This window comes from Pseudoalteromonas atlantica (assembly GCF_043641955.1).
In the GTDB taxonomy this organism is placed as follows: Bacteria; Pseudomonadota; Gammaproteobacteria; order Enterobacterales; family Alteromonadaceae; genus Pseudoalteromonas; species Pseudoalteromonas atlantica_A.
On sequence record NZ_JBHZRV010000004.1, the window covers coordinates 1 to 104838 of the forward strand.

Genomic DNA, 104838 nt, shown 5'->3' on the forward strand with positions numbered 1-104838 from the left:
TTCGAACCCTCGATAGAGCTACAAACCCTATACTCCCTTAGCAGGGGAGCGCCTTCGGCCACTCGGCCACCTCTCCGTCTTGTGGGGCGTATAATAAAGATTTCAGAAAATATGTCAAACACTTTTCTTGTTAAAAGTGGCTGTTCGGTTAGAGAACACTCATTAGAACAAAAAACATACGCTTAAAGCTTGATGATTAAACACTTATGGTTTTCTTATATCGCTGTTAACACCCAAAATAGGTACCAACTCATCCGTTAAGTGTTCTAAGTATTGATCCTGATAGCCTAATTGTTGAAACTCAGCAATACATGCACGGTAGTAAATTTGCCTTTGTTCATCATCGGTGTGCCTATTTAACGCATCTTCAGGCTGCTGCTTTTTATCTTTCATACTAGATCCATGTAATCAACATACTTTAGGGTTAACTTAAAAAACCAAAACACATACTTTACGCTTTATAAGAAGCAAGAGTTTAGTCTATTTAAATTTATTTGCTTAGTTTAAATTAGGCTAGTTTAAAGCTTTTTAATTTTTTAAATAAAAATCAGTTAATTGAGATAAAAAAATAACTCATCATGCAGGGTTTAAATTTCTCATACAAAAACGCCGCTAAAGTAAGCGGCGTTTTATAGCTTATTTAAAAATAAACTTAGTCAGCTTGCGGGCGCATGTGCGGGAACAAGATAACGTCTTTGATTGTTGATGAGTCGGTAAACAACATAACTAAACGGTCGATACCAATGCCCTCACCTGCAGTTGGCGGTAGGCCATACTCTAGTGCGCGAATATAGTCTTCATCGTAATGCATTGCTTCATCATCACCAGCGTCTTTTTCTTCAACCTGACGCGTGAAACGCTCTGCTTGGTCTTGTGCATCGTTAAGCTCAGAGAAACCATTTGCAAGTTCGCGACCGCCAACAAAGAACTCAAAACGGTCAGTAACAAATGGGTTTTCATCGTTACGACGAGCAAGTGGCGATACTTCCCACGGGTAGCCAGTAATAAATGTAGGTTGGATAAGCATGTGCTCAGCCGTTTCTTCAAATATTTCACACAGGAATTTACCCGGGCCCCAAACACAGTTTTCAGGGATTTTAACGTGTACTTGCTTAGCGTACGCTTTTAATTCTTCAAAGTGGTTTTCTGGGTCGTTAAATACAGCCGCATCAAACTCAGGGTTATACTTTAAGATTGCATCTGCCATGCTTAAACGAGTAAACGGTTGACCAAAGTCGTACTCAACAGAGTCAATCACTTCACCGTTTTCGTCTTTAGTAGTATTAACCACAATTGGGCTGCCAAGTACGTTTGTTGCCACTGTACGTAACATGTCTTCCGTGATATTCATCAAGTCGATGTAATCAGCGTATGCTTGGTAGAACTCAATCATGGTGAATTCTGGGTTATGACGGGTTGATAACCCTTCGTTACGGAAGTTACGGTTAATTTCAAATACGCGGTCAAAACCACCTACCACCAAGCGCTTTAAGTAAAGCTCTGGTGCAATACGTAAGTACATGTCGATATCAAGGGCATTGTGGTGAGTCACAAATGGACGCGCCGTTGCGCCACCAGGAATAACCTGTAGCATCGGTGTTTCTACTTCCATAAAGTCACGGTCAGCTAAGAAACGACGAATACCTTCAACCACTTGTGAGCGAATACGGAACGTCTCACGCGTTGCTTCGTTGGTGATCAAATCAACATAACGTTGGCGGTACTTAGTTTCTTGATCTGATAAACCATGGAATTTTTCAGGAAGTGGACGTAATGACTTAGTAAGTAATTCATACTCTGTCATTTCTACGTATAAGTCGCCTTTACCTGATTTATTAAGTGCACCTTTAACACCAATGATGTCACCGATATCTAGTTGACCGTATTTTGCTTTTAAATCTTTTTGTACATCTTTTGATGCATACGCTTGCACACGGCCTTTCATATCTTGAATAGACATAAATGGACCACGCTTGGCAAGGATACGTCCAGCAATTGATACAACATGCTGAAGATCTATTAGCTCTTCTTTCGATTTATCACCAAACTCAGCCTGCAAATCTGCCGTGTAATGCTCACGACGGAATTGGTTTGGATGACCGTTGGCTGGGCAATTTTCGCGAATAGCGTCTAATTTGCCACGACGCTCAGCGATTAACTTATTTTCGTCTTGGATTTGATCAGTCATTTTTTAGCTCTTTTTTAGCTTGGTGGTTATAAACCAGATTTTAGGCTGGCTTCAATAAATTTATCTAAGTTACCGTCAAGTACCGATTGGGTATTACGGTTTTCAACGCCGGTGCGTAAATCTTTAATACGGGCATCATCAAGTACATATGAACGAATTTGACTACCCCAACCGATATCTGATTTGGCGTCTTCTTGGCTTTGTTTTTCCGCATTTTGTTGTTGCAGTTCAAGCTCAAATAATTTTGCTTTTAGCTGCTTCATCGCTTGCGCTTTGTTTTTATGCTGAGAACGTTCGTTTTGACACTGCACAACCGTATTTGTTGGCACGTGGGTAATACGTACTGCAGATTCGGTGGTATTTACGTGCTGACCACCCGCGCCTGATGCACGGTATACGTCAATTCGTAAATCAGACGGGTTAATATCAATTTCGATATTATCGTCTATCTCTGGGTATACGAATGCTGAAGCAAAAGATGTGTGACGGCGGCCACTTGAATCAAATGGGCTCTTACGTACCAAGCGATGAACACCTGTTTCAGTGCGCAACCAACCATAAGCGTATTCACCAACAAAGCGTACAGTGGCACCTTTAATACCAGCAACATCACCGTCAGTGGCTTCTACTAGCTCGACTTTAAAGCCTTTTGCTTCGCCCCAACGTAAATACATACGCAGCAGCATGTTACACCAGTCTTGTGCTTCGGTGCCGCCAGAGCCAGATTGTAAATCTAAGTAAGCATCGTTTGAATCATGAGCGCCTGAGAACATACGACGGAACTCTAAACCTTCGAGCTGCTCGTTTAAGTCATCCAGCTCGCTTTGCGCCTCGTTAAAAGTCTCTTCGTCTTCAGCTTCTATAGCAAGTTCAAGTAAACCTTCAACATCGTCAGCACCTGCAACAAGGTTGTCAATCGTTTCAACAACGGCCTCTAGTGCTGATTTTTCACGGCCAAGCGCTTGCGCGCGTTCGGGCTCATTCCATACCGCTGAGTCTTCAAGTTCGGCGTTAACTTCTTCTAGGCGCTCTTGTTTGTGAGCGTAGTCAAAGGTACCCCCGAAGCAGCTCGGTACGTTCGCGAATTTCCTTGATTTGATTAATCACAGGATTCACTTCAAACATCTACGTTACTCCAAAATGGCTGATTTATACGGCAATTTGCCCTATAAATTTCTTTAAATAATAAAAACGTCCGATTTTAACAAAAAACCGCGCGTTTTATTAGTATTTTATACACCCTAGAGCGATATTTTTTAAGGGCTCTTTTGCAGCTCACGAACAATTAATTGCAGCGTAAATTTCCCCCTAAATTCATTTATATCGAGCTGATAAGCAACATCAACAAAACGTACTTCAGTGTCAGGCCACGCTTTAACATCAACGCCAAACGCAATCGCATCTACCAAGCGGCCAGATTGATGTTTAAGCACCAGCTTTAAATGCTTTTCACCAACAATCCGCTGTTGAACAACTTCAAAGGTGTGTTCAAACACAGGCTCTGGAAACTGCTGCCCCCACGGCCCTGCTTGTTTAATTAACTGCGCAAAATCCATATTAAAACAATCAGCGGGTAGTTCACCATCAGTAAGAATAATGCACTGTTTATGCTCTTCGCTTAATTGCGCTGATACTGCGTGCTCAAATGCCTGTTTAAATTCACTAAAGTGCTGTTCATTGATGCTCAACCCAGCAGCCATTGCATGACCACCAAATTTGCTTATTAAGTGTGGGTGTAAAGTATTTAAACGCTCGAGTAAGTCGCGCATGTGCAGCCCCTCAATCGAGCGACAAGAGCCCTTGACCTCGCCATTATCGCCACCAGCGAATATCACGGTGGGCCTATGATACTTTTCTTTTAAACGCCCAGCTAAAATACCTATTACACCTTGATGCCAATCTTGCTGATATAAACAAATGGCATCTGGTACGGTATCGCTACTAAAAGCTAGGCGGTCGAGTACAGCTTGTGCTTCAGCTTGCATACCTTGCTCTATTTCACGGCGCTCGTGGTTTAGGCTATCGAGCTCTCCGGCGATGCGCCTTGCTTGATTTAAATCAGCTGATAACAAACACGCTATCCCTAAGCTCATATCATCTAAGCGCCCTGCTGCGTTCAAGCGTGGTGCTAATGAAAAGCCAAAGTCACTGGCACTTAAGCGTGCAGCATTGCGATTTGCAACTTCAATTAATGCGGTGATCCCTGGGCGCGTATTACCACTGCGGATACGTGCTAATCCCTGATGCACTAAAGTACGATTATTCGCATCCAGCGCAACTACATCGGCCACAGTGCCAAGCGCAACAATATCAAGTAACTCTGCTAAATTAGGCGGTGATGATTGTGCAAAGTGCCCTAAGTCCCGCAATGCACTTCTCAGTGCAATTAATAAATAAAACGCGACACCAACGCCGGCAATTGATTTAGATGGAAATTCACAGTCGTGGCGGTTTGGGTTAACAATGGCATCAGCATCGGGTAATTGCTCACCTTGTAAATGGTGGTCAGTTACCAGTACTTTAATGCCTGCCGCTTTAACAATCTCGATGCCAGCAATGCACGAAATGCCATTATCAACAGTGATCACTAAATCGGGTGCTATGGTGACTATTTGCACAGCAAGCGCAGGGCTTAAGCCGTACCCTAGGCTAAACCGATCAGGAATAAGATAATCTAAATGCGCAAAACCAAACATGGACAGCCCGTGCATTAATGTTGCGGTACTGGTGGCACCATCAGCATCAAAATCACCCACAATAAGAATTTTACTTTGTGTTTGTAGTGCCCAAATCAATAGCTCAGTGGCTTTATCGATATCTTTAAACAACCTAAAATCATGTAATGTGGCTGCGCTATTATTTAATTCATCAGCATGGCTTACTTGGCGAGTGGCGTAAATTTGCTTAATAACAGGGTGTAAATTACTAGGTAGGTGTGAATCATCAACAGTTTGTCGAGCTTGAATTATTTTTTTCATGCAGCAGGCGATACTTTTAAGCTAGGAGAGCTAACAAAAAAAGGCCTAAAACGGCCTTTTTAAAACGTTTTATTCAATTATGAAGACTTCTTCGCTTCAAGTGCAGCACTAAGCGCTGCCGCAGGTTGATAACCTGGGATCATGGTACCATCTTCTAAGATAATAGCTGGTGTGCCGCTGATACCAAAACTTTGACCTAACTGATAGTGCTCAGCGATTGGTGCTGCACAACCTTGTACTGCCATTGTTTCAGCACCGGCTTTTGCCTCAGTAAGTGCTGATTGCTGATCTTTAGCACACCAAACATTCATTAAATCAGCATAACCAGAACCTTGTAAGCCACCACGTGGGAACGCTAAATACTTAACAGTAATACCCGCTTCAAGCAAATCGTCCAGTTCACGGTGTAACTTACGACAGTAGCCACAGCTTATGTCAGTAAAAACAGTAATGCTGTGCTTTTCATTTTTTGCTTTGTACACAATCATTGATTCTTCGTAATCTGACAACCCTTCTTTGCGAACACCATTTAATGCTTGCTCGGTCAAATTACTGCGATTATTTAAGTCAATTAATGTACCTTGCATTAAAAATTGACCATCTGGGCTTGCGTAAAGCACACCTTTATCAGTGATTAATTCTTTTAAACCTGCCACAGGGCTTGGATTAATATGCTTTACAGTAACGCCTAGCTCTGCAAACTTAGTCACAATTGGGTCATTGGCATCAGGTACGGCTAATACACCATTTGCAAACGCACTTAAACTGGTGCCTAACATTGCACCGGCTAATACTAACTTTTTCATCATGTTCTCTTATATCCTGATAATTCGTCTTTACTATGACCGCTAATGCACTAAAAAATTTCACTAAGCACGCGGGTGATGCTGCTGATGTACCGATTTTAACCGTTCATTGGCAACATGGGTATAAATTTGTGTTGTCGATAAATCGCTATGCCCTAACATCATTTGTACAACCCTCAGGTCTGCACCATGATTAAGTAAATGCGTTGCAAAAGCATGACGCAGCGTATGGGGTGATAAAGGCGACTCAACCGATGCCAAAATAGCATAGTGTTTAATCCGATGCCAAAAAGTTTGTCGTGTCATACCCACTCCGCGTTTAGACGGAAATACAAAATCAGTGGCATGCTTGATCATTTGCCCGCGACCTACTTTTAAAAACTGCTCAAGCCAATGCATGGCTTCTTCGCCAAGTGGTACCAAACGCTCTTTGTTGCCTTTACCTTTTACAAACACAACAGACTGACGAAGATTTATTTGCTCCATCCGTAAGCCAACAAGCTCACTTACCCGAAGCCCTGTTGCATATAAGAGCTCTAACATCGCTTTGTCACGCAGCCCCATTGGTTCATCTACATTGGGTGCAGCTAGTAACGCTTCGACTTCATTTTCTGAAAGTGTTTTTGGTAACGATTGTCCGGCTTTGGGTTGCGCAATATTTACCATAGGTGATTCGGTTAAAAACTTTTCGCGCACTAAATACTGATAAAAGCGTTTTATTGCACTAATACTACGCGCTGTACTACGTGGCTTTAAACCTAAATCAACCCGATGCGCTAAGTAACTTTCAATGTCTAAAGCGGATACTGTGAGTAAATCTTGCCCTTCTAAAAATAAACAAAATTTATCTAAGTCACTACGATACGCAGATAACGTATTATCACTGACATGTTGTTCAAGGTAGAGATTGTCTAAAAACGATTCTAAATAATCGATATTAGTTAATACCTCATTATCAGAGTCATTAAGTGTTTCTAATGGCTTGTTTTTGTTTAACGATGTCACAGTTATTCCCATGTAATCAAGGTATCAATTAGTAATACCTTACGGTAAACTTGAGCCTATCATATCAAGCAAACACACAGTGATAAATACGATGCAAATTGGTTTATTTTATGGCTCTACAACTTGTTATACGGAAATTGCAGCAGAAAAAATCCGCGATATCATTGGGCAAGACATTGTCAGCCTGCACAACATCAAAGATGAGCCACTAAAAAATGCAGAGAATTACGACTTTATCATCTTTGGTATTTCAACATGGGACTTTGGTGAGTTACAAGAAGATTGGGAATCAATCTGGGATGACATTAAAGACGTTAATCTAACGGGAAAAACCATCGCCTTATTTGGTATGGGTGACCAACAAGGTTACGGCCAATGGTTTCAAGATGCCCTTGGTATGCTACATGATGAAATTAGCAGTCAAGAATTTACCCTGCTAGGTTTATGGCCAAATGATGCCAGCTATGAGTTTGAAGCATCAAAGGCACTCACCCCTGACAACAAAAACTTTGTTGGTCTCGCCCTTGATGAAGACAGTCAATACGAGCACAGCGACGAGCGAATTGCCAATTGGGTTGAGCAAATAATGACTGAATACAGCGAGACTTTGTAACAGTCAAAAGAAGTTCAAACTCTTAAAGTGCTGGGAGCTGAAAAAAGGGGGAGCCCCCCCCCTTAATTACGATATTCCCTAATGCGTAACAGCCTTATTAAACGGTGACGTTTACTACTGTAAACGCCATAAATAAATCGCCTTTAAGGCTAATTAGGCACATCGTTGGTTACTTTGAACACAACATCGCCTACCTTTAAATGATTATAACTCGGTTTTTCTACTTCGATTTTTCCTGCTTCTAATAAAGTTTTTAGTAACTTTATTTGCGCTGGGTTATCCGTATTCATGTATTTTTGTTGCCACTCACCGTCTCTTTCAAACCAAAGCTTAGCCTCTGTAAAGTGATTAGTTTCATCAATAAATACATACTCTAGCTTTTCGTCGTTATTCAAATCAATTGCAATAAAATAAAAAGAGTGGCTGTTCAAAGGTGCCCAGTTGCTAAAATGCACCGTATCGAAGATAGACTCGATTAAATCATCTGGAAACGCTTCTTGCTGCGGCCAAAATACACTGTGCGCAATAAACTCTGAGAGTGTTTCAAGCTCTTTAACAGTCTCAAAATCAGGGTTTACGTACATTCGCTCAATGATTGCTACTTGCTCTGGATGTGAGTTTTGTATTTGCGCTTTCAAATCTTGCATTGCAAGGTAACCTTGGCGCCCCAGATTTGATGCAAAGTAATTATAATCAAACTCTTTAAGTGTGACTTTACCATCATTTAAGCGCGCAATCTGGCTATCACTCGCGATACGTTGAAAATTTAAAATGGGGGAATTTACCAGCAGCATACTTACTAGCACAATGAGCCCCATGCCAATATTGACCTTGTTTTGAACCTCGAGCCACGCATCTCGTTTTTTAATAATACCTACTAAATAGCCAAACGAAAAACACGCCAGTAAAAAGCACATTAAAATGGCCCAGCATCTTGCAACACTTAAACCATATTGATCAACACGTAACCAAAGTCCATAGGCCGCTATTAAGCTATAAATAGGTAATAACCCAACGCCTATAATAATTAACCTGTGCAAAACAATACTATAAGGACGTTGCAAAGACGCCTGTTGATAGACTGTATTTACAAAAAAGAGTGTTAGCAATTGCAGCCATAAAACCAACGAAGTGCCATTACCTGTTTGCCATAATTTTTCAAGCCCAGCAAAGGGTAAAGTTGCTAAAAAGCCCAAAGAAACAATAGTTAAAACAGGCAGTAAAAACTTAATTATAACTTGCAGTAATGTGGCTATGTTTTGCTCTACATTTAACAAACTTCTAAATACAATACTCGCAAAAGCAAACGCTAAGGTAATTGTAGGGATCCAAAACCATTCTTTTCTTAATAGCGCCGTGAAAAACTCAATGTCCAGCGCATCAAATAAGGCAGCGCCTAAATTCAAAATACCCCAGAAAATTAATACAAATAACCAGCATTCGATGAATAAAAGAAAATTTTGCCATGACAGTTTAAACAACTGAGCATAATGAATCGCCTCTTTATCTATAAACTGCTGGATATACATTAAGGCTTTAAAGCTTGCGACCAAGGAGGTAATCACAAAAGTAGCGGTTAGCAAATCATTATCAACCAGCGCTAACGGGTAATGTTCAGACCCAATGTATCCTCCTAACAGTGACAACAATAAGCAAAAAGGCAGCAAGTAAATAAGTAACTTTTTAATATTGCCTTGTTCTACAGCGAGTAATGTCAGTAAAGGAAAACTGATTACAAATGTAGCCAAAGAGGTAAACCAAATCGGGTCTGAGGCGGGCCATGTTGCCCCTTCAAGGCTGCGATATAACAGTGTTAAAGCAGCCCCCTGTAACACAGCTAACAGTATCATGAATGATTTAGGTAATTGATTATCCATATCTATCTACTTAGAGTCATTTTTGTCAGTGTGCGCTATTTGTACCTATTCTTCAATAAAGCTTACATCTTTAAGTAAAAGTCTTTACAGAGGTTAACGAAATCATCACTGTATTGACCGCCTTCATTATGAATAATTAAGTGCTGAGGCTTGCAATCAACCTCTTGGTAGCCAAAGCACATTAAGCTACGCGTTGCAGGCTTAGTTTTTTTAGTTTGTACTAAACAATGATGTTGCAAATAAAGCCCTTGTGATAATGCCTCGGCTATAAACAACTTCGCCTCTTCGCAGGGCAATATCACATTAAAAAGCGCACTGGCATTTGCTAGGCGCTTAAATGCAGCAATTAACTGGGTAAAACTTAAACCATCTGTATGGCGTGCTGTGTTTCGCCCTGCATCATCCCCTTTTAAGCTATTATTAAAATAAGGCGGGTTACTAATTACCATATCAAATGGCGCATCGGCTTCAAATTCTTGGATACGTTGGTGATGCAGTGCAATATCGGGCCACGGGCTTTGTGCAATATTTTGCTTGGCTTGATGATAAGCGGCCTCATCAATTTCGACGGCTGTGATGACTAAGTCCACAGCTCGCTGTTTACACATCAAAGCCAATAACCCTGTGCCTGTGCCTATATCGAGCGCTCGTTGGCCGTTAGTTAATTTCGCCCAGGCACCCAATAAAATGCCATCGGTCGAGACCTTCATAGCGCACTGGTCATGCTCAACTTTAAATTGTTTAAACACAAACCCTGACATTTTTTCACCTTTTCATTCACCAACCGCTGTATAGCGCGTATAATTATCTGCATTGTCCTCTATTTTTGACACTCTATGCAATTTTCTGATTTTGATATCGATAACAAGTTACTAAACGCCGTCGCTAAAATGGGTTATGAAACCCCAACCAGCATTCAGCAACAAGCTATCCCTGAAGCGCTGCAAGGGCGTGATATTTTAGCATCTGCGCCAACGGGTACAGGTAAAACCGCAGCATTTTTAATTCCTGCAATTCAATACTTATTGGATTTCCCACGCCGCGAACCTGGCTTTGCGCGAGTGTTAATTATGACACCAACCCGCGAGCTTGCTTATCAAATTCATGAACAATGTGAGTTACTGGCCAAAGGCACTCACCTTAAAATTGGTGTAGTAACGGGCGGTATTAACTACGGTACGCATAAAGAGATTTTTGAAAAAAACAACGATATTCTTATCGCTACGCCTGGGCGTTTGATGGAATATTTAGAAACCGAAAACTTTCACGCTGAAAATGTTGAGATGCTTATTTTAGATGAAGCAGACCGCATGCTCGACATGGGCTTTCGTAAAGAAATGATGCGTATCTGTGAAGAAGCTAAAAACCGCCGTCAGTGCTTTTTATTCTCAGCAACACTTGAAGGCGACAGTGTTGAGAGATTTGCAGAACAAATATTAAATGACCCTGCACTCCTTGAGGCAGAATCATCGCGTAAAGAAAAAGCCAAAATCCACCAGTGGGTACATTTAGCTGATGACTATCACCACAAGCTAGAGCTATTGGTGAATACCTTAAATGCACCCGATGTCACCAAAGCTATTGTGTTTGTAAAAACCCGTGAACGTCTTGAAACCTTAATTGGTGAACTAACTAACAACGGTGTAAAAGCCGCGTGGTTGCGCGGTGAAATGCCACAAGACAAGCGCATGAAAGCCATGGAAAACTTTCACAGTGGACGCACTAAAATTTTGGTTGCTACCGATGTTGCTGCCCGTGGTATTGATGTTGCTGATATTAGCCACGTTATAAACTTTGACATGCCGCGCACTGCCGACGTATATGTTCATCGTATTGGTCGTACAGGCCGCGCAGGAAAAAAAGGCATCGCAATTTCACTCGTTGAAGCACATGATATTGCTGTTTTATCTAAAGTTGAACGTTACACTGAGCAAAAGCTAAAACGCCGTGTAATCAAAGGGATTGAGCCGCAGCATAAAGAAGCGAAAATGCCGATTAAAAAAGTGAAAGACCCAGCTAAAATTAAAGCGCGTAAAAAAGCGAAAACAAAAGTGAAGAAAAAGAAATAATAATTTAACCTGAACTCTGGTTAAGAGATGTACTAATATACTGATGTTAAATAATAATTTTTTTAAGTCTCCAGCCGGAGACTTTCAGGGGTAAAAAGGCGAATTTATGCGTCAATAGTTGGCCTATTGCAAGTAAATTCAACGCAGTTAGCGCTTAAAGTAGCCGCTGGAGATAAATTTATTATCCAGAGTTCAGGTTAATTTAGGGTCTGTTTACCTTTCAAGATTATTAAAAAGCCGAGGCTCATTAAAATGAGCCGAGGCTTTTTACTTTTTAACCTGAACTCTGGTTATTTAGCGTTATTGGCATACGCCTAAGTCTTTCCATACAGCCCATGCTGATGAATTATCCGCAGGGTTCGCACCTTGAGTCCACCACTTCGCACTATAACGACGACCATCAAATGCAACTTCTTGACCTTGGTTATAAACAGCTGATGCAGACCACACAGCCAGATCACTACAGCCTTCTGGCGGTGTCACGGCGTCACTCACAGTAATGGTTTTTGTTAAGCTATGGTTTAGTCCTTGCGCGTCACTTACCGTCAGCTCAACTTTGTAGCTACCAGAGGCTTGATATGTGTGCGCTGGGGTTTTGGTGTTTGCAGCATTGCCATCACCAAAGGTCCAATTATACGCAGTCACAGCAACATCATCAGTTGAAGCATTAGTAAAATTAACTGCCAAGCCATTTACACTAAAATCAAAATTCGCTTTAGGCGCTTGATTAACTGTACCGCCACCGGTTTTACAGTCACCTTGGCGAGACCATACATTTGCAAATACTGCTGGGCTTGCACCTGTTGACCACCAAGTCGCTTTGTACTTAGCTTGATTAAATTCAACTAAATCACCAATGCGGTATGCTTTGCTGGCATTCCATGCTGCAATACCATCACATTCACCGCCAACCACCGATGTTACTTTAACGGTTTGACTACGTTGATTTGTTTGACCTGCCGTATCAGTCACTTCTAGCGTAACTGAATAGTTACCATCAACAGCATAGGTATGAATGGGGTTTTCACTGGTGGCTGAGTTACCATCACCAAAGTTCCAATAGTAACTGCTTATCCCTTTATCATCAGTTGAAGCGTTAGAAAATGTAACTTGTTTATCATTTACCGCCGCACTAAAGCGTGCCACAGGTGCATTATCCACACCACTACCACCACCACACTCTGATTGAGCTAAATAGTCATAGGCATCTTTCGCCTTAACAATACCAAAACCATACGAAGTATCTCGCCCTGGCGCGCCTTTATCTTGCGCAGTGGCATTTAAAGCATCACGAATTTGTTGATTCGAACACTGTGGAAAGTGGCTCCACACCAATGCTGCAACACCTGATACATGAGGGGTTGCCATTGACGTACCACTAATACTTTTATATCCGCCATTGTTCCACGTTGAGTTAGTGCCTACTCCCGGCGCTGCTATTTCTACCTGCGCGTTGTATTGCGAGAAAGACGCTTTAGTACCATTACGATTAACAGCTGCAACCGACACAACGTCATCATACGATGCCGGGTAACTTAAAGAACTGTTAGCGTCGTTACCTGCAGCTGCTATGTGCAACATACCTTGGGCATAACTGCTAGCAAAAGCTTGGCGCTCTGCATTCGATGACTGAGGACCACCTAAACTCATGCTGGTTACAGTCGCGCCAGCACTTTGGCATTGACTAATTGCAGCAACAAGATCTGAGCCATATGCCCAACGACCTTGATCATTAAACACTTTAACAATATGCAACCCTAATTGACCCGAAGAGTTAACCCCAATCACACCTTGGCCATTGCCTCCTAGTGCTGCGATAGTACCGGCAACATGCGTACCATGGCCATTACCATCGTTATACCAGTTGCCTGTGTTGTTAGCGCCATAACCATCACTGCCTGTCACACCAGTGTTAGGTAAATCAGGATGATTTAACGTGTAACCAGTATCCATAATACAAACCTTCTGATTCCCTGTAAGGTTGTCAGAAAGCTGTGCTGCTTGCACCATGGTGATTCCATAAGGCGTCGATTCAGCCATTAAATAGCGCTTAGGATCCACTTCGATATTCACTACATCGGCACTTTGCTCCAAACGTGATTTTTGTTCAGCTGTTAATACCACGGCCATGGCATTAATGCCAGGTAATGCTTGAACAACCTCAACGCTCGCGTTCGTTGCAATGTTATTCATTAAACTGCGTTTCATGTCGTTCACTTGCGCTTGGCTGCGCGCAAATGTTGTGTGTACTGCTGTTGTTTTTTCTGACAAATGTACAATAAATCGTTCTGACTCAATTTGTTCAGCCATTGCCGCTGGTACTGTAGATAGCAAAACCGCACTCGCTAAAGCAGAGATTTTAAAGCTAGGTAGTTTAGACACGCTCATTTTTAAATTCCTTGGATGTTAAATTTAATGATGTGAATTAACATTTAATTCACAACCCTTTTATAGAAACACGCAAAGACAACGCTGTCAACAAAGCTTTCATGATGGAATACCTGTTATTTTTTATCTTGTATCAATTAACAAACCAGATAAAACAATGAGTTGAATTTAAACCGTTTAATTTTCAGTCAGTTAAATACCAAAATTAACATTAAAAATAGTGTAAATAAAAAGTTAAAACACTTGTATCGATAAAGAATTTCAAACCTACCTATGAAACGCGGAGCTTTTTACCCAGTAAAGTGTAAAAACTACGTACCTTAATTTTAGAATGCCAAGTAAAACCTTTAATTTCAGCAGCTTAAACTTGGCGTAGAACTTGTATTGAATGAGATAAGATTAACTAAATAAGTTGAGGGAACTATGAACCGCTTTAAATTAACAGTATCACTTATATCTTTTTGTTGTATTTTTTTACTCGCTTGTACCACGAAAGTAATGGCCGCACCTAGCAACATTATGATCAGCAGTGCAACCACGCAACCAACGCTACAACAACTTGCTGTTAATAAATTAAGCACCAACCCTAACTTGCATTTATCTCAGTTAAACGTCGTTATCACAAAAGATAAAATTGAATTAAACGGCTTTGCCCGTAATGGCTTTGAACGCGCCCTTGCACAAAAGTTTTTAGAAAACACCCAAGGCATTAAAATTATTGAAAATAAAATAAGAATAAAAGCCACACAATAATACATAACTTATTACGTACCCTCCCCTTCTGAGCGCCATTGGCGCTCTTTTTATATCTTTAATTCCATAAATGTCACCAGCTTTAAACTTATCCGCTTTCTTTATGGCAATAAACTCAATCACACTTCTTTCGCAGCTCTTCACGAGCCTTACACTCTGCCATCACTTGTTTCTTTTGGGCTTCACTTAAACTTCGCCAACCAAGTATTTCTTCTAACGTTCTAAAGCAACCTATGCAAGTATCATCAGCATCAAGGCAGCAGCGCCTGATACAAGGAGTACTTGGCTCATTTAGGAGTCTTTTAACCATATATATACTTCGTATCAAAAGAGGTTACTTTAACTGTAGATAGCTTTTATCAAGCTGCCAGTCAAAGTACTTTTTAATGCTGTGTAAATTAGTCTTACTTACTCGTAAAAGATACAAAAAACGCGTGTTATTTAACACGCGTTTTTATATTGCAATAACCTTGTTAGACTATTAATCATCATTGTGTTTATCGCTGATCATTGCATCAAGCTTTTCACCCCCTTTGATACCAAAGTCTAAAGTCCGAATTGGGAATGGAATACTTATATCAGCCTCTGCTAATGCTTGTTTTACAGCGACAATTGCTTTGTGCCTAACTGTCATAAAATCAGCCTCGCCAGGGTAGTTAATCCAAAACCAGACCAGTAAATTCACACTGCTATCACCGAATCCCGATGCATAAACAGCAGTTTCATCTTGTTTTATTACAAAGTCGAACTCGTTAATCTTTTTAACAATAACTTCAGCCGCGTGTTCTGGGTCATCACCGTATGAAATCCCCACAGGTACTTCAATACGCCTAATCCCCAACGTACTGTAATTACGTAAAACGTTGCGAAACAATATTTTATTAGGCACTAAATTTAATTGCCCATAAAAATTCTCAACTAAGGTATTACGCAAGTTAATTGCTTTTACCGTGCCAAACACATCATCCGTCTTGATTACATCCCCTGTTTTAAAAGGCTTACGTATTCCCATTGCAATACCTGCAATCAAGTTTTCGGTCATATCTTGAAATGCAAAACCAATCGCTAAACCAACAATACCGGCACCTGCAAGTAAAGAGGTGACTGTGCCTTTGAGCCCAACAAAATCCAGCGCAACAAACAAACCTACGCACAATATAATCATCTTAAAAATAGAGGCCATTAAATCTGCAATTTGATTTGAGTCCAATGAGCGACGTAATAAATTGCGCATCATAGACCCTAAAAAGCGGGCCAAAATAGAAAAGATAATAGCGATGATTACTGCGACTATAAAATTAGGAATATGACTGATTACAATATCAATCCAACCCCCAAGCTTCTCTTCGATGAGTTTCTCTGCTTCACTGATTGAAGGTATTTTTAGCATGCCTAAGTCCTGAAAGTTCTTTAATAATAATTAGGTAACTGCAAAATAAGCGCCAGAAATGAAAAAACCACGCAATTGCGTGGTTTTAAGTAAATAGAACAATAAAAGTTAACTTTGCTCTTCGCGTAAAAACACTGGCTCAAGCTCTTTTTGTGTTGCCTCTTCACTGAAGTAGTAACCATCAACGGTAAACTCTTTGAGCTGGCTTAATTGCGTTACTTTATTTTCGATAATATAGCGCGCCATTAAACCTCGCGCCTTTTTAGCGTAAAAGCTAATTATTTTGTACTGGCCATTTTTGCAATCTTTAAAGTGTGGCGTAATTATTTGCGCATTCAGTGTTTTTTTATCCACTGCTTTAAAGTATTCATTTGAAGCAAGGTTAACTAGGTATTGTGCATCTTGTGCTTTTAATACGTCGTTTAATTTATTTGCAATAACGCTGCCCCAAAATTCATACAAGTTCTTACCGCGAGTATTTTCAAGCTTAGTGCCCATTTCAAGTCGGTAAGCTTGCATTAAATCAAGCGGCTTTAATAAGCCATATAACCCCGATAAAATACGTAAGTGGTTTTGTGCGTAATCAAGCTCGCCGGCTGTTAAAGTACCTGCGTCTAACCCGCCGTAAACATCACCATTAAAAGCCAGTACTGCTTGTTTGGCGTTATCGGTAGTGAATGGTTGCGACCATTCGCTGAAGCGTGCTGCGTTAAGTCCTGAGAGCTTATCGCTAATTTTCATTAAGCTGCCAATTTGTGCAGGTGTTAATTCACGGCATACTTTCATAAGCTCCTCGCTGTGCTCGAGCAATTCAGGCTGAGTGAACTTATCGGTTGCCGGTGGCGTTTCGTAATCAAGATTTTTTGCAGGTGAAATAACAGTGATCATAGTTAGCTATTGACTTGTAAATTATTTAATGTCAATTTCAACATTAAATGAAACGAAAAGCACGTTTTGTTTAAATAAATCCTCCCTTTAAAACTCATACGCCGCCGTTTTTTAATTGATAAGGACATAAGACCTATCAAGCATTGTCACACTGTTGCAGTATGAACAAAGTATATTAAGGGTGTAGATTTTCTTTTAACTTGCTTGGAATGAGGAAAGCAAATGACTTCAGCTCTACAAAGGCTAAAACAACATTCATCTATTGTAGCCGACACTGGCGATATTGAAGCGATCAAAAAGCATCAACCAGAAGATGCCACCACAAACCCATCGCTTTTATTAAAAGCGAGCGAGATTGAAGCTTATAAACCTTATTTAGATAAAGCGTGGAGCTATGCTAAAGAAACCGAGCAAGATGCCGCCAAACAACTTGAGTTAGCATGTGATTACTTTGCCGTACTACTTGGTAAAGAAATCAGTGAAATTGTACCTGGTTACATCTCTACCGAAGTTGATGCACGTTTATCATTTGATACCCAAGCAACTATCGATAAAGCCCATACTTTACTTAGCCTGTATGAAAAAGAAGGTGTGAGCAAAGATAAAATTTTAATTAAAGTCGCTTCAACATGGGAAGGTATTAAAGCCGCTGAGCAATTAGAGAAAGAAGGCACTAAATGTAACCTTACTTTATTGTTTAGCGATGCCCAAGCGAGAGCTTGTGCCGATGCAAACGTATTTTTAATCTCGCCGTTCGTGGGCCGTATTTTAGATTGGCACGTTGCTAATGGTATGGAAAAGCCAACTGATCCGCTACAAGATCCAGGTGTGCAGTCAGTACGTAGTATTTTTGAATTTTACAAACGCCATGATTATAAAACAGTAGTTATGGGCGCAAGCTTCCGTAACACAGGCGAAATTATTGCACTAACAGGTTGTGACAAGCTAACTATTAGCCCTAATCTTTTAGAAGATTTAGGCAACCTTGAAGGCGCACAAGAATACTTGCTTGAAAGTGATATTCCTAAAGAACCAAAACCTGATCCTCTAACAGAAACGCAATTCCGTTGGTTACATAACCAAGATGCCATGGCGACTGAAAAACTAGCTGAAGGTATTCGTTCATTTGCCGATGCTCAAGAGCAATTAGAAGCGCGTTTTAAAGCGATGTAACTATTTAAAGATAAGTAAATAAACACTTACTCTATAAAACGCCACCCTTGTGGCGTTTTTTATTTTTTCAATTAAAATCTATTAATATAGACATCACATTACTGTAACATTAATGTCACTTTTTTATTCTATTTTAGTTTGGCCTGTGGTATAGGTATTTCCGAGGTTCAAAATTCAATAGGAGAAGTTCATGGATAGCCTAGACGATATTTTAGAAATATTAGAAGGTCCTAGTACAACAAAAAAGACCTCTCAAAAAAATAAAAAGAGAAAATGGCGCGAAATCGAAGCTTTGAAAGATAAGCAACGTTTACGCAAAGAACTACAGGAGTTAGACTATTTTGCAGACAACATCGCAGTTGATGAGTTAGATTTTTAAACTTATCGCAAATAAGAAAAAGGCCCTTGCTTAACTGCAAGGGCCTTTATTAATTCTTACACTTGCCAGTTAATAGCGGTTTTACCTTGCTGCTCAAGTAGCTTATTCGTTTTAGAAAAGTGCTGACAACCAAAAAAGCCTCTGTGCGCTGAAAGCGGTGATGGGTGTGGGCCATTTAACACAAAATGTTTAGTAGCATCTATGCCTTTGCCCTTCTTTTGAGCATGCGCGCCCCACAAAATAAAAACCACGCCCGCAGTATGATCATTAATATAATTAATCACGTTATCGGTAAACTGCTCCCACCCAAGGTGCTTATGAGAGTGCGCTTGCCCTTGTTCAACTGTCAGTACGGTATTTAATAAAAATACGCCTTGCTCAGCCCAGCTTTGCAAGTGACCATGTTGCGGTACCGCAAACCCTGTAATATCGGTGGCGAGTTCTTTATAAATATTTTTCAGTGATGGCGGCAGTTTAGTTACTTCTGGCAGTACTGAAAAACACAACCCATGAGCTTGCCCTTCACCGTGGTATGGGTCTTGCCCTAAAATAACCACTTTAATATCGTCAAGCTCAGTTGCTTCAAAGGCACTAAAAACTCGCTGCTCTGGTGGATAAACTGCAACTCCTTCACTGCGCCTTTGGGCAACATAGGCAAGGGTGTCTTGCATATAAGGTTTGGCGCATTCGGTTTGTAAAAATGTTTGCCACTGACTCATTGTACATCCTTTAAAACAACTCTTGATTGATCTATTTTATCACAGAGTTCACCAAGTCCATCAAGCATGCGGGTAGTGAACCTGTGTAGTAAATCGGCATTAACTTTAATAAACTGATTGTGCTTCACCGCAGGAACTTCGGGCCATTGCTGCCAATCAATAACCGGCTGTTTGGTTTTTGATTTTTCCTCTGGAAGAATAATCACCTCAGGCTTAGCAACGATAACATTTTCAATACTTATAAGCGGGTAATCGGTGCGGCTATTGGCAAACACATTGCTGCCATGGCAAATCTCAATGAGTTGATTGATCCAGGTATTCTTGCTGACCGTCATCATCGGCTCAGGCCACAGCTGATAAAATACAGCAACACTGGCTTTACCCTGCTGCTTGGCTTTTATTGTATCAAGCTGTTGTTGAAATTGCTGTGCAGCAAGCTCGGCTGCCTGTTCACGACCTGTCAGTTTACCTAACCTTAGCAGTTCAGCAGCTACATTTTCGACTTGGTTTGCTTCACTGTAAAGAACATCAACGCCCATACGCTCTATCTGAGCTAGATCATCGGCTTTACTGCCTGTTTTCCATGCCAGTACCAAATCAGGTTTAAGCGCTAACAGTTTTTCAATTTGAACCCCTTGATGGCCCCCTAAACGAGGAATATCATTGGCCGCCTTTGGAAAGTCAGCATACTCAACCGTACCCACTATTTGCTCGCCAGCGCCAATTGTATAAAGGTTTTCAACGATATGCGGAGCAAGCGCTACAATTCTAAGTTGTTGCTTATTAGTGTTAGCCTGTAGATTAGCACTGCCCAAGGCTAAACAAACAAATAATGCGAGCCTTAGCACCCACATTAGTAATCAAACCCTATTTGCGCTTTTACACCCGCATCAAATGCGTGTTTCACATTACGTACTTCGCTTACTGTATCAGCAAGATCTGTTAATTTACGGTGTGCACCACGCCCTGTTACAATCACTGACTGCATCGGAGGACGATTGGCAATGACCTCTAGCGCTTCTTCTAAATCAATGTAGCCATAAGTGATCATGTAGGTAATTTCATCAAGTAATACAAGGTTGATTGATTCGTCATTTAACATACGCTTTGCTTCTTGCCATGTAGCTTGCGCAGCGGCGGTATCTGACTCTTTATTTTGTGTCTCCCAAGTAAACCCTGTGTTCATAATGGCAAATTCAACGCCCGCACCTTGTAGTAAGTTGCGCTCACCACAAGGCCATGTGCCTTTTATAAACTGGCATACAGCGGCTTTCATACCATGGCCGACACAGCGAGTTACAGTACCAAACCCAGAAGTAGATTTACCTTTGCCGTTGCCGGTAATCACCTGAAAAATGCCTTTTTCTGTTTGCGCCGCAGCAATGCGCTCGTCCACTTTGTCTTTTACTTTTTGTTGGCGCTGTTGGTGTTTGTCGTTATTTGTGTCGCTCATCTGCTTGCTCCTACCAGTTTTGGTAAATTTTAGTAATTTGTGGAATATCTAAGTGTTGTTTACACATCTGGGCCAAACGCGTTAGTTGCTGCTCACGATGTATGTTTATATCTATTTGTTGCTCAATACCACTGTTTGGTAACACCCAGTCGAGTATCAATTGGCTTGCTGCACTGCTATCAAACAGACCATGTAAGTAAGTGCCTGCTATGTTGTTATCATCTGATATAAAACCATCATGAGTCACATTTTGTGGGTGTGTGGTAAATTTTAACAAAGGCTGTTCAAGTGCTGGGCCGTGACTTTGGCCTGCGTGAATTTCATACCCTGTTACTTGGGCTTCACCGCCATTTAAGTGGATAACAGCCGATGCTTGCGTTAGTACTTTTTCAACACCTAATTGAGTCGAAAAATCACCCAGCGCCAACCCTTTACAATGTTGGGAGCTTGACTCAACCCCCGCCGTGTCGTAAATATCGGTGCCTAACATTTGTAAGCCGCCGCAAATACCCAGCACTTTACCGCCATAGCGAAGGTGGCGCTTAATTTGCTCCTCCCAGCCTTCATTTTTTAAAAAGGCTAAATCACTGATCACATTTTTACTGCCCGGGATAATAATTAGATCAACATTGGGAATAGCCTGTGTGTGACGCACGTAGTTTATATCTATTTGTGGGTTTAACCGCAGCGCATCAAAGTCGGTATGATTACTAATATGCGGCAACAATAACACCGCAATGCTGACTTTGGCTTGCGTTACTGTGTTATCAATAGCAACCGCGTCTTCTGCATCTAAGGCCAGATCATGCAGATAAGGTAATACGCCAAGTACAGGTTTGCCAGTATACTCTTCGAGCCAATCAAGGCCACCTTGAAGCAGTGCAATATCGCCACGAAAACGATTGATGACAAAGCCTTTTACTCGCGCTTGCTCTGACTCACTCAACAATGCCAAGGTGCCCACTAAGTGCGCAAATACCCCGCCTTTATCAATATCGGCAATAATAATGACTGGGCAATCCACCTCTTCAGCGTAACCCATATTGGCAATATCGCCGGCACGTAGGTTGATTTCTGCGGGGCTACCAGCGCCTTCCACAACCAATAGCTCAAATTCTTCACTTAATCTTTTTTGTGAGGTGAGCACAGCATCCATCGCGACTTTTTTATAATCATGGTATGCGCCCGCTTCCATGTTGCTAATCGCTTTGCCATGAATGATCACTTGGGCACCAGTATCACTATTAGGTTTGAGTAGTACTGGATTAAAATCGATTCTTGGGGCAACCTTTGCCGCGATTGCTTGTAACGCCTGAGCACGGCCTATTTCGCCGCCGTCTTCGGTTACTGCGCTATTAAGTGCCATGTTTTGTGGCTTAAACGGCGCAACACTTATTCCTTGCTCGGCAAACACTCGGCACAAAGCTGCAACCAATGTACTTTTACCGGCATCTGATGTGGTGCCTTGGATCATTATTGTTTTCATCATTAGTTACTTTTTAAAGTGAGCGGCAAGCCTGCCATTATAAATTCAACCCGAGCAACCTTTGCAGCCATTGCTTGATGTAACCAGCCTGACTCATCCACAAAGTCACGGCTTAATTGCCCAAGCGGCACAATGCCGTGCCCAACTTCGTTACTAACAAAAACAACCTGTCCAGGGAGCTCGCTCAGAACGCCAAGCAAGGCCTGTTTTTGCTGCGCCCAGCAGTTCTCATCATGGCATAAACAGTTACTAAGCCACAGTGTAAGGCAATCTACTAAAATACAGTTATCAGTTTTGCTATGGGCAAGTAAGGCGTCTGCAAGCGCTATTGGCTCTTCAAATAACTGCCAGTGTGCTGGGCGCTGCTGCTGGTGACGATGAATACGTGCTTGCATTTCATCATCATGGCCTTGGGCAGTAGCGATGTATACTACTGATTGTTGGCTGTTTGCTGCTAATTGCTCAGCAAAGCGACTTTTACCACTGCGGGCACCACCGAGTATTAAAGTATGTTTAGCTTTCATTGTGCGCTACTCGTCATTATACCAATGAGGATTATATAAATACTCACCTCACTAAGCTGCTGCGCTGCTCCTAAGCAATCACCAGTATAACCGCCTAGTTGGCGTTTAAACCAATGCATAACCATCATTCGTACGAATACTAAAGTCAGGGTTATTATTACTAATGCCTGCCACGTGACAAGCTGGAAAATCAACGTAGTGGCAAATAAAAATGCTGCCGTTAATAATAAAGTGACTAAGCTGGTTTTAGATAAGTGCATAGCCAATGGTTTTACTTTTGCGCAGGCATCTTCGCTGACATACTCCATGCTAAAAATGATACTGGTCGCAACGACACGGCTTAAGCATTGTCCTGCAATGATAGCAAATAACATCACACCGCTATCAACGCTTAATATCACTAAACCTTGATACTTCAGCATCAATATAATAATAAGTGCCGCCGCGCCATACGTACCTAAACGACTGTCTTTCATGATATTTAACTTTTGCGATACCTGCCAGCCACCACCAAAGCCATCCCATACATCAGCCCAGCCATCTTCATGAAACGCACCAGTCATAAGCAGGCTCAGCGCCATCACTAACAGCACACACATTGAAGCAGGTAATATAAATTGCAGACAATAAAACAGCAAAGCATGTGCTAAACCAAGCCCTAAGCCTACTAACGCAAAGTAACGACTGGCTTGATTTAAGTGCTGCGATGTTACCTCAAAGCGAAGCTTTACCGGGATGCGGGTTAAAAAGCTAATCGCTAATTGTAGCAATTGCCATTGCGTAATATTTGTTTGCGCTTGGGACATCACTTACACCACATCATCTACAGCGGCGTCGGCAAAACTTGCCATTTTATTATAAAAACCCAGTGCACTTTGTAGCAGGGGTAAGCTCAATGCAGCGCCGGTGCCCTCCCCTAAGCGCAAATCTAATTGTAGTAATGGCCTAACCTTTAAATGGGCTAGCATTTTGCTATGGCCTTGCTCATTTGAGCTATGGGCAAAAATTAAATAGGCTTTTACATTGGGGTTAATTGCTATCGCAACTAAAGCTGCAGCGTTACAAATAAAGCCATCAACCAGTACCGCCATTTGTTGCTCAGCAGCGCTAAGCATAGCGCCCACAATATGTACAATTTCAAAGCCACCAAGCGCTGCAAGCATGGAAATAGGATCATCTAGCTGAGTTTTGTGTAAGAGCAGTGCTTGCTCCACAACTTTTACTTTACGCGCAATCACCTCATCGCTTACGCCGGTACCTTTACCCACGCATTCGCTGGCAGGGAGTTTAAGCATCGCCGCCATAATAGCGGCTGCGCTAGTGGTATTACCTATGCCCATCTCACCAAAGGCTAAGGTGTTACAGCCACTCTTTTTCAGCTCTAATACAAGTTGCTTTGCATTACTAAACCCTTGCTGTACCTGCTCAATACTCATAGCCATGTGTTGATTTAGCGGCTCGGTGATATGCCCTAAACGGCAATCACGAATGCGCGCGTTGGGCACTTTAGTTAAAGTACCGCAATCAGCCACTTCTAGCTGCCAGCCTAACTGAGTGCAAAACACATTAATTGCCGCACCGCCCGCAGCAAAATTAGCAACCATTTGTGCAGTAACTTCACTAGGGGCAATAGACACACCTTGCGCTGCAACACCATGGTCGCCCGCAAACACGATTAATGTGGGCTGGTTTATCGCTGGTTGAAAATCTAAAAAAGCACTTTGTGTAGTTATACCTTGGCTAAAAATACTCACCAATTGCTGAGCCAGTGGCTCAAGTAAGCCCAGAGCCCCAAGCGGTTTTGTTTTGTGATTAATTTTATCACTTATAAGCGTTTCGAATTGCGTGTTGAGCGGTTTAATAGAATACATTATTGATACACCTTTTTACGAAAGCACAGTAAAGATAAAAAGAACACACTACCTATAGCCGAGGTGATCACCCCTATTGGCAGCTCTTGATTGCTCATCACAATACGCGAGAGCACATCTACCCAGACCATAAATGTACCACCAACGAGTGCTGTCATCGCAAGGCCTGTTAAAGTTCCTTGGGATACGAAAAAACGCACTATATGAGGTATCATCAGGCCCACAAAACCAATACCGCCGCAAAGCGCTACTAAGAGCGCGGTTATTAACGAACTTAACAGCAACATTAATAAGCGAAAGCGCTGCACAGGAATACCCAAGGTCGCCGCACTTTCATCGCCTAACAACATGGCGTTGAGTTGACGCCTAAAACTCATTAATAAAACCATACAACTGAGGATGACTAAAGCAGGCAACCAAAGTGCTTGCCACTGCGCCCTTGCAAAGCTGCCTAAGGTCCAAAATAAAATCGCGGTGATAGCTTGTGGATCGCTAAAATAAAGCAGTAAGCTGGTAAATGCGCTGAATAGAAACGACAGTGCAACCCCTGCTAATAGCATTGTTTCAACCTGAGCTGAGCCTCTACGCCCAGCAATAAAGACCAGTAAAAACATGGTCAACATGCTACCCACAAAGGCAGCTAGCGACATTGAAAAGCCAGCACTGATACCGGTGAAAGTAATAAAACACACCACCCCAAATGAAGCCCCAGATGAAATACCAAATAAATAAGGATCAGCTAAGGGGTTTCGGGTTACGGTTTGTAAAATCAGTCCTGCAATGGCTAATCCTGAGCCTGCTAAAAACGCCAGTAACGTACGTGGCAAACGTAGCTGCCAAATTATTCGCTCAATAAACGAGTCGCTCCCTTGACCAAGCCACTGACCAATTACGCTGTAATAAACATCAACAAACTTACTGGGGGCTGCACCAAAGCTCAATGCTGCAAAAATACTCAGTACACTTAATACAATGGTTAACGGTAATAACAGGTTATTTTTCAGATGCATTAAGCTCTCCTGATTGATAACCATAAAAATACGTTATATGCGGAATGAATTGCGCTTTACTTTGCGGGTGGCGAGATATTTGAGCGCACACGCCAAATACATCGCTGAGCATACTCTCTGTTATAACCTGCTCAGGAGTGCCTGATGCAACGATTTCACCGTGATTGATTACCAATAGCTCATCGCACATACTGGCCGCTAAATTTAAATCATGAAACGATGCCAACACAGTTACCCCGAGTGATTTAGCTAACTCCATTAATTGAATTTGATATTTAACATCCAAATGGCTTGTTGGTTCATCCATAATCAATAGCTGTGGCTTTTGCACTATGGCACGGGCAATTAAAGCTCGTTGCTTTTCACCACCAGAGAGCGAGTCAAACGTTTGGTTAGTGTGCTCAGTTAATCCTACTTGTTTTATCGCTTGTTGAATTAGCTGCTTATCACTTTGTGTAGTACCACTAAAAAGGCGTTTATGCGGGGTAAGCCCCAAGCTTACTACATCATACAAAGATAGATTAAATTGTGAGGGAGTTTCTTGTAAAACCACGGCAACTTGCTTGGCAAAATTATCCGCACTTAATTGCCAAATATCATGTGAGCCAAGGAGCACTTGACCGGTGCTTGGTTTGTTAAACCGATAAAGACAGCGCAATAAACTCGACTTACCCGCACCATTAGGCCCAAGCAAACCAATAAACTGGCCTTGCTCAATGCTGATGTTTATTTTTTTTAGAATAGGTGTATTAGCAACAGTCCATGATAAATCGTCGACTGTGAGAAGCGCTGTTGGTGTCTGCAATGTTTATCTCTGCTAGCACGCGCAAAACCCAACGCAATAAACACAAGCAAAGTGCTTGTGTAGAAGGTGAGTTTACCCGCTCAATGAATAAAATAAGTTATACGTATTTAGTATCTGACTTATCACGGTTGTGACTTACAGTTGCGGGAACAGTTGAGGACTTACACCTCATTCCTAAATACCTCTCTATTATGAGCGGGTGAGTTTATATTTCAATTAATATCTTTCTAGATGGCTAAAAACAGCTTAGAAAACAATTTTAGGCCAAGCTTCACCTTGTTCATCAATGAAAACATCAACACAAATAAGACCTGCATAAGAGATTGAAAACACATTTTGGCTAATAAGCGATTCACGAGGAAGCTGACATAAAATAGCTAACAGTTGTTTAATAACGCCAGCGTGGGTTATGACCAAGTGAGGCCCTGTGTTTTGTGTGCTGATCACCGCTAATAATTGTTGCCACCACGTTTCAACTCGGCTATAAAACGCGTTCATAGATTCGCCATTGGGGGGAGTGATATGCCAAGGGTTTTGCCAGAACTCTCCGATTGTCGGTGAGCTGCCTTGTTGCCAAAGGTCTTCATAACTTTGTCCGTCCCAATCACCAAAATCATACTCAGCAATTGCACTGTCTATATTGAATGGGAGTTGCCGAGTATCAGCAAACTGTTGAGCAAATTGCCTACAACGCTTTAGAGGAGAGCTTGTTACAGTCGTGATATCGCAAAGCCCTGCAACTGTATATTCTAACTCCTGAACACCTTTTTTACTCAACTTAAAGTCGCTGCGCCCAGCTAATACATTTTGCTGTTCAAGCTCACCGTGACGTAAAAAGTACACTTTAGTTGAAAATGGTTTCATGGACCCTGACTCTAAAAAGATACAAAAAAAGCGCCGGTTTTAAAAGAGGCGCTTTTTACTCTAGTCTATCGAGCTTATAAAATTTGGTTTTCTTTCCAAATTTGCTCTTTTGCCATGCGCTTTTTACGCTTGTCACATGGGTCGTCACAATCGCAGGCTTTGTCAATACCTACTGAGCCTAGGCCACCACAGCTGCTCGCCATAGATTTTTTCTGCATGATCATGCCAATGGCCATTGCTGCGACAATTAATATAAGTAAACCAAAAGTAAGAAGAAAAAGTGACATTGCTTAGCCCCTATTATTCAGCAATAAAAATGTGCTTGGCTAACGTAGCCAAGCTGAATGTATTATAAACCGCTTTGCGCTTGGCTACAAATAGGGTTTAAATGCTGGGCTCGAATAAGTCACTAAACCATCCTTCGATTTAGCAATAAGATAGACCGCTAAATCATTTTTTTCTGCATACGCTTGGGCTTTATCCATACCCATAATAGTCAATGCAGTAGCAAGGCCATCGGCTGTCATTGCTGATGGGTGCAATACAGTTACTGATACAAGATCATGGCGAGTTGGCATACCTGTAACGGGATCAATCAAATGACTGTAAGTCTCACCATCCATTTCATAAAATATTCGGTAATCACCCGATGTCGCCATGCCATTGTTACCTGGCGCTAAAATAAGGTGCACTTGGCGCGTACCAGGCTCAGCATCCGGCTGTTCAATCGCTATGCGCCAATTCTTTTCATTAGGCTTTTTACCAGAAATACGCAGCTCACCACCTATTTCAACCATATAATCTGTTAATCCGTGACTTTCTAGCAGCTCTGCTACTTTATCAATGCCATACCCTTTAGCTGTCGCAGAAAACGAAAGCTCTAAGCCATCAATCGTTTTTGCTAACCCCTGCTCAGTCAGTGTTAATTTATCTACACCTATTTTAGCTATCATGTTAGCTAATTCTTCGTCCGCTGGGCGTTTAGTTGGCTTTTTATCAGGACCAAACCCCCATAAATCAATTAATGGACCCATGGTGACATCTAACGTTTTTGTCGACTCACCTAAGCGAATAGACTCTGCGACAACCGCTCTAAAATCAGCGCTGATCGGCATGACTTGGCCTGCAGGTATGCGATTAAAGTTATTTATCTCTGAATCTTTAATATAGGTCGACATAGATTGATTCACGCCTTTTAGCAATTGTTCTACCTCAGGAAGTAAATTAAGCGAGTCCAACTTGTCTTGTTTTGCAAAAACCTTAATATTGTATGTTGTCCCCATGGTTCTACCTTCAAGGTAAAGCTCTTTAGGCTCATCACTTTGGCCACAACCTGATATGAATAGAGTGAGAAAAATAAACAAAAAGGCAACGAGTGCCTGCGGGTGAAATACTTTATTCATGGCAGCCTACTTAAAATTTGAAATAAAAAAAGCCTCGTAACAAACATTGCTACGAGGCTCATATTCTAACCAAAACTAACGTGTTTTGGTATCAGTGTTAGCCACCGAAATCATCTAGTAAGATATTTTCGTCTTCAACACCTAAGTCTTTCAACATAGTGATAACTGCGGCGTTCATCATTGGAGGACCACACATGTAGAACTCACAATCTTCCGGCGCTTCGTGATCTTTAAGATAGTTCTCAAATAACACGTTATGGATAAAGCCAGTGTAGCCTTCCCAGTTATCTTCAGGTTGTGGATCTGAAAGTGCTGTATGCCATACGAAGTTATCGTTTTCAGCTGCTAGGCCGTCAAAGTCTTCTACATAGAACATTTCACGCTTAGAACGTGCACCATACCAGAAGCTCATCTTACGCTTAGAGTTTAAGCGCTTAAGTTGGTCAAAGATATGTGAACGCATTGGCGCCATACCAGCACCACCACCTACGAATACCATTTCAGCGTCAGTGTCTTTTGCAAAGAACTCACCAAATGGACCTGAGATAGTTACTTTATCACCTTGTTTTAGTGACCAAATGTACGATGACATTTTACCACAAGGTAAGCTTAAATCTCTTGGCGGTGGAGCAGCAATACGCACGTTAAGCATAATGATGCCTTCTTCTTCCGGGTAGTTAGCCATTGAGTAAGCACGAATTGTTTCTTCGTCTACCTTTGACTCTAGGTTGAAGAAACCAAAATGATCCCAATCGCCACGGTACTCTTCTGGTACATCGAAATCAGCATATTTAACGTGATGCGCAGGGGCTTCAATTTGAATATAACCACCGGCACGGAACGGTACTGACTCACCATCTGGAATTTGTAGCACAAGTTCTTTAATGAAAGTTGCTTTGTTATCGTTAGAGATAACTTCACAATCCCATTTTTTAACACCGAAAATCGACTCTTCAAGTTCAATTTCCATGTCAGTCTTAACATTTACCTGACACGCTAAACGACAGCCTTCACGGGCTTCACCTTTAGAAATGTGATCAAGCTCTGTTGGTAAGATATCACCGCCACCTTCTTTGATGTGTACACGACACTGACCACAAGAGCCACCGCCACCACATGCAGATGAAACGAAAATACCTGACTCAGATAGCGCACCTAATAGCTTACTACCTGCAGATGTTTTAATGGCTTTATCTGGATCGCCATTTACGCCGATAATGATATCACCGCTTGCAACTAACTTAGATTTAGCACCAATGATGACTAAAACAAGTATTACAACGATAGCGATGAAAACACCAACGCCTAAGAAAATCTCATAACTCATGATTTATCCTCGCGACCTATTAAAGTGAAATACCAGAGAATGACATAAAGCCAAGACCCATCAAGCCAACTGTGATGAAGGTAATACCTAAACCACGTAGGCCATCAGGCACGTCTGAGTACTTCATTTTCTCACGAATACCAGCAAGTAATGTTATTGCTAGCGCCCAACCTACACCAGAACCGATACCATAAACCACAGACTCGCCGAAGTTATAGTTACGCTCTACCATGAAAGCTACCGCACCGAAGATTGCACAGTTAACTGTGATCAACGGTAAGAAGATACCTAACGCGTTATAAAGTGCAGGGAAGAACTTATCTAATGCCATTTCTAAGATTTGCACCAATGCTGCGATAACACCGATGAAAGTTAAGAAACGTAAAAAGCTAAGGTCTGCTTCAGGGTAGCCAAGCCACTCAAGTGAACCTGGTGCAAGAACCGCATGGTAAACCAAGTTGTTAACTGGTACTGAGATACCCAATACCACGATAACTGCCACACCTAGGCCGATAGATGTTGTTACTTTCTTTGATACTGCAAGGAAAGTACACATACCTAGGAAGAAGGCTAACGCTAAGTTTTCAATGAAAACCGCTTTTACGAATAAACTAATATAATGTTCCATTGTCTGCCCCTTACCCTTTCGCTTCTACTTGGTCTTTCTTATAAGTACGAAGTACCCAAATGAATAAACCAATAATGAAGAATGCGCTAGGTGGTAAAATCAATAGACCCATAGGTTGATACCAACCACCATCCTGTACAAGCGGGATGATGTCAGCGCCAAACAATGTACCTTTACCAAATAGCTCACGAATAAAGCCAACAGTCAGTAACACTACTGAATAACCAAGACCATTACCGATGCCATCAAGGAATGACATGATAGGTGGTGATTTCATTGCGTATGCTTCTGCACGACCCATTACTATACAATTAGTAATAATTAGACCAACGAATACCGACAACTCTTTTGCCGTAGCGTAAGAGAAGGCTTGTAATACTTGGTCAACCACGATTACTAACGATGCAATGATAGTCATTTGCACTATGATACGTACAGATGACGGGATCTGGTTACGGATCATAGAAATAAATAAGCTTGAGAACGCTGTTACCAATGTCAATGCGATTGACATGATTAATGCATTTTTTAAGCTAGACGTTACTGCAAGCGCAGAACAAACACCAAGTACTTGTAGTGCGATTGGGTTATTTGCGAATACCGGTCCAAATAGAACCGACTTCATTTCTTTAGTATCAGCCATTATTTCAACGCTCCTTCACGTACCTTCGCAAGGAAAGGACCAAAGCCGTTTTCGCCAGTCCAAAAATCAACTGCGTGATCAACACCATTTGACGTTAAAGTTGCACCTGATAAGCCATCAACTTGATGCTCATTTTTAGCGCCACTTTTCACAATATTGATTGGTAACTCTTTACCGCTCCACATTGCTGTCCATTGTGGGTTTTGAATTTCGCCACCCAAGCCTGGAGTCTCGTTGTGCTTATAAAAGTTAATATCTTTAACAGTTTCAGCATCGCTTTCAAGCGCTAAGAAACCATACATTACACCCCAAAGGCCGTAACCTTGGATTGGTAAAATGATAGCATCTGTAGAGCCGTCAGGCTTTTTAGAGATGTAAACTGGTGACTCAGTAGTCATACGCTGAATACCAGCGATATCTTTAATACCGTTAGCTTTGAGAGCAATACTGATTTTTTGGTCGAATTTACTTTTCTCAAAGTCAAAGCTATTTGGGTCTGTTGCAACAAACTCACCCGTGTTCATATCTACAACACGCGCTTCGATTTTAGCGTTAAACGTATCAGAGATATTTTCAACTGCGTCGATACCCGCTGCAGCCAAGATGTTCTTTTGAATATCTTGTGTTTTGTTAGCTTGCTGTAAAGGGCGAAGCTGAACTGAAGCAAACGATACGATGATTGCACACACTAAACAAAGTGCTACAACAACGGTTAGCGTTTTGCCGATTGATTCGTTATTACTAGACATTACGTGCCAACCTCCGCTTGATATTAGCTTGCACTACAAAGTGATCGAATAATGGAGCAAATAAGTTAGCAAACAAGATTGCTAGCATCATGCCTTCAGGGAAAGCAGGATTTACTACACGAATCATTACTACCATCACACCAATAAGTGCGCCATATGCGAATTTTGCTTTGTCTGTAAATGCCGCAGACACTGGGTCAGTCGCCATGAAGAACATACCAAAGGCAAAACCACCCAACACTAAGTGCCAATGCCAAGGCATTGCAAATACAGGGTTAGTGTCTGAACCAATTGCATTTAATAAGAATGCAGTTGCAACCATACCTAGGAATACACCTAGCACGATGCGCCATGAAGCAATTCGAACGTAGATTAAGAACAAGCCACCGATCATCACTGCAAGGGTAGATGTTTCACCTACTGAACCTTGGATGAAACCGTAAAACGCATTCAACCAAAGAGCCATGTTGCTGTAATCAAGTGAGCCAACAAACGCTTGGCCTAGCATAGTTGCACCAGAGAACGAGTCTACTGCTGTCCATACTGTGTCACCTGAAATTTGTGCAGGATATGCGAAGAATAAAAACGCACGACCAGCAAGCGCAGGGTTTAGGAAGTTACGGCCAGTACCACCAAAGATTTCTTTAGCGATTACAACACCGAACGTGATACCCAACGCCACTTGCCATAATGGAATAGTTGCAGGAAGAATAAGTGCAAACAATACAGAGGTTACGAAGAAACCTTCGTTTACTTCATGCTTACGCACTGAAGCAAACAACACTTCCCAGAAACCACCCACGGCAAATGTCACTGCGTATATAGGCAAGAAGAAACATGCCCCGTAGAACATTTTAGCGCCCCAGCCTGAGTTAGCAGTTAATTCACCACCAAATAACTGAAACAAACCAACTTGCCAAGAATTTGCTAGTTCAAAACCTTGTGCTAATGCACCGGCGGCCTGATGACCGATATTGAACATACCAAAAAACATCGCTGGGAATGTTGCCATCCACACTAAAATCATCATGCGTTTTAGGTCGATGTTATCGCGTACGTGTGTCGCGCCTTTATTTACGTAACCAGGGGTGTAAAAAATAGTTGCTGCTGCTTCATACAGGGCATACCACTTTTCATGTTTACCACCGGCTTCAAAATGCGGCTCGATATCTTCAAGAAATTTCTTTAAACCCATCTCTCTAGCCCTCTTTCTCGATTGTAGTCAAGCAATCGCGTAGGATTGAACCATACTCGTATTTACCTGGACAAACGAAGGTACATAACGCTAAATCTTCTTCATCAAGCTCTAGTGCACCTAATGTGATAGCACCATCCAAATCACGAGAAATTAGATCACGTAATAAAGGCGTTGGAAGAATATCTAACGGCATAACACGCTCATAGTTACCCATTGGCACCATGGCACGCTTTGAACCACCTGTAGACGTTGTCATTTTAAATAAACGACTTGGTGTAAGGTGAGACAAGAAAGTACGTGTTACAGAGAATTTATCACTACCTGGGCGAATCCAACCAAACAGTTCTTTTTCGCGACCTTCAAGTAAAACTGATACTTGAACATGATAACGACCTAAAAACGCTTGAGGACCAGCAGACGTAGAACCAGATAAAACAGAACCAGAGATAACACGGTTATCGCCGTCTTCTAATTCACCCGCTACTAAATCGTCCAGCGAAGCACCTAGTTGAGTTTTAACTAAACGTGGGTTCTTAACGCGAGGACCAGCTAGAGAAATAACACGGTCTGTACTAATTTCACCAGTAAGGAATAAGTGACCATACGCAATAACGTCTTGGTAACCGATATGCCAAACTTGTTTGCTAGCAGAAACAGCGTCTAAGTGATGGATATGTGTGCCAACAAGGCCAGCCGGATGTACGCCACCAAACTCATGTACTTCTACTTGAGGGATTGATGAACTAGGTACTTGGCTACCTGCTTGTTTACAAACAAATACTTTACCGTCAGTTAAACGAGATACCACAGCAAGACCCGCTTCAAATGCTTGCGCATTTTCGGCAATAATAACCGCAGGATCTGCAGCTAATGGGTTTGTGTCGATAGCCGTCACAAAAATAGAACTAGGATTTGCATCCACAGCCGCTACTTTGCTGAATGGGCGCACACGAAGTGCCGTCCATTGACCTGACTGAATAAGTACTTCTTTGGCTTTTTCACGGTCGATGCTCGAAAGCTCATCTGCCTTGAAAGAGTCAAAGGTGATTTGCTCACTGCCGTTTATTTCAATAACAACAGATTGCAGCACACGTTTTGCACCACGATTAATTTCTTTTACTGTACCAGCAGCTGGGGCAGTAAATAATACGCCTGGGTTCTTTTTATCTTCAAAAAGTACCTGGCCTTTTTTGACTTGGTCATCCACACGAACATGCATGGTTGGACGCATACCAATAAACTCTTCACCTAGCACAGCTACACGTTTGACGGCAGAGCCATCATGAATAACTTGCTGAGGTGCGCCCTCTATGGGTAAGTCCAGACCTTTTTTTATGTTGATCATACGCACTTGCACTACATTAACGGAAAGAAACTGAAAAATCGTACCAACCACGTCGCCATTTTGATTACCGAGCAAATTCAAGATATCAAAGAACTGCCTGTTTAGGATACAAAACAAGCAACGCAGTAAAACTCCTCACATATATTGCCCGAATTTTAACATCAATCAGGGTCACTATGCGAGTGGAAATATGAAATTTATACGACAGGAGCAGTAATTTAGCTCAATAGTCACATTTGAATAAAATTCAATATAGACCAAAGTGCAATTGCTCGCGAGTAAGGATAAGAATTAAACAGTAAATAGCTGTAAATAAACCTAACAATAAAATACAGGCATTAAAAAAGTCGCCGCAGCGACTTTTTTAATGAACGAACAAAATTAGTCAATCATGTTCGTAATGTTTGCAATAGACTCTACATCTTGATCGTAATCAACGCTGTCGATACCAAAGCCAAATAAGCGTAAAAATTCATTGTGGTAACCAACATAATCGGTTAACTCATCGATTGTTTCTGTGGTTACGCTATCCCACACGGCTTGAATACGCGCTTGAACATCATCTTCCAACTCTTTGTAGTTTTGGAATAAATGCCCGCCATCATCAAAGCGTGGTGAATCACCATAGAGATTCTCGGTAAATAAAGCATGAATCTGCTCTATCGTACCTTCATAGGTGCCATCTGCTTTCATCACTTTAAATAGTGCAGAAATGTAAAGTGGCATAATCGGAATTGCAGAGCTTGCTTGTGTAACAACCGCATTAAGTGAAGAGACATACGCTTCACCGTTTAATGCTTTGGTAGACTCTTTAATAGCCACAGTTGCACGGTCTAAGTCTTCTTTTGCTTTACCAATTGTTGCATGACCGTAAATTGGCCATGTTAGCTCTTTACCAATGTAAGTATAAGCACTGGTTTTAAAGTTATCAGCAAGTACGTCAGCTTCTTTAAGTGCATCAATCCACATTTCCCAATCTTCACCGCCCATCACTTTAATGGTGTTATCGATATCGTCTTGGCTTGCTGCTTCTACTGTTATTTCATCAATTTCACGCTTTGACGTATTAAGGTTTTTAGTCGTAACTGAATCGCCAATTGGCTTAAGTGTAGAAGAGAATGTTTCACCCGTATTTGGGTCGGTACGACGTGGAGATGCAAGGCTGTAGATGACTAAATCAACTTTACCTAAGTCAGCTTTAATTGTATCAATCGCTTTTTGTTTAATTTCGTTTGAGAACGCATCGCCATTAATATTTTTAGACCATAGGCCTGCTTCATCTGCGGCATTTTGAAATGCTGCCGTGTTATACCAACCTGCTGAACCTGTTTTACGCTCAGTGCCTTCTTTTTCAAAGAAAATACCTAGAGTTTTAGCACCGCCGCCAAACGCAGCCGTAATGCGTGAGGCAAGGCCATAGCCTGTAGACGCACCTATAACTAATACATTTTTAGGTGCATTTTTTAATGCTCCTTGTTGTTTTACATAGTTAATTTGTTCTTGTACATGCTCTGCACAGCCTGCTGGGTGGGCGTTTGTACAGATGAATCCGCGAATTTTAGGCTTAATGACCATTGATCATCCTATATCTATCTCAATAAAAATTAGCGCTAGTTTAAAGGCTAATCGTAAAAACACAGGTCTGATCAGTAATGTTAACTGTCAAACCTGACCATTAATCTAACTTAGAGCCACCTAAGCAACTCGGCGAGTCGGCAATCTGACCGCTTTGCTCACTGAATTCTTCGGGTGTAAATGTGTGAATTGCCAATGCATGAATATGATTTGCTAATTCGTCTTTTAAAATTTCATTTATTTGACGGTGGCGCTGTAACAAGCGTTTACCGCTAAATTCTTCACTAACAACAATCACTTTAAAGTGTGAATCTTCACCACGGCTGTGCATATGACTTTCGTTAACTACGTTGAGGTGCTTACAAGCTATTGCGTCTGCGATTTTGCTTTGTATTTGTTCTTGCATTGACATAAAAAGATCACTTTAAAACTGATTTGTTGCATTACTATAACAAGTTGCCAAGCGCCTTGGCTAACAAAATTACAGCTACCTGGTTTGCTTTATATATCTGAAGGTTAAACTTATACGGGGGTGAATTAATGTCGTTTTCTTAGCAATTGCATGTTGGTAATCGCGCTGACTATCACCATGCATAACTAAACAGCTGCCACTGTGTAATTTTATTTCGCTCACTTTATTACTCGTTTTATTTTTTATTTTTAGTGCACGCTCTGCGCCAAGAGAAATACATACAATGGTGGGTTGTGCGCCAAGTTCAATTTCATCATCACTGTGCCAGCCCATCGTGTCGTTGCCATCACGATAATAGTTTATCAATAAAGAGTTAAAAGGTTGCTGTAAATGATGCTCTAGTCGTTTTCGCATGGCCAGAAGCACATCAGGCCATGGCTCTACCACTAATTTACTCTGCGAATAGCCATATTCAATATTACTATCACTAATAAAACATTGTAGCCGTGGAATAGGCCCCGTTTTTCCATAAACAGTCGTTACTGGCTGTTGCCATGGTAGGTTTTGCTGCAAATAATAAAATAAATCGAGACTTTTTTGCCCACTGAGCGCACTTCTTTGGTAAGAAAAGCCATTTGGTAGCTGTTGGGGGTTGGCGTTTGGCCGTTGCATGTTAGAATTTACCTATCATTTGATTCTGATCACTTAACTATTATGACAACGCAAGCACAGCTCGGCGAAACAACCTTTACTCTTGAACGTTTTCCATTAGATCAAAAGAACCGTAGCCTTCAAGCTTGGGATTCAGCTGACGAATACCTTATTGACTATGTTACTGAACATTATCCTAGTTGTCGCTCATTACTGATTTTTAATGATAGCTTTGGCGCTTTATCGTGTTATTTTTCTAAACAAGGATTAACAGTTTGTTCAGTCAATGACTCTTACATTAGTCACCAAGCAGCGGCATACAATTTAGCTGAGAACAAAGTTTCGACTCATTCATTTAGTCAACTCGATAGCTTATCAGCATTGCCTGATGATATTGACTTAGTTATTTTAAAAGTACCGCGCACTCTTGGCTTTATGCAATACCAATTATCAGAGTTAAGTGAGGTACTTAACCCAGGAACGCCAGTCATCGCTGCGGGTAAAACTAAAGATATACATAATTCGACGATTAAAGCGTTTGAACATTATATTGGCGAAACGAAAACCAGCTTAGCAGTAAAAAAGTCTCGTTTAATAATCAGCAGTGCTCAGGGTGGATATAAAGCCGCAGACTTTCCCGTTAATTGGCCACTTGAAGGCACTGACTATACCATTAGTAATCATGCAAATGTGTTTTCTCGAGATTCTTTAGATATTGGTGCACGGTTCTTTTTTAACTATTTACCTCAAACTACTAAAACAAAAAAAATTATTGATCTAGGCTGTGGTAATGGTGTGGTTGGTTTAATGACCTTATCGCGTTGCCCCAATGCTGAAATGACATTTGTTGACGAGTCATACATGGCGGTTGAGTCAGCACGATTAAACATAGAGCTCAATATGGAAGATAAATTTGAGCAGTGTTCATTTATCGAAAATGATTGTTTGACTGGTTTTGAGCGTGAAAGTGTTGATGTGGTTTTATGTAATCCGCCTTTTCACCAAGCACAAGCTGTCACAGACCATATTGCATGGCAGATGTTTAAACAAGCGAAAGACACCTTAAAAAATGGTGGTGAACTACGTATTATTGGAAACCGTCATTTAGATTATCATGACAAACTAAAGCGCATGTTTGGCAATTGCCAGTTACTTGGATCAAATAAAAAGTTTGTTGTTTTAAGTGCAACTAAAAATAATGGGATGCTATAACTATGAAAAACTACCTATTACCTTGCTGTGTTTTATTAGCCCTTGGCGGATGCAGTAGCCAACCTAATCAAATGATTCTTAACCCTTCATATCAGGGCGGAAAAATAAGCTCAATCAGCCAAAGCCTGAGCACCAGTGTAATCGATTTAAGAGGCGATAGCGCCACGCTTAAATTAATTAACGACGATAAAACACAAACAATCGCAAGCCAAGGCTTAACAGAATCAATAAAAAGTCTGATTGATAGTGCGTTGAGCCGAAACGGTGCCAGCATATCAAATCTAGCAACGACAAGATTTGAGGTTGATATCCATACACTTCAGGCCGTGGTTACTGAAAAAATGCTAACTCACACCAGTGATGCAAAAATCGAACTGGGTTTACGCGTTATTAGAAGTACCAGCAACTTTAGTAAAACGTACCGTGGTAATGCCAGTTTAGAAGCACCACTTGGTCACGATAGAGCAAAAATTGAAGGTCAGCTCAATAAGTTGACTGAGCAGTTAATAACCCGCATGGTATCAGACCCAGAATTGTTAGCATTTTTAGAAGGTTAAATATGAAACGTATTTTTTTATTTTTTGCATTGTTATTTATTAGCCAAGACATAACAGCTGCAACTGAAGGGCGTTTTGTGCAAAAAAACAATATGTTCCCTCGAGTGGAAATCAGTACAACGATGGGTAAAATCATCATTGAGATGGATCGCTCTAAAGCCCCTATTACCGTCAATAACTTTTTAACGTATGTAATGGATGGCAGCTACAACGGTACCGTATTCCACCGTGTTGAACGCGATATTGACAACGAGCGTGACTTTGTAATCCAAGGCGGAGGGTATGACAAAGAATACGATGGCGTTTACGAAGGCGACCCTATTTTTAATGAAAGCGGTAATGGTTCAAAAAATGACATGTATAGCATTGCTATGGCTTACCAAGACCGCCAACCACACTCTGGTACTCGGCAATTCTTTTTTAATATGGATGACAATGACCATCTTAACCCTGGCCGCGAATGGGGCTTTGCGGTATTTGGTATGGTAATGGATGGGTATGAAACCTTAGATAAAATCATGCAAGTTGAAACCGGCTTTAATGAAAAAATAGGCTACGACTTTGTACCAAAGACACCTGTGGTAATTTTAAATATGGCTGTTTTAGAGCCAACACCACTCTAATTTAAAGGGCTTTCGCTAAGCCCTACTTTTACTTACTTTTGCCAATGAAGGCGTTATGAATAATAACTTATCTCTATCTGAGTACTTCTCCTATTTTAAAGATAAACGACTAATTAACGTTTTTATATTTGGCATGAGTAGCGGCTTTCCATGGGTGCTGATTGGCTCGGTAATGTCTGCTTGGTTAAAAGACGAAGGTTTAAGCCGCAGCATGATCGGCTTATTTGGTATTGTATTTGGTGCCTATAGCATTAACTTTTTATGGTCGCCCTTAGTTGATCGAATCAAACTTCCTCTATTATATAATTGGTTAGGACAACGTCGTAGCTGGATACTTTTTTGCCAAGGTTTTATCTTATTGGGTGTGCTTTTTTTAGCAGGACTTAATATAACAGAACACTTAGCTATCGCTGCTGCATTATGCTTATTAATTGCTATCGCATCAGCCACACAAGATATTGCCATCGATGCATTTAGGATTGATACCCTCGATGAAAACGAAAGCCACAAAGCAACTGCTGCTGCGGCAATGGCGACATCTGGGTGGTGGAGTGGTTATGCCTTACTGGGCGCTATTCCTTTTTATATGGCGGATATTCCCAGCATTGGTTGGCCGCAAGTATATTACTTTCTAGCTGCTTTGATGCTCTTACTAATGAGCTGTGTTTTTTGGGCTAAAGAGCCGGTTTCAAATCGTGAAGCCGTCCATGCTGAACTTGAGCGCATTTACCAAGCAAAACTTGCAAGCAATAGCACCTCACACTCAAAATCAGCAAAAATTATTGCTTGGCTAGCCGTAACAGTTTTAGATCCATTTAAGACGTTCTTCGCGCGAAACGGGGTAAAAACAGCTATAGCGCTGCTTGCCTTTATATTCCTATTTAAAATTGGCGAAGCATTTCTCGCCCGTATGTCGATCGTATTTTATAAAGAGGTCGGTTTTTCAAACACCCAAATTGCCAATTATTCAAAACTGGGCACAGGGCTAATCACCATAATATTCGCATTTTTGGGGAGTATATTTAACCATAAGTACGGCATCGTCAAAGGCTTGTTTATTAGTGGTGTAGCAATGGCCGCGTCCAACTTGATGTTCTCATGGATAGCTCTTGCAGGTCCTCAGGAGCATTTGTATGCTATGGCAATTGTGGTCGACGGTTTTACACAAGCATGGTCTTTAGTTGCAATGGTTGCGTTTATCTCTATGCTTTGTGATAGAGCGTTTAGTGCTACACATTATGCATTACTTGCATCATTAGGTAATCTAGGTAGAACGCTGCTTTCAAGTTACAGTGGTGTGGTAATAGATGATTGGCTAAATGGGAATTGGTCGTTATTCTTTATTTTAACTGCAGTGATGGTATTACCATCTTTAATATTTTTGTACCTAATAAGGCATAAACTGTATGAGCTGGAAAATACTTATCACAAGCGCTAATTACATAAATTTGCTTGTGGAAGCGCTTCCTTGCACTCGCAAAAAAAAATGATTAACGAATTAATCTTCTTTTAATAAGCCTAACCCTTCATACGGGTCTACTTCTAATGCATCGCAATAGCGTAAAAACTCAATCACGTCTAAACGGCGTTCTTGATTTTCAATTTTACCGATGAAAGAATGCGGCGTACCTAATACTTGTGCAAGGCTACGCATTGTATGACCTTTCTCGTGGCGCTTTACTTTTAGCCACTTGGTCAATTTTGAGTTTTCTTCAGAAGAAACTGTTTTACCCATCATAAAAAACATCTCCTACTAGATGATTTAGAATTAAATTAAAATAAGAATGAAATTTTGCCCGTCTCACTCTTGGATACATTATATACTATATAAAAGCATGTGAAATAAAAAACTTTGAGCTCACCTTAAAGGTAAACTAAAAGTTAAAGAATAAAAATAGTTATTGTTAATAGAACAACAAATAAAATATTAAATTATTCGTTCAATACTAATGTACCAAATAATTTATTTTTTTAAACCCACTTTGCGATGAATTATTTTTAAAATTAAAATCAATAAGTTAAAATTTAAAAAGAACGTTTTACAACCAATTGAGGGAATTATGTTTAGATTACTCTTTTTATTACCTGTAGTACTTTGCATTATTTGGTACTTTTTTCTTAAACAAAATGGTGTCCCTATCAAACAAGGTAAAAAAGGCTTTATATACATTTTAGCCTTTTCAGCCCTTGTCTTAGGCTTTTTTATTCTAATGATTCAAATCACACAGAATTAGCATCTGGTGATTTTCCACACTAAAAGCTGATTTTTTACACAAATCAATACACAGGCATCATGCGTAAAGTCTCTGAGGTTTACTATAATAAGTGAGCATTTCTTTTGAATTTATGCTTTTTTGGATCTAATACGATTAAATTAAACCTTTATAGAATTGGGTGTACTGCTAAATATCAGAGCTATTGTTTAGGATGCTTTTTCATTCAATATCTATTTTTATTTATCGCTTTAAGATGATGACTAACACTATATTGTTATTCACAACAATTTACAGCACAAGATACCCAACAAACATATATTTACGCAAAACAGCACTAATTAAAATGGTGTGCTATTTAGTAGCCAAATGAGTGTGATAGAACTTAAAAATCAAGGAAGAATTGCTAACCAAAAGGAAGGAAGTAAAAGTGAGAGTAAGTTACAGGCAGAAAAGTTAATTAAAAAGTCTAAAATTAAAAAGCCGCTGCATAGCGGCTTAATTTATTTGATAGGTTATACGCTAAAACTAGCGCCACAACCACAGGTAGTCGTTGCATTTGGATTAGAAACAAAAAATCTTGCCCCTTCTAATCCTTCTGTATAATCAACTTCACCGTCAACTAAATACTGAATACTCATTGGATCAACAACTAAGGTAACCCCGTTCTTCACTATTTCTAAGTCGCCTGGGTTCGCTTTCTCGTCAAAAGTAAAACCATATTGGAAACCAGAACAACCACCACCTGTAACATAAACACGTAGTTTAAGTTCAGGATTCTCTTCTTCATCAATTAATTGTTTAACGCGAATTGCCGCAGCGTCACTAAATTTAATCGGTAATTCTTCTGACATACCCAACCCCTCAATTCCTGAATTACGGTGATTATCTAATACCCGAGTGTTTTAATCAAGTATCCACCCATCTTAACCATTTTGGTTAGGGTATAAAGCGATACTCACAAAAAGTAAAAAATAATAACCATTTGTCATAAGTACCCTATACTTAGCATATTCAATACAAACTCTCGTTTTAAATGCAGCTATTAAAACCCACTTTTATATGGTTTTTATTAATGTTACTTCCCACTTTTTGCGTCAGTGGCGAGCAACAAACCTGGACAATTACCTCACTTGAATGGCCTCCCTACGCGAGCAAAAATATGCCCAATGGCGGTGATGCAATTGCTCAGCTAAGATCATTATTAAAGAAAAACAACATCAAGCTCAAAGTTGAATATCACCCGTGGCTAGAAGCACAAAGAATAGCTAGAAACGCCAACTACGTTGGTTACTTTCCTGCTTGGCCCAGTGAAGTAAACGAAGGGTTTGTTTCATCTAAAAAAATAGCCACATCTGAACTTTCAGTAGTAGCAGCTTATTCTCATCAACTCCAAAGTGATCTTGATACTGTCTTTTCAAATAGCCAAATTATTACCGTTGATAATTACAAATACCCTAAATCTGCTTTTGAATTAATTACTAGCTACGCAAATAATGTTATCAGCGTTGAAAGTGATTTAGCATTACTGAGAAGGCTCAATGAGGATAACTCTGAGCTTGCTATTGTTGAACCTAATGTGATTCGCTTTTTGGCTCAACGTTTTCAACTAAAACTGCCAAAAACAATCACACAATTTAGTAATGTGCCGCTGGTACTTGCTTTGCGAAATACGCCAGACAACTTGAGTCGAATTGATCAATTAAATACATTTCTACAAACCTCTTATGATGAACATACTCATTATCGAAGACCTAAAAAATTACTTTTAACACAAGTGGATGTCCCTACAGCACAACCATTTACAGAGTTTATGCAGTCTATTTATAAAGACTTAGGTATCAAAACAGTGATTCAAACAACACCGACTAAACGTGGGTTATTACTAGTTGATGCCGGTATAGTTGACGGCGATGTTGTTCGAGCAAACCAAAATATGCAAAATTACGATAATATTGCGTTAATCGAACCTAGCCTTGGCACTGTCAGCCTCGCTTTATTGTGTAAAAAAAACCTACCCTGCAATAGCAATGTACTAAGCTCCCACGGCAATAAAATTATAAGTACTCAAGACAATCGAGTTTTGTTATCTGAATTCACAATAAATGCCCAACTTATCGAACTCGAAAGTATAGAAGGCTCTCTTAATATGCTGAAAAAAAGCAGAGCCGATTATATTATTTACCCCGCAACCGAACACATGCAGTTGCAGCTTAAAAAAGAATTTAATTTTTTTAAGCTCAGAGACATTAAAGTTAATACAATATTGAATAAAATCCACGCCCCTCTGATCCCTGAGCTATCAAAGGCAATTTCAGAAAAACTAAATGAAACAGGCCCAGTATCTTCTCATCATTAGGTTCTATTTATCTACCAAGACTCATTTTTCAACCATGCGTTAAGTTCTTAAGCAAAACTTACCCGACTAATATAGCTGCTTCTTATAAACTGGCGGTAACGCAGCATAAATGCCAAAGAGCTCAGCATGGGTTAAACAAGTTCAATCATCAAAGGTCAGAAAAACCTACTCCGATGTGAAATATATTTTAAAAATGCCAACGACTTAACAGGTTTGATTTGGTAAACTTGCCACTCAAAATGTGCTGTGAGGAAATATGCATGTGGCTCGAAACGCTGAGGCGTCAACTAGCAAAGCCTAAGACATCTGTTCAACTATGCTTGCTTGGCGTGTGCGCAGGGCTAATTGCCGCAATTTTAATAATATTCTTTCGCCTCACCATCATGTTTTTCCAGAGTTTATTTCTGAGTACGCCTGATGACTTCACCACCCTGCCAACTCTTGAACGTGTGCTGCTTCCAATAGGAGCGGCATTAATAATCGCATCATTTGCAGCACTTACTGGTTTTAAACATTATCGTTTAGGCATCCCTTTTGTTATACACCGAATAAAAAAGCATTACGGTCAAATGCCTTTATATAATACCGTGAACCAATTTGTTGGGGGAGCTTTAGCATTGATCAGTGGTTTTTCTGTTGGCCGAGAAGGTCCTTCTGTTCATTTAGGGGCGACTGGTGCAAGTTTACTCGCTGACAGACTACACTTGCCTCATAACTCAATGCGTACACTAAGCGGTTGTGGGGTTGCAGCTGGGATAGCGGCCTCCTTTAACACACCTTTAGCTGCTGTAATTTTTGTTATGGAAGTAGTACTCAGAGAGTACAAAGTACATATCTTTGTCCCAATTATGCTAGCAGCAGTAACTGGTGCTCTGGCTACGCAGTTTGTTTTTGGTAATGCATCAGAATTAGCCTTGATCACCATTACTCCCCTTTCTGGCTGGCACTACCCGTTCCTCATCGTTTTTGGTATGGCACTTGGCGCGGTTGCATTTGCTTTTAATCAAAACCTAATGTTGATCATTCGTACCTTTAAACCTTTGAGTATGTTCCCGCGACTATTACTGGCAGGCCTTATTGCGGGGTTAATTGCTTATTTAGTACCTCATGCCATGGGCTCAGGTATGAGCGCAATTACGCTAGCAATAGAGTCTCCAGATGATCTGCAATTTTTAACCACTATCTTAATCGCAAAGCTTCTTGCAACTTTATTTGCTATCGGCCTAGGTATTCCTGGCGGGATCATTGGCCCGGTCATTGGGCTTGGCGTTTTAATGGGTACACTCATGGCGTTTTTCGCACAGTTTATAAGCCCAGGTGTAGATATTGCCGGCACCTATAGCGTATTAGGAATGGCAGGCTTACTAGCGGCCACATTACATGCACCTCTTGCGGCATTAACCACGGTAATGGAGCTCACATCGAGTCCTGAAATAATTGTGCCTGCCATGTTGGTAATTTCAACCGCCTACGTAACTGCTCTGCAAGTATTTGGCAACAGGTCTATTTTCATGCAGCAGTTAGATTTCCAAGGGCTAGAATATCAAATATCGCCAGCAACAGAAGCCCTGCAAAAAGTCGGGGTGATGGATGAAATGGACGAACAATTTAAGCTGCTTTACAGTGATGATAAAGAACAAATTAAAACCAGCTTAGATGCCCTTGATAGCCAAACGCCATTGATTGTCCATGATGCTGAAAACGGCTATCGATTAGCCGAGTATGATTTGAGTTTAATGTCAGATCAAAACATCTCTATCAACTATATCTGTCTTCAAGGACTAAGCAGCCAAGCAACACTTGCCGATGCGTTTGACTTGTTAAAAGATAAACGTTCTGGCGCTGTCTATATTTATAATTTGATGGATAACCAACAAATTATGGGAATAATGCGTTGGGATAAAATTCGTCACATTCTAACGATACGAAATACCCTATTATAATCAATTAAAGAGATCTCTATGAGTGCCTTACTTGTCTATAAAGCTTTGCATGTATTTTTTATGATAGCCTGGTTCGCGGGCATATTTTACTTACCTCGTTTATTTGTTTACCACGCAATGACCGAAGAAAAATCCTGCAGCTCAATGCTTAAAATAATGGAGCGCAGACTACTGTTTTTTGTTACTCCTTTTGCGTTCTTAACCACTATTTTTGGTGTCCTGATGATTGTAGAATATGGCCGAGAATGGTTTAAATACAGCATGTGGTTACACTATAAATTAGTACTTGTAATTGTTTTATATGCATACCATGCCTACTGCTTTAAGTTATTAGCTGACTTTAAACACGATAGAAATAAGCGCACTGATCGTTTTTATCGTATTTTCAATGAGCTGCCAGTACTGCTACTACTTGTTATTGTATTTTTAGCCATAACTAAACCAAGCTTGTAAAAATTAGTTACGTACCCAAACCACCCTAAGATGCAGAAACTCGCATCTTAGGGTGTTTTGGGTATAATATTGCGCGATTGCGTGCCCATGATTCATGGTTGATCGCCCCCCATTTCAATGTAATAGGAATAACCCAATGTTAAGTTTCCAAGGTGAAAATATTCTTTCTGTTAATCAGCTCGACAGAGACTGTATTGAACGTATTTTTGCAGTAGCCAAAAAAATGGAACCGTATGCTAAAAAGCAAAAACGCACCAATGTATTAGAAGGCGCCATCTTAGCAAACCTATTCTTTGAACCAAGCACGCGTACTCGAGTGAGCTTTGGTACGGCTTTTAATTTGTTAGGTGGGCTTGTTCGTGAAACCACAGGCATGCAAAGCTCAGCTCTTGCAAAAGGTGAATCACTTTATGACACTGCCCGTGTGATCTCGGCTTACGCCGATGCAGTCGCGATGCGCCACCCTGATGCAGGCTCCGTTGCTGAGTTTGCAACAGGTTGCTCTGTGCCAGTAATTAATGGTGGTGATGGTCCTAACGAGCACCCAACGCAAGCATTACTTGATCTATTAACGATTGAGCGTGAACTAAATCGCTTTGAACAAGGTATAGATGGTATGCATATAGCGTTGGTTGGTGATTTGAAATACGGTCGTACCGTTCATTCACTGTCTAAATTGCTGTGTCATTACAAAGATATAAAATTCTCGATGGTCGCACCTGATGGCTTACAAATGCCAAGTTACATCTTAGACGCTGTTGATAATGCAGGTCATAAGATTGAACTCGTTGATAAAATGGAAGGTAACCTAGCGGCTGATATCGTGTATCAAACACGTATCCAAGAAGAGCGCTTCCCATCGCAAGAAGAAGCCAATAAATACCGCGGAGGTTTCCGCATAAGTCAATCAATCTACAACGCGCACTGTAAGCCAAGCTCAGTGTTAATGCATCCGTTACCGCGTGACAGCCGCCTAGAAGCGAATGAACTCGATAACGACTTAAATAGTAATGATAATCTTGCTATTTTCCGTCAAGTACAAAATGGCGTGCTTATTCGCATGGCATTATTTGCATTAACATTGGATGTTGCAGACAAAGTTGAAAAGTATGAAGTTGAAGTACCTTGGTTTAGCCGTAAACGTAACAGTTAAGCAATACTTTATTTCAAAATAAACCATGAAAACTCAATAGGAATATTCATGACAATTAGCCAAGATTTATTTGCCCGCGCCCAAGCATCAATTCCGGGTGGCGTTAATTCACCAGTTCGTGCCTTTAATGGCGTAGGCGGTACGCCTTTATTTATTACCAAAGCACAAGGCCCGTTTACTTTTGATGCAGATGGTAACCGTTATATTGACTACGTTGGTTCATGGGGACCCATGATCATGGGTCACAATCACCCTGCTATTAAGCAAGCGGTACTGGACGCTGTTGAAAATGGTTTAAGCTACGGTGCGCCAACCGAAACCGAAATCTTCATGGCTGAAAAAGTAAAGCAGCTGGTACCATCTATTGAAAAAGTACGTATGGTAAGCTCTGGCACTGAAGCCACAATGAGCGCGATTCGTTTAGCACGCGGTTATACTGGTCGTGACAAAATACTTAAGTTTGAAGGCTGCTACCACGGTCATGCTGACTCATTATTGGTTAAAGCCGGTTCTGGCGCGTTAACAATGGGTGTACCAAACTCTCCGGGTATCCCTGAAGACTTCGCCAAACATACCTTAACAGTATCGTTTAATAACTTAGACGAAGTTAAGGCTATCTTTGCGAAATACGCTGACGAAATTGCTTGTATTATTGTTGAGCCAGTAGCAGGTAATATGAACTGTATTCCACCTGTAGAAGGCTTTTTAGAAGGCCTACGCGCAGTCTGTGACGAATATAAATCAGTACTTATCTTTGATGAAGTTATGACTGGCTTTCGTGTAGCGCTAGGTGGCGCACAAGCTTATTACAACATTACACCTGATCTAACGTGTTTAGGTAAAGTTATTGGCGGCGGCATGCCTGTAGGCGCTTTTGGCGGTAAAACTGAGATTATGGATTACATTGCCCCAGTAGGACCGGTATATCAGGCTGGGACACTGTCAGGCAATCCAATCGCAATGGCTGCTGGCTTAAAAGCGCTTGAATTATTAGATGTTGATGGCCTACATGATGCGCTTGAAGCAAAAAGCAAAGCGCTATGTGCAGGCTTTGAAGCAGCTGCTAAAAAAGCGGGCATTCCACTGACGACTAACTACGCCGGTGGCATGTATGGCTTCTTCTTTACTGAGCAAGAAAAAGTAACTACTTACCAACAAGCAACTCAGTGTGATTTAGAGCGTTTTAAAAAGTTCTTCCACTTGATGCTTGAAGAAGGTGTATATTTAGCCCCTTCAGCATTTGAAGCGGGCTTTGTTTGCTCTGAACACTCAGAGCAAGAAATTGCCGATACTATCGCCGCTGCAGAACGCGCATTTGCTAAACTTTAAACTATAGTTTAAGCATAAAAAAAGCCCTTACGGGCTTTTTTTATGCTCTAAATAACATTAGCTGCGTTTAATTCTGACAGCGTGGCCTCGGTTCAAATTCACTTGCTCTAAGTGGCAGCTGAATAACTTTGCCACAGCCTGGCGGTGCTTGTAAGCCAGTTTGTTCATTAACAAATGCCCATCGAATAGACGGCGGGCGCGTATCGGCTATTGATTCTGGATTGAGTGGCTTTAAATAACGAATATATGCCTCAAGTGCCCCGACACTTCCCGTCAAGCCTGTGCTTTTATTATCATCACGGCCTAGCCATGCAACAGTAACAGTGCTTTGATCAAAGCCTGCAAACCAGCTATCACGTAAATCGTTACTGGTGCCTGTTTTACCGGCTAACTGAATTGATGGAAAGTGCGCATTTAACCGCTTAGCAGTGCCATCTTTAGTTACCCGCTTCATGGCGTATTTAGTCATGTACACAGACGCTTTATCAAAGCGAGGTTCTGACTCTACTTGATGCTGATAAAGTACTTTACCGACAGAATCTGTCAACGCAGAGATAGAAGTAAGCTTTCTATATTCACCATCTGCGGCAAGTGTTGTATAAAGCTGAGCAACCTCTAAACTCGACATTTCAATCGCGCCCAAAAGTAAGGATGGGTATTGATCAATACGCCCTTTTGCACCTAGCTTCGTTAATGTTGAGGCCACTTTATCAACCCCTACATCTAAGCCTAGATTAACTGCAGGAATATTAATACTGTTACTAAACGCTTTGTGCATGGGCATCATGCCACGATATTGGCGATCAAAATTCTCTGGTTGCCACACTTGACCTTGCTCATTAGTGATCTGGACGGGAGAATCATCCAACAATGTTGCCAAATTATAATTTGTAGACTCAAGTGCCGATAAATAAACCGCAGGTTTAACCAATGAGCCAATATTACGCTTGGTATCTAACACGCGGTTAAACCCTAAAAAGCGCGGATCCCGCCCTGCTACCAATGCAGAAATCCCACCCTTCTCAACGTTTACTGAAATCATCGCAGCTTCTAACTGCTCTGTGGTAGCACGTTTTTCTAGGTAAGGTAGGCTTTTAATGATGGAATCTTCCATCGCGGATTGTTTTTGTAAATCAAAATAGGTGAAAACCCGAACGCCAGCGTCAAGTACATCCTGATCAGGAAGAAGTTGCTTCAACTCACGATCCACCAGCTCTAAATAACCAGGATAAGACTTAGGTAAACTGTCTTTCATTGGAGCGATATCAATAGGACGCTTTAGTGCAGCACGGTATTCGCGCGTATTAATTAATTTATTATCGACCATCAAACGAAGTACCAGATCACGGCGCTCCATCGTACGTTCACTGTACCTTCGCGGATTATAATAAGAAGGCCCTTTAACCATAGCAACCAACAACGCTATTTGGTCGTACTCAAGCTCATCAACGGGTTTTGAAAAGTAAAACTCAGCAGCTAACCCCATTCCATGCACACCTTGGTTGTATGATTGCCCAAGGTATACTTCATTCAAATATGCTTCTAAAATTTGATCTTTAGAGTAACGATAATCAAGGATCAGCGCTATAAGTGCTTCATTAAACTTACGAATAAGTGTGCGGTCACGCGTTAAATAAATATTCTTAGCTAACTGCTGGGTTAACGTACTTCCACCTTGTACTGTTCTACCCGCTTTAATATTGCTGTACAGCGCTCTCATTATTGATAAAACAGATACGCCATGGTGCTCGTAAAACTTTTGATCCTCAACAACTAGTAAGGTGTCTTTGAGCATCCGAGGAAACTTATCTAGAGGGACAAACTCGCGATCTTGTTTTGAATCATTACCAATTCGTGCAATTTGAACGGGCTCTAAACGCGCGCTATTCAAACGACGACCAAACTTATCTTTTATGGTTGCTAACTTCTGCCCAGCAAATCGTAGTTCAATTACTTGTGAATCTTCAAGGCCATCAAAAAACTCAAACTCACGACGATAAATTTTAATGCTATCGCCTGCTTTTATATATTGCCCGGTGCGACTTAACTTATTAACTGATGAATAGTTTAACCTATCAAGTTCCCACATCACTTCTTGATCAGACAAAAATTGCCCGGGATAAAAGCTCATAGCACGCGCATAAACTTGTGCTGGTAGTTGCCATTTATTGCCTTCAAACTGACGCGTTATTTTTGCATCCAAGTAAATTAAATAAAGTGCCATTGCTACAATGCCAGCAAGAGTTAGCTTGATAAAAACAGATACCGTTTTTCTTTTAATGCTGCGCTTTGCAGGGGCGTTAGATGGATTTTTTTTTGCTGTTTTCTTTGAGTTGCTTTTAGCCGTATTAGCTGTCTTTTTGGCAGAGCGCTTTGCTGGGGTTTTTGGTGTTCGTGGTTGTTTTTTATCAGCCATTACGTTGCTATGTATTTCCAGAAGTTAATTTACAGATGCGAGCTTAGCATATAGCTATATATCCAAGCCACTGAAACTAGCATCTTAAGGGGGCTTTGGGTATACACGCTAACACCTGTGAAATTAACTGAAACTGAAAGTAGCTCCTGCACTACGTAATAAGTTATTTGTTGAGCTGAATTTCAATCATTTACTTAGTAGGTAGCGTAAATTACTGCTACTAGAGACAAAAAAAGCCCTAACAGATGTTAGGGCTTTGTTCGAACACACAATGAAGTTTTACAATTTTGAGCTATTAGTTACTGCGTACAGAAACAAACTCAGGGTATGCATCAATACCACAATCATGCTGATCCATACCGTTCAACTCTTCTTCTTCGGTAACACGGATACCCATGGTCTTTTTCAGTACAACCCATACAGCTAATGAAGCAACAAATACAAAACCTAAAATACACACTAGACCAATAATTTGATTAACAAAGCTGGCATCAGCGTTTGATACTGGCACTAAAATAATACCCAAGATACCACACACACCGTGCACTGATATTGCACCTACTGGGTCATCAATCTTAACCTTGTCCAGTGCTACGATACTAAACACAACCAACGAGCCACCTAAAATACCTAATACACAGGCCATCACTGGTGAAGGAGAAAGTGGGTCAGCAGTTATAACAACCAAGCCTGCAAGTGCGCCGTTTAATACCATGGTTAAATCTGCTTTACCCCATAAAACTTTACATACAAACAATGCTGCAATAGCACCCGTTGCCGCAGCAGCGTTAGTGTTTAATAAAATTTGACCTACCGCAGTTGCATTTTCAGCATCAGAGATTAGTAGTTGCGAACCACCGTTAAAGCCGAACCAACCCATCCATAAAATAAATGTACCAAGTGTAGCAAGTGGTAAGTTAGAACCTGGAATTGGGTAAATTTCACCGTTTTTACCATATTTACCTTTACGAGCACCTAACATTAATACACCAGCAAGCGCAGCGGCAGCACCTGTGCCATGCACGATTGCAGAGCCTGCAAAATCAACAAAGCCCATTTCAGACAAGAAGCCACCGCCCCATGTCCAATATCCTTCGACTGGATAGATAAAACCAGTTAGAACGACTGCAAATGCAAGGAATGCCCATAATTTCATACGTTCGGCAACAGCACCTGAAACAATCGACATCGCCGTTGCAACAAATACAACTTGGAAGAAAAAGTCTGACTCTAAAGAGTGATCAGCATCCGCGGCTTGGGTGCCAATTAAAGCGCCCAATGATGGGACTAAGCCACCTTCAGCGTTGTCTACATACATGATGTTGTAGCCAACAAGCAAAAACATGGTACACGCAATGGCGTATAGCGCTACGTTTTTAGTTAAGATTTCAGTGGTATTTTTTGAGCGAACTAAGCCCGCTTCCAGCATGGCAAAGCCTGCTGCCATCCACATAACTAAAATACCTGAGATTAAAAAATAAAATGTATCTAACGAAAACTTTAATTCTACTATCGTGTTTTCCATCATGCGTCCCCTTAAATTGCTTCTTCATCGAATTCGCCCGTACGAATACGAACAATCTGATCTAAGTCGTAAACGAAAATTTTACCGTCGCCAATTTTGCCCGTTGATGCAATTTTAGTGATGGTTTCAACAACACGTTCACAATTTTCTGTACGAGTAGCAATTTCGAGTTTTATTTTTGGAATAAAATCTACTTGGTATTCTGCACCACGGTATAGCTCTGTATGCCCACGCTGACGACCAAAACCTTTGACGTCAACAACTGTCATCCCTTCAATGCCTAAATCAGCCAGCGCTTCACGCACATCATCAAGTTTGAATGGCTTTATTATTGCACTAATCATTTTCATAGTGGCCCCCTTCGGACGCTTATTGTTATCCTGTTAGCCTTGATAATCCAACCTTTGTGCCACTATTTTAAAATAATTAAAAACAACAACTTAACCAAAATAGTTAAATAAAAGAAACAAAAAACGCACCATTAAGGTGCGTTTTATTTACATTTTTACTTCACTGGTGCAAATTACTCACTGTGTTGTATTACACAATCTCGTTTTTGATCTTTTGCTTGATACAGAGCCTTGTCCGCTAGACGCATTGCACTTGTTAAAGTCACATTATTAAAATGTGTTAGGCCTACACTCACCGTAATGGTGAAGGATTGACCATTAATAACAAAGTCATAAGCAGCAATACGCGCTCTAAACGCATCCATTAAGGCATAAGCTTGATCTATATTGACATCGGTTAACACAACAGCAAACTCTTCACCGCCCACACGTGACACTGTAAAGTCTTTAAATGAGCTTCGTAGTAAAGAAGAAATTTGTTTAAGCGCCTGATCACCCGCTTCATGCCCAAACTTATCGTTTATTACTTTAAAAAAATCGATATCTAATAAAGCTAAACAATTCTTACGCGATGTCTCTTTTAATAGTTTTTCTGCAAACTGGTAAAAATAACGTCGGTTGTACAAACCTGTTAGGTCATCTCGATACGCACTTTCTTTTATATCTGCAATTAGCGCTAATTGTTCCATTGTCTGTAATACACGACAATGAAACTCTTCATTCATAAATGGTTTAGTTAAAAAATCATTTGCGCCGTATTTTATAAAGCGTGCTGAGAGTCCGTGCTTACCTGCACCAGATAAACCGATAATAGCCAAATCATCTCGGCCTCTAAAATTGCGCACCGCTTTAACTAACTCAAATCCATCCATGGTTGGCATAGCATAATCGGTAAGCAATAATTTTATTTCAGGATCTGCTTTAAGAATTTTTAAAGCGTGTTCACCATCATTGGCGTCTTGTACGTTAAATAGTTGCCTTTCAAGCATTTGCTTCATCAAAGAGCGACTAAGCATAGAGTCATCGGCAACCAAGGCTTTGCATCCTTGGTTTCTTAATAGCTGGGCAACAAGCTTAACGGCGTAATGGTAGGAGTCACGATTATCTTTAATAACGTAATCAACTACCCCTAACTCAAGCATTTGCTGGCGCTTATACTCATCAATTTTAGATGTGAGGACCACAGTGGGCACATTTTTGTCTAGCGTATATTTTACCACTTCGCCATCTGGTGCATCAGGTAACGTTAAGTCAACTAAAGCAAGAGTATAATCATGAATACTTACAAACTCTCTGGCCTCTGCAAACGTCCAAGCAAAGTCAACGGCAACATTTAAATAATGTGCGGTTAGGTGTCGCAGTACTTGTTGTACTACCTTACTATCTTCGACAATTAAAACTCTTTGCATAAACGTCTCAGTTACCCTTTAACAGGGTGTTTTGCCCAATGCACCTTGTACATTAAAGCTTAACTCAAATATAAATTAGGCGAGTAATATACTCGATAACCTTACGAATCAAAATCCAAACCCACTAAATTAGGTAAAAAGCATACACAGTTAAAAATTAACTAAGCTTAACTTCTACCTCTTACCGACTAATATCTGCACCTAGTCTCATTAACTTTGTTATTTAACCTAAAATTATCTTTAATAGCTGAAATATAAAAAAAGGATCCATTATGAAACTAATAAGTATCATCAGCCTTTCAGTCGCAGCGCTAACCCTTAGCGTCTCGCATGCAAGCTTTGCAACTGAAAATCAGCGTCGTATTGATGTTGACAGTACAGTCGTCACTGAGCATAAAGCGCGCATTAACGGTGACCGTTTTTCTTACACAGCAACCACTGGCACCCAGCCTGTATGGGATGACAAAGGCGATGCAGTCGCCACGCTACAATATACTTATTATGAGCGCGACAAAGTTGACGATAGAACAAAGCGCCCACTGCTAATTTCATTCAATGGCGGACCAGGTTCAGCATCAGTATGGATGCACCTAGCTTATACTGGCCCACGTGTATTAAAGATTGATGATGAAGGTTACCCAATTCAGCCATACGGCGTAAAAGATAACCCTTACTCTGTGCTTGATGTAGCCGACATTGTTTATGTAAACCCAGTGAATACAGGTTATTCACGTGTTTTAGAAAACGAAAAAGGCGAGTTACCAAGTAAAGACACACAGAAAAAAATGTTTTTTGGTGTCAATGCAGATATTAAATATCTTGCCGAGTGGCTAAACACCTTTGTAAACAGAAATGAGCGCTGGCGTTCACCTAAATTTTTAATTGGTGAAAGCTACGGTACAACCCGCGTATCAGGGCTTGCTCATGAACTACAAAATCGCCAATGGATGTATATTAACGGTGTTGTGCTTGTATCGCCTACTGATATTGGCATCAAGCGCGATGGCCCAGTAAAAGCGGCGAACCGTCTACCTTACTTTGCTGCAACCGCGTGGTATCACAAAGCATTAAGCCCTGAGTTACAAGCAAAAGATTTAGATGAATTACTTCCTGAGGTCGAAGCGTTTACAATCAACAAATTGATCCCTGCTATTGCAAAAGGCGGCTTTATTGGTGATGAAGAAAAACGCGCTATCATAAAACAAATGGCACTTTACGCAGGTGTGTCTGAAAAGTTTGTTGCACAAAATAACTTAGACATTCCAACTAACTTCTTTTGGAAAGAATTATTACGCGATCGCGGTCAAACATTGGGCCGTTTAGACTCTCGTTACTTAGGAATAGACAAGCGCGATGCTGGCGAATCTCCTGATTACTGGGCTGAGCTCACCTCATGGTTACATTCATTCACCCCAGCAATAAACCACTATTTACGCCATGAGCTGAAATACAAAACTGATGTTAAATATAACTTATTCGGTAACGTACACCCTTGGGATCGTAGCAATAACAAAACAGGTGAAAACTTACGCTTGGCCATGGCACAAAACCCTTACCTTAACGTGTTAGTACAAGCAGGCTACTATGACGGTGCAACAAATTACTTTGATGCAAAGTATACAATGTGGCAACTTGACCCTAGCAGTAAAATGCGTGACCGCTTAAGCTTTAAAGGCTACCGCAGTGGGCATATGATGTATCTGCGCCATGCAGATTTAGAAAGCTCTAATAATGATTTACGCGAGTTTATAATCAATGCATTACCCAAAGAAGGCGAAGCTGCTAAATATTAATAGCTAATATTTAGACTATATTTGTTCAGCCCGTTTACACGGGCTGTTCTTTGTTTATACTCAACTTATTGATTTAACATTTTTGGAAAACAAAGATGTCAGAAAACTATCGCGTTATGTTTGCAGGGTTAGCAAACGGCACACAACCTAGCGACGCACAAACTAAGCTGGCTACCAAGCTCAATGCATCACCGAGTAAGGTCGCTGCATTTTTTGAAAATAAACCTTTATTTGCCCCTTGCTCAAAAGATAAAGCACTAAAACAAGCTAAACTATTGGCAAGTTTCGGTATTAAAAGCAAGTTACAACCGCTTAATACAAGCTCTTCAGCAGATAATAGTAATGATGATGCAGCTTTGCAGCGCGATGAGCGAATTTTCAACGCACTTGATTACATCACTAGTAGTTTAATTCGAATTGAAGAAAAGCTAGATGATTTAGAGCAACGACTCCCTACCGTAGCAGAACAGCCATCTACTATTGATGAAGATGATTGGCAAAACGATGACTTATTACTCGATGAAGAACTCAATACTCCACTAAAAAAACGCAGTAACGCGCTTCTTTATTCTCTTATTGCTATGGTCGTATTATTGCTTATTGTTCTTGGGCTATCATTCGCTTTTCCTGACTTATTTTCCTTTTTAGACTCGTAAAACATAATTTAAAAGTGAAGCATGAATATTAATAGAGCAAATTTACGACAGGAAGTCCGAAAGCGGCGTCAAAAACTATCAAAAATTGAGCAAAAAAACGCAGCCGAACACCTAAAAGTGAATTTTATTCAACACCTTAAAAGGTACAAAACAACTAAAAACTCACATCTTGGCATTTATTTAAGCAACGACTCAGAACTTGATACATCACTGTTAATTAAAGAGCTTTGGTCTAAAAACCACTTTATATACCTTCCTGTAATACACCCTTTCAACGGCACAACTTTGTACTTTCAGCGTTATGAAGAAAATTCACCCATGAGAGCAAATCGCTATGGTATCTTGGAGCCTAAGTTAAATTGTAGTCAGATTTGCCCCTTACAGGACTTAGATTACTTATTAATGCCACTCGTAGCATTTGATAGTCGCGGTAATCGTTTAGGTATGGGAGGCGGTTTTTATGATAAGACCTTGGCGCGCTACCACAACGAAAAATGGCAAAAACCGCAACTTATTGGTCTTGCACATCAGTGCCAACATGTTGAAAGTTTACCCGTAGAACCGTGGGATGTACCTTTAAATTTTATTATTACACCGCAGAAAATTTACCATTGGTAAGCAATATATTTGTATACTTACGTAAATGAACTCCACCTACTGAGCAAATAAAAATGACACAAGATGAACTAAAAAAAGCAGCTGCGTGGGCTGCACTCGAATTCGTAGAAGAAAATACCATTGTTGGTGTTGGTACCGGCTCCACTGTAAATCATTTTATTGATGCACTTGGTTCTATAAAAGACACTATTACAGGTGCAGTATCAAGCTCTGATGCTTCAACAGAAAAGCTCAAAGCCCTTGGTATTGAAGTATTTGAGCTAAATGATGTAGCAAGCTTAGACGTATATGTTGACGGTGCTGATGAAATTAACGCCAAAAACGAAATGATTAAGGGCGGCGGTGCAGCACTAACGCGCGAAAAAATAGTTGCCGCTGTTGCCAAAAAATTCGTATGTATTGTTGATGATACCAAGCTGGTTGACACTATGGGTGAGTTTCCATTGCCTGTTGAAGTTATTCCAATGGCACGCAGCTACGTAGCACGCGAATTATTAAAACTGGGTGGTGATCCAGTTTACCGCCAAGGTGTTGTTACCGACAACGGCAATGTTATTTTAGACGTACACAATTTAAAAATTACCGACGCAAAACAACTTGAGCAGACAATTAATCAAATTGTCGGCGTTGTAACCAACGGCTTATTTGCCGAACGTGGCGCAAATAAAGTCATCATAGGCACCAAAAATGGGCCACAGATAAAATAGGAATGAGGATATGAGTAAGGTATCGTTAGCAAAAGACAAAATTAAAATTCTCTTGCTTGAAGGTGTGCACCAAAGTGCAGTTGAAACACTTAAGCGTAATGGTTACAGCAACATCGATTACGTCAAAACATCGTTACCTGAGGACGAACTACTTGAGCGCATCAAAGATGTGCACTTTGTAGGACTTCGTTCTCGTACTCAAATTAATGCAACAGTACTTGAAGCAGCCGAAAAACTTGTTGCTGTCGGCTGCTTTTGTATTGGTACTAACCAGGTTGACTTAGACGCAGCACGCGAGCGTGGTATCGCCGTTTTTAACGCCCCATTCTCTAATACGCGCTCAGTTGCAGAGCTGGTACTTGGCGAAATTTTACTGTTGTTCCGCGGTATTCCTGAGCGTAACGCTATTGCACACCGTGGCGGTTGGTTAAAAACGGCTCATGGATCGTTTGAAGCACGCGGTAAAACGCTTGGTATTATTGGCTACGGCCACATTGGTACACAGCTTGGCATCATGGCAGAGAACATAGGTATGAACGTTGAGTTCTACGACATAGAGGACAAGCTAACGCTGGGTAATGCTACTCAAGTGCATAACCTAACTCAGCTGCTACAACGCGCCGATGTGATTAGCTTGCATGTACCTGAAACACCACAAACTAAAAACCTCATTGGTAGTGCTGAAATTTCAGTAATGAAACAAGGGGCTATTTTGATCAACGCCTCTCGCGGCACTGTGGTTGATATTGATGCCCTTGCAGAAGCACTCACGGAGAAAAAACTAAGTGGCGCTGCCATTGATGTATTCCCAGTCGAGCCAAAATCAAATGATGATGAATTTGTATCACCACTGCGTGAATTCGACAACGTGATTTTAACGCCACACATTGGTGGCTCTACCCAAGAAGCTCAAGAAAATATCGGTATTGAAGTTGCCGGCAAGTTGGCTAAATACTCAGATAATGGCTCAACTATTACTGCCGTTAACTTCCCTGAAGTATCACTGCCAGAGCTTGCTAATCGCAGCCGCTTATTACACGTTCACCACAACCGCCCAGGTGTACTAACGCAAATTAACCAAGCGTTTGCACAACACGGCATCAATATAGCCGCCCAGTACTTGCAAACAGATGAAGCCATTGGTTATGTGGTCATCGACGTAGACACAGATCAATCTGAAGTGGCCCTGAAAGAGCTCAGCGCAGTAGAAGGCACTATTAGAGCCCGTTTATTGCACTAGGTGCTAGGTGCTAGGTGCTAGGTGCTAGGTGCTAGGTGCTAGCAAAATATAAAAGCCGTGCTTATTTTAACAAGCACGGCTTTTATTTTTAAATGATAAACCTGATTCGACAAAAACCACTGTCAGCCCATGAAATGGGACATTTTGCTCTTAATTGCCACCGCGAAGGCGCGCAGCTTGTCCGCTTAAAAAGGCTTGGTTTGCGCCTTGTTTAAAGCGTCTTAAATCCTCATCACCACTAACAGTTGAACATGGAATAGTATCATTACATCGAGAGCCTCTGATTCTGCTTGATGTTGATGCCCTCATGCTAGGTAAGTTTTTCAATCCAGAAATAAACATATCCATTGTCTGTTTTTCTCTGACCACCACGATACGTTCAATGTCTTTGTTCTTAGGTTCTCTGGGTAAATCAATGCCTAAGTCGACGAGCTTTTGTTTTGCTCTTGGGTCTTTATTAGCGATTTTTTTATACAGTGCAACCGACTTCTCTTTATCAACTTTTCCCAACATTGCAGACTCATGCAATTTAGCCAATAAATAATGTGCTCTAACATGCCCTTTATTAGCCGCTAACTCTAACTTTTCTTTCGCTTCGAACACATCTTCTTGAGACGGGTTGTTTAACAGTAAATACACCGCGGTAAAGTAATGCGCTTTTTTTAACTTTTTCGCTGCTTTTCGTAAATTAGTAAGTCCAAGGCTAACGTTAACTTCCCCACCTTCTCCTTCAAGCATCATGATACCCAGCTTAAATTGGCTGTTTGGTAAATCCCAACGCGCAGCTTCATAAAAGTATCGGCGCGCTTTTATTAGATCTTTTTCCACCCCATAACCATTGTAATAAAAGCTACCCATCATTTCTTGCGCGATAGGTATTTGTTGGCGTGAATATTGTTTTAATTTTTTAAACTCTTGCTTACAGTGCTCTGACGAGCACGCCCCTAACTTATCTTGATTTTTTGGTGGGCTATCAACCCCTGCAGAGGTAATAAACGAGGCTAAAAATGTTGATAGGAGTAAACTGGTTAGTAATGGCGTTCGCATAAATAATTTCACTCATCCTTGTTATTGTTGAATAAACAATAGTCAAAGCAAGTTTATAAGTCAATCATTCTAAAACTAACTACTTGATATAAAAATAAACATAAAAACCATCAACGAGTAAGTATATTTAGCTAACCGTCTCAAAAGTGATGCTGATTGCCATTGAAATGAAGCATATTCATGCCAGCTTGATGGTGGGTCTTATTGCGGCTCAATGCACTCCACGTCAAGCAAATAAAAAATAATACCATTGGGGTCAACTTGGGTTTTGGGAAGATCACGAGTGGCTTTGAGTCTAAATGGTTGGATAAAAATGGACTAAGGTGGGTTAATCAAACAATAAACGTAAGCTATCGCTTTCAATAGACCTGTGATGATTTGAAAGCGCGAGTTAACACGCTTTCAAGTAACTCAAAATGTTATCTTAAACTTAAGACTTATAACTGTTTGAGCTACTCCCCTTTTGCTTTTAAGTTTATAAACTCTGCAAGCTCGTTTGGTTGTCCCATTAGGGTAAAGATCTGTTGATTTATTTCGGTCATGGTTTGCCCCTCTGGCAGACTTGCCGAGACAGTTAACGACCCAAGGCCTTTAGTAAAGTCTTTAATTGCTTGCGCTAACTCATCACTCACTGGAGATTGCTGTAATTGCATATCAACCATTTGTTGCATTTGCTCAAGTGTCATACCTTGTTTTTCTAGAACTTGTTCAACCAAGGTTTTAAACTTACCTTGGTTTTGTAAGTTAATTTCAATGGTGCGTGGCTCAAGCCCAGAAAGTGCTTCCATCATGATGGTTTGCTGCTGAAGTTCCTGCTCTAGGGTTAATTGTTGTGAGCCACTTTTTTGCTGCAATTTACTGGCGGCTAACGACGCTTCCATCAATGGCGTTGAATTAGCCAAGCCTAAATCAAAATTAAACGCAACAATGTCATTAGCGTCAATAGTAAGTTTAATATCACTATTGCCTGAATTTTCATCGTAATTCATCAAGGTATGTAAATCATAACGCGCACTGGCTAGTTGGTTATTCGCATCAGGTGGGAGCTGCGTCAAAAACTCATCACTAAATTTAAATCCATTTATCGACACTTCAGTGCGTGGCGCAATTTTATCTGTCTCGTATCCGGCAACAGAAATATCATCAATTGTGGCCACACTGCTGCCATCAAAACTGGTGATCGCTAAATTTGTCAGCTCAACACTTTGTGAAAAAACACTCGCAGAAAGTTCATCATATGAGATTGCTGAGCCAACCTGCTCCGTTAACATTGCAAGTTGACGGTCAACTTCAACTTTGACTTCTTGAGTTACAAGGTGATTAGCATAGCTAACACCACCGAGTGTTATAGCTACGACACCCGCAACGATTGCTAGTTTTTTCATTATATTCCTTATTATGTTCTTTAAATCGATTTATCTCGCTCAAGGTTAACATTGAACAACATAACTCGTTAAGCGCTTTTGAAGCCTGTTATTAATTTATCAGGCTTAGTAGCTCATGGACGGTTTTAACAGGGGTAATTTTTGCTCCAAGCCCTTCCATCGACTTATGGTAATTACGAAATGGTATAAAAATTTCAGTAAAGCCATGTTGCGCTGCTTCTTTTACCCTTGGCACGCCGCTGTCTATTGGCCTTACGTCGCCATTTAAACTCAGCTCCCCCATGATGCAGGTTGTGCGCGGTACCACAAATTCATTTAAGCTACTTAATAAAGCCGCAACTAACGCAAGGTCGATACAGGTTTCTGATTCGTCAATTTTTAAGCCGCCCACAATATTAAAGAAAGTATCGTGGAAAATTTTAGTTTTAGTGTGCTTACGTAAAATACCCGTAAGCATTTTAATCCTGTTCATATTTAAGCCAACACAAACACGCTGTGGGAATTCGGCTTCTGTTTCGGTGGTTAAACATTGAATTTCAAGCAATAGGTTTCGGTTGCCTTTACGGATACAGGTAATAGCAGAACCGGGCGACTCAGTACTTGAGCCCGATAAAAATATCTCACTTGGGTTATCAACACTGAGCATACCGCGCTCGCACATTCTAAAAATACCCACGGTATCTATATCACCAAAGCGATTTTTGTTGGCTCTTAAAGTACGGATTTGTCCATCGTTTGTATCGATATGTAATAACGCATCGACGATATGTACCAAGGTTTGTGGACCTGCAATCTCGTTGTTTTTATTTACATGAGCAATGATGAACATGGTGACATCATTTTGTTTGCAGTACTGGGTCAATGCTTGTGCAGCACTTTTAACTTGTGATGGCGAACCTGGACTGCCGTTGGCAGTGTCTGTGACAACCGCTTGAATAGAGTCTATTACTGCAAACTTAATTTTATTTTTTTCAAGCTCTTCAATAATCGTTTCAACACTGGTTTCTGAAAGGAGATAAAGCTCATCTGCGTTGTAATCTAACTTTAAACGATTTACACGGTTTTTAAACTGCGACAGTGACTCCTCTGCAGTACAGTAAAGGGAAGGCATACGTTGTGACATTCTTGCTACCAAGTCAGACAGCAGTGTTGTTTTACCTGCACCTGGGTCACCAGAAATAATATTCACCGAACCGGTTGTAACACCGCCGCTTAAGACGCGATCAAGCTCTCCAATCTCAGTAAGTTGTTTTTCAGCCTCGACGGTGGCGATATCATTTATTTTTTTAGAACCTCCGCCTACTCCGCCCGCATAACCTCCGACACCTGCGCGTGATGACGCTTTTTTACTTTGCCCTGCAGAGGGTTTAAATTCGGCTAAGGTATTCCATGCCCCACAACGACACTGTCCTTGCCAACGTTGATAGTTCATGCCGCATTCGGTGCAAACAAACTCTACTTTTGCCGCTTTTGCCATTTAAATTCTTACCTAGTCTTATCTATTTATATTATGCTTGTGAAAAGCGTTTATTTTGTTAGCTCATGGTTTTACATAGCTACTGCTTGCCAATTAGTTAAATCAACGCCACAATCTATTTATAGCATTATGAGCTTTCTTTAAGGCACGTTTTTTGCTTTGTTTTTAGGTTAGCTAATATAAGTTCTAATACAAGTGCTAATACAAGAGCTATTACAAGTACTAATACTAGTAAATATATTAGTTAATATTTGCTAATAATTAGATAGTATTAGATAACCGCTAGCTTAAGCATAGATTTATGAGCCATTTATTTGGCAAATTATAATAATAAAAATTAAAAGTAGCTATCGTAACACTATTATAAGTAGTAAAGCAGCTCTACTAAGATGACGTGTTGCTTATATCAATAAATAGATGTATCTACTTTTCCAAGGTGATGGTTTTATAGATGAGTGAAGATATTCTCCTAAAATACGAAGATTTAGTTGATGAATTAAAATCGTACTTAGGCAATACAAAGTTTGATGGAATCTTTAAATCAAAAACAGCAGGCTTAACCAAGCCTGAGCAGTTTTTGATCAAGATGGAAATGTCACGCTTATCTCAACCCGTTGCACGCTTTATAGATTTAAGAGGTCAAGTAACTGGCCAAGTAAAACCGTATGAATATGGCGGTAAACAACACTTTATGGATGAAACCGCTATTAGTGTGTTTGAAGAGGCAATAAAACGCCATGGCGGTTACACTCTTGCAGTTTATGAAGCGGTAATGAATACCGATAATAACCATCGGGTTATGCAAAAAAAAGCCACTCAGCTGGCTAACCAGCCAGAACAACAAGCTCAAAATACACTTAGTTGCCAAGTAATCAAGTTTGCCTCTTATGAAAGCCGCCGTGAAGAGCGGATGAATTATTCGATCAAAATTACCGTTGAAATAAACAAGGGAAGTACAATATCTGCTACCACATCAGATATTTCCTTAAGTGGTGCCAAAATAAAACTAGCGCCTCGATATACTGTTAAACGTGGACAATTGATCGGTTTAAGGCTCGTTGGCTTAGAGCAAGACTTTGAGCTTGGGCTTAAAAATGGTATTCAATATGAAGTGGTTGCTGTTGAAGCGGTGTCCGCTGATTTTAACCACGTCCGATTAAAACGAACATTTGTTGAAAACAATGTTAAATTCGATGAGTTTTTAGAAAGCTTTATCCACGGTAATAAACGCAGATACAAAGTAAACTTAGACAATACTCTTGATGCGGTTGTGTCAAAAGGGTATGAACAATATTACATACCTCGTGTTGCTTCACTATTTGTTTTTTTTAGTTTAGAAAGTGAAAAGTTATACCCTAATATAGCGCTAACAACTGAAAATAATGTTTTTATTCAACGTTATTTCTGCGATGAACGAAAGTTATCTTGCTTATATTCCATCTTGAATCAACAACGTCTGGCTGAACTTTTAAACGACCCAGCCCCAGTGAAAGAAGAATATTTATATACTTTCACTCACGTTGTTGCTGGCAAAGTATATTATTACTCGGCAACCCGCACTGAGCTTAACAAAGAGCCTAAATTACATAATTTGTTTTTTGGTTTTGGTAGCCAAAAAGAAAGCTGGCAATGTTTTAAAGTGCAATTAATGCCAAGCCACCCCGAGGATTCTTTTATACCATTAAGCCTGCCTAAAACGGCGGGGAAAGATATTGAAAAACTCAATAAGCCTCCATCACCTCGGGTGCAAGGCATGTTGAAAGATATCAAATATTTAGCTGTATTAACTGCGGTGGGTACGCCCGCAGAGCAAAAGCGTTACCAAACCATTGAATACAATAAAAGTTTAGTTAATGAACTAAAACGCTTTGGTCATGGTAAACACAAAACACCGCCTCGCCTAGAAGCCGTTGATCTTGAATATGTTAATTTGCGCGCCCATAAGCGTTACCTCTACAAAACAGAGGTTATTGTGAATGAAGTTGCCTCAGAAGAACATTCAATTCAAGCTCATAGCCTTGATTTTTCGGTGATGGGTTTGCAAATTGAGTGTAAGCAGCCAGTTGACTTTAAAAAAGGCCATATTGTAGAGCTCAGTTTGCCTGAGTTACAAAAGATCACTAAAAAGCATCAGTTATCCAAGCTCAAATACGAAGTGATGGCAGTAAGCAAGTCTTTAACTACTATTAACTTAAAAGCCACCATAATAGCTGACTTACCTCATATGGGCGTGAAGTTTTTCACGCAACTAATTGAAAATAATAAAAGTAAGTTAAAAGTATCTGAAGAGACGCCAAAAATTCCAGGACTTTCAACTGCATTAAGAAACATGGTGACAAAAACAGTGTGTCAGCTACCTTTTTACTTACATAAAGAGGCCGCGCATTTTACAACAGGCGCAATTGGTCAAGGCTTATACCCCAGTCCCATTCATCGTATTTTACAAAGTTTTGGTTTGTTAAATGAAAAGACCAGTTTAGAAGCCTTTTTATCGACTGATCAAATCACCGAAACGATCACACCACTTATTAAAGATCGAAGCCGACAAGATCCTCCTCTACCATTTACCTTGTTTATTCGCTTTGATCCGAAAAAGTCATCTGTTGAAAGCGCTATAAAAACTCAGTGCACAGCGGTCGATGATTTTGCGCCACATACGTTTTTCCTCAAAAAAGGCTTAAAGAATGAGCTTATTTTTGTGATGCGTTTATTTATATCTCGAACAGGTCGCCCTGATACGGATTATTTATCAAACGAGTTAAAATATGTCAGCCAATATGCCTTGCACAAAGCCAAAGACTTAGAAGAAGCGCTTTGGTCTGTTGCTGGTGTGGGTGACATGGTGGACGTGACAGAGGAAGCGCTCAATCACTTTGACTTTAAAGCTGAGCAAATTGAGCAAATGTCATCACGAAAACAAGTTTGGTTGAATCGATTAGGATAAGTACGAAAGTGACTTAAAACTTACGTACTTTTATCCAAACCACCTCAAGATGCGAGTGTCAGTTGGAATTAAAAGCGATTTAGGCAAGGCATTGATTGCAAATAATAGTGGTTCTATTGTTAAAATCAATAACGCAGTATAAATCGCTTTTAAACCAACCCGCTGGGCGTTTCACAGGCACTTACTCTCATCGTTGTTCCTTCTTAAAAGGGATGGCCATTCTTGCAAAGTAACGCCTTGATATTAAGCCCCTGTGAAACGTTGAATTCTGCATCTTGAGGTGGCTTGGGTATATTCGTTGATTATTTAGGGATGGTTAGTAAATACAATAGCTGTAATAAGGAGCCTTCACATATCGCCGCTTGAGCCTGCTCAACTACTTTCGGCTTTCCGTGTACGGCAACGCCTAACCCAGCCTCTTTCATCATTACTAAATCATTTGCACCATCACCTATTGCGACTGTTTGATGAGATGGCAAGCTTAATTGCTTTTGTAGCATATCAAGCACTCTCGCTTTTTGGTTAGCATCTACAATTGTGCCTAGCACTTTCCCTGTCAGTTTGTTGTCTTTAAATTCAAGCTCATTTGCATGTACTTCGTCTAAGTTGAGTAACGTCTGTACTTGCTTTGCAAAGGGCACAAACCCACCTGAGGCAATGGCTAAATACCAGTTATGCTGTTTTAGCACTCGGCACAGCGCGTCGATACCCGGCATCAACGGTAGTGTACTCTTTAATTCATCAATTAAGCTTTGTTCTATACCTTCAAGCTTTGCAACTCGTTGATAAAGGCTTTCACTAAAATCGAGCTTGCCCGCCATCGCTTGTGCGGTGACAGCTGCGACTTCGTCATAAACGTTTGCAAGACGTGCAATTTCATCAATACATTCAATGGTGATTGCCGTTGAGTCCATGTCCATCACCAGTAAACCCGGCTCATGCAAATTGGGCGGCGTGTTGAGCTGCACCAGTTGAAAACCTTTCGCATGAGCAAATTCATTCATTACCAAAGGGTTTAAAGAACCATTAAAGTCATTACTGTAAAAGCAAATAGCAGGTGCAAGCTGTGGATCAGGTTGATAACGACAAACGCCACTGACTAAAATGTTATTCGCGTTGAGAAAATTTAGAATATCCTCAAAATTTTCACCATCAAATTGCGCCCCAAATGCAACACTAAACGTCCCCTGAGGATTGTCAGGTATATGTGTTTTTGTAAATTCAGCCTCAACAAGCTGATACCAGTTGCCAAGCACTAATTGCGATGATAATTGGGCTGGTGATAGGGCCGCAAGGCGTTCCAATGTCATGATGACTCCAAATGAGACTAATGTCCCCCTGCATTTTTAATAGTAAACTCGCCATAAGCAGGGCTTTAAGGTTATAGTTAGCATAGTTGTAACATCAAAAACAAAGGCTGTCAGCAGCGTAAGCAATGACTATGAAAAATAACCATATTAATAACCCGGTTTCAGCATCAGTTAGGCAACGACTTGTTCGCCTAAGTTTAGCGGCTGCATGCTTTTTATTATTAACATGGGTTGCTGTTAATAGCAGCTTTCAAAGTCATCAGTTGCTTTATGACAATGCTGATAATACAGCGAAGAGCTTAACTCGGCTTATGGCATTGAGTGCACAAACACCATTAGTTGAAAAAAACAAACCGGCACTAACAGCGCTTTGCAATAACATTAGCAAGGATGAGTTTGTACTAGCGGCCACAATTTACGACCACCAAGGTGCATTAATTGCGAGCAGCGATAATTGGCAACCTCACCATTTAATGGGTAAGTTACCCCACTCAACTCCCGGCATTAGTAAATTAAAAACCCCTTTTGTTGAGCCTGTTACCAATGCCAATGAACGTCCCATTGGATTTGTATCAATTACTTACTTAACGCGTGCAGCTGTATCACAAAGCCATAACCATTTTCATGACCTAGGCAGGCAAGTGCTTTTAATGTTAGTAATTACCAGTATTTTTACATGGCAACTTGGTCGTGGTTTAAAGCGTTGGCAAGTTAGTCGCTATATGCAAAAAAGTGCTGAGCACGAGTCATAAAGCTGCTGCTTAAATAGCGCTTTATCTTCACCCGTTAGTTGCTTTAGTTCACATAATTGCTCAAACACACGGGTAAGTTGCAATGGCGTGTTTATTTGTCCTTGGAAGCCCGATAAAGGCATTGAGGGTGAATCAGTCTCCAGCAGTAAATGCTTTGCATCTAGCTGCGCAATAACATGGCGAGTCTTTTGGGCTCGTTCATAAGTAATACCTCCCCCCACTCCTAGTTTAAACCCTTGCTCAATATAATATTGAGCCTGCTGCATTGAGCCTGAAAAAGCATGTATTACACCGCCATATTTAGGTTTACAGCGTTTAAAAGATTGGGCAATTAAGTCGTGGCTTTTGCGATGATGAACAATTAAGGGAAGTTGTAGCTGGTTTGCTAGCGCTATTTGGTACTCAAAAATATGAATTTGAAGAGCAAGGCCATCGATACTTCGATCAATCCCACACTCACCAATAGCAATAATTTTATCTCTATGATGGTGAGCAAATTCAGTTAATTTTGCTAAGTTCTCATCAAGGTATTCTGACAAGAAATAAGGGTGCAAACCTGCTCCAATACGAATACTGGGATAGCGCCTTGCAAACTCAATGAGTGCCTTGGATTGAGCTAAAGTAATCCCAGGCACAATAAAGGTCTTGATCTCCTGCTGCCTACATTGCTGTATCAATTGCTCCCGATTAGGCTCAAACTCACTAAAGTCTAGGTGGCAGTGGGAATCAATAAAGCTCATAGCTGATTAGGGATTCAACCGAGTAACTTGCCAATTGTTATCGGCTTGGCGTTGAAACATAAAGCGGTCATGCAAACGGTGTGCGCCACCTTGCCAAAACTCAATTTTACTAGGCACAACGCAGTAACCACCCCAAAAATCAGGTAATGGTATTTCACCATTAGAGAACTTACTCTTCATATTAGCAAAAGTTTCCATTAACACTTTACGTGATGAAATTGGCCTACTTTGAGCCGAAGCCCACGCTGCTAATTGACTTTCCTTCGGACGTGATAAGAAATATTTTGCTACAGCAGATGTTGGTAATGGCTTGGCTTCACCATATACAATCACTTGGCGCTCCATGTGGTGCCATGGAAAATGCAGCGATATTTTGTTATTGCCTTTCAGTTCTTGCGCTTTACGTGAGCCTGTATTGGTAAAAAACACAAATCCATTATCATCAAGATGTTTTAATAACACGATGCGCTGAGAGGGCTGGCCTGTTTCATCAACTGTTGCCACTACCATTGCCGTTGGATCAGGCATTTGAGTTGCTACCGCAGTTTCAAGCCACATTTCAAACTGCTTGAATGGGCAATCAAGCAAGTTGTCTTCGCTAAGCGCATCTTGCAGGTATTCACGACGGATATCTTCGAGTTTCATAAAATTCCCTCTAGGTTCTAGGTTCTAGGTTCTAGGTTCTAGGTTCTAGGTTCTAGGTTCTAGGTTCTAGGTTCTAGGTTCTAGGTTAATCAAAGTAGACAACCAGCAAGGCAGTCAAGCAAGTATAAGGCGTATGATTATATTAACTTTGTTGGGTTTCGTTGCACTCAACCCAACCTACGACAAGGCGGAAAACCGACTTATCCCTATGAGCATACGCTCTTGTATCTGATTAGGGCCAACTATTCAATGCCAAACTACGCATCTGCAAGTGTAGAAGTGCTGACAAGGCGAAGTGCTTTTTTTATGCCAAGGAGCATACGTTTTTGTATGTGACTTAGGCTAAAAAAGCACGACAACGCAGTCAAAGCGAACTACACGCAGCAGATTACATTTGCTCCATGACTTCGATGCCTAGTAAATCTAAGCCTGTGCGCAATGTGTCTGCCACTAAATTACATAACACTAAACGGCTGTCACGCACACTTGGCTCTACGCCTTCTTTAAGCACTGGACAAGCTTCGTAGAATGTCATGTATAAACTTGCTAGTTCGTATAAGTAGCTACACAATACGTGCGGTGTTGCTTCACTGATCATTTGATCAAGCACTTCTTCTAACTGAAGAAGTTTAAGAGCAAGTGCTTTTTCTTGCGGTTCAATGATAGCGACATCTGCACTTAAGCTCGTTGAATCTACACCTGACTTACGGAATATACTGCGCACGCGGGTATATGCATATTGCAAGTAAGGTGCGGTTGCACCTTCAAAGCTGAGCATGCTATCCCAGTTGAAAATATAATCGCTGGTACGGTTTTTAGATAAGTCTGCATATTTAACTGCACCAATACCTACTTTACGAGCAATTTCGCTACGCTCTTGCTCACTAAAATCTGAGATCCGCTCAGCTAGTTTTGCACTTGCACGAGTGATTGATTCTTCAAGTAGATCAGCCAATTTAACTGTGCCGCCAGTACGTGTTTTAAATGGTTTACCATCTTCACCCATCATGGTGCCGAATGGGCAAAACTCATAACTGGTTTCATCACGCAGTAAACCTGCTTTACGGGCAGTTAGTTCAACTTGATTAAAGTGAAGGCTCTGACGCGCATCAACAAAAATTAAGATTCGCTCTGCACCTAATTTGTTTGAGCGATAGTCACACGCAGCTAAATCTGTGGTCGCGTATAAGAAACCGCCACCTGATTTTTGCACGATAAACGCCGATGGCTCACCATCTTTATTCGCTAGTTCATCTAAAAATACAACTTGCGCGCCTTGCGATTCAACCGCAATTTCTTTATTTTTCAACAGCGCAATAATATCGTTTAGCTCTGCGTTGTAAGCACTTTCAGCCATGATGTCATCGGCTGTAAGCGTTACATTTAAGCGTTTGTATACTTCTTCAGAGTGCTTAACTGACGTTGCAATAAATAGCTTCCACAGTTTTTCACAATGTGCATCGCCACCTTGTAATTTAACAACGTATTCGCGGGCTTTGTCGGCAAAACCTTCTTCATCATCAAAACGCTTCTTAGCATCACGGTAAAAAGTTTCTAAATCAGCAAGCGCAACAGAATCTAAATCAACACCTTGGTTAATTTGATCTTCTAAGTGCGCAATCAACATACCAAATTGCGTGCCCCAATCTCCCATGTGATTTTGACGAATTACCTTGTCACCACGAAACTCAAGTGCACGCACTACAGAGTCACCAATAATCGTTGAACGTAAATGGCCTACGTGCATTTCTTTAGCCAAGTTTGGTGATGAGTAATCAACAACAACCGTTTGCGGCTTTGCGTGTTCTGCAACAGATAATTTTGCATCTTGATTAGCCGCTTCAACACTGCTTGCTAAAAATTCAGACTTTAAATGGATATTAATAAAACCCGGACCTGCGATTTCTGTTTTATCGGCGATGTCACTGACATCTAAATTATCAATAATTTTTTGTGCAAGCTCTCGTGGGTTGCTTTTCATTTTTTTCGCAGCACCCATCGCGCCATTAATTTGGTAATCACCAAATTGTGGACGCGTGCTTTGCGTAACCGCTGGGTTGGTATCAGCAGGTAAGCCTGCTGCTGTCATTGCCGCAATTGCTTTATCAATTAATAACGTACGAATGTTCATGTAATTTGTTACCTTTATCAGCCCACTATTGCAGGCTTAAATTAAATTTTTGTCTAGTTTTCACGTGTGTGGTTAAACGTCACCTCAGGGTAACGTTCAATTGATAAATTAAGATTTACACGGCTAGGTGCAATATAAGTTAAGTTATCACCGCCATCTAAGGCTAAATTGCTTTCACACTTACGCTTAAAGTCTTCAAACTTTTTAACATCAGTTGAACTTACCCAGCGAGCAGTATTTACATTCACGCTTTCGTAAATCGCATCTACGTTATATTCTGCTTTTAAGCGAGCAACAACTACATCGAACTGCAGCACACCAACAGCGCCTACAATCAGGTCGTTATTAATTAGTGGTCTAAATACCTGTACAGCGCCTTCTTCTGAAAGTTGCACTAAACCTTTTAATAACTGCTTTTGTTTAAGTGGATCGCGCAAACGAATACGACGGAATAACTCAGGTGCAAAGTTAGGAATACCACTAAACTTAAGCTTTTCACCTTGTGTGAACGTATCACCAATTTGAATTGTGCCATGGTTGTGTAAACCAATTATGTCACCAGCATATGCATCGGCAGCGCGTTCGCGATCGCCAGCCATAAAGGTAACCGCATCAGAGATGCTTACTTGTTTACCTATGCGTACATGGTTCATTTTCATACCTTGGCTATATTTACCCGATACGATACGCATGAAAGCTATACGGTCACGGTGCTTTGGATCCATGTTTGCTTGTATTTTGAATACGAAGCCTGAGAAGTTTTCTTCTGTGGCAACGACAGTTCGGTTTTCTGTTTCACGCGGCAATGGCGTAGGCGCCCATTCCGTCAAACCATTTAATACATGATCAACACCAAAGTTACCTAATGCAGTACCAAAATAAACTGGAGACAATTCACCTGCTAAAAATAGCTCTAAATCAAATTCATTTGATGCACCAATCACCAGCTCAAGCTCTTCACGTAATTGCTCTGCAAGTTCGCCACCAATTGCTTCATCAAGCTCTGGATTATCAAGCCCTTTAATACTTCGCACTTCTTGGATGGTGTGACCTTGACCTGTTTTATACAAAATAGTCTCGCCACGGTGAATATGATAAACACCTTTAAATTCTTTACCACAACCAATTGGCCAAGTAATCGGCGCACAGGCAATATTAAGCTCAGTTTCAACTTCGTCTAATAATTCCATTGGATCACGAATGTCACGGTCACACTTATTCATAAAGGTAACAATTGGCGTGGTACGCAGGCGAGTAACTTCCATTAATTTACGTGTACGGTCTTCTACACCTTTCGCTGCATCGATAACCATTAAACATGAATCCACCGCTGTTAAGGTGCGATAAGTATCTTCTGAGAAATCTTCGTGTCCAGGAGTGTCGAGTAGATTAACTAAACGTTCATTAAACGGAAACTGCATCACAGAGGTGGTTACCGAGATCCCACGCTCTTTTTCCATGTCCATCCAGTCAGATTTGGCATGTTGATTAGAACCACGCCCCTTTACCGTACCTGCTTTTTGAATAGCTTGTCCGAACAACAATACTTTTTCAGTGATGGTGGTTTTACCCGCATCCGGGTGAGAGATGATAGCAAAGGTCCTTCGCTTATTGATTTCATTAAGAAAATCTTGGTTTGCCATGTATAAATTCTTTTAGTTTGTACACGGATTTGTACACACTTTTGGAAGTACTCTCTTTTCAGTTCTTCGCTTGTCAAATCCGTCGTGTTAATCGTAATTGGCCGCTATTTTCGCTGATCTTGACTTTATAAACAATCAATGGTTACCTAATCGGTTACCATTTACTCTCAGCGTGCACCAATGCTCAGTTGTAGCTGTTTGCAATCGTTGCTTCTTCAGCTAATGAACAACTGTGGCTAAACCACAAATTCCTTCGCTACCAGAAATCGATGATAGCTTGTCGTACTACACCGATGATGGTGCAGTTGCCGTTGATCGGTATTGCAGGGTATTGCGGGTTCAAAGGTTTTAGATACTTCTGTTCACCATCAATAACCAACTGCTTAAAGGTTGCTTCTTTCGAATCATCCAAACGCGCAACAACCAATGAACCTGAAGAGTAAGGTAACTCAGGATCAACAACGATCACTGCCCCCTCAGGTATGGATTTTTTTCCGCTTGGATTTTCCATACTGTCGCCTTTTACGCGAAGTGCGAAACAACCCTCATGTGCTTTCCCAGTGACTTCACGCCACTCCTCAGCATCTTCATGGGCAAATCCCTCCGCTATTTCAGTCCAATCACCGGCCTGAACCCAGTTAATGAGAGGAATTCTTCCCTTAATATCAGGCCCGACTTCTACATTACCGACCCCCAAGCCAATCTCGCCATCACCTGTGGCGAGCCAATGAGCATTCACGCGAAGCGCCTCCGCGATCTGCATGGTGTAACGAGACCTAGCCGATTTACCAGAGCAAATCTGGCTGATCGACTGCTGTTTGATACCAATGCGACGAGCCAACTCAGACTGAGTTACCCCAGTAAGCTGCAAGGCATGGTTTAGTCGTTCGGATAAAGTTTTCATAAGCCCGCATTCTACAAATAAAACTGTAGTCTTTCAACAATTTTAACTGTTGACTTATCTACAGTTTAAACTGTAACATTCAATCTTGTAACAGTTATTATTGTAACAGGAGACGGTATGGAAGTGTTCAAAACGACACAAAAACATCTCCGCCGTGCCATTGACTTGGTCGGCGGGCAATCAGCATTAGCAAGAGCCATCAACTCAAAACAGCAAAACGTCTGGTTTTGGTTGAATAAATCAGGGCGTGTTCCCGCTGAATTCGTTTTACCCATCGAACAAGCTACGCAAGGACAGGTAACCCGATCTCAGTTAAGACCGGACATCTATCCCGAATGCCCAAGCGAGCTGAAAGCCAGTAACCAGTAGGATTAAGGGCAAATAATGGTCAGCATTTTACGTAAACACAAAAGCGAGTTCCTCCATGCGTGATTATGGCAAGGTCTATACCCGCTTTTGGCTAAAGCAAAATGTTTTGTCCTGGAGTGACTCAGCGAAGTTGCTAGGACTGTATTTGCTTACATGCCCACATTGTAATTTGCTTGGCTGCTTTCGACTGCCGATTGGTTACGTTGCTTCTGACTTGAACTGGGATGAGCAACAGGTTGCCAAGACGTTAAGTGAGTTAGAACAAGATCAGTTCCTGATTCGTTGCGAGGCATCTGGTTGGACTTTGATTCGAAGCTTTCTGAAGCACAACCCAATCGAAAACCCAAACCAAGGTAAGGCAGCCTTTCGGTTGCTTAAAGATGTACCTGCCGACTTCATTGGTATGGCATCGCTTTTGAAATCTCTTGCCGCTTTTCAAGCTCGGCTACCAGAAGAATTTTCATCATTGTTTATGCCTGATGGCAACCCGGTAAGGGACTCTCAACGGTCGGATGACTCTGAGAGAAGCAATAAACCAACAGTTAAAACTGTTGACCACATACAGTTTGAAGACTTCTGGGATGTACAAATACGCAAAGAAAAAAAAGCGAAAGCCAAAGAAGAATGGCTACGCATGGGCCTCAATGAAGACCATGAACTCGCCTTGGAAGTGCTAACACGCTGGAAAGAGCAACGAGACAACCGATTACAGTATCAAGATCGGACTAAGACCCCTATGCCACATAACTGGCTTTTAAACCGGCAATGGGAAGACGAGTACGTTCGCATTGATGAAGTACAGCAATCATCGACGAGCCTAAAGGGCAGCAATCACCAATTGAATATTGAAGAAAGCAATCGTCGCATCGCTGAAAGCTGGGCCGGACCAGGTATTCGGGAGGTTCGTTCAAGTGCAGGAGGTTGATAAACGCGAGTTTGCTGAAGTTTGGGGAGCAGCTTGGGCCATGTATGGCAAAAGCGTATCACCGCAATTGCTATCCATCGCATTTGAAGCCCTTCGTGCTTATAGCATTGAAGAAGTGCGAATCGGTCTGACTCGGCATATTCAATCACCGGATACTGGGCAATTTTTTCCAAAGCCCGCTGACGTCATCAAGCATATCGATGGCAACTCGGGTTCAAGAGCCATGGTTGCTTGGAACAAAGTTGACAAGGCTGTTCGTCAGGTTGGTGCTTGGACATCCGTGATGTTTGACGATGCACTTATCCACCGCGTGATTTCAGACATGGGGGGATGGGTTGAACTCTGCAAAGTTGATGACAGGGAATACCCCTTTAAGCAAAAAGAGTTTTTAACACGCTACCAGGCTTACTTGCTGCGGGACGAAGTGGGTGAATACCCAAGGCTATTACAGGGTATTGCAGACCATCAGAACCAGCAAAAAGGATTTGATATGCAAGCGCCTGTTGCCGTGGGTGACTGGTCAAAAGCGGCACAAGTTTACACGAGAGGCATCGCCAATTTTAGCGCAGTGCCTTTGAAAAGAATAAGCCCGAAAGCCATTCAGGCGCTTCTCGAAAATCAATTAGAGGACAAAAATGAAAACGATTAAAGCAAAAACCGTTGCCCTAGTGATAGCCATGTCCGCAAGCACTTCAGTCTATGCGTTTCCGGGCTATCAGTGGGAAAAAGCAGCACAAAGTGTTGGTATTGATCCAGTCATGCTCTACGCCGTTGCCTTGGCTGAGTCAGCCTCACATCGAGGTCTTAACATGACCAGTCCATGGCCATACGCAATTCGCAATGGTTCAAACGCAACCTACGCCAAATCTAAGACAGAAGCGGAGCAACTGTTAAACCAGGCACTGCAAGAGAGTGAAAAATACCAGCTCGATATTGGCCTTATGCAAATCAATTTGCATTGGCATGGGCATCGAGTGAGCTCAGCAGCTGAACTGCTAGACCCCATCACCAACCTTACTGTCGGCTCCAGTATTTTGGCCGAAGCAATCAAGTCTTCACCAAACGATTTAGAGCTTGGCATAGGCCGCTATCACAGTTGGAACGAAGAGCGTGCACGCTGGTATGGGCAAAGAGTGCTTTCTATCTATCGCAATATTTTACATGAACTGGAGGTCCGTCAATGACAACCAATCAACAAGACTTCTATCAATTAAATTTGGCGTACCTACACGCAGCACGTGAATTATCGCGAATTGATCCGCAAGAGGCGGTCTTGCGCTTTGGACTTACACGCGACGTGGTGGATGCACTGATTAATGCCGGTGTTGACGACCTGCAACGAGTGGCGACCTCATCATTCATGCTGTTTCAACCAAGGGGTAACCAAAGCCAACTGATTGAGATGGTGAAGAGCAAAGGCACAGGTATCCCAAGAATCGCTTATTTATTATCAACCCTAAACAACAAGGGGGATGCATGATTGATAACCTGTCCAAAAGTGAGCTGTTTACCCGAGCCTCGCTGCTTATTAAGTACGGATTTCGAACGACCATTATCGCGCTCGATACAGGTTTGCCAATCCACATTATCAGAAGGCTGCACAAAGAAGTGACTGGCAAGTCACCTTGTCCTGGTCAGTTGCCAGAATCTGATGCCATCGTTAAAAGCAGAAGAGCCCTAGTTGAAGGCTCCCTGCTGATGGCGCTTTATGTCAATATTGGTGGTGATAATGTCTACAAGCAATTAAATATCGATGCTTTGATGAAGGCTTACGATGCGTACTTGGTTGCGAGAGAAGAGGCAGAGCTTCCAGCTGAGATCCCCTGGAAAAAACTGACCATCAATGAAGGTTGGGTTCTAGCTCGTGATTTAAGATCACAGCTTGCATCCTTACACCGGTGTCGATGCGGTAGTCTGTATTTGACGGTATCTCAACAGCGCATTCAGCTTAAATGTCCTGTGTGCGAGATTATGGCTGAGCAAACCACTAGAGCACTTTTTGAGAACTGACATGCTGATACATGATTTGATTGTGCACCGCCCGTGCACTTTGAGAGTACTAAGATGACAAACTTACTTAAATCTTTACCAGCACGCTGCTGGGTTATATCACTGGGGCTTTTTCTGGCGACTTTGGCTGCGGCTCATTTTTTTCCATCAGAAATATTAACGGCATCTGCCAAGTTAGCGGCTCTGCCATTTCTGTTCTGCACCGTCGTTTTTTTCAGCTACTTGGGATTCAAAGCGACCTGCAACCCCATCGGCCTTATAGCCATCACCACTATGTTTTTAGCAATCGCATATTGGCAAGTGAGTTGGACAATTTTCTGTGTCGGCTTAGCTTTCTTAGGCTTAAGCGGTCTAATCCGTTTGTTTCAAAGGCAACTGAAAGATACCGGTCGAGAACTAAGCCTGAGCGAAAAAAAATATTGGTACTGGGTAAACGAATTTGCAGATGGTCGCTCATCTATTCTCCCCAAAAAACCAAAAAAGTAGCCAGCCTATCACGCTGGCTACCTTCTATTTCTAGTTCCTTCCTGATGCCTGGTTATAGGCCCTAATATCAATCAAGTTGTTCTGAGCATAATCTCCCGCAAGGGATGCATTTGAGATCACCGCTATCTGCTTATCCACAAATGCTTTATCTTCTTCAGACACACTGTCAGGGATGTAAGCGCCACTCTCATCCTTTTGACGATACTCATTTAGCATTTGCTCCCTTAGGCCAAGCATTTCAGGCGACCAACTCGATGAGTCTTCAGAGTTGAATACGCGCCCCGCCAAACCTTCATTGAAAGCTTGAGCGAACACTTGACTTTGAATCGGGGTCAATCCCATTCTCTGCCCTTCGCTGTATGCTTCCTTTTTAAAATCATCAGCATACTGCTCTAGGAACTCACCATATCGATTGTTAACTGCCGCACCGAATGCCCCCGCCAACATGGCTTCAGACTTAGTGCCCCAGTTTACTTCGGAAGCATACTGCGAACTCGATCCACTGTATGCATCATTAAACGCCGTCAATGGGTTTTCCAAAGAGGTTCCTGCATCAACGGCGGCTTTTAAGCCATCCCAGGTTGATTTGCTGGCCACCGTAGCGTTGTGTAAGAAACCTCGTGAGCCAGGATCTTCAAGCGCTTGTTCTTTGTAACTCTCATAGTCTTCGCCAAAGTGATTCAAGGTATGCAGTGCTGCATCAGTATGCTTGCCACTGAAATCACCAATAGCACTGGCGCTGTTGAAGAACATTTCAGCACCAGAAACTCCGCTATCATCAGCCATAATGCGTGATCGCCACTGAGATCCAGCTTCACTGTTTAGTCCAGATTGATAGGTACTTGTGTCAGTAGCTACGGCCTGCTGAGCTTGCTGCTGATGCGCATTCAACTGTCCATCTATACCAGACAGATTGGTTTGGTAAGCCGATTGAGCTGCGTTGAACTGAGTTTGAACTGTTGCTGCATCCTCGTAGCCGCCCAATACACCCGATTCAACTTGGCTTTGAGTACCACCAAAAGTAGGTGCAGTTGATGACAAGCCTTCATTTGAGCGCGGCTGAATTGATCGTAAATCGGCTCCGGTAGCCATGGCCATAACAGTCATTGCTGCTTGATAATCATTGTCCCGTTCAGCGGGCGTTGAAGAATTGCTATAGGTTAAAGACTCCATAGCTGCGGCCACATACGCCTGATTATCATCAGGTAACAAGCGCTGATACATTGGAAGGTTTTCACGTAATCGGTTACCGGCTTCAACATGCTGGTTCATATAGCGACCTAAATAATCCATGACTTCAGGATTATCCGCCGCTAATCGGGTTAACGTCGCACCATCAGTATTTCTTTGTCCTGATAGACTGTAGCTGGCCTGATCAAGCTCACTAAAGCGGTTTGATGCCGTGACAACGTCTTGTGCTGAACTCTGAAGAGACTGATAGTCTTGGTTAGACAAGGACATCTCAACGCCAGAACGTCTTGAATCTGAAAGGTCCTTAACCATTGCATCGCGATACTCAGCACGTCGTGAATCACTTGATGCCAAGCTTTGCATCTCCCCAGTGAGCGTATTTGCGGTCGTAGATCGAGAACTGCCTTCTGATGACTCAACTTGGCCACTAAAGTTACCACCTAAATCCAAACCTGCTCGTAACCGTGATATTTTTGGTACACGAGATGCGTCTGGCTTATCGACTCCTGGCAAGTTGCCCTGTGGGGAGTCATTCCCCCCTGTACCAAGTAATCTTCCCAAGAACCCTTTATCTGCTACTTCTTTATCATCGGTATTTGTAATGGTTCCATCGCCACCGACCCTTAAGCCTCCCGATAACACGCCAGATACCAAGCCACGTACAGCATCTTTTTTATCGTCTCCAAAACCATACCGAGTTTGCAGGTCATCAGTAACCTGATTAACAACGGCGCTAGATGCGGAGTTAGATGAGCCGATCTGACGTCCAACCGAAGACAGGTTGTCGTAACTTAGCTTTTCACCAAAAGTTCGACTCATAGTATTCCCAACCTGACGACTAAAGGCTTGGGTTGCCTGAGTCATGGATTCTTTTGCAGAGCCGACCATTGAACCCACTGCGCTTCCTACAGAGAAACTGCTTAGTAGGTTTGACGCTCCGGTCATAGCAGAACCCGTAAGGGCTGAATTCTGGAACATTGACTGTGATTGCATTACCGGGGCATTTTTCGCGACATCTGGACTTGCCATCTTTTCATCAATGGCATCACCGTTTTGAAGACGTCCAGCCAAGTGGGTTGCAGTTATTGCTGAGCCATACACGAGCATGAGCGAAATTGCCGGAACACTCGACGCCAACATGCCGCCAGTAGCTATCCAGGTTTGCAGCACTGAATCCATCTGCATCATCCCAGCAAAAGATGGTACTTCTGTACCTGCAAAGGCATCAAGAGCCGACATTTTCCCTGCAACGGTTAAATGAATATACAGGTTAATGATGGCCATGACAGGCATCCAAAGTTGAATCCAAAGCAGGATTAACAAGTACTTCCCGGCCATTCGCATCCCGATTTGGCCAAGGGCAATCACAAAGGCCATCAATGGGGTGATGGCGTAAATGAAACCCTCAAAAAACGTCATCATCGGACGAACGATACTTTGGAAAAGAGTCTGCTCCGCCGCCCATTGTGTATTGCGCTGTTCAATCGCTTGATTAACCATAACGGCGGCGGTGAAAGCTTGATCATCCATATACTTGCCCGTCACGCTTTGCTCATAAATAGGCAAAAGCACTGACGCGGTCATGTACTCTTGGGTGTTAACCGAAGCCAAACCAAGGTTATTCAGTGCATTTCGGATCACGTCATCAGTGTCCGTTGCTGACGAAGTCCCCAATGAGGCTGACAGAACCTGTTTAAGCCTTGGAATGAAGGTTGATTCTGTCATGAGTTTCAGTTGGCTATAGGCATCGGTGCAGTCCAGATCGCTACTGCTACCACTGAGCATGATGCGTGTGCCATATATGCGCGAATCAAACCTAATAGCAGTCATCGGGTTAGGATCACTCAGCACCTGATCTAGGTTCTTTTGGCCGATGTCGATGCCAATCAAGGTGCACTCTTTGATGTAGTTAAACCACGATTGCTCGATGTCCGAACCGGCGACACGATTTGCATCACCCAAACCAGAGCGATCCATCACCTGTTTTCTCACTTTAATCAGTGACTGTAAACTGGATGCAAAGCCGTATTCCGTCATGGCGGGAGTTGAGAACGCCGTTTCAAACAATCGCGTGATTTGAAAGCCAACAGTCGAAATCGTACTACCTGCGGCAGCAACACCGATGGGCACATTATCAACCACTCGAACTTGTCCCGTGTACGCATCCTCAATGCTCACTCGGGTACTGGGCCCAAACATGGTTGCAAAGACTAGCCATGAGACTAAAACATGTTGAAAGTTAATCCCACGACCACCTTGCATTAAGGCCTGAACAGAGACCATCAATACCCCAATGAGCAAGCCAATGCGAACCATTGAAGTAAAGTCGCCTGTACCAGTGATCATCGCGACAGCGTTCAGGACCTGCTCTAAAAAAGCCGAATCCCCGATGGAATAGATTTCCCACATTATCTATTCCCCCAGCGCCGTAGATTTAACGGTGTAATAACGCTGTTTGCGAATGGTCTGAATCACCTGGTTAAAATGCGCCAGCAATTCTTGCTCTGAGCCGTATCTTCGCTGCAACGCGGCGTACTCCTCATTGATTTGGCGACGTGCACGTTCAAGGTCTTCCGTTAATAACTTCGCATAGGCATGATCTTCCACACCGGAGGTACTTCTAGCTGCATTGAGCATGTCTTCAACCAATGCTCGGGCCATCTCAACAGCAATAAACGGTGCTGCTCGTGAAGCAAACGACCTAGCGGCCCCTTCATTTAATGCAGAAAGTGTTCGAATCATGCCGCCAATGCTCGCGGGAGCCGAGGTCATAAAAGCCTTTTCGGTGGAGCTAGCAGCCCCTGTATTTCGAGCAAATTTAAAAATAATGCCGTTACTAGAACCTGTACCAAGAAGTAAATTTTCTACCTGAGTTGATAACCCGGTAAGAGTCACATTAGTGATTGTTGGGTTCAGACAACCGTCTTGCGTCACTGTGTCACATCGGTACATAGCGACGTTGCCGCCATGAATTAGATGCTCAATAGTCACTTTATTGCCATTCAGCCTGGTCAGTTTTGGGGCTTTACCGTGGCCATCAGCGGCATTAGCTAGATCACCAACAATGATCGAGCCCGTCACGGACATAACTGCTTCAAGAAAACGGTCATCCCCCGATGCAAACCAGCTTGATGCCGAGTGACGTTTCAATGCTCGCCAAACCAAATTACCTTTAATCGTTTTGTTCACATCAGATGCCGCGACACTCGAAGCGTTCTCATATGGGTTCTTACCATTGGATTCACTCCAACTGGTAAAAACGTCTCCAGCCCCTTTAAGTGAGCTCAACATGCTGGCTTCTGTTTGCCCCTTTTTACCAAAAGCAGCCAGGGTATCGTTCACGACTCCCTGAGCCATTTGACAGGAATTGCCGAAATACTCGTTCAACTGCTGGATTTTCTTTTGCAGAGTCTCCATGTGCTGGGAGCATTTCTCACACATAGCACTGAGCGCCAATTGAAATGCATATCCCTTGGCGTTTGCAGCAACAGAGCGAAGTAATTGAACAAACTGATCCGCGTTAACAAATGACAAACTTCCAGCGAACATATCAATGCCGCCACAACCTGCTTGGAATGACGGAGGCACCATTGAGACGAGGTTCTCGTTCATGATCCTGTTACGGACAACAACGCTTCCACCAGATATAACGCCACGCCGCTGACTCTCGAATACACCAGGCGCAGTGGTGTTGGTCATTGAACCAAACAACTGATTCATCTCCTGTTGCAAGCTTGCTTGGCTCATAGATGAAAAACCAATCGCACAGGCGATTAGCGATACTTGGAATACTTTTTTCATCGTTATAACCCTCCTTTTGCACGCAGATAGCGAACAAGGAACTCAGGGTCCTGTAATATCTTTTCGTTAAGCTCTTGGGCTGACATCGCGAGTGACACGCCGGGTTGAACAGGTCTGGTGGCATAGTAAGTTTGATCGTCAATCCAACCGGCTTGATGGGCTGCGAGAATGATTCGATTATTCAGTTCATCAAGGCTCATTGCACCTTGGCCAATGGGAGTGATGACATTAGGTGGATCAACTAAGAACACGGCAGGGACAGTCTTAACGGACAATGATTGAGCTTGTCCTGAATCGACTTTGAAATTGGGAAACTCTCCACCCGGTAAAGGCAAGCCATCGACAGCAATAGCAAATACCTCGAAACCGTAGTTTAAAGCCATTGATTCGATGATAGGCGCTTGAGCGTGGCAGTAAGGGCAATCCGAACGATAGAAAAAGAACAAGCCTGCTCGCTTTGCTACTTCACCTAAAGCAAAATCCCGTTGAGCGCCAGCTTCTCGGTCCATCCGATTAGCAGCGTAGGTCGCCAAGGGTCTGCGACTGATTTCATCCAAAACAGGATCACCCATGACCACCTGCTGACTAACATCAGCAAATAGTGAGCCTTTATCCATCATGACGCGCTGAAGATAAAGATAGGCTCTGACATTCTCACTCGTTGGCTCATCAATTGCCTTGTCCATAAACGATTGCATATGCTCTCGGAACCATGCGGCACTAAAAGGCTTTAGTTCGCTCTGACTGGACTCCACGAAACCAGCTTTCGGCTCTATCAGCTCATCAGGCTGCTCAGGTTCAGGAATAACCTGATACCAAAACCAGCCTTCCTGCCCACGCTGATAGAATTGCCCATCACTAGCATGGGCGGGCAAAATGAATAGAAAAAAAATAATGATTGGGATGGTCACCCATAGGATAAACCAAGGAAACAAAGGGGTTCTCATTGTCAGCTCCAGAAAATTTCATAGAGCTAACATGCTAAAGATCCCGGTAAGAGTGATTGGCCAGATAGATGAATGAATCGTATGTGTTTCTGACTAGCTGTTGTGACCAGTAACAGTAACAACAGCTAAATTTAACGAGCCAAATTTATGATTGGACCGCTTTGAGCGAAAAGCTGCTGTTCAGATCAGGTGCTCTCGAAAAAACGAAACACTGCTTTGCCTTATTTACAGACATTAGTTTTTTCGAGAACAGGGCTACAGGAACTCTTCTCAAATGACTAAATTCAGTTAGTCACTACAATTTTAACCTAATGAGAGTCTAGTATTTTAGGGGGAATTCTAGAGTGAATTACCTTCCAGCCATCTCTTATTTGCACGCATTTATTTGCTTGCATTCGGCCCTTTAATCACGAAGGGCCTTGTTGCGTTGTAAGCTATACGTGTCAATCATTGGATAAAGTACAGATTACGATTGAATATTTCTCAACGCCCCATGCGATCCGTAAATAGTTTCAAAACATCCCCTGCAATCGCAAAATTTTTTTGAGAGTTTTGAGTTACCGTAAAGCCAGCAAGCTCACCGATGGTAAAACAATAAAGCTGGAAGGTCTCTTATGAATTGCAACAAGGTTTTCTCCCCCGCTAGGCTCAGCTTAGCCATATTCAGCGCTTTGGCTCTCAATAGCACAGTTCAGGCACAGCAAACCTCCGCTTCTGCCGACACAGAGGTCGAACGTATTGTGGTGACCTCTCGTGGCCGGGTGGAAACCTTGCAGCAAGTGCCAGACTCGGTGACGGTGATTAATGCCAAAGAAATTGAGCAAGCACGTATTTCCAGCATTAAGGATTTTTCTGCGCTGACGCCAAATCTGGATGTATCTTCCAACTTTCGTTCCGGTCTGAACTTTATCACTGTTCGTGGCCTGATTACCCCACAAGTGGGTGAAGCACCGTTGGCTTTTGTGGTCGATGGCGTGACAGTGCCAAACCTAGAATTTATCAACCAAGGCTTACACAATATTGAACGCATTGAAGTACTGCGGGGACCTCAAGGCGCTTTGTATGGAAAAAACGCCATTGGCGGCGCTGTGAATATCGTCACAAAATCACCTGGTAATGACACTGAAGGAGCATTGCAAGCCTCGGTTGCTCAAGGTGATGACGTCAAAGTCAATGCGGCGATCAGTGGCGCATTGATCGAAGATAAACTCTATGGCCGCTTTTCTGCCAATTACCACGACGCCAAAGGTCTAATCGATAACAGCTATCTACATGAAAAAGTTGATTTTGTGGATGGTGCGTACGGTGCACAGGGTATGTTGTCTTATGTCGTTAACGACGATACTACAGTGACTCTGCAGGGGACCTATTCGAATGTCAGACAAGGCAGCAACTACATGGCATTTATTGATGCCAGTGAACTGGAAAACTTCAGCATCCAGAATGACAGTAACGTAGTGGGTGAAGATCGTTCAAAGATGTGGTTTGCTTCCGCCAAATTGGAGCATGAAGCTGATGCCGGCAAATTAACGGTCGTCACTTCAGCGACAGATGCCGATATTGAGTTTTTCTCAGATGGCGACTTTACCCATCTGGATGCCAGCGAAGAGAACTTTTACTTTCCGATCAGCCAAATCAACCCAATTCGTGAGCAGGGTCAGAGTGCTGAAGTCCGTTTTACTTCTCCGACAGACCAAGAGTTTCGTTGGACTTTAGGTGGCTTTGCCGAAACCAAAGACCGTGACGTATCGTTTGATCAGGTTTGGGATGTTACACCGACCGAGCGGGTTAGCTACGACGAGGTGAAGGCCTTGATCGTGCAAGACCCAAGCCTGGTGTTTGCCGGAGAAAAAACAGTGCAGAACAGTGACGCATATGCGCTATTCAGTCAGGGCAACTATGACCTCACTGACGAGCTGGAACTGACTGTGGCGCTGCGTTACGACTCAGAAACCCGCAAAGCCTACGATCAGCGCGATCAGGCAGCTTCGCAGGCTGAAGAGACTTATGCCCAGCTGCAACCAAAAGCCTCGTTATCCTGGCAATACACCAATGACGTGCAGTTTTACAGCACCTACTCCAAAGGCTTCCGCTCTGGTGGCTTTAACGAATATTCACCAACAGTGAACCGCAAATACGACAAAGAAATTTCGGACACGCTGGAATTGGGTTCAAAAACCAGCTGGCTGGACAATAAGTTATGGTTCAATGTTGCGGCCTTTCACATAGTGCAGGACAACGCTCAGTTTACCCGCTTAAACCCAAGCACCTTTACGTTGGAAAACTTAAACATAGATGAAGTAACCATCAATGGCCTGGAAGTTGAATCCTCCTTGAACTTGACCGACAGCTTAAAAATTGCTTTGGGTGCAGGCGTCATTGATAACGAAATCACTAAAAACAAAGGCATTGATATTCTGTCTGGTCGAGAATTGCAGGACACAGTAGGCGGCACTATGCCTTATGTGTCTGATTTCAATGTTAATGGCTCCATCACACACAGTCTGGAACTGCCAGAGGCCATGACACTTACCTCACGTCTGGCCTTCAATACGATGGGCTCACGTGCCTTTGACATTTTTAATGCCGATACAGGCAAGTCCAGCAGTCACAGCTTTGTAAACCTGAACTTCACACTGGAACAAGCCCAATGGTCGGTGTCGCTATTCGCTGACAACCTGACCAACGAGCGGTCGGCTGAAACTGTATTCCTGTTTAACCCGCTAATCCGGATGCCTAATAAGCCACGTCAGGTCGGCATTCAGACCAAATACAATTTCTAAAGCCTCAATCCGGGTGGCAGCGCTCCGCCACCCGCTTTCTTCTTTATCTGAATTCGCAAAAGGTTTTCTATGACGGTTAGAGTAGCAACAGACGTCGGCGGCACATTTACCGATTTGGTTTATGTCGTGGATGGTCAGGTGAAAGCAGTGAAAAGTGATACCACGCCACCTCATTTTGAACAGGGCGTCATTCATGCCACTGAAAAAGCGCAATTAACCTTATCGGACGTCGATTTTTTTGCCCACGGCTCTACTGTGGTGATAAACGCTATTACCGAACGCAAAGGGGTAAAAACTGGCCTAATAACCACCCAAGGCTTTCGCGATGTGCTGGAAATAGCCCGCGGTAACACACCAGATATTTTTAATAACAGCTACAGCAAACCCAGCCCTTTTGTTGAGCGTCATTTACGTCTCGAATTGCCTGAGCGGCTGAATTACCTTGGTGAAGTCGTCAAACCACTGGATTTATCCGGTCTGCCGTCGATTCTGACGTATTTCCGTGAGCAAGGTGTCCAGGCCATTGGTATCTGTTTTCTACATGCCTATCTAAACTCGACGCATGAGCAGGCTACAGTCGAGGCTATTAAGGGGTCGTCTCAGAAAACGGAAAATAAAGCACGCTAAGCCGGTGGCAGCGGTCGCAATGGCCTGAACTTCCCCGCACCGACCTTGGCACTGCTGCGCCATAGGTAATCGCCGGTCAGGTTGATATGCTCCCACCCCAGCGGTGACAGATATTGCAGCAACGTGTCGTCCAGCGCCTTGCCGTGGGCACGCAAAGCACTGGTGGCACGCTCCAGATAGACCGTGTTCCACAACACGATGGCCGCCGTCACCAGATTGAGGCCGCTGGCCCGGTAGCGCTGCTGCTCAAAACTGCGGTCGCGGATTTCACCCAATCGGTAGAAGAAGACCGCCCTGGCCAGCGCGTTGCGCGCCTCGCCCTTATTCAGCCCCGCATGGACGCGGCGGCGCAGCTCCACGCTTTGCAGCCAATCCAGAATGAACAGCGTGCGCTCGATGCGCCCCAGCTCGCGCAGGGCGACGGCCAAGCCGTTTTGGCGCGGATAGCTGCCGAGCTTGCGCAGCATCAGCGAGGCCGTCACCGTGCCCTGCTTGATCGAAGTGGCCAGCCGTAGGATTTCATCCCAATGAGCGCGAATAGCCTTGATGTTCAGCCTGTCGCTGCTAATCATCGGCTTGAGTGCATCGTAGGCAGTATCGCCCTTGGGAATGAACAGCTTGGTGTCGCCCAGGTCGCGGATGCGCGGCGCGAACCGGAATCCCAGAAAGTGCATCAGGCCGAACACATGATCGGTGAAGCCCGCCGTGTCGGTGTAGTGTTCCTCGATACGCAAGTCAGACTCGTGGTACAGCAGGCCATCGAGCACATAGGTCGAGTCGCGCAAGCCGACGTTGACCACCTTGGCGCTGAAGGGCGCGTATTGGTCGGAGATATGGGTATAGAACGTCCGCCCAGGGCTACTTCCATACTTCGGATTGATATGCCCGGTGCTCTCTACCTTGCTGCCGGTTCGGAAGTTCTGGCCGTCGATGACGTGGTGCCGTCGCCCCAGTTTCCGGCGAAGGGTTGTCGAAACTGTGCGTTCACCAGCTCGGCCAGCGCCGTCGAATAGGTTTCGTCGCGAACGTGCCAAGCTTGCAGCCAAGACAGCTTGGCGTAGGTGGTGCCAGGGCAGGACTCGGCCATCTTGGTGAGCCCAAGATTGATACCATCAGCCAGAATCGTCGTCATCAGCAAGGTTTTGTCCTTGGCCGTCTCACCGGTCTTCAGGTGTGTGAAGTGGCGCGTGAAGCCCGTCCATTCATCGACCTCCATCAGCAACTCGGTGATCTTGAGGTGCGGCAGCAACTCGGTGATCTTGAGGTGCGGCAGCAACTCGGTGATCTTGAGGTGCGGCAGCAACATCGCCGACTGGTCAATCAAGGCTTGCGCGGCGTCTGGCACCGCTGCGTCCAGCGGCGTGATCTTCAGGCCCGATGCAGTGGTGATGATGGCGTCCGGTAAGTCGTTGGTCGCCGCCATGCGGTTGACTGTGGCGAGTTGCGCCTCCAATAATTCCAGTCGGTCATGCAGATATTGGTCGCAGTCGGTGGCGACGGCCAGTGGCAATTCGCTGGCCAGCTTCAGGGTGGCGAACTTCTCGATCGGCACCAGGTATTCGTCGAAGTCCTTGAACTGGCGCGAACCCTGCACCCAAACATCACCAGAGCGCAGTGCGTTCTTCAGCTCCGACAGGGCGCATAACTCGTAGTAACGCCGGTCAATACCCTCGTCGGTCAGAACCAGCTTTGCCCAGCGCGGCTTGATGAATGCGGTTGGCGCATCGGCGGGCACCTTGCGCGCGCTGTCGCTGTTCATGCCGCGCAGCACGTCGATGGCATCGAGCACACCCTTGGCGGTGGGCACGGCGCGCAGTTTGAGCACGTCCAGGAACTGCGGCGCATAGCGGCGCAGCGTGGCGTAACTCTCGCCGATATGGTGCAGGAAATCAAAATCGGCAGGCCGCGCCAGCGTTTGCGCCTCGGTGACGCTGGCGGCGAAGGTGTCCCACGGCATGACCGCTTCGATGGCGGCGAACGGATCGCCGCCGCTTTGTTTGGCTTCAATCAGCGCCTGACCGATGCGCCCATACATCCGCACCTTGTCGTTGATCGCCTTGCCGGAAGCCTGGAACTGCTGTTGATGCTTGTTCTTGGCCGCATTGAACAGCTTGCCGATGATGCGGTCGTGAAGGTCGATGATTTCATCAGTGACGGTGGCCATGCCCTCGATGGCCAGTGCCACCAAGGTGGCGTAACGCCGCTGCGACTCGAACTTAGCCAGGTCGGCGGGCGTCATCTGGCCGCCCTCGCGGGCGATCTTGAGCAAGCGGTTTTGGTGTACCTGCCGTTCGATGCCAGCAGGTAGGTCAAGCGCCTGCCAGGCTTTGAGGCGTTCGATGTGTTCAAGCATGTGGCGCGAGTTCGGCTTGGCGGGCGATTGGCGCAGCCACGCTAGCCACGTCATTTTGCTACCATCCTTGCGCTTGAGCAGTTCGTCCAGGCGCTGGCGATGGACAGGTGTCAAGGAGTCGGCCAATGCCGCATGGATGCTCCGGTTGGCACGAGTAATGGCCTCGGCACTTGCGCGCTCGATGGCATTTATGGCGGGTAGGATGATGCTCTGCCGCCGCAGGTTTTCAACAAGGGTGCTGGCCAGCACAATGCCTTTGTCTGTTTGCAAGGCCAGTTCGGTCAATGTGTGCACGGCTTGCCGGTAGTGACTGATAGTGAAGGGCTTGAATCCAAACACCGTTTGCAGCTCGACCAGGTGCTCCCGCCGTGTCTGCTCGCGCTGGCCGTAATCGTTCCAGCTTTCCACCGGCACCTTGAGTTGTGCGGCCACCATGCGCAGCAGGGGCGGAAATGGAGGTTCATCGACGCCCAAGAAGATGCCAGGGAATCGCAAGTAGCAAAGCTGCACGGCGAAGCCCAATCGATTCGCGGCGCCGCGACGCTGACGGATCACCGACAGGTCGGTTTCGTTGAACGTGTAGTGCCGTATCAGTTCGTCTTTGGCATCTGGCAGTGCCAGTAGACTTTCGCGCTCAGTGGCGGACAGGATTGAGCGGCGTGGCATGGTCAGTCTTCACGCAGGTACTGGTACAAGGTTTCGCGGCTGATGCCGAAGTCACGGGCCACCAAGGTTTTTTGGTCGCCTGCCGCAACTCGCCGTTTCAACTCGGCAATTTGTTCGCTGTTCAGCGATTTCTTTCGTCCCCGGTAGGCACCGCGCTGCTTGGCCAGCACGATTCCCTCGCGCTGACGTTCGCGGATCAGGGCGCGCTCGAACTCAGCAAAGGCTCCCATGACCGACAGCATCAGATTGGCCATCGGTGAGTCCTCGCCGGTGAACGTCAGCCCTTCTTTGACGAACTCCATGCGCACGCCCCGTTGTGTCAGCCCTTGGACGATGCGGCGCAGGTCATCAAGGTTGCGTGCCAACCTGTCCATGCTATGCACCACCACGGTATCACCCTCGCGGACGAAGGCCAGCAGCCTTTCAAGTTCGGGACGTTGCGTGTCCTTGCCGGAAGCCTTATCGGTGAAGACCTTACCGACATCGATTTGCTCCAGTTGCCGATCAGGGTTCTGGTCGAAGCTGCTGACGCGGACATAGCCAATGCGTTGACCTTGCAAGATGCCTCCAAAGGTGAAAGTGTCAGGATGAAATCTATTACCCTTGGCAGCTTGTGTCAATAAATGCAAACTGTAATTCTATTCTGACGTAGTTTGCGCCCAGCATCTGACATCAGGTTAGGGTATACTTCAACTGGACGTTCGCGGCGGGCCTACGTTGGGTTTTGGTTCCATTGCTCCCCAAATCCCGAATAGGGAGCAGTGGAACAGGAAACGCACTTAAGCCAAGTCTGTAATGGTCTAATGAAACTGTAGAGATTTATAGCTTAAAATAAGCAAAATCTTAAAGGTATTTATCATGATTAGAAAAACGAAAATCACTGTCAGCCCTCTTCAAAAATTAGAATATGCCAAGCTGATGGTCGAACAGGGTTACACGAACAAGCAAATTGAAGATATGTCAGGTGCGGGTAAATCTGCTGTGTCTCGATGGAAAGTGCAGTACCAAGCTGAATTAGCCGGTAAAACACCAGAAAATGCCAAAGCATTAACTGAAGACCAACGAAGAATTCAACTCCTAGAAGCCCAACTAAAACAAGCAATGAGGGATAATGATATCTTAAAAAAGGCTGCGGCTTTCTTCATTCGAGACAATCAAAACTTAAAATGATGCGCGAAGTAAAGAAAGCAAACCCAGGCTTTAAAATGAGTGAATTGTGCCGCGTATTCGAGATCAGTTGCAGTAGTTTTTATTACAAACCGATACCACAAAGTGTTGAAAAACAAGCTCAGATACAGTTGATAGAGCAAGCCTTCTCTGATTCAAATGCGACGTATGGCAAACGTCGAATACAGGCCGACTTATTAGATTTAGAGTGTAAAGTCGGGGTTTACGCCATTGCTACAGTAATGAAAAATTTGGGATTAAAAGCGATTAGGCCAAAGAAAAAGCATTACTATCCTAACACTGGTGACGAACATGTTTACGCACCCAATTTGCTTAAACGGCAGTTTAACCCTACGACTTATAACACTCATTGGGTGGGTGACATTACCTACATAAAATCACACCAAGGATGGAGTTATTTAGCCTGCGTACTTGATTTAGGAACGAAAGAAATCGTTGGGTATGCCTTATCAAGCCAACCCAATGCCGCGTTAGCGACAGCGGCATTAAATAACGCGTTACAACGTCAGAGGCCAAATACACAGGAGTTGATGTTTCACTCAGACCAGGGTTGCCAGTACTCTGCTAACGTGTTCAGAGAAAAGCTAAAGCACTTAGGCATTGAACAAAGTATGAGTCGTAGAGGAAATTGTTGGGATAATGCCGTGATGGAACGATTCTTTAGGAGTTTAAAGACTGAAAGATTGAACCATTTAGCCTTTATCAATCACAGTTCTGTAGTCAGTGTGGTTGAGCAATATATCCAGTTCTACAATTACAAACGCAGACATTCAGCAATAGATTATAAGACGCCACATCAAAAATATAATGAGTTAAAAAAAGCGGCTTAAAATCTCTCCAGAAATACTTGACCATTACAGTCGGCTTAGCGTACGATTCTTCCCGAATTCTGCGGCTTCCCTCTGAAGAGCTGGGATACGTGAGGGCCGGTGGAAGTGATGACCGCATCCGTATGCAGAAGAAAAGCCTTCCCGATAAAGACCCCATGCGGGAAATCGTCATTAAATCCAAGGGCGGATCGATTACATGGGTCTCAAATACCGGGTATGACTCAAAGCTAGGCGGTGATGTTTTTCATCTCCACCGGACAGGGTTTTTTGCAAGCCCGAGACGCACTGAGAAAGTTCGCTGACAACAAGGAGTTCGAGGCCGGAGTCAGCTACGAAGGAATGAGCACGCCCGAGCGTGAAGCCAAGATCCAAGCTCGCAAGGAAGAAGAAATCAGAAAAGAGCTTCGGAGAGTTGCTGTTTATGGTAACGTTTAACTTTGGGAAATCAACAAGGAGGCATAGCGAATGATCCCCTCTAGCAAACCAAGCCGACTGTCGCCGAGGCTAATCCCTCTTGTGGTTTTTTTGATCGGCCTGTGCTCCACCGTAGTGCTTTACCAACTCATCGTCGAGTCCGTCTATCAACGACAACAGGTCTACTTCGACTTCCGCGCCCGGGAGGCTGCTGAGCGCATCGAGAACCGCATGGCCACCTACCAGCAGGTCCTGCGGGGCACGGCCGGGTTCTTTGATGTGCATGATGATGTCGGACGTGAAGATTTCCGAAGGTATTCCGATCGCCAGGCTCTGGACCAGTACCTGCCTGGCATCCAAGGCGTGGGCTTCGCCAGGGCCATCCGGCCTGCCGATCTGCAAACCCACATCGATCAGGTCCGCGCCGAAGGCTTTCCCTCTTACACGGTGCAACCAGCAGGCCAACGAGACCTGTATTCCTCGATCGTGTATCTGGAGCCGTTTTCGGGACGCAACCTGCGTGCCTTCGGCTTCGACATGTATTCAGAACCCGTGCGGCGCGAGGCCATGCAGCGCTCGGTAGATACGGGTGCCATCGCGCTTTCGGGGCGTGTGCGTCTCCAGCAGGAAACGGGGGTTCAGGAGCAGTCGGGGTTCCTGATCTACCAGGCGATCTACGCTACTGACCAGCCAGCGGCAACCGTAGCAGAGCGCCGGGAACAACTGCGCGGCTGGGTCTATGCACCGTTTCGCATGACAGACTTCCTGCAGGGTCTCCTCGGAGAGCAGGAGCGTGACCTGATCATCGACATCTTCGACGGCGAAGAGATGGTTGAAGCGACACGAACTCACTTTGGCAGTTCAGGGCGTACCGATATCAGTCCAGGGTTTGAATCGGTGCATCGGCTGCGCATGATGGGACAAACCTGGACCGTTCGCCTACATGGCAGCACGAGCCTTCTGCAACGGGTGGACAGAGGGCTACCGATCGTGATCGCGGTAACCGGTGTCTTGCTCAGTGCCATGCTGGCTGGGCTGATGTTTTTGCTGGTGTCGGGTCGGTCCCGGGCAGAAGCGGCGGCCCGCGCGATGACAGAAGACCTGTCTCTGGAGAGGTCTCGATTGAGCGCCATTCTTGAAGGCACCCGGGTCGGCACCTGGGAGTGGAATGTCCAGAGCGGTGAAACCGTCTTCAATGAGGAATGGGCGAGGATCGTTGGATACAAGCTCCAAGAGCTTGAGCCGATCTCCATCGTCACCTGGGTAAAGCTCACGCATCCGGAAGATCTGCAAAAGTCAGAACAGCTGCTCAAGCAGCACTTTGCGGGGGAGTTACCGTTCTACGAGTGTGAGGCCAGAATGCGCCACAAGGATGGGCACTGGATCTGGGTGCTGGACCGCGGGAAGGTGGGGAAATGGGATCGGGATGGCAAGCCTCTCATCATGTACGGTACCCATCAGGACATCAGCCGGTCCAGACAGGAGCTGGATACCTATCACCATCGAGCGCATCATGACGTATTGACCGATCTACCCAACCGGGTCTTACTCGGTGAACGCATACAGCAGGCGCTTGCATTGGCAGAGCGCGAGAACACGCATCTGGCTGTGCTGTTCATGGATCTGGATGGGTTCAAGTCGGTCAACGACACCCATGGCCACGAAGCGGGGGATGTAGTGCTAAAGACCGTGGCCCGCCGTCTCCTGTGTTGCATCCGTGCCTCCGACACGCTCGCCAGGGTGGGAGGCGATGAGTACGTGGCCTTGCTGCAACACGTCAGCGACGAACAGGAGGCGCTCAAAAAGGCCAGCCTGTTCATCTCGGAGGTCCGCCGACCAATCCCCTTGCCTGCGGGTGGCGAAGCACGAATTTCCATTAGTGTCGGTATCGCGCTCTACCCTCAGCATGGAACGACCATCGAGGTGCTCAGCGAGCATGCCGATCAGGCGATGTATCAGGTCAAGAAAGGCTCCAAGAATGGAGCCTTGGTGCATCAGGATAGCGGCTCGGTGTAGCTCTGCGTTCCCGTAGCGTTTAAACGCACCCTGATCGACAACTCCAGATCTTGTGTTGCCGGCGACAGCGTCCACGCATGAAGTTGGTCCATCACGACCGATCAGGCATTGACCGCCGATTGCTTCGAGCAACTGGCCCCACAGATGACCGCCAAGGGCTGGAAAGGGAAGCCGCAGAATTCGGGAAGAATCGTACGCTAAGCCGACTTGGCTTAAGTGCGTTTCCTGTTCCACTGCTCCCTATTCGGGATTTGGGGAGCAATGGAACCAAAACCCAACGTAGGCCCGCCGCGAACGTCCAGTTGAAGTACGCCCTAACTAGGCGTCAGGCCGGAACCTTGGGCCGCGTCAGGATAGGGCCGATTCCAGCATTTTCTGACGCCTCGCCGGCAACCTCTAAATAACTGATCCCAATAGTGCTACACCTTCGCTGTGCCATAGCCATTCCCCGGGAAAGGAGACACGGTATCCATGAAGTGTTTCACTCGGGCCAGCAGGTTTGCCATCCCTCTGCATTGATGATTGCGCGTGATGGTTTCATGTAACTTGTGCCATAGCCGTTCTATGTGATTAACCCAAGGGCTGTAAACTGGCTGGAACACCAGGCAGAACTTGGGATTCTTCTTCAACCATCGCTCGGTCTGTTTGCTTTTGTGAATGATGTAGTTATCGAGGATCAACGTGATGGTTTTGGCTCGTCGGTAGTGGTGGCGCAGCTTTTCCAGCATGGCAATAAACAGCGATGAGTTTTTCTTGATCCCGCTGACGTAAAGTACCCTTCCGTTGCCTGCGTGGAGAACGCCTGCCAGATAATGCTTGGCATTCTGCCCCGGTGTGACAACCCGCTTTTGCTGCGCTCTGAACATCCAGTCGGCTCCTAATTTGGGATTGAGGTCTATATCGACTTCATCCTCATAAAACACCGGATTATCGGCATCACAGCGGGCCAGCGCGGCGTCGATATTCGCCATTTTTTCCTGATAGGCTGGGTCTTTTATCCGCAAGGTCGGCACACGGGCCTGCGCCAGACAATGCCCATACGAGGTAACCATCGGCGGAGCGTGGAGGCTGCCACATTGAGCCCTGTTAATCGATTGATTTTTATAGCCAATAGTTCAGTACTCCAACGGCTGCGCTGATAACCAAAATCTTGCGGAGAAAACTGCATGAGCAGCACCAGTAAGGTGACAATCTTGGCGATAGGTAAGACTGGGGCACGGCCAGCCGGTAAGGCTTCTAGCGCATCTATGACTTCATCTCGATACCACCGAAGCCAACGACCGATGGTCGAGCGCGCAGCGCCGGTAAGGTGATGAACATCGGTGATCGTGCGTCCTTCATGTAACAGCAAGATGGCCATCAAGCGACGAGCATGTCCTTTATCACGGGTGGCATGGATGATTTTGTGAATGCGGCGCCGTTGTGGTCGTGGCAGAGGTGGTAGGATAGGCATCAACTCAGTCCTTTGGGTGTGGCTTGTTTTGTTTAGCGACTAATCAGATCGCACAAACTGGACTGAGTTCCCTTCCTCCGGTGATCTACTATTCGGAACAGCTATTTAGCAATCGATCCATATTATGTCTCCCGCTCCAGAATCCGGCGAATGATGGTGACGGCACCGGGGAATTGCAGACTCTGCACCAGTGCAGCCACCTCCTGCATGGTTTCACGCTCTTCGGGGGGCGATGCCGGCAGCGCCGCCAACAGATCCAGCGCCTCCAGATTACCGCTCTCCAATGGTGGCAGCAGCGCGCGCAGCCGCTCAAGCCACTCCGGGCGCGACAGTGTCGCGGCGATATCAGGAATGACCGTAGCTTCCGGCTGCGGCTCGGGTAGCGCCTGCATCAGCAGTTGTTCGCTGCGTGTCGCAAGCTCGCGCAAGGCGGCAAGCTGCTCGGTGTCGAAACGGGTGCAGAACTCTGCCGCTTCCTCCGTGCGGCTCTGGCGCTCCCACTCCGCAGCCTGTGCCGCCAGCGCCGTGGCCCCGACCGTCGCAGCCACGCCTTTCAGGGCGTGGAAGGTTGCAGCCATGCGCGGCACATCCGCCGCCTCGCGCTGCCGAGCCAGCATGTCCAGCTGATTGCAAGCCTCGATCGAGAAACTGGCCAGTGTCTGGCGATACACGTTCAGATTTTGACCAAAACGGCGCATCAGCCGGTCGAGCGGGTCGACCTCCGCCGCAGTAGCCGTTTCCGGCGCTGCGGCCGGCTGCCGTTCGGTTCCGGCGGCAGGTACGGCTTTCCCCTGTACCAGCTTCAGTATGAGCTCGACCACCTCGTCGATATCGATCGGCTTGCCGACATGATCGTTCATCCCGGCCTGCAGACATGCCTCCCGGTCGGCATGCGAGGCATTGGCCGTCATCGCCAGGATCGGCAGCGCTGCCAGCACCGGTACGGCACGAATCTCGCGCGTCGCCTGCAGGCCATCCATGACGGGCATCTGTATGTCCATGATGATAATGTCAAAAGCATCCGGTTGCTGCGTGGCAATCCGAACCCCCTGCAGGCCATCCTCGGCCATCACCACCGATGCGCCCTCATGGGTCAGCAACTCGCCGGCCACCTGCCGGTTCAGCGCATTGTCCTCGACCAGCAGGAGACGCACCCCCGCCAGCCGCTGTGGTAACTCGAATACCGGCGGCAAGGAGTCGCGCTGAGCCGGCTGGCGCGCCCGCGCGATGGAGGCGATCAGTTGTTGCGGGGTAATCGGTTTGGTCAGGATATCGCGGAAAATAACTCGGTCCTGCTCTGAAATCTTGCCCAGCAGCTCACGCCCGTACGCGGACAACATGATGACGACCGGGCAGGCGACATCCGAAAACTGCTGCTTGATCAGCTTCGCGGTAGCAACCCCGTCCATTTCCGGCATGCGCCAGTCCACCAAGACCACATCGTAAGGTCGACCCGCTTTCAGTGCGCTGATGATCTTTACCAGGGCCTTCGCGCCACTCTCCACCGCATCGCAACTCCAGCCACGCATTTCGATGGTCTTGACCAGGATTTCCCTCGAATTCTCACAGTCATCAACCACCAGCACATGGCAATGACTGATGTCCGGTGCGACGACGCTGATGGACAGAGCCTTGTTTTCCACCTCAAGGCATAGCTCGAACGAGAAGCAGCTGCCACGGCCCGGTTCGCTGTCGACCCGCAATTCGCTCCCCATCAGAGCCACCAGACGCTGGCAGATGACCAGCCCCAGCCCGGAGCCGCCGAAGCGGCGGGTGGTGGAGGACTCGGCCTGAGTAAAACCATTGAAGATGCGGCTCAACTGTTCCGGGGTAATGCCGATGCCGGTGTCGGTGACCGACACCTGCAACGTCACGCTCGCCGCGTCCTGACGCAGCGCGGACAGGTGAATGACGACCTGCCCGGCCTCGGTGAACTTGAGGGCGTTGCCACCAAGATTGATCAGGATCTGCAGGATGCGCAGCTTGTCGCCTCTGACCTCCAGTGGCAGCGACGGATCGACTTCGAACATCAGCTCCACGGTCTTGTGATGCTGATTGCCGGACAACACCACGGCCAGTTCCCGCAGCATGTCTTCCAGGCTAAAGGCATGGATATCCAGCTCAAGTTTGCCGGCATCAATCTTGGAGAAATCCAGGATATCGTTCAGCAGTGCCAGCAGTGATTGGGCTGCCGACTGTGCCTTGACCACGTAATCCTGCTGTCGCGTATCCAGCGGTGTCTGCCGAACCAGCTGCAACATCCCGAGCACGGCATTCATCGGCGTGCGGATCTCGTGGCTCATATTGGCCAGGAACTGGCTTTTTGCCACGTTCGCCTGTTCCGCCTGCTGTCTTGCCAGCTCCAGGCTGTTCTCGAACTGCTTGCGTATGGTGATGTCCTGGTTGATGCCGACGAAACTAACCGCCCTGCCCTTCGCGTCGCGCCCCACCTTGCCACCGGCCTGCACATAGCGGATCTGGCCATCCGGATGCACCACCCGGAACACCGGGTCATACACGCCACGGCCATCCACGGCGGCTTGCAGGCTCGCCACCGTGGCATCGACATCATCGGGATGGATACGGGAACGCCAGCCTTCAAAATCCATGACTCCGCCTTTCGTTACCTCGGGCAACGCATAGATCTCGAACATTTTCGGGTTCCACTGGACTGCATTGTCCTCCAGCGTCCATTTCCACACCCCCATTTCGGCAACGTCAGCGGCGCTGGCCAGCTGGTCAAGCGCCAGCTGCAGCTCCTGCCGCGCTTGCTGTTGCTCGGTGATGTCCGTCGCGATGCTCAGGTAGCCGGTGAGTACCCCCTGCTCGTCACGCATCGCGGTGACAGCCAGCATCACCCGGCGCCTGGAGCCATCCTTGCAGACATAGGTCCATTCGCGCGTTTCGGGCGCGACAAACTCCGGCACATGCACAAAGACACGGAAGCCTTCGATGGCCTGGCCATACTGCCGGCTCAGCTCCTCGCCGCGCGCGTTGACCTCATCGGGCAGGTGAATCATGGCCAGGGTACAACGCCCCACCATTTCGTCCTCTTGATAGCCGAGCATGCTCTGGGCGCCGCTGTTGAAAATGGTGATGCGGCCATCCTGATCGGTGGCGATGATGGACACCTCGGAGGCCGAACGCAGCACGTTGCCCAGCAGCACGTTCAGACGCTTCCGTTCCTCGTCCGCCGCGCGGCGTTCGGTGACATCGATACGCAAGGCGACAAAGCGCTCCAGCTGGCCCTCACTATCGAGACAAGGCGCAATCACGGTATCGAACCACAGCAGGCTGCCGTCCTTGCCCTTGTTGCAGATCTCGCCATGCCAGGCCTTGTTGGCAAGGACGGTGTCCCACATGTTCTGCCAGAAGGCAGCCGGATGGAGGCCGGAACTGAACAGGTGGTGATCCCGCCCGATGATCTCTTCGCGGGTATAGCCGAGCACCAGGCAGAACTGGTCGTTGGCCTCGATGATCACCCCGTTCGGGTCGGAAACCGAGTACAGCAATTGCTCGTTGATGGTTTGCAGCAACACCTGGTTTTCGCGCAGCGCTGCGGCCAACTGCTGTCGCCCTTCGACCAGCTCGGTGACATCATGCATCACCACATAAAAGCCCTGTACCTCGCCATCAATCCGGTCCGGGATGTAGTGCGCCAGCGAGTGCCGTTCTTTGCCGTCCGGGCCAAGAATGGCGCGTTCGAAGGTCTGCTCGTCGCCGCGCAACACCGCATCGATATGAGGACGATTGGCGGCAAACAGGTCTTTGCCCAGCAAGTCGACCATGCTCATGCCCGGCAGAGTGTCCGGGTCGACACCGAACAATGTGTGGTAGGCATGGTTGGCCACGCGGTTGACCAGTTGCTTGTCCCAGTAGCCGATCATCGACGGCACCGCATCGAGCACGGTGCGCAACACACGCCGCGCGCGATCCAGCTCGGCCGTCCGGGTAGCGACCATTTCCTCCAGGTGCGCGTTCAGCTCCTTCATCTGCCTCTCGATGGCCACTTGCTCGCTGATGTCACGTACGGTCTTGGAGGCGCCGACGATACGGCCACTGTCATCAATAATGGGGGATACCGATACCGAAACATCGATCAGCTGGCCATTCTTGTGGCGGCGCCGGGTCGTGAAGTGATCCAGCCTTTCGCCACGGCATATACGCGCCAGAATGTCCTCTTCCTCGTAAGCCAGATCATCCGGCACCACCAGCTGCGCCATGGTCTTGCCCAGCGCCTCGTCCGCGCGGTAACCAAAGATCTCTTCCGCACCACGATTCCAGCTGATCACCACGCCTTGCAGGGTTTTGCCGATGATGCCGTCGATGGAGCTTTCCACGATGGCCGCCATCCGCGCCTGAGCATCGATCAGCTGCTGCTGGCGCAGGCGGCGGCTGCTCCACAGGAAAACCATGATGGTAAAGCCAAGACTTGCCAGCACACCGAGCAGGCCTACGGCATAGAGGTTATTCTGGTGCAAGCCGGCAAGAAATGCGGGCTGAAAGCGGACTTCGATCTGCCACGTCCTGCCTAGAATGGTTTTGGTCACGCTGCGGCTAACGACCACAGCACCAGCAGCGGCTCGGGAGGCGTAGAACACAACCGGTTTCCGGGGGTCGCTGACATCACTCAAGGTGAACTGAGTCAGCTCCGGATTAATACGAATCGCCCCCATCACCTCGTCCATCAGAATGGGCGCATAGCTCCAGCCCAGGGTGGCCGCCACTCGCTGCGCCTCGCTATCCCGTGCCATGCCATCCCGGTAGATCGGCATCAGCATCAGGAAGGATTTGCTGGGTGCTTTCATGGCCTGGACCAGGGCAATCGGTGCCGTGAGCTGCACCTGCCCGCTCCGCATGGCAGCGTCGGCGGCGGCCTTGCGGTTCGCCTCGGAGGCAATATCAAGTCCAATCGCCTGCTGATTGCCAGCCTGCGGTTCAAGGTACTGGACGACATAGCGCTCGCCGGCATGTGGCTGCAGCTGGCGGATGGCAAAGCCGGGGGCGTCATCTTGTCTCGCCCTGGCGACAAACGCCGCCTCATCGGCCAGCGGCACACGACGGATGAAGCCGAAGCCGCGCGCCCCCGGGAACTCCACTTTCATATCGCGGCTGGCACTGTAACGACGGAAATCCGCACGCGAGATGCCCTGCTCCCCGGCCACCAGAATGGCGCCCCGCGCGCCGCGCAAGCCGTACTGGTAACGGGTAATCCGCTCCTCGACCGTATCGGCAAATTGCGTGGTGAAGTTCTGGTAGGCCTCTTGCCGATCCTGCTCCTGCTTACGATCCAGTTGCAGGGTCAGCCCCGCGGTCAGGAGCAGCCCGCTCAGGAACACCAGGATGCCACGCCGTCCGGCATGGATCCGCAGTTTTTGTTGTTGTAATGCCATGACTTGCTTTCCCCTGGCTAGTCTGTTCATGTGCACCGCGCTACCCCTTACCGGCGCATACGGCTACTGCTCCAAGCGGCAACAGGCCGCCATGTGGCGCATCGCCAGCCTTTGCGGACGGTTACTTTGACCGCCAGTGTTGGAGATACTCGGTCAGCCGCTCCGGCATCAGCGGGCGGCTGTACAGGTAGCCCTGCATCACCGTGCAGCCCATCTGCTGCAACAGCTCCGCCTGTGCCTGCGTCTCCACGCCCTCGGCCACCAGGCGCAAATCCAGGCCATGCGCCATGTTGATGATGGCGGCCACAATTGCGGCGCTGCTCTTTTCCGTCAGGATTTCGCGGGTAAAGCTCTGGTCGATCTTGAGTACATCGATGGGGAACTGCTTCAGATAGGAAAGACTGGAGTAACCGGTGCCGAAGTCGTCGATGGAGATCGTCACTCCGATTTTGTGCAGCTCATTGATGATGGCAAAGGTATTTTTGACATCCTTAGCCAGCACCCCTTCCGTGATCTCCAGTTCCAGGTAGCCCGGCATGATGCCGGTTTGCTCGATGATCTCGCTGACCATGGCAGTAAAGTTGCTCTGCGCCAGCTGCACGGCGGAGACATTGACCGCGATATGGATCAAGTAACCCTGCTCATGCCAGCGCCGCCCTTCCTGACAGGCTTTCAGCAGCACGGAGCGCCCGAGCGGTACGATCAGCCCGGTTTCTTCCGCGAGCGGAATGAACTGGGCGGGAGAAATCAGCGAGCCATCCTGCCGGCGCCAGCGTACCAACGCCTCGGCACCGAACACCTGCTGTGAAGCCAGATCGATCTTGGGCTGGTAGTGCACCTCGAAGTCGCCCTCGGCCACCGCGACACGCATTTGGCGCTCCAGCATGTGGCGTGCATAAAGGGTATGCTCGATTTCCTGCGAGAAAAAGCGGAAGCGTCCACGTCCCTCCTGCTTGGCCTGATACATGGCGGCATCGGCATGGCGGTACAGTGCCTCCTGGTCGTCGGCGTCGTCCGGGTACAGGCTAATGCCGATGCTCATCGACAAGTCATAGCGGACGCCATCGATCAGGAAGGGTTCGGCACAGGCTTCCAGCAGGCGCTCGCCTAGCTGGGAGACTTCGTCCACATGCCTGATTTCCGGGATCAGGATAATGAACTCGTCGCCGCCCTGACGGCTGATGGTGTCACCATTGCGCACAAACTGCTGCAGCCGCTTGGCAAGCTGCAACAGCAGCTGATCGCCGATGGAATGGCCGACCGAGTCGTTGAAGGTCTTGAAATGGTCGAGATCCAGTATGAACAAGGCAACCTGGCCACCATTGCGGCCAGCCTGTTGCAGTGCCTGCGAGGTACGGTCCTGCAGCAGCATGCGGTTCGGCAGATTGGTCAGCGGATCATGGTGGGCAAGATGCATCATCTTGAGCGCCATTGCCCGCGCTTCGCTGACATCATGAAAAACGATGATGGCACCGGTCAGCTTGCCGGCCTGGTCCCAGATCGGGGCGGCAGAGTTTTCCACCTCCAGCACGCGGCCATCGCGGCAGGCGATCTGGCTGTTGAGCGCCATGCCGACGATGCGCTGCTCCTTGAGCGCGAGATAGATCGGGTTTTGCAGCACGTGCCCATCGAAGCTGTCGCGTAGCGGCATCACCTGCTCGATCGGCACGCCGATTGCCCTCCTGCCATACCAGCCGGTCATCGCCTCCGCGATGGGGTTCAGGAAGTTGACCCGACCTTCGGCATCGGTAGCGATCACGGCATCGCCGATCGAATTCAGGGTAATGCGCAGCCGCTCCTTCTCGTTGTGCAGAGAGGTCTCGGCCAATTTCCGGTCTGTCACATCCGTCACCAGCATCAGCAGGCCGACTTGCAGACCGGACTGGTCTCGACACACCAGCGACACCTGGCCAAACAGCATGTCGCCATCCTGACGCATGTATTCCAGATCAAACGACACCGCACGCCCGTCGGCCAGGCCGGCAAGGTGCGCTTCGATCTCGGCATAGACATGATTGCCGAGCACCTCCTGCAGCCGCATGCCACGCATGCGCTCGGCCGGAATGCCAAACCACTGCCCGTCCACATCGTTGCACAGGATATTGCGGTACGACTCATCCCAATAGGCGACAAAGGCAGGCAGATTCTGCACCAGATCCTGCAGGTCCTGTTGCGCGCAGGCCAGCTGTTTGGAACGCAAGCGCAGCCCCAGGTGAGTCTGGATGCGCGAACGCGCAATCGGCACATTGAGCGGCTTTTGCAGGAAATCCACCCCGCCGAGACTGAGCGCATGCAGCTCGATGGCGTCTTGCGTATGAGAAGTGACAAAAATGACCGGGACGTCCCTCAACCGGGGGTCCGCTTTAATGGCCTGGCATACGGCATAGCCATCCATCTCCGGCATCTCGATGTCCAGCAGGATGATGTCCGGCGGCTTGCGTTGCGCCGCTCGCAGCGCCGCTTCCCCGCTGGTGGCGAAATGGATTTCGCCCAGATCGCGAACCGCTTCTCGCAGAATCAGCACATTACTGGGTTGATCATCAATGATCAAAATGTGCGCTGGTTCGGTTTTTTTATCATTAAATAACAAGTTACCCTCCTTACCGGATTTGCCTCGGGCAGCCGTGATTCATGTCAGTGGCACAGGGACATCCAAAACAATTGTCATAGCTACTGAAGATA

At 44.4% G+C, this 104838-nt stretch carries 86 protein-coding genes, 2 pseudogenes and 1 riboswitch; of the genes and pseudogenes, 32 read left to right on the top strand and 56 right to left on the bottom strand.

Annotated features, from left to right (window positions below; genetic code table 11):
- Positions 1-204 precede the first annotated feature (204 nt).
- The 6 genes from ACHUE3_RS09560 to xerD form a co-directional block, all read right to left on the bottom strand.
- On the bottom strand, positions 205-393 hold the full coding sequence (locus ACHUE3_RS09560) for a hypothetical protein (RefSeq protein WP_394192251.1): 189 nt from the start codon (positions 391-393) through the stop codon (positions 205-207).
- Positions 394-652: 259 nt separating this feature from the next.
- Positions 653-2188: a lysine--tRNA ligase gene (lysS, locus tag ACHUE3_RS09565; protein ID WP_394192252.1), complete on the bottom strand. Its 1536-nt coding sequence runs from the start codon at positions 2186-2188 to the stop codon at positions 653-655.
- A gap of 26 nt (positions 2189-2214) precedes the next feature.
- Positions 2215-3313, bottom strand: a protein-coding gene (gene prfB, locus ACHUE3_RS09570) for a peptide chain release factor 2 (protein ID WP_099294852.1) whose coding sequence is annotated in 2 segments (ribosomal slippage) — positions 2215-3237 and positions 3239-3313 — 1098 coding nt in all. Because the reading frame shifts where the segments join, the coding sequence is not laid out codon by codon here.
- 131 nt (positions 3314-3444) lie between these two features.
- Positions 3445-5166, bottom strand: coding sequence for a single-stranded-DNA-specific exonuclease RecJ (recJ, locus tag ACHUE3_RS09575; protein WP_394192253.1), 1722 nt, complete (start codon positions 5164-5166; stop codon positions 3445-3447).
- Positions 5167-5243: 77 nt separating this feature from the next.
- Positions 5244-5972, bottom strand: coding sequence for a bifunctional protein-disulfide isomerase/oxidoreductase DsbC (dsbC, locus tag ACHUE3_RS09580; RefSeq protein WP_394192523.1), 729 nt, complete (start codon positions 5970-5972; stop codon positions 5244-5246).
- 63 nt (positions 5973-6035) lie between these two features.
- Positions 6036-6989 carry a site-specific tyrosine recombinase XerD gene (gene xerD, locus ACHUE3_RS09585; protein WP_394192254.1) on the bottom strand — a complete coding sequence of 318 codons (954 nt, stop codon included), beginning with the start codon at positions 6987-6989 and terminating at the stop codon, positions 6036-6038.
- A 79-nt stretch (positions 6990-7068) separates the two neighbouring features.
- Here xerD and fldB point away from each other — a divergent pair, with 79 nt between their 5' ends.
- Positions 7069-7590, top strand: a complete 522-nt coding sequence (fldB, locus tag ACHUE3_RS09590; protein ID WP_394192524.1) for a flavodoxin FldB — start codon at positions 7069-7071, stop codon at positions 7588-7590.
- A 149-nt stretch (positions 7591-7739) separates the two neighbouring features.
- On the opposite strand, the gene ACHUE3_RS09595 is transcribed toward fldB, so the two are convergent.
- Together ACHUE3_RS09595 and ACHUE3_RS09600 are read right to left on the bottom strand one after the other, a co-directional pair.
- Positions 7740-9467, bottom strand: coding sequence for a DUF4153 domain-containing protein (locus ACHUE3_RS09595; RefSeq protein ID WP_394192255.1), 1728 nt, complete (start codon positions 9465-9467; stop codon positions 7740-7742).
- 62 nt (positions 9468-9529) lie between these two features.
- On the bottom strand, positions 9530-10228 hold the full coding sequence (locus ACHUE3_RS09600; protein ID WP_394192256.1) for a tRNA1(Val) (adenine(37)-N6)-methyltransferase: 699 nt from the start codon (positions 10226-10228) through the stop codon (positions 9530-9532).
- Between the two features lie 75 nt (positions 10229-10303).
- Here ACHUE3_RS09600 and srmB point away from each other — a divergent pair, with 75 nt between their 5' ends.
- Positions 10304-11536: an ATP-dependent RNA helicase SrmB gene (gene srmB / locus ACHUE3_RS09605; RefSeq protein ID WP_058560123.1), complete on the top strand. Its 1233-nt coding sequence runs from the start codon at positions 10304-10306 to the stop codon at positions 11534-11536.
- 300 nt (positions 11537-11836) lie between these two features.
- Here the strand turns inward: srmB and ACHUE3_RS09610 are convergent, their stop codons facing one another.
- The gene (locus tag ACHUE3_RS09610) at positions 11837-13924 is read right to left on the bottom strand and encodes a S8 family serine peptidase (RefSeq protein WP_394192257.1); all 2088 of its coding nucleotides are present in this window, start codon (positions 13922-13924) and stop codon (positions 11837-11839) included.
- A gap of 423 nt (positions 13925-14347) precedes the next feature.
- Here ACHUE3_RS09610 and ACHUE3_RS09615 point away from each other — a divergent pair, with 423 nt between their 5' ends.
- Positions 14348-14677 carry a BON domain-containing protein gene (locus tag ACHUE3_RS09615; RefSeq protein ID WP_394192258.1) on the top strand — a complete coding sequence of 110 codons (330 nt, stop codon included), beginning with the start codon at positions 14348-14350 and terminating at the stop codon, positions 14675-14677.
- 115 nt (positions 14678-14792) lie between these two features.
- On the opposite strand, the gene ACHUE3_RS09620 is transcribed toward ACHUE3_RS09615, so the two are convergent.
- The 3 genes from ACHUE3_RS09620 to yaaA form a co-directional block, all read right to left on the bottom strand.
- Positions 14793-14987, bottom strand: coding sequence for a DUF1289 domain-containing protein (locus ACHUE3_RS09620; protein WP_394192259.1), 195 nt, complete (start codon positions 14985-14987; stop codon positions 14793-14795).
- A gap of 171 nt (positions 14988-15158) precedes the next feature.
- A complete protein-coding gene (locus tag ACHUE3_RS09625; protein WP_394192260.1) occupies positions 15159-16067 on the bottom strand; it encodes a mechanosensitive ion channel family protein in 909 nt (302 codons plus the stop codon).
- A gap of 108 nt (positions 16068-16175) precedes the next feature.
- Positions 16176-16955 carry a peroxide stress protein YaaA gene (gene yaaA, locus ACHUE3_RS09630; RefSeq protein ID WP_394192261.1) on the bottom strand — a complete coding sequence of 260 codons (780 nt, stop codon included), beginning with the start codon at positions 16953-16955 and terminating at the stop codon, positions 16176-16178.
- 222 nt (positions 16956-17177) lie between these two features.
- On the opposite strand from yaaA, the gene tal reads away from it, so the two are divergent.
- Together tal and ACHUE3_RS09640 are read left to right on the top strand one after the other, a co-directional pair.
- Entirely contained in the window at positions 17178-18128 is a 951-nt protein-coding gene (tal, locus tag ACHUE3_RS09635; protein ID WP_394192262.1) for a transaldolase, read from the top strand.
- A 190-nt stretch (positions 18129-18318) separates the two neighbouring features.
- Positions 18319-18507, top strand: coding sequence for a DUF3545 family protein (locus ACHUE3_RS09640; protein ID WP_394192263.1), 189 nt, complete (start codon positions 18319-18321; stop codon positions 18505-18507).
- A gap of 56 nt (positions 18508-18563) precedes the next feature.
- Here ACHUE3_RS09640 and ung read toward each other — a convergent pair whose 3' ends face one another.
- The 21 genes from ung to ACHUE3_RS09745 form a co-directional block, all read right to left on the bottom strand.
- Positions 18564-19226, bottom strand: a complete 663-nt coding sequence (gene ung, locus ACHUE3_RS09645) for a uracil-DNA glycosylase (RefSeq protein WP_394192264.1) — start codon at positions 19224-19226, stop codon at positions 18564-18566.
- On the bottom strand, positions 19223-20080 hold the full coding sequence (locus ACHUE3_RS09650) for a cobalamin-binding protein (protein WP_394192265.1): 858 nt from the start codon (positions 20078-20080) through the stop codon (positions 19223-19225). The genes ung and ACHUE3_RS09650 overlap by 4 nt, the downstream gene beginning before the upstream one ends.
- Positions 20080-20679, bottom strand: a complete 600-nt coding sequence (gene cobO / locus ACHUE3_RS09655; protein ID WP_087530973.1) for a cob(I)yrinic acid a,c-diamide adenosyltransferase — start codon at positions 20677-20679, stop codon at positions 20080-20082. The genes ACHUE3_RS09650 and cobO overlap by 1 nt, the downstream gene beginning before the upstream one ends.
- Positions 20680-20689: 10 nt before the next feature.
- Complete coding sequence (locus ACHUE3_RS09660) at positions 20690-22165, bottom strand: cobyric acid synthase (protein WP_394192525.1); 1476 nt, start codon at positions 22163-22165, stop codon at positions 20690-20692.
- 2 nt (positions 22166-22167) lie between these two features.
- Positions 22168-22689 carry a bifunctional adenosylcobinamide kinase/adenosylcobinamide-phosphate guanylyltransferase gene (gene cobU, locus ACHUE3_RS09665; protein ID WP_394192266.1) on the bottom strand — a complete coding sequence of 174 codons (522 nt, stop codon included), beginning with the start codon at positions 22687-22689 and terminating at the stop codon, positions 22168-22170.
- Positions 22686-23495: an adenosylcobinamide-GDP ribazoletransferase gene (locus ACHUE3_RS09670; RefSeq protein WP_394192267.1), complete on the bottom strand. Its 810-nt coding sequence runs from the start codon at positions 23493-23495 to the stop codon at positions 22686-22688. Before ACHUE3_RS09670 ends, cobU begins: the two co-directional genes overlap by 4 nt.
- A 3-nt stretch (positions 23496-23498) precedes the next feature.
- Positions 23499-24560 carry a nicotinate-nucleotide--dimethylbenzimidazole phosphoribosyltransferase gene (gene cobT, locus ACHUE3_RS09675; protein ID WP_394192268.1) on the bottom strand — a complete coding sequence of 354 codons (1062 nt, stop codon included), beginning with the start codon at positions 24558-24560 and terminating at the stop codon, positions 23499-23501.
- Positions 24560-25570 carry a FecCD family ABC transporter permease gene (locus tag ACHUE3_RS09680; protein ID WP_394192269.1) on the bottom strand — a complete coding sequence of 337 codons (1011 nt, stop codon included), beginning with the start codon at positions 25568-25570 and terminating at the stop codon, positions 24560-24562. Before ACHUE3_RS09680 ends, cobT begins: the two co-directional genes overlap by 1 nt.
- Positions 25554-26375, bottom strand: coding sequence for an ABC transporter ATP-binding protein (locus ACHUE3_RS09685; RefSeq protein WP_394192270.1), 822 nt, complete (start codon positions 26373-26375; stop codon positions 25554-25556). Before ACHUE3_RS09685 ends, ACHUE3_RS09680 begins: the two co-directional genes overlap by 17 nt.
- A 92-nt stretch (positions 26376-26467) precedes the next feature.
- Positions 26468-26594, bottom strand: a riboswitch (cobalamin riboswitch).
- Between the two features lie 27 nt (positions 26595-26621).
- Complete coding sequence (locus ACHUE3_RS09690; protein WP_394192271.1) at positions 26622-27239, bottom strand: histidine phosphatase family protein; 618 nt, start codon at positions 27237-27239, stop codon at positions 26622-26624.
- A gap of 74 nt (positions 27240-27313) precedes the next feature.
- A complete protein-coding gene (gene nqrM, locus ACHUE3_RS09695; RefSeq protein WP_099294877.1) occupies positions 27314-27526 on the bottom strand; it encodes a (Na+)-NQR maturation NqrM in 213 nt (70 codons plus the stop codon).
- An 84-nt stretch (positions 27527-27610) separates the two neighbouring features.
- Positions 27611-28642, bottom strand: a complete 1032-nt coding sequence (locus tag ACHUE3_RS09700) for an FAD:protein FMN transferase (RefSeq protein ID WP_394192272.1) — start codon at positions 28640-28642, stop codon at positions 27611-27613.
- 97 nt (positions 28643-28739) lie between these two features.
- Positions 28740-29969, bottom strand: a complete 1230-nt coding sequence (gene nqrF / locus ACHUE3_RS09705) for an NADH:ubiquinone reductase (Na(+)-transporting) subunit F (RefSeq protein ID WP_099294879.1) — start codon at positions 29967-29969, stop codon at positions 28740-28742.
- 19 nt (positions 29970-29988) lie between these two features.
- Positions 29989-30597 carry an NADH:ubiquinone reductase (Na(+)-transporting) subunit E gene (gene nqrE, locus ACHUE3_RS09710; RefSeq protein WP_058560140.1) on the bottom strand — a complete coding sequence of 203 codons (609 nt, stop codon included), beginning with the start codon at positions 30595-30597 and terminating at the stop codon, positions 29989-29991.
- Between the two features lie 10 nt (positions 30598-30607).
- Positions 30608-31240, bottom strand: coding sequence for an NADH:ubiquinone reductase (Na(+)-transporting) subunit D (locus ACHUE3_RS09715; protein ID WP_099294880.1), 633 nt, complete (start codon positions 31238-31240; stop codon positions 30608-30610).
- Positions 31240-31989, bottom strand: coding sequence for a Na(+)-translocating NADH-quinone reductase subunit C (locus ACHUE3_RS09720; protein WP_394192273.1), 750 nt, complete (start codon positions 31987-31989; stop codon positions 31240-31242). The genes ACHUE3_RS09715 and ACHUE3_RS09720 overlap by 1 nt, the downstream gene beginning before the upstream one ends.
- Complete coding sequence (locus ACHUE3_RS09725) at positions 31982-33184, bottom strand: NADH:ubiquinone reductase (Na(+)-transporting) subunit B (RefSeq protein WP_394192274.1); 1203 nt, start codon at positions 33182-33184, stop codon at positions 31982-31984. Before ACHUE3_RS09725 ends, ACHUE3_RS09720 begins: the two co-directional genes overlap by 8 nt.
- A 4-nt stretch (positions 33185-33188) precedes the next feature.
- A complete protein-coding gene (locus ACHUE3_RS09730) occupies positions 33189-34532 on the bottom strand; it encodes a Na(+)-translocating NADH-quinone reductase subunit A (RefSeq protein ID WP_394192275.1) in 1344 nt (447 codons plus the stop codon).
- Positions 34533-34913: 381 nt separating this feature from the next.
- Entirely contained in the window at positions 34914-36107 is a 1194-nt protein-coding gene (gene fabV, locus ACHUE3_RS09735; RefSeq protein WP_394192276.1) for an enoyl-ACP reductase FabV, read from the bottom strand.
- 100 nt (positions 36108-36207) lie between these two features.
- Entirely contained in the window at positions 36208-36519 is a 312-nt protein-coding gene (locus ACHUE3_RS09740; protein WP_394192277.1) for a BolA family protein, read from the bottom strand.
- A gap of 75 nt (positions 36520-36594) precedes the next feature.
- The gene (locus tag ACHUE3_RS09745; RefSeq protein WP_394192278.1) at positions 36595-37191 is read right to left on the bottom strand and encodes an alpha-ketoglutarate-dependent dioxygenase AlkB family protein; all 597 of its coding nucleotides are present in this window, start codon (positions 37189-37191) and stop codon (positions 36595-36597) included.
- A gap of 42 nt (positions 37192-37233) precedes the next feature.
- Here ACHUE3_RS09745 and ACHUE3_RS09750 point away from each other — a divergent pair, with 42 nt between their 5' ends.
- From ACHUE3_RS09750 to ACHUE3_RS09765, 4 genes are read left to right on the top strand one after another with little or no spacing between them, the layout of a single operon-like run.
- A complete protein-coding gene (locus ACHUE3_RS09750; RefSeq protein WP_394192526.1) occupies positions 37234-38382 on the top strand; it encodes a methyltransferase in 1149 nt (382 codons plus the stop codon).
- A 2-nt stretch (positions 38383-38384) separates the two neighbouring features.
- Complete coding sequence (locus ACHUE3_RS09755; RefSeq protein WP_394192279.1) at positions 38385-38939, top strand: YajG family lipoprotein; 555 nt, start codon at positions 38385-38387, stop codon at positions 38937-38939.
- A gap of 2 nt (positions 38940-38941) precedes the next feature.
- Positions 38942-39562 carry a peptidylprolyl isomerase gene (locus tag ACHUE3_RS09760; protein ID WP_394192280.1) on the top strand — a complete coding sequence of 207 codons (621 nt, stop codon included), beginning with the start codon at positions 38942-38944 and terminating at the stop codon, positions 39560-39562.
- A gap of 55 nt (positions 39563-39617) precedes the next feature.
- Positions 39618-41000 carry an AmpG family muropeptide MFS transporter gene (locus tag ACHUE3_RS09765; protein WP_394192281.1) on the top strand — a complete coding sequence of 461 codons (1383 nt, stop codon included), beginning with the start codon at positions 39618-39620 and terminating at the stop codon, positions 40998-41000.
- Between the two features lie 60 nt (positions 41001-41060).
- On the opposite strand, the gene ACHUE3_RS09770 is transcribed toward ACHUE3_RS09765, so the two are convergent.
- Complete coding sequence (locus tag ACHUE3_RS09770; protein WP_058560149.1) at positions 41061-41300, bottom strand: helix-turn-helix domain-containing protein; 240 nt, start codon at positions 41298-41300, stop codon at positions 41061-41063.
- A gap of 990 nt (positions 41301-42290) precedes the next feature.
- Positions 42291-42629 carry an iron-sulfur cluster insertion protein ErpA gene (gene erpA, locus ACHUE3_RS09775; RefSeq protein ID WP_099294890.1) on the bottom strand — a complete coding sequence of 113 codons (339 nt, stop codon included), beginning with the start codon at positions 42627-42629 and terminating at the stop codon, positions 42291-42293.
- A gap of 221 nt (positions 42630-42850) precedes the next feature.
- Here erpA and ACHUE3_RS09780 point away from each other — a divergent pair, with 221 nt between their 5' ends.
- From ACHUE3_RS09780 to hemL, 5 genes are all read left to right on the top strand, one after another.
- A complete protein-coding gene (locus ACHUE3_RS09780; RefSeq protein ID WP_394192282.1) occupies positions 42851-44134 on the top strand; it encodes a type 2 periplasmic-binding domain-containing protein in 1284 nt (427 codons plus the stop codon).
- Positions 44135-44394: 260 nt separating this feature from the next.
- A complete protein-coding gene (locus tag ACHUE3_RS09785; protein WP_394192283.1) occupies positions 44395-46077 on the top strand; it encodes a chloride channel protein in 1683 nt (560 codons plus the stop codon).
- Positions 46078-46095: 18 nt separating this feature from the next.
- Positions 46096-46530 (top strand): CopD family protein, encoded by a 435-nt coding sequence (locus ACHUE3_RS09790; RefSeq protein WP_394192284.1) that lies wholly within the window; start codon positions 46096-46098, stop codon positions 46528-46530.
- Between the two features lie 136 nt (positions 46531-46666).
- Positions 46667-47683 carry an aspartate carbamoyltransferase gene (locus tag ACHUE3_RS09795; RefSeq protein WP_394192285.1) on the top strand — a complete coding sequence of 339 codons (1017 nt, stop codon included), beginning with the start codon at positions 46667-46669 and terminating at the stop codon, positions 47681-47683.
- 48 nt (positions 47684-47731) lie between these two features.
- The gene (gene hemL / locus ACHUE3_RS09800; protein ID WP_394192286.1) at positions 47732-49012 is read left to right on the top strand and encodes a glutamate-1-semialdehyde 2,1-aminomutase; all 1281 of its coding nucleotides are present in this window, start codon (positions 47732-47734) and stop codon (positions 49010-49012) included.
- Between the two features lie 67 nt (positions 49013-49079).
- Here hemL and mrcB read toward each other — a convergent pair whose 3' ends face one another.
- From mrcB to ACHUE3_RS09820, 4 genes are all read right to left on the bottom strand, one after another.
- Complete coding sequence (mrcB, locus tag ACHUE3_RS09805; protein WP_394192287.1) at positions 49080-51428, bottom strand: penicillin-binding protein 1B; 2349 nt, start codon at positions 51426-51428, stop codon at positions 49080-49082.
- A gap of 295 nt (positions 51429-51723) precedes the next feature.
- Entirely contained in the window at positions 51724-52953 is a 1230-nt protein-coding gene (locus tag ACHUE3_RS09810; protein ID WP_394192528.1) for an ammonium transporter, read from the bottom strand.
- 11 nt (positions 52954-52964) lie between these two features.
- Complete coding sequence (locus ACHUE3_RS09815; protein ID WP_058560161.1) at positions 52965-53303, bottom strand: P-II family nitrogen regulator; 339 nt, start codon at positions 53301-53303, stop codon at positions 52965-52967.
- 173 nt (positions 53304-53476) lie between these two features.
- On the bottom strand, positions 53477-54712 hold the full coding sequence (locus ACHUE3_RS09820) for a diguanylate cyclase (RefSeq protein ID WP_394192288.1): 1236 nt from the start codon (positions 54710-54712) through the stop codon (positions 53477-53479).
- 272 nt (positions 54713-54984) lie between these two features.
- On the opposite strand from ACHUE3_RS09820, the gene ACHUE3_RS09825 reads away from it, so the two are divergent.
- The 5 genes from ACHUE3_RS09825 to serA all read left to right on the top strand — a co-directional run bounded on the left by ACHUE3_RS09825 (position 54985) and on the right by serA (position 59726).
- The gene (locus ACHUE3_RS09825; RefSeq protein ID WP_394192289.1) at positions 54985-56505 is read left to right on the top strand and encodes a S10 family peptidase; all 1521 of its coding nucleotides are present in this window, start codon (positions 54985-54987) and stop codon (positions 56503-56505) included.
- 95 nt (positions 56506-56600) lie between these two features.
- Complete coding sequence (locus ACHUE3_RS09830; protein WP_394192290.1) at positions 56601-57161, top strand: hypothetical protein; 561 nt, start codon at positions 56601-56603, stop codon at positions 57159-57161.
- Positions 57162-57182: 21 nt separating this feature from the next.
- The gene (locus ACHUE3_RS09835; RefSeq protein WP_394192291.1) at positions 57183-57779 is read left to right on the top strand and encodes a 5-formyltetrahydrofolate cyclo-ligase; all 597 of its coding nucleotides are present in this window, start codon (positions 57183-57185) and stop codon (positions 57777-57779) included.
- 53 nt (positions 57780-57832) lie between these two features.
- On the top strand, positions 57833-58486 hold the full coding sequence (gene rpiA / locus ACHUE3_RS09840) for a ribose-5-phosphate isomerase RpiA (protein WP_394192292.1): 654 nt from the start codon (positions 57833-57835) through the stop codon (positions 58484-58486).
- Positions 58487-58496: 10 nt separating this feature from the next.
- Positions 58497-59726 (top strand): phosphoglycerate dehydrogenase, encoded by a 1230-nt coding sequence (gene serA, locus ACHUE3_RS09845; protein WP_394192293.1) that lies wholly within the window; start codon positions 58497-58499, stop codon positions 59724-59726.
- A gap of 150 nt (positions 59727-59876) precedes the next feature.
- On the opposite strand, the gene ACHUE3_RS09850 is transcribed toward serA, so the two are convergent.
- From ACHUE3_RS09850 to radA, 3 genes are all read right to left on the bottom strand, one after another.
- Entirely contained in the window at positions 59877-60785 is a 909-nt protein-coding gene (locus ACHUE3_RS09850) for a tetratricopeptide repeat protein (RefSeq protein ID WP_394192294.1), read from the bottom strand.
- A 440-nt stretch (positions 60786-61225) separates the two neighbouring features.
- A complete protein-coding gene (locus tag ACHUE3_RS09855) occupies positions 61226-62158 on the bottom strand; it encodes a hypothetical protein (RefSeq protein WP_394192295.1) in 933 nt (310 codons plus the stop codon).
- Between the two features lie 91 nt (positions 62159-62249).
- Positions 62250-63635: a DNA repair protein RadA gene (radA, locus tag ACHUE3_RS09860; protein WP_394192296.1), complete on the bottom strand. Its 1386-nt coding sequence runs from the start codon at positions 63633-63635 to the stop codon at positions 62250-62252.
- A 451-nt stretch (positions 63636-64086) separates the two neighbouring features.
- Between radA and ACHUE3_RS09865 the strand changes: the two genes are divergently transcribed.
- Positions 64087-66579, top strand: a complete 2493-nt coding sequence (locus tag ACHUE3_RS09865; RefSeq protein ID WP_394192297.1) for a PilZ domain-containing protein — start codon at positions 64087-64089, stop codon at positions 66577-66579.
- 302 nt (positions 66580-66881) lie between these two features.
- On the opposite strand, the gene serB is transcribed toward ACHUE3_RS09865, so the two are convergent.
- Positions 66882-67889: a phosphoserine phosphatase SerB gene (serB, locus tag ACHUE3_RS09870; RefSeq protein ID WP_394192298.1), complete on the bottom strand. Its 1008-nt coding sequence runs from the start codon at positions 67887-67889 to the stop codon at positions 66882-66884.
- A 131-nt stretch (positions 67890-68020) separates the two neighbouring features.
- Here serB and ACHUE3_RS09875 point away from each other — a divergent pair, with 131 nt between their 5' ends.
- Positions 68021-68641: an AhpA/YtjB family protein gene (locus ACHUE3_RS09875; RefSeq protein WP_394192299.1), complete on the top strand. Its 621-nt coding sequence runs from the start codon at positions 68021-68023 to the stop codon at positions 68639-68641.
- Here the strand turns inward: ACHUE3_RS09875 and ACHUE3_RS09880 are convergent.
- The 5 genes from ACHUE3_RS09880 to ACHUE3_RS09900 form a co-directional block, all read right to left on the bottom strand.
- A complete protein-coding gene (locus ACHUE3_RS09880) occupies positions 68608-69381 on the bottom strand; it encodes a TatD family hydrolase (RefSeq protein ID WP_394192300.1) in 774 nt (257 codons plus the stop codon). The genes ACHUE3_RS09875 and ACHUE3_RS09880 overlap by 34 nt on opposite strands.
- A 6-nt stretch (positions 69382-69387) precedes the next feature.
- Complete coding sequence (pdxH, locus tag ACHUE3_RS09885) at positions 69388-70026, bottom strand: pyridoxamine 5'-phosphate oxidase (protein ID WP_394192301.1); 639 nt, start codon at positions 70024-70026, stop codon at positions 69388-69390.
- Positions 70027-70414: 388 nt separating this feature from the next.
- Positions 70415-72157: an arginine--tRNA ligase gene (gene argS, locus ACHUE3_RS09890; RefSeq protein ID WP_394192302.1), complete on the bottom strand. Its 1743-nt coding sequence runs from the start codon at positions 72155-72157 to the stop codon at positions 70415-70417.
- Positions 72158-72210: 53 nt separating this feature from the next.
- Entirely contained in the window at positions 72211-73800 is a 1590-nt protein-coding gene (gene prfC / locus ACHUE3_RS09895) for a peptide chain release factor 3 (protein WP_394192303.1), read from the bottom strand.
- Positions 73801-74056: 256 nt separating this feature from the next.
- Positions 74057-74704: a LexA family protein gene (locus tag ACHUE3_RS09900; RefSeq protein WP_000854920.1), complete on the bottom strand. Its 648-nt coding sequence runs from the start codon at positions 74702-74704 to the stop codon at positions 74057-74059.
- 117 nt (positions 74705-74821) lie between these two features.
- Here ACHUE3_RS09900 and ACHUE3_RS09905 point away from each other — a divergent pair, with 117 nt between their 5' ends.
- The 7 genes from ACHUE3_RS09905 to eexR are packed head-to-tail and all read left to right on the top strand — an operon-like array spanning position 74822 to position 78494.
- Complete coding sequence (locus tag ACHUE3_RS09905) at positions 74822-75073, top strand: helix-turn-helix domain-containing protein (protein WP_024015942.1); 252 nt, start codon at positions 74822-74824, stop codon at positions 75071-75073.
- A gap of 55 nt (positions 75074-75128) precedes the next feature.
- On the top strand, positions 75129-75998 hold the full coding sequence (locus ACHUE3_RS09910) for a hypothetical protein (protein WP_008843243.1): 870 nt from the start codon (positions 75129-75131) through the stop codon (positions 75996-75998).
- Positions 75985-76647, top strand: coding sequence for a DUF6475 domain-containing protein (locus ACHUE3_RS09915; protein ID WP_032481453.1), 663 nt, complete (start codon positions 75985-75987; stop codon positions 76645-76647). Before ACHUE3_RS09910 ends, ACHUE3_RS09915 begins: the two co-directional genes overlap by 14 nt.
- Positions 76634-77182 carry a lytic transglycosylase domain-containing protein gene (locus tag ACHUE3_RS09920; protein ID WP_000848909.1) on the top strand — a complete coding sequence of 183 codons (549 nt, stop codon included), beginning with the start codon at positions 76634-76636 and terminating at the stop codon, positions 77180-77182. The genes ACHUE3_RS09915 and ACHUE3_RS09920 overlap by 14 nt, the downstream gene beginning before the upstream one ends.
- Entirely contained in the window at positions 77179-77478 is a 300-nt protein-coding gene (locus tag ACHUE3_RS09925; RefSeq protein ID WP_115113645.1) for a flagellar transcriptional regulator FlhD, read from the top strand. The genes ACHUE3_RS09920 and ACHUE3_RS09925 overlap by 4 nt, the downstream gene beginning before the upstream one ends.
- Positions 77475-78008 (top strand): FlhC family transcriptional regulator, encoded by a 534-nt coding sequence (locus ACHUE3_RS09930; RefSeq protein ID WP_043116920.1) that lies wholly within the window; start codon positions 77475-77477, stop codon positions 78006-78008. Before ACHUE3_RS09925 ends, ACHUE3_RS09930 begins: the two co-directional genes overlap by 4 nt.
- A gap of 54 nt (positions 78009-78062) precedes the next feature.
- Complete coding sequence (gene eexR, locus ACHUE3_RS09935) at positions 78063-78494, top strand: entry exclusion protein EexR (protein WP_049544963.1); 432 nt, start codon at positions 78063-78065, stop codon at positions 78492-78494.
- Between the two features lie 30 nt (positions 78495-78524).
- Here eexR and ACHUE3_RS09940 read toward each other — a convergent pair whose 3' ends face one another.
- Genes ACHUE3_RS09940 through ACHUE3_RS09950 form a run of 3 tightly spaced genes read right to left on the bottom strand, consistent with a single transcriptional unit; the run spans position 78525 to position 84433 of the window.
- Entirely contained in the window at positions 78525-82094 is a 3570-nt protein-coding gene (locus ACHUE3_RS09940; protein ID WP_394192304.1) for a conjugal transfer protein TraG N-terminal domain-containing protein, read from the bottom strand.
- 3 nt (positions 82095-82097) lie between these two features.
- Positions 82098-83486: a conjugal transfer protein TraH gene (locus ACHUE3_RS09945; protein WP_156845733.1), complete on the bottom strand. Its 1389-nt coding sequence runs from the start codon at positions 83484-83486 to the stop codon at positions 82098-82100.
- 2 nt (positions 83487-83488) lie between these two features.
- Positions 83489-84433, bottom strand: a complete 945-nt coding sequence (locus tag ACHUE3_RS09950) for a thioredoxin family protein (RefSeq protein ID WP_272669800.1) — start codon at positions 84431-84433, stop codon at positions 83489-83491.
- A gap of 614 nt (positions 84434-85047) precedes the next feature.
- On the opposite strand from ACHUE3_RS09950, the gene ACHUE3_RS09955 reads away from it, so the two are divergent.
- The gene (locus tag ACHUE3_RS09955) at positions 85048-87216 is read left to right on the top strand and encodes a TonB-dependent receptor (protein ID WP_394192305.1); all 2169 of its coding nucleotides are present in this window, start codon (positions 85048-85050) and stop codon (positions 87214-87216) included.
- Positions 87217-87285: 69 nt separating this feature from the next.
- Positions 87286-87843: a hydantoinase/oxoprolinase N-terminal domain-containing protein gene (locus ACHUE3_RS09960; RefSeq protein WP_394192306.1), complete on the top strand. Its 558-nt coding sequence runs from the start codon at positions 87286-87288 to the stop codon at positions 87841-87843.
- On the opposite strand, the pseudogene ACHUE3_RS09965 reads toward ACHUE3_RS09960, so the two are convergent.
- Positions 87840-90862, bottom strand: a pseudogene (locus ACHUE3_RS09965) (Tn3 family transposase). The gene ACHUE3_RS09960 and the pseudogene ACHUE3_RS09965 overlap by 4 nt on opposite strands.
- Before the next feature lie 2 nt (positions 90863-90864).
- The gene (locus tag ACHUE3_RS09970; protein WP_394192307.1) at positions 90865-91422 is read right to left on the bottom strand and encodes a recombinase family protein; all 558 of its coding nucleotides are present in this window, start codon (positions 91420-91422) and stop codon (positions 90865-90867) included.
- 298 nt (positions 91423-91720) lie between these two features.
- Here ACHUE3_RS09970 and ACHUE3_RS09975 point away from each other — a divergent pair.
- Both ACHUE3_RS09975 and ACHUE3_RS09980 read left to right on the top strand, forming a co-directional pair.
- Positions 91721-92880 (top strand): IS3 family transposase gene (locus ACHUE3_RS09975; protein ID WP_394192308.1). Its coding sequence is split into 2 segments (ribosomal slippage): positions 91721-91979 and positions 91979-92880, totalling 1161 coding nucleotides; the frame shifts between segments, so codons are not numbered across the junction.
- Between the two features lie 465 nt (positions 92881-93345).
- The gene (locus ACHUE3_RS09980) at positions 93346-95310 is read left to right on the top strand and encodes a CHASE domain-containing protein (protein WP_394192309.1); all 1965 of its coding nucleotides are present in this window, start codon (positions 93346-93348) and stop codon (positions 95308-95310) included.
- Between the two features lie 419 nt (positions 95311-95729).
- Here ACHUE3_RS09980 and ACHUE3_RS09985 read toward each other — a convergent pair.
- The 3 genes and pseudogenes from ACHUE3_RS09985 to ACHUE3_RS09995 all read right to left on the bottom strand — a co-directional run bounded on the left by ACHUE3_RS09985 (position 95730) and on the right by ACHUE3_RS09995 (position 104746).
- Positions 95730-96763 (bottom strand): annotated as a pseudogene (locus ACHUE3_RS09985) (IS630-like element ISAhy2 family transposase).
- Between the two features lie 122 nt (positions 96764-96885).
- Positions 96886-102156, bottom strand: a complete 5271-nt coding sequence (locus ACHUE3_RS09990; RefSeq protein WP_394192310.1) for a PAS domain S-box protein — start codon at positions 102154-102156, stop codon at positions 96886-96888.
- Positions 102157-102277: 121 nt separating this feature from the next.
- Positions 102278-104746, bottom strand: coding sequence for a two-component system response regulator (locus ACHUE3_RS09995; protein WP_394192311.1), 2469 nt, complete (start codon positions 104744-104746; stop codon positions 102278-102280).
- Between the last annotated feature and the right edge of the window lie 92 nt (positions 104747-104838).

Coding starts and splice junctions, on each gene's coding strand:
- ACHUE3_RS09905 (WP_024015942.1), top strand. CDS start 74,822: ATGGAAGTGTTCAAAACGACACAAAAACATCTCCGCCGTGCCATTGAC.
- fldB (WP_394192524.1), top strand. CDS start 7,069: ATGCAAATTGGTTTATTTTATGGCTCTACAACTTGTTATACGGAAATT.
- ACHUE3_RS09910 (WP_008843243.1), top strand. CDS start 75,129: ATGCGTGATTATGGCAAGGTCTATACCCGCTTTTGGCTAAAGCAAAAT.
- cobU (WP_394192266.1), bottom strand. CDS start 22,689: ATGAAAGCTAAACATACTTTAATACTCGGTGGTGCCCGCAGTGGTAAA.
- ACHUE3_RS09770 (WP_058560149.1), bottom strand. CDS start 41,300: ATGATGGGTAAAACAGTTTCTTCTGAAGAAAACTCAAAATTGACCAAG.
- ACHUE3_RS09660 (WP_394192525.1), bottom strand. CDS start 22,165: ATGAAAACAATAATGATCCAAGGCACCACATCAGATGCCGGTAAAAGT.
- ACHUE3_RS09865 (WP_394192297.1), top strand. CDS start 64,087: ATGAGTGAAGATATTCTCCTAAAATACGAAGATTTAGTTGATGAATTA.
- ACHUE3_RS09680 (WP_394192269.1), bottom strand. CDS start 25,570: ATGCATCTGAAAAATAACCTGTTATTACCGTTAACCATTGTATTAAGT.
- ACHUE3_RS09750 (WP_394192526.1), top strand. CDS start 37,234: ATGACAACGCAAGCACAGCTCGGCGAAACAACCTTTACTCTTGAACGT.
- ACHUE3_RS09700 (WP_394192272.1), bottom strand. CDS start 28,642: ATGAATAAAGTATTTCACCCGCAGGCACTCGTTGCCTTTTTGTTTATT.
- ACHUE3_RS09650 (WP_394192265.1), bottom strand. CDS start 20,080: ATGTGGGTGCTAAGGCTCGCATTATTTGTTTGTTTAGCCTTGGGCAGT.
- ACHUE3_RS09765 (WP_394192281.1), top strand. CDS start 39,618: ATGAATAATAACTTATCTCTATCTGAGTACTTCTCCTATTTTAAAGAT.
- yaaA (WP_394192261.1), bottom strand. CDS start 16,955: ATGATCACTGTTATTTCACCTGCAAAAAATCTTGATTACGAAACGCCA.
- lysS (WP_394192252.1), bottom strand. CDS start 2,188: ATGACTGATCAAATCCAAGACGAAAATAAGTTAATCGCTGAGCGTCGT.
- ACHUE3_RS09820 (WP_394192288.1), bottom strand. CDS start 54,712: ATGCAAAGAGTTTTAATTGTCGAAGATAGTAAGGTAGTACAACAAGTA.
- fabV (WP_394192276.1), bottom strand. CDS start 36,107: ATGGTCATTAAGCCTAAAATTCGCGGATTCATCTGTACAAACGCCCAC.
- ACHUE3_RS09560 (WP_394192251.1), bottom strand. CDS start 393: ATGAAAGATAAAAAGCAGCAGCCTGAAGATGCGTTAAATAGGCACACC.
- ACHUE3_RS09785 (WP_394192283.1), top strand. CDS start 44,395: ATGTGGCTCGAAACGCTGAGGCGTCAACTAGCAAAGCCTAAGACATCT.
- ACHUE3_RS09880 (WP_394192300.1), bottom strand. CDS start 69,381: ATGAGCTTTATTGATTCCCACTGCCACCTAGACTTTAGTGAGTTTGAG.
- ACHUE3_RS09825 (WP_394192289.1), top strand. CDS start 54,985: ATGAAACTAATAAGTATCATCAGCCTTTCAGTCGCAGCGCTAACCCTT.
- ACHUE3_RS09875 (WP_394192299.1), top strand. CDS start 68,021: ATGAAAAATAACCATATTAATAACCCGGTTTCAGCATCAGTTAGGCAA.
- dsbC (WP_394192523.1), bottom strand. CDS start 5,972: ATGAAAAAGTTAGTATTAGCCGGTGCAATGTTAGGCACCAGTTTAAGT.
- ACHUE3_RS09810 (WP_394192528.1), bottom strand. CDS start 52,953: ATGGAAAACACGATAGTAGAATTAAAGTTTTCGTTAGATACATTTTAT.
- radA (WP_394192296.1), bottom strand. CDS start 63,635: ATGGCAAAAGCGGCAAAAGTAGAGTTTGTTTGCACCGAATGCGGCATG.
- ACHUE3_RS09780 (WP_394192282.1), top strand. CDS start 42,851: ATGTTACTTCCCACTTTTTGCGTCAGTGGCGAGCAACAAACCTGGACA.
- ACHUE3_RS09640 (WP_394192263.1), top strand. CDS start 18,319: ATGGATAGCCTAGACGATATTTTAGAAATATTAGAAGGTCCTAGTACA.
- ACHUE3_RS09610 (WP_394192257.1), bottom strand. CDS start 13,924: ATGAGCGTGTCTAAACTACCTAGCTTTAAAATCTCTGCTTTAGCGAGT.
- ACHUE3_RS09950 (WP_272669800.1), bottom strand. CDS start 84,433: ATGAGAACCCCTTTGTTTCCTTGGTTTATCCTATGGGTGACCATCCCA.
- rpiA (WP_394192292.1), top strand. CDS start 57,833: ATGACACAAGATGAACTAAAAAAAGCAGCTGCGTGGGCTGCACTCGAA.
- ACHUE3_RS09745 (WP_394192278.1), bottom strand. CDS start 37,191: ATGCAACGGCCAAACGCCAACCCCCAACAGCTACCAAATGGCTTTTCT.
- srmB (WP_058560123.1), top strand. CDS start 10,304: ATGCAATTTTCTGATTTTGATATCGATAACAAGTTACTAAACGCCGTC.
- ACHUE3_RS09815 (WP_058560161.1), bottom strand. CDS start 53,303: ATGAAAATGATTAGTGCAATAATAAAGCCATTCAAACTTGATGATGTG.
- erpA (WP_099294890.1), bottom strand. CDS start 42,629: ATGTCAGAAGAATTACCGATTAAATTTAGTGACGCTGCGGCAATTCGC.
- serB (WP_394192298.1), bottom strand. CDS start 67,889: ATGACATTGGAACGCCTTGCGGCCCTATCACCAGCCCAATTATCATCG.
- ACHUE3_RS09615 (WP_394192258.1), top strand. CDS start 14,348: ATGAACCGCTTTAAATTAACAGTATCACTTATATCTTTTTGTTGTATT.
- eexR (WP_049544963.1), top strand. CDS start 78,063: ATGACAAACTTACTTAAATCTTTACCAGCACGCTGCTGGGTTATATCA.
- cobT (WP_394192268.1), bottom strand. CDS start 24,560: ATGTATTCTATTAAACCGCTCAACACGCAATTCGAAACGCTTATAAGT.
- recJ (WP_394192253.1), bottom strand. CDS start 5,166: ATGAAAAAAATAATTCAAGCTCGACAAACTGTTGATGATTCACACCTA.
- ACHUE3_RS09930 (WP_043116920.1), top strand. CDS start 77,475: ATGATTGATAACCTGTCCAAAAGTGAGCTGTTTACCCGAGCCTCGCTG.
- ACHUE3_RS09620 (WP_394192259.1), bottom strand. CDS start 14,987: ATGGTTAAAAGACTCCTAAATGAGCCAAGTACTCCTTGTATCAGGCGC.
- ACHUE3_RS09835 (WP_394192291.1), top strand. CDS start 57,183: ATGAATATTAATAGAGCAAATTTACGACAGGAAGTCCGAAAGCGGCGT.
- ACHUE3_RS09595 (WP_394192255.1), bottom strand. CDS start 9,467: ATGGATAATCAATTACCTAAATCATTCATGATACTGTTAGCTGTGTTA.
- ACHUE3_RS09690 (WP_394192271.1), bottom strand. CDS start 27,239: ATGAAACCATTTTCAACTAAAGTGTACTTTTTACGTCACGGTGAGCTT.
- nqrM (WP_099294877.1), bottom strand. CDS start 27,526: ATGTCACTTTTTCTTCTTACTTTTGGTTTACTTATATTAATTGTCGCA.
- cobO (WP_087530973.1), bottom strand. CDS start 20,679: ATGAGCGACACAAATAACGACAAACACCAACAGCGCCAACAAAAAGTA.
- serA (WP_394192293.1), top strand. CDS start 58,497: ATGAGTAAGGTATCGTTAGCAAAAGACAAAATTAAAATTCTCTTGCTT.
- ACHUE3_RS09925 (WP_115113645.1), top strand. CDS start 77,179: ATGACAACCAATCAACAAGACTTCTATCAATTAAATTTGGCGTACCTA.
- ACHUE3_RS09670 (WP_394192267.1), bottom strand. CDS start 23,495: ATGTCCCAAGCGCAAACAAATATTACGCAATGGCAATTGCTACAATTA.
- ACHUE3_RS09855 (WP_394192295.1), bottom strand. CDS start 62,158: ATGAAAAAACTAGCAATCGTTGCGGGTGTCGTAGCTATAACACTCGGT.
- ACHUE3_RS09990 (WP_394192310.1), bottom strand. CDS start 102,156: ATGGCATTACAACAACAAAAACTGCGGATCCATGCCGGACGGCGTGGC.
- pdxH (WP_394192301.1), bottom strand. CDS start 70,026: ATGAAACTCGAAGATATCCGTCGTGAATACCTGCAAGATGCGCTTAGC.
- nqrF (WP_099294879.1), bottom strand. CDS start 29,969: ATGAGTTATGAGATTTTCTTAGGCGTTGGTGTTTTCATCGCTATCGTT.
- ACHUE3_RS09920 (WP_000848909.1), top strand. CDS start 76,634: ATGAAAACGATTAAAGCAAAAACCGTTGCCCTAGTGATAGCCATGTCC.
- ACHUE3_RS09955 (WP_394192305.1), top strand. CDS start 85,048: ATGAATTGCAACAAGGTTTTCTCCCCCGCTAGGCTCAGCTTAGCCATA.
- tal (WP_394192262.1), top strand. CDS start 17,178: ATGACTTCAGCTCTACAAAGGCTAAAACAACATTCATCTATTGTAGCC.
- ACHUE3_RS09960 (WP_394192306.1), top strand. CDS start 87,286: ATGACGGTTAGAGTAGCAACAGACGTCGGCGGCACATTTACCGATTTG.
- ACHUE3_RS09940 (WP_394192304.1), bottom strand. CDS start 82,094: ATGTGGGAAATCTATTCCATCGGGGATTCGGCTTTTTTAGAGCAGGTC.
- ACHUE3_RS09600 (WP_394192256.1), bottom strand. CDS start 10,228: ATGTCAGGGTTTGTGTTTAAACAATTTAAAGTTGAGCATGACCAGTGC.
- ACHUE3_RS09795 (WP_394192285.1), top strand. CDS start 46,667: ATGTTAAGTTTCCAAGGTGAAAATATTCTTTCTGTTAATCAGCTCGAC.
- ACHUE3_RS09830 (WP_394192290.1), top strand. CDS start 56,601: ATGTCAGAAAACTATCGCGTTATGTTTGCAGGGTTAGCAAACGGCACA.
- mrcB (WP_394192287.1), bottom strand. CDS start 51,428: ATGGCTGATAAAAAACAACCACGAACACCAAAAACCCCAGCAAAGCGC.
- ACHUE3_RS09720 (WP_394192273.1), bottom strand. CDS start 31,989: ATGTCTAGTAATAACGAATCAATCGGCAAAACGCTAACCGTTGTTGTA.
- ung (WP_394192264.1), bottom strand. CDS start 19,226: ATGAGTCAGTGGCAAACATTTTTACAAACCGAATGCGCCAAACCTTAT.
- ACHUE3_RS09725 (WP_394192274.1), bottom strand. CDS start 33,184: ATGGGTTTAAAGAAATTTCTTGAAGATATCGAGCCGCATTTTGAAGCC.
- ACHUE3_RS09715 (WP_099294880.1), bottom strand. CDS start 31,240: ATGGCTGATACTAAAGAAATGAAGTCGGTTCTATTTGGACCGGTATTC.
- ACHUE3_RS09625 (WP_394192260.1), bottom strand. CDS start 16,067: ATGCTAAAAATACCTTCAATCAGTGAAGCAGAGAAACTCATCGAAGAG.
- ACHUE3_RS09945 (WP_156845733.1), bottom strand. CDS start 83,486: ATGAAAAAAGTATTCCAAGTATCGCTAATCGCCTGTGCGATTGGTTTT.
- ACHUE3_RS09740 (WP_394192277.1), bottom strand. CDS start 36,519: ATGTCAATGCAAGAACAAATACAAAGCAAAATCGCAGACGCAATAGCT.
- ACHUE3_RS09900 (WP_000854920.1), bottom strand. CDS start 74,704: ATGAAAACTTTATCCGAACGACTAAACCATGCCTTGCAGCTTACTGGG.
- hemL (WP_394192286.1), top strand. CDS start 47,732: ATGACAATTAGCCAAGATTTATTTGCCCGCGCCCAAGCATCAATTCCG.
- argS (WP_394192302.1), bottom strand. CDS start 72,157: ATGAACATTCGTACGTTATTAATTGATAAAGCAATTGCGGCAATGACA.
- xerD (WP_394192254.1), bottom strand. CDS start 6,989: ATGGGAATAACTGTGACATCGTTAAACAAAAACAAGCCATTAGAAACA.
- ACHUE3_RS09760 (WP_394192280.1), top strand. CDS start 38,942: ATGAAACGTATTTTTTTATTTTTTGCATTGTTATTTATTAGCCAAGAC.
- nqrE (WP_058560140.1), bottom strand. CDS start 30,597: ATGGAACATTATATTAGTTTATTCGTAAAAGCGGTTTTCATTGAAAAC.
- prfC (WP_394192303.1), bottom strand. CDS start 73,800: ATGGCAAACCAAGATTTTCTTAATGAAATCAATAAGCGAAGGACCTTT.
- ACHUE3_RS09730 (WP_394192275.1), bottom strand. CDS start 34,532: ATGATCAACATAAAAAAAGGTCTGGACTTACCCATAGAGGGCGCACCT.
- ACHUE3_RS09790 (WP_394192284.1), top strand. CDS start 46,096: ATGAGTGCCTTACTTGTCTATAAAGCTTTGCATGTATTTTTTATGATA.
- ACHUE3_RS09980 (WP_394192309.1), top strand. CDS start 93,346: ATGATCCCCTCTAGCAAACCAAGCCGACTGTCGCCGAGGCTAATCCCT.
- ACHUE3_RS09755 (WP_394192279.1), top strand. CDS start 38,385: ATGAAAAACTACCTATTACCTTGCTGTGTTTTATTAGCCCTTGGCGGA.